Origin of the sequence: Pseudoalteromonas sp. SG43-5 (genome assembly GCF_014164345.1) — a bacterium.
In the GTDB taxonomy this organism is placed as follows: domain Bacteria; phylum Pseudomonadota; class Gammaproteobacteria; order Enterobacterales; family Alteromonadaceae; genus Pseudoalteromonas; species Pseudoalteromonas distincta.
The window spans coordinates 24,650-125,129 of sequence record NZ_JACJFA010000013.1 but is presented as its reverse complement, the minus strand read 5'-3'; the positions used below and the strand labels follow the sequence as shown (position 1 = coordinate 125,129).

General features: G+C 38.9%; 99 protein-coding genes and 1 tRNA gene. 74 read left to right on the top strand and 26 right to left on the bottom strand.

Annotated elements, in window-relative coordinates; translation table 11 throughout:
- Positions 1 to 392 precede the first annotated feature (392 nt).
- From H5161_RS14075 to fliD, 3 genes are all read left to right on the top strand, one after another.
- Positions 393 to 1,214: a flagellin domain-containing protein gene (locus H5161_RS14075; RefSeq protein ID WP_182769539.1), complete on the top strand. Its 822-nt coding sequence runs from the start codon at positions 393 to 395 to the stop codon at positions 1,212 to 1,214.
- Positions 1,215 to 1,365: 151 nt separating this feature from the next.
- On the top strand, positions 1,366 to 1,788 hold the full coding sequence (locus tag H5161_RS14070) for a flagellar protein FlaG (RefSeq protein WP_182769538.1): 423 nt from the start codon (positions 1,366 to 1,368) through the stop codon (positions 1,786 to 1,788).
- Between the two features lie 103 nt (positions 1,789 to 1,891).
- On the top strand, positions 1,892 to 3,301 hold the full coding sequence (gene fliD / locus H5161_RS14065; protein WP_182769537.1) for a flagellar filament capping protein FliD: 1,410 nt from the start codon (positions 1,892 to 1,894) through the stop codon (positions 3,299 to 3,301).
- 77 nt (positions 3,302 to 3,378) lie between these two features.
- Here the strand turns inward: fliD and H5161_RS14060 are convergent, their stop codons facing one another.
- The gene (locus tag H5161_RS14060; RefSeq protein WP_182769536.1) at positions 3,379 to 3,693 is read right to left on the bottom strand and encodes a hypothetical protein; all 315 of its coding nucleotides are present in this window, start codon (positions 3,691 to 3,693) and stop codon (positions 3,379 to 3,381) included.
- A gap of 8 nt (positions 3,694 to 3,701) precedes the next feature.
- A complete protein-coding gene (gene fliS / locus H5161_RS14055) occupies positions 3,702 to 4,103 on the bottom strand; it encodes a flagellar export chaperone FliS (RefSeq protein ID WP_182769535.1) in 402 nt (133 codons plus the stop codon).
- Positions 4,104 to 4,548: 445 nt separating this feature from the next.
- Here fliS and H5161_RS14050 point away from each other — a divergent pair, with 445 nt between their 5' ends.
- The gene (locus tag H5161_RS14050; RefSeq protein ID WP_165723530.1) at positions 4,549 to 5,985 is read left to right on the top strand and encodes a sigma-54-dependent Fis family transcriptional regulator; all 1,437 of its coding nucleotides are present in this window, start codon (positions 4,549 to 4,551) and stop codon (positions 5,983 to 5,985) included.
- A gap of 302 nt (positions 5,986 to 6,287) precedes the next feature.
- Here the strand turns inward: H5161_RS14050 and H5161_RS14045 are convergent, their stop codons facing one another.
- On the bottom strand, positions 6,288 to 6,881 hold the full coding sequence (locus tag H5161_RS14045) for a DNA-3-methyladenine glycosylase I (protein ID WP_182695479.1): 594 nt from the start codon (positions 6,879 to 6,881) through the stop codon (positions 6,288 to 6,290).
- A 132-nt stretch (positions 6,882 to 7,013) separates the two neighbouring features.
- On the opposite strand from H5161_RS14045, the gene H5161_RS14040 reads away from it, so the two are divergent.
- The 31 genes from H5161_RS14040 (at position 7,014) to H5161_RS13890 (ending at position 37,263) form a co-directional block, all read left to right on the top strand.
- Complete coding sequence (locus H5161_RS14040) at positions 7,014 to 8,126, top strand: PAS domain-containing sensor histidine kinase (protein WP_008168789.1); 1,113 nt, start codon at positions 7,014 to 7,016, stop codon at positions 8,124 to 8,126.
- A complete protein-coding gene (locus H5161_RS14035; RefSeq protein WP_182769534.1) occupies positions 8,123 to 9,589 on the top strand; it encodes a sigma-54 dependent transcriptional regulator in 1,467 nt (488 codons plus the stop codon). Before H5161_RS14040 ends, H5161_RS14035 begins: the two co-directional genes overlap by 4 nt.
- Before the next feature lie 156 nt (positions 9,590 to 9,745).
- Positions 9,746 to 10,078, top strand: a complete 333-nt coding sequence (gene fliE, locus H5161_RS14030) for a flagellar hook-basal body complex protein FliE (protein ID WP_182769533.1) — start codon at positions 9,746 to 9,748, stop codon at positions 10,076 to 10,078.
- A 20-nt stretch (positions 10,079 to 10,098) separates the two neighbouring features.
- On the top strand, positions 10,099 to 11,814 hold the full coding sequence (gene fliF, locus H5161_RS14025; protein ID WP_182769532.1) for a flagellar basal-body MS-ring/collar protein FliF: 1,716 nt from the start codon (positions 10,099 to 10,101) through the stop codon (positions 11,812 to 11,814).
- Entirely contained in the window at positions 11,807 to 12,847 is a 1,041-nt protein-coding gene (gene fliG, locus H5161_RS14020; RefSeq protein ID WP_182769531.1) for a flagellar motor switch protein FliG, read from the top strand. Before fliF ends, fliG begins: the two co-directional genes overlap by 8 nt.
- Before the next feature lie 3 nt (positions 12,848 to 12,850).
- On the top strand, positions 12,851 to 13,657 hold the full coding sequence (gene fliH, locus H5161_RS14015) for a flagellar assembly protein FliH (protein ID WP_121953967.1): 807 nt from the start codon (positions 12,851 to 12,853) through the stop codon (positions 13,655 to 13,657).
- 18 nt (positions 13,658 to 13,675) lie between these two features.
- Complete coding sequence (fliI, locus tag H5161_RS14010) at positions 13,676 to 15,010, top strand: flagellar protein export ATPase FliI (protein WP_002959338.1); 1,335 nt, start codon at positions 13,676 to 13,678, stop codon at positions 15,008 to 15,010.
- Complete coding sequence (gene fliJ / locus H5161_RS14005; protein ID WP_182695475.1) at positions 15,010 to 15,456, top strand: flagellar export protein FliJ; 447 nt, start codon at positions 15,010 to 15,012, stop codon at positions 15,454 to 15,456. The genes fliI and fliJ overlap by 1 nt, the downstream gene beginning before the upstream one ends.
- Positions 15,457 to 15,545: 89 nt before the next feature.
- Positions 15,546 to 17,615 (top strand): flagellar hook-length control protein FliK, encoded by a 2,070-nt coding sequence (locus tag H5161_RS14000; RefSeq protein ID WP_182769530.1) that lies wholly within the window; start codon positions 15,546 to 15,548, stop codon positions 17,613 to 17,615.
- 57 nt (positions 17,616 to 17,672) lie between these two features.
- Complete coding sequence (fliL, locus tag H5161_RS13995) at positions 17,673 to 18,203, top strand: flagellar basal body-associated protein FliL (RefSeq protein WP_002959335.1); 531 nt, start codon at positions 17,673 to 17,675, stop codon at positions 18,201 to 18,203.
- Positions 18,204 to 18,212: 9 nt separating this feature from the next.
- Complete coding sequence (gene fliM / locus H5161_RS13990) at positions 18,213 to 19,304, top strand: flagellar motor switch protein FliM (protein WP_182769529.1); 1,092 nt, start codon at positions 18,213 to 18,215, stop codon at positions 19,302 to 19,304.
- Between the two features lie 20 nt (positions 19,305 to 19,324).
- Positions 19,325 to 19,723, top strand: coding sequence for a flagellar motor switch protein FliN (gene fliN / locus H5161_RS13985; protein WP_002959332.1), 399 nt, complete (start codon positions 19,325 to 19,327; stop codon positions 19,721 to 19,723).
- Positions 19,720 to 20,103 (top strand): flagellar biosynthetic protein FliO, encoded by a 384-nt coding sequence (gene fliO / locus H5161_RS13980; protein WP_002959331.1) that lies wholly within the window; start codon positions 19,720 to 19,722, stop codon positions 20,101 to 20,103. The genes fliN and fliO overlap by 4 nt, the downstream gene beginning before the upstream one ends.
- A gap of 4 nt (positions 20,104 to 20,107) precedes the next feature.
- Entirely contained in the window at positions 20,108 to 20,848 is a 741-nt protein-coding gene (fliP, locus tag H5161_RS13975) for a flagellar type III secretion system pore protein FliP (RefSeq protein ID WP_002959327.1), read from the top strand.
- A 40-nt stretch (positions 20,849 to 20,888) separates the two neighbouring features.
- The gene (fliQ, locus tag H5161_RS13970; protein ID WP_002959325.1) at positions 20,889 to 21,158 is read left to right on the top strand and encodes a flagellar biosynthesis protein FliQ; all 270 of its coding nucleotides are present in this window, start codon (positions 20,889 to 20,891) and stop codon (positions 21,156 to 21,158) included.
- A 2-nt stretch (positions 21,159 to 21,160) separates the two neighbouring features.
- The gene (fliR, locus tag H5161_RS13965) at positions 21,161 to 21,940 is read left to right on the top strand and encodes a flagellar biosynthetic protein FliR (RefSeq protein WP_024596364.1); all 780 of its coding nucleotides are present in this window, start codon (positions 21,161 to 21,163) and stop codon (positions 21,938 to 21,940) included.
- Positions 21,941 to 21,949: 9 nt separating this feature from the next.
- Positions 21,950 to 23,080, top strand: a complete 1,131-nt coding sequence (gene flhB, locus H5161_RS13960) for a flagellar biosynthesis protein FlhB (protein WP_182695473.1) — start codon at positions 21,950 to 21,952, stop codon at positions 23,078 to 23,080.
- Positions 23,081 to 23,152: 72 nt separating this feature from the next.
- Positions 23,153 to 25,264, top strand: coding sequence for a flagellar biosynthesis protein FlhA (gene flhA / locus H5161_RS13955; RefSeq protein ID WP_182769528.1), 2,112 nt, complete (start codon positions 23,153 to 23,155; stop codon positions 25,262 to 25,264).
- Between the two features lie 21 nt (positions 25,265 to 25,285).
- Entirely contained in the window at positions 25,286 to 26,767 is a 1,482-nt protein-coding gene (gene flhF / locus H5161_RS13950; protein WP_182769527.1) for a flagellar biosynthesis protein FlhF, read from the top strand.
- On the top strand, positions 26,760 to 27,620 hold the full coding sequence (locus H5161_RS13945) for a MinD/ParA family protein (protein ID WP_002959312.1): 861 nt from the start codon (positions 26,760 to 26,762) through the stop codon (positions 27,618 to 27,620). Before flhF ends, H5161_RS13945 begins: the two co-directional genes overlap by 8 nt.
- Before the next feature lie 26 nt (positions 27,621 to 27,646).
- On the top strand, positions 27,647 to 28,357 hold the full coding sequence (locus H5161_RS13940; RefSeq protein ID WP_002959310.1) for an RNA polymerase sigma factor FliA: 711 nt from the start codon (positions 27,647 to 27,649) through the stop codon (positions 28,355 to 28,357).
- Positions 28,358 to 28,397: 40 nt separating this feature from the next.
- Entirely contained in the window at positions 28,398 to 28,781 is a 384-nt protein-coding gene (gene cheY, locus H5161_RS13935; protein WP_008132609.1) for a chemotaxis response regulator CheY, read from the top strand.
- Between the two features lie 17 nt (positions 28,782 to 28,798).
- Entirely contained in the window at positions 28,799 to 29,572 is a 774-nt protein-coding gene (locus tag H5161_RS13930) for a protein phosphatase CheZ (RefSeq protein ID WP_024595388.1), read from the top strand.
- Between the two features lie 15 nt (positions 29,573 to 29,587).
- Positions 29,588 to 31,804: a chemotaxis protein CheA gene (locus tag H5161_RS13925; RefSeq protein WP_182769526.1), complete on the top strand. Its 2,217-nt coding sequence runs from the start codon at positions 29,588 to 29,590 to the stop codon at positions 31,802 to 31,804.
- 58 nt (positions 31,805 to 31,862) lie between these two features.
- Positions 31,863 to 33,026 carry a chemotaxis response regulator protein-glutamate methylesterase gene (locus H5161_RS13920; RefSeq protein WP_182748768.1) on the top strand — a complete coding sequence of 388 codons (1,164 nt, stop codon included), beginning with the start codon at positions 31,863 to 31,865 and terminating at the stop codon, positions 33,024 to 33,026.
- Entirely contained in the window at positions 33,019 to 33,783 is a 765-nt protein-coding gene (locus H5161_RS13915; protein ID WP_182769525.1) for a flagellar motor protein, read from the top strand. The genes H5161_RS13920 and H5161_RS13915 overlap by 8 nt, the downstream gene beginning before the upstream one ends.
- 1 nt (position 33,784) lies before the next feature.
- On the top strand, positions 33,785 to 34,744 hold the full coding sequence (locus H5161_RS13910; RefSeq protein WP_182769524.1) for a flagellar motor protein MotB: 960 nt from the start codon (positions 33,785 to 33,787) through the stop codon (positions 34,742 to 34,744).
- 12 nt (positions 34,745 to 34,756) lie between these two features.
- Positions 34,757 to 35,527 (top strand): ParA family protein, encoded by a 771-nt coding sequence (locus H5161_RS13905; RefSeq protein ID WP_002959298.1) that lies wholly within the window; start codon positions 34,757 to 34,759, stop codon positions 35,525 to 35,527.
- A 3-nt stretch (positions 35,528 to 35,530) separates the two neighbouring features.
- Positions 35,531 to 36,322: a chemotaxis protein CheW gene (locus H5161_RS13900; protein WP_024595393.1), complete on the top strand. Its 792-nt coding sequence runs from the start codon at positions 35,531 to 35,533 to the stop codon at positions 36,320 to 36,322.
- Between the two features lie 24 nt (positions 36,323 to 36,346).
- Positions 36,347 to 36,844 carry a chemotaxis protein CheW gene (locus H5161_RS13895; RefSeq protein ID WP_002959294.1) on the top strand — a complete coding sequence of 166 codons (498 nt, stop codon included), beginning with the start codon at positions 36,347 to 36,349 and terminating at the stop codon, positions 36,842 to 36,844.
- A 17-nt stretch (positions 36,845 to 36,861) separates the two neighbouring features.
- Complete coding sequence (locus H5161_RS13890; protein ID WP_024595394.1) at positions 36,862 to 37,263, top strand: DUF2802 domain-containing protein; 402 nt, start codon at positions 36,862 to 36,864, stop codon at positions 37,261 to 37,263.
- Positions 37,264 to 37,292: 29 nt separating this feature from the next.
- Here the strand turns inward: H5161_RS13890 and H5161_RS13885 are convergent, their stop codons facing one another.
- Positions 37,293 to 37,601, bottom strand: coding sequence for an EscU/YscU/HrcU family type III secretion system export apparatus switch protein (locus H5161_RS13885; protein ID WP_007377933.1), 309 nt, complete (start codon positions 37,599 to 37,601; stop codon positions 37,293 to 37,295).
- 2 nt (positions 37,602 to 37,603) lie between these two features.
- On the bottom strand, positions 37,604 to 40,057 hold the full coding sequence (locus H5161_RS13880) for a flagellar hook-length control protein FliK (protein WP_182769523.1): 2,454 nt from the start codon (positions 40,055 to 40,057) through the stop codon (positions 37,604 to 37,606).
- 103 nt (positions 40,058 to 40,160) lie between these two features.
- On the opposite strand from H5161_RS13880, the gene ccmA reads away from it, so the two are divergent.
- Genes ccmA through H5161_RS13830 form a run of 10 tightly spaced genes read left to right on the top strand, consistent with a single transcriptional unit; the run spans position 40,161 to position 47,881 of the window.
- Positions 40,161 to 40,781, top strand: a complete 621-nt coding sequence (gene ccmA, locus H5161_RS13875) for a cytochrome c biogenesis heme-transporting ATPase CcmA (RefSeq protein WP_152609331.1) — start codon at positions 40,161 to 40,163, stop codon at positions 40,779 to 40,781.
- On the top strand, positions 40,781 to 41,467 hold the full coding sequence (ccmB, locus tag H5161_RS13870) for a heme exporter protein CcmB (protein ID WP_002959286.1): 687 nt from the start codon (positions 40,781 to 40,783) through the stop codon (positions 41,465 to 41,467). Before ccmA ends, ccmB begins: the two co-directional genes overlap by 1 nt.
- Positions 41,467 to 42,204 carry a heme ABC transporter permease gene (locus H5161_RS13865; RefSeq protein WP_002959285.1) on the top strand — a complete coding sequence of 246 codons (738 nt, stop codon included), beginning with the start codon at positions 41,467 to 41,469 and terminating at the stop codon, positions 42,202 to 42,204. Before ccmB ends, H5161_RS13865 begins: the two co-directional genes overlap by 1 nt.
- Positions 42,205 to 42,206: 2 nt before the next feature.
- Entirely contained in the window at positions 42,207 to 42,410 is a 204-nt protein-coding gene (gene ccmD / locus H5161_RS13860; RefSeq protein WP_002959284.1) for a heme exporter protein CcmD, read from the top strand.
- A complete protein-coding gene (gene ccmE, locus H5161_RS13855) occupies positions 42,407 to 42,886 on the top strand; it encodes a cytochrome c maturation protein CcmE (protein ID WP_002959283.1) in 480 nt (159 codons plus the stop codon). The genes ccmD and ccmE overlap by 4 nt, the downstream gene beginning before the upstream one ends.
- 2 nt (positions 42,887 to 42,888) lie before the next feature.
- Positions 42,889 to 44,859 (top strand): heme lyase CcmF/NrfE family subunit, encoded by a 1,971-nt coding sequence (locus H5161_RS13850; protein ID WP_002959282.1) that lies wholly within the window; start codon positions 42,889 to 42,891, stop codon positions 44,857 to 44,859.
- Entirely contained in the window at positions 44,856 to 45,425 is a 570-nt protein-coding gene (locus H5161_RS13845) for a redoxin family protein (RefSeq protein ID WP_024595354.1), read from the top strand. Before H5161_RS13850 ends, H5161_RS13845 begins: the two co-directional genes overlap by 4 nt.
- Positions 45,425 to 45,886 (top strand): cytochrome c-type biogenesis protein, encoded by a 462-nt coding sequence (locus tag H5161_RS13840; protein WP_002959280.1) that lies wholly within the window; start codon positions 45,425 to 45,427, stop codon positions 45,884 to 45,886. Before H5161_RS13845 ends, H5161_RS13840 begins: the two co-directional genes overlap by 1 nt.
- A complete protein-coding gene (ccmI, locus tag H5161_RS13835; protein WP_024595353.1) occupies positions 45,887 to 47,140 on the top strand; it encodes a c-type cytochrome biogenesis protein CcmI in 1,254 nt (417 codons plus the stop codon).
- Positions 47,141 to 47,149: 9 nt separating this feature from the next.
- Positions 47,150 to 47,881 (top strand): VacJ family lipoprotein, encoded by a 732-nt coding sequence (locus tag H5161_RS13830; RefSeq protein WP_002959276.1) that lies wholly within the window; start codon positions 47,150 to 47,152, stop codon positions 47,879 to 47,881.
- Between the two features lie 145 nt (positions 47,882 to 48,026).
- On the opposite strand, the gene H5161_RS13825 is transcribed toward H5161_RS13830, so the two are convergent.
- Positions 48,027 to 49,253: an EAL and HDOD domain-containing protein gene (locus H5161_RS13825; RefSeq protein WP_165723517.1), complete on the bottom strand. Its 1,227-nt coding sequence runs from the start codon at positions 49,251 to 49,253 to the stop codon at positions 48,027 to 48,029.
- Positions 49,254 to 49,584: 331 nt separating this feature from the next.
- Between H5161_RS13825 and putP the strand changes: the two genes are divergently transcribed.
- Positions 49,585 to 51,063 (top strand): sodium/proline symporter PutP, encoded by a 1,479-nt coding sequence (gene putP / locus H5161_RS13820; protein WP_149602304.1) that lies wholly within the window; start codon positions 49,585 to 49,587, stop codon positions 51,061 to 51,063.
- A 273-nt stretch (positions 51,064 to 51,336) separates the two neighbouring features.
- On the opposite strand, the gene H5161_RS13815 is transcribed toward putP, so the two are convergent.
- Positions 51,337 to 51,654 (bottom strand): YebG family protein, encoded by a 318-nt coding sequence (locus H5161_RS13815; protein WP_004335683.1) that lies wholly within the window; start codon positions 51,652 to 51,654, stop codon positions 51,337 to 51,339.
- A 314-nt stretch (positions 51,655 to 51,968) separates the two neighbouring features.
- Between H5161_RS13815 and H5161_RS13810 the strand changes: the two genes are divergently transcribed.
- Positions 51,969 to 52,265, top strand: a complete 297-nt coding sequence (locus H5161_RS13810; protein WP_165723515.1) for a helix-hairpin-helix domain-containing protein — start codon at positions 51,969 to 51,971, stop codon at positions 52,263 to 52,265.
- A gap of 24 nt (positions 52,266 to 52,289) precedes the next feature.
- Here H5161_RS13810 and H5161_RS13805 read toward each other — a convergent pair whose 3' ends face one another.
- Positions 52,290 to 52,592, bottom strand: a complete 303-nt coding sequence (locus tag H5161_RS13805) for a DUF6170 family protein (RefSeq protein ID WP_024595348.1) — start codon at positions 52,590 to 52,592, stop codon at positions 52,290 to 52,292.
- Position 52,593: 1 nt separating this feature from the next.
- On the bottom strand, positions 52,594 to 53,112 hold the full coding sequence (gene dsbB, locus H5161_RS13800) for a disulfide bond formation protein DsbB (RefSeq protein WP_024595347.1): 519 nt from the start codon (positions 53,110 to 53,112) through the stop codon (positions 52,594 to 52,596).
- 528 nt (positions 53,113 to 53,640) lie between these two features.
- Between dsbB and fadR the strand changes: the two genes are divergently transcribed.
- The gene (gene fadR, locus H5161_RS13795; RefSeq protein ID WP_004335692.1) at positions 53,641 to 54,354 is read left to right on the top strand and encodes a fatty acid metabolism transcriptional regulator FadR; all 714 of its coding nucleotides are present in this window, start codon (positions 53,641 to 53,643) and stop codon (positions 54,352 to 54,354) included.
- 362 nt (positions 54,355 to 54,716) lie between these two features.
- Positions 54,717 to 55,322, top strand: a complete 606-nt coding sequence (locus tag H5161_RS13790; RefSeq protein WP_182769522.1) for a peroxiredoxin — start codon at positions 54,717 to 54,719, stop codon at positions 55,320 to 55,322.
- 87 nt (positions 55,323 to 55,409) lie between these two features.
- Here H5161_RS13790 and H5161_RS13785 read toward each other — a convergent pair whose 3' ends face one another.
- Together H5161_RS13785 and smpB are read right to left on the bottom strand one after the other, a co-directional pair.
- Positions 55,410 to 58,001 carry a TonB-dependent receptor gene (locus tag H5161_RS13785; RefSeq protein WP_024594789.1) on the bottom strand — a complete coding sequence of 864 codons (2,592 nt, stop codon included), beginning with the start codon at positions 57,999 to 58,001 and terminating at the stop codon, positions 55,410 to 55,412.
- 426 nt (positions 58,002 to 58,427) lie between these two features.
- On the bottom strand, positions 58,428 to 58,907 hold the full coding sequence (gene smpB / locus H5161_RS13780) for an SsrA-binding protein SmpB (protein ID WP_004335699.1): 480 nt from the start codon (positions 58,905 to 58,907) through the stop codon (positions 58,428 to 58,430).
- A 146-nt stretch (positions 58,908 to 59,053) separates the two neighbouring features.
- Between smpB and H5161_RS13775 the strand changes: the two genes are divergently transcribed.
- Positions 59,054 to 59,494 (top strand): type II toxin-antitoxin system RatA family toxin, encoded by a 441-nt coding sequence (locus tag H5161_RS13775; RefSeq protein WP_138488724.1) that lies wholly within the window; start codon positions 59,054 to 59,056, stop codon positions 59,492 to 59,494.
- The gene (locus H5161_RS13770) at positions 59,491 to 59,814 is read left to right on the top strand and encodes an RnfH family protein (protein ID WP_004335703.1); all 324 of its coding nucleotides are present in this window, start codon (positions 59,491 to 59,493) and stop codon (positions 59,812 to 59,814) included. The genes H5161_RS13775 and H5161_RS13770 overlap by 4 nt, the downstream gene beginning before the upstream one ends.
- 132 nt (positions 59,815 to 59,946) lie before the next feature.
- On the opposite strand, the gene H5161_RS13765 is transcribed toward H5161_RS13770, so the two are convergent.
- The gene (locus H5161_RS13765) at positions 59,947 to 60,306 is read right to left on the bottom strand and encodes an outer membrane protein assembly factor BamE (protein WP_004335706.1); all 360 of its coding nucleotides are present in this window, start codon (positions 60,304 to 60,306) and stop codon (positions 59,947 to 59,949) included.
- A 107-nt stretch (positions 60,307 to 60,413) separates the two neighbouring features.
- Between H5161_RS13765 and H5161_RS13760 the strand changes: the two genes are divergently transcribed.
- The gene (locus H5161_RS13760; RefSeq protein WP_024594786.1) at positions 60,414 to 60,743 is read left to right on the top strand and encodes a GIY-YIG nuclease family protein; all 330 of its coding nucleotides are present in this window, start codon (positions 60,414 to 60,416) and stop codon (positions 60,741 to 60,743) included.
- 94 nt (positions 60,744 to 60,837) lie between these two features.
- Here H5161_RS13760 and H5161_RS13755 read toward each other — a convergent pair whose 3' ends face one another.
- The gene (locus H5161_RS13755; protein ID WP_182769521.1) at positions 60,838 to 62,757 is read right to left on the bottom strand and encodes a methyl-accepting chemotaxis protein; all 1,920 of its coding nucleotides are present in this window, start codon (positions 62,755 to 62,757) and stop codon (positions 60,838 to 60,840) included.
- Positions 62,758 to 62,949: 192 nt separating this feature from the next.
- Positions 62,950 to 64,422 carry a ketol-acid reductoisomerase gene (ilvC, locus tag H5161_RS13750; RefSeq protein WP_004335714.1) on the bottom strand — a complete coding sequence of 491 codons (1,473 nt, stop codon included), beginning with the start codon at positions 64,420 to 64,422 and terminating at the stop codon, positions 62,950 to 62,952.
- Positions 64,423 to 64,560: 138 nt separating this feature from the next.
- Between ilvC and ilvY the strand changes: the two genes are divergently transcribed.
- The 6 genes from ilvY (at position 64,561) to H5161_RS13720 (ending at position 70,204) form a co-directional block, all read left to right on the top strand.
- The gene (ilvY, locus tag H5161_RS13745) at positions 64,561 to 65,466 is read left to right on the top strand and encodes an HTH-type transcriptional activator IlvY (protein WP_182752689.1); all 906 of its coding nucleotides are present in this window, start codon (positions 64,561 to 64,563) and stop codon (positions 65,464 to 65,466) included.
- 116 nt (positions 65,467 to 65,582) lie between these two features.
- Positions 65,583 to 66,629 (top strand): GGDEF domain-containing protein, encoded by a 1,047-nt coding sequence (locus H5161_RS13740; RefSeq protein ID WP_182752688.1) that lies wholly within the window; start codon positions 65,583 to 65,585, stop codon positions 66,627 to 66,629.
- A gap of 400 nt (positions 66,630 to 67,029) precedes the next feature.
- Positions 67,030 to 67,842, top strand: coding sequence for a MipA/OmpV family protein (locus H5161_RS13735; RefSeq protein WP_182769520.1), 813 nt, complete (start codon positions 67,030 to 67,032; stop codon positions 67,840 to 67,842).
- Position 67,843: 1 nt separating this feature from the next.
- Entirely contained in the window at positions 67,844 to 68,224 is a 381-nt protein-coding gene (locus H5161_RS13730; protein ID WP_024594944.1) for a DUF3019 domain-containing protein, read from the top strand.
- Between the two features lie 14 nt (positions 68,225 to 68,238).
- Positions 68,239 to 68,931, top strand: a complete 693-nt coding sequence (locus H5161_RS13725) for a response regulator (protein WP_024589922.1) — start codon at positions 68,239 to 68,241, stop codon at positions 68,929 to 68,931.
- A 25-nt stretch (positions 68,932 to 68,956) separates the two neighbouring features.
- Positions 68,957 to 70,204: an ATP-binding protein gene (locus H5161_RS13720; protein WP_004335732.1), complete on the top strand. Its 1,248-nt coding sequence runs from the start codon at positions 68,957 to 68,959 to the stop codon at positions 70,202 to 70,204.
- 91 nt (positions 70,205 to 70,295) lie between these two features.
- On the opposite strand, the gene H5161_RS13715 is transcribed toward H5161_RS13720, so the two are convergent.
- Together H5161_RS13715 and H5161_RS13710 are read right to left on the bottom strand one after the other, a co-directional pair.
- On the bottom strand, positions 70,296 to 70,517 hold the full coding sequence (locus tag H5161_RS13715) for a DUF3820 family protein (protein WP_024594942.1): 222 nt from the start codon (positions 70,515 to 70,517) through the stop codon (positions 70,296 to 70,298).
- Between the two features lie 350 nt (positions 70,518 to 70,867).
- Positions 70,868 to 72,442, bottom strand: a complete 1,575-nt coding sequence (locus H5161_RS13710) for a cation:proton antiporter family protein (RefSeq protein ID WP_004335737.1) — start codon at positions 72,440 to 72,442, stop codon at positions 70,868 to 70,870.
- Positions 72,443 to 72,708: 266 nt separating this feature from the next.
- On the opposite strand from H5161_RS13710, the gene H5161_RS13705 reads away from it, so the two are divergent.
- Both H5161_RS13705 and H5161_RS13700 read left to right on the top strand, forming a co-directional pair.
- Entirely contained in the window at positions 72,709 to 73,452 is a 744-nt protein-coding gene (locus tag H5161_RS13705; protein WP_004335740.1) for a sporulation protein, read from the top strand.
- Positions 73,453 to 73,521: 69 nt separating this feature from the next.
- Positions 73,522 to 73,971 (top strand): GNAT family N-acetyltransferase, encoded by a 450-nt coding sequence (locus tag H5161_RS13700; RefSeq protein ID WP_004335742.1) that lies wholly within the window; start codon positions 73,522 to 73,524, stop codon positions 73,969 to 73,971.
- A 78-nt stretch (positions 73,972 to 74,049) separates the two neighbouring features.
- On the opposite strand, the gene H5161_RS13695 is transcribed toward H5161_RS13700, so the two are convergent.
- The 6 genes from H5161_RS13695 to H5161_RS13670 all read right to left on the bottom strand — a co-directional run bounded on the left by H5161_RS13695 (position 74,050) and on the right by H5161_RS13670 (position 80,088).
- A complete protein-coding gene (locus H5161_RS13695) occupies positions 74,050 to 75,405 on the bottom strand; it encodes a sodium-dependent transporter (protein WP_138488731.1) in 1,356 nt (451 codons plus the stop codon).
- 204 nt (positions 75,406 to 75,609) lie between these two features.
- Positions 75,610 to 76,902 (bottom strand): HAMP domain-containing sensor histidine kinase, encoded by a 1,293-nt coding sequence (locus H5161_RS13690; RefSeq protein ID WP_024597093.1) that lies wholly within the window; start codon positions 76,900 to 76,902, stop codon positions 75,610 to 75,612.
- Between the two features lie 19 nt (positions 76,903 to 76,921).
- Entirely contained in the window at positions 76,922 to 77,626 is a 705-nt protein-coding gene (locus tag H5161_RS13685) for a response regulator transcription factor (RefSeq protein WP_024597092.1), read from the bottom strand.
- 24 nt (positions 77,627 to 77,650) lie between these two features.
- On the bottom strand, positions 77,651 to 78,034 hold the full coding sequence (locus H5161_RS13680; protein ID WP_024597091.1) for a DUF3019 domain-containing protein: 384 nt from the start codon (positions 78,032 to 78,034) through the stop codon (positions 77,651 to 77,653).
- Positions 78,024 to 78,806 carry a MipA/OmpV family protein gene (locus tag H5161_RS13675; protein ID WP_259395072.1) on the bottom strand — a complete coding sequence of 261 codons (783 nt, stop codon included), beginning with the start codon at positions 78,804 to 78,806 and terminating at the stop codon, positions 78,024 to 78,026. Before H5161_RS13675 ends, H5161_RS13680 begins: the two co-directional genes overlap by 11 nt.
- Before the next feature lie 478 nt (positions 78,807 to 79,284).
- A complete protein-coding gene (locus H5161_RS13670; protein ID WP_002963149.1) occupies positions 79,285 to 80,088 on the bottom strand; it encodes a hypothetical protein in 804 nt (267 codons plus the stop codon).
- Between the two features lie 112 nt (positions 80,089 to 80,200).
- Here H5161_RS13670 and H5161_RS13665 point away from each other — a divergent pair, with 112 nt between their 5' ends.
- Together H5161_RS13665 and H5161_RS13660 are read left to right on the top strand one after the other, a co-directional pair.
- Entirely contained in the window at positions 80,201 to 81,355 is a 1,155-nt protein-coding gene (locus H5161_RS13665; RefSeq protein WP_182769519.1) for a serine hydrolase, read from the top strand.
- Positions 81,352 to 81,852 carry a histidine phosphatase family protein gene (locus tag H5161_RS13660; RefSeq protein ID WP_002963152.1) on the top strand — a complete coding sequence of 167 codons (501 nt, stop codon included), beginning with the start codon at positions 81,352 to 81,354 and terminating at the stop codon, positions 81,850 to 81,852. Before H5161_RS13665 ends, H5161_RS13660 begins: the two co-directional genes overlap by 4 nt.
- Before the next feature lie 82 nt (positions 81,853 to 81,934).
- On the opposite strand, the gene yhbY is transcribed toward H5161_RS13660, so the two are convergent.
- A complete protein-coding gene (gene yhbY, locus H5161_RS13655; protein WP_002963153.1) occupies positions 81,935 to 82,231 on the bottom strand; it encodes a ribosome assembly RNA-binding protein YhbY in 297 nt (98 codons plus the stop codon).
- A gap of 88 nt (positions 82,232 to 82,319) precedes the next feature.
- Between yhbY and rlmE the strand changes: the two genes are divergently transcribed.
- From rlmE to H5161_RS13615, 8 genes are all read left to right on the top strand, one after another.
- Entirely contained in the window at positions 82,320 to 82,949 is a 630-nt protein-coding gene (rlmE, locus tag H5161_RS13650) for a 23S rRNA (uridine(2552)-2'-O)-methyltransferase RlmE (protein ID WP_002963155.1), read from the top strand.
- 66 nt (positions 82,950 to 83,015) lie between these two features.
- Positions 83,016 to 84,959 carry an ATP-dependent zinc metalloprotease FtsH gene (gene ftsH / locus H5161_RS13645; RefSeq protein WP_033013425.1) on the top strand — a complete coding sequence of 648 codons (1,944 nt, stop codon included), beginning with the start codon at positions 83,016 to 83,018 and terminating at the stop codon, positions 84,957 to 84,959.
- A 79-nt stretch (positions 84,960 to 85,038) separates the two neighbouring features.
- Positions 85,039 to 85,884 carry a dihydropteroate synthase gene (gene folP, locus H5161_RS13640; protein ID WP_154903580.1) on the top strand — a complete coding sequence of 282 codons (846 nt, stop codon included), beginning with the start codon at positions 85,039 to 85,041 and terminating at the stop codon, positions 85,882 to 85,884.
- Positions 85,884 to 87,233 (top strand): phosphoglucosamine mutase, encoded by a 1,350-nt coding sequence (glmM, locus tag H5161_RS13635; RefSeq protein ID WP_002962765.1) that lies wholly within the window; start codon positions 85,884 to 85,886, stop codon positions 87,231 to 87,233. Before folP ends, glmM begins: the two co-directional genes overlap by 1 nt.
- 71 nt (positions 87,234 to 87,304) lie before the next feature.
- Positions 87,305 to 88,054: a triose-phosphate isomerase gene (gene tpiA / locus H5161_RS13630; protein ID WP_002962767.1), complete on the top strand. Its 750-nt coding sequence runs from the start codon at positions 87,305 to 87,307 to the stop codon at positions 88,052 to 88,054.
- Position 88,055: 1 nt separating this feature from the next.
- Positions 88,056 to 88,409, top strand: coding sequence for a preprotein translocase subunit SecG (gene secG, locus H5161_RS13625; RefSeq protein ID WP_002962769.1), 354 nt, complete (start codon positions 88,056 to 88,058; stop codon positions 88,407 to 88,409).
- Between the two features lie 80 nt (positions 88,410 to 88,489).
- A tRNA-Leu gene (locus tag H5161_RS13620) sits at positions 88,490 to 88,574 on the top strand.
- A 208-nt stretch (positions 88,575 to 88,782) separates the two neighbouring features.
- Entirely contained in the window at positions 88,783 to 90,408 is a 1,626-nt protein-coding gene (locus H5161_RS13615) for a methyl-accepting chemotaxis protein (RefSeq protein ID WP_182769518.1), read from the top strand.
- Between the two features lie 188 nt (positions 90,409 to 90,596).
- Here H5161_RS13615 and H5161_RS13610 read toward each other — a convergent pair whose 3' ends face one another.
- From H5161_RS13610 to H5161_RS13600, 3 genes are all read right to left on the bottom strand, one after another.
- Positions 90,597 to 91,004, bottom strand: coding sequence for a hypothetical protein (locus H5161_RS13610; RefSeq protein WP_002962772.1), 408 nt, complete (start codon positions 91,002 to 91,004; stop codon positions 90,597 to 90,599).
- A gap of 12 nt (positions 91,005 to 91,016) precedes the next feature.
- Positions 91,017 to 92,162, bottom strand: a complete 1,146-nt coding sequence (locus H5161_RS13605) for a porin (protein ID WP_182672337.1) — start codon at positions 92,160 to 92,162, stop codon at positions 91,017 to 91,019.
- A gap of 320 nt (positions 92,163 to 92,482) precedes the next feature.
- Entirely contained in the window at positions 92,483 to 93,073 is a 591-nt protein-coding gene (locus H5161_RS13600) for a LuxR C-terminal-related transcriptional regulator (RefSeq protein ID WP_182769517.1), read from the bottom strand.
- A gap of 408 nt (positions 93,074 to 93,481) precedes the next feature.
- Here H5161_RS13600 and H5161_RS13595 point away from each other — a divergent pair, with 408 nt between their 5' ends.
- The 4 genes from H5161_RS13595 to H5161_RS13580 form a co-directional block, all read left to right on the top strand.
- On the top strand, positions 93,482 to 95,704 hold the full coding sequence (locus tag H5161_RS13595; RefSeq protein ID WP_182769516.1) for a TonB-dependent receptor: 2,223 nt from the start codon (positions 93,482 to 93,484) through the stop codon (positions 95,702 to 95,704).
- A gap of 265 nt (positions 95,705 to 95,969) precedes the next feature.
- Positions 95,970 to 97,091 carry a 4-phosphoerythronate dehydrogenase gene (locus H5161_RS13590; RefSeq protein WP_182769515.1) on the top strand — a complete coding sequence of 374 codons (1,122 nt, stop codon included), beginning with the start codon at positions 95,970 to 95,972 and terminating at the stop codon, positions 97,089 to 97,091.
- A 48-nt stretch (positions 97,092 to 97,139) separates the two neighbouring features.
- A complete protein-coding gene (locus H5161_RS13585) occupies positions 97,140 to 98,156 on the top strand; it encodes an aspartate-semialdehyde dehydrogenase (protein ID WP_024594855.1) in 1,017 nt (338 codons plus the stop codon).
- Positions 98,157 to 98,510: 354 nt separating this feature from the next.
- Positions 98,511 to 100,480, top strand: a 1,970-nt coding sequence (locus tag H5161_RS13580) for a FimV/HubP family polar landmark protein (protein WP_310737016.1), incomplete at its 3' end; no start/stop codon positions are given.

Sequence of the window (100,480 nt, the reverse complement as noted above, 5' to 3'; positions counted from 1 at the left end):
GTATGTTCGTTAATCATAATGTGCCCTCAAACAAGATTTGAAGATCTGATCATGACATTGAGATTTAGTTCAAAAAAATCCCCGCTAATTTCTTAGCAGGGATTTGTGTATAAGAGACAGCTTTATTAAGTGCGTTTTTTGTTTCTAGATTGTTATAAATTAGTTGGTAGCATGGTATTTAGCCCGTATTTTAAATACACTTAAAATAACTCACCCTTTAAAACAATTAGTTAGCTTCTTTTGATCAAATAAACTAATTTATTTCTAAAATACCTCTAAAGATAATTTATCTCCTGCCGTTAACTTAATCAGTACGGAGCTGAACATACATTTGTAACAGCTCTTGGTTAAATTAAAACAGTAACATTACGAAAGTAATCAGGAGTCTTATCATGGCTATAACAGTAAATACAAATGTATCTTCGCTTAACGCTCAACGTAACTTAACTCGCTCAGGCGAAGGCCTAGCAACATCGATGGAGCGCCTAGCATCTGGTATGCGTATCAATAGTGCTAAAGATGATGCGGCAGGTCTTCAAATTTCAAATCGTTTAACATCACAAATTAATGGTCTGGGTGTAGCTCAACGTAATGCTAATGATGGTATTTCAATGGCTCAAACCGCAGAAGGTGCATTGCAAGAGTCAACAGATATTCTACAGCGTATGCGTGAGCTATCATTACAAGCTGCTAATGGTTCTAACTCCGCAGTTGACAAAGATGCTCTTCAAACCGAAGTGACAGCATTGAACCTTGAGCTGGATCGTATATCGGAGACAACTTCTTTCGGGGACCAAAAATTACTTAATAGCGCTCAAACATTTACTTTTCAGGTTGGTTCTAATGTAGATGCAGCAGATAAAATTAGTTTTGATATGGTTGATGTAGATAGTACAGGCCTATCAGTAAATGCTGTTGATATAGGCGATGGTGGAGATACGGATGCTGCAGTTACTGCTATCGATGCTGCGATTGCTCTTGTTGACTCTAAGCGTGCGGATTTAGGTGCGGTTCAAAATCGTTTTAGCCATACAATTAGTAACCTTGCTAATATTCAAGAAAATGTATCTGCATCACGTAGTCGTATTCAAGATACTGACTTTGCAACAGAAACTGCAGAAATGACTAAAAACCAAATATTGCAACAAGCAGGTACGTCTATTTTGTCGCAAGCCAACCAGTTACCACAAGCAGCACTTAGCTTATTAGGTTAATGAGTTAAACGTTATAGCTTAATGGGTAGCTAGTACATAGAGTCAGTATTAGTTTTAAAACAAGGAGGTGGCTTTAGCTACCTCCTTTTGTGGTTTAAGGGTTTTAATTGAGCTATTGTTGGTTTAATTAAGTGAAAAATAGGAATCTGTTATGAATACTATTAATTCCAATGCAGAAGTTGCATTATCTCTCTCGATTGCGAGTGAAGATAAAGTAGTTGGTCAGGCAGCTAGTTCGTTAACTGAACGTGCTGTTGACGATGTAAAGCAAGCCGATACACAAAATCAACAAAAGCTACAGCAAAACCAATATAAAAATAACAATCAAGATGAAAAAGCTCAGCCGTTAGAGCGTGAACAACTAGAACAAATGGCGCGACAATTGCAGGATTTTATGGGCGAAATGAACCGTAGTTTGCAATTTCAAGTCGATGAAGATTCAGGTCGCGATGTAATTAAAGTATTAGATAAAGATAGTGGTGAAGTTATTAAGCAATATCCTTCTGAGGAAGTATTAAATTTGGTATCTAAACTATCTGAGTCGGCAGGTATTTTAATTGACCAAACAGTTTAGCGGGTAATTTAATGCATTATTCATTAAGTATCGATTTTTAGGTGCTAAGTTTTAAATGTTACTAGTTAAGTTAGTTTATTTTAAGTATTTAATGAGGTGAAGTATGTCTATTTCGTTTAATGGCCTAGGCTCAGGTTTAGCTGTATCAGATATTGTTGATGCGCTAGTAAATGCTGAACAAGCCCCTGCTGAAGCTCGATTAGATACAAAAGAGAACAACTTAACAACTGATATCTCTGCTGTCGGCGCACTTAAATCAGCACTCGAAAAAGTTCAAGATTCTATGGCTAACCTTGGAGACGTTGATAATTATCAAAAGCGAGAAATATCTGGTGAGGATGATTTTATTTCGCTTACTTCGGATAAGAATGCACAGCCAGGAAGCTACTCAGTTAAAGTAAATAATTTAGCTACAGAGCATAAAGTATTATCGCAAGCATTTGATCCTGAAACAGCGGTAGGTGAGGGGACAATGACCTTAACCTCGGGTGAAAACAGTTTCGTTATTGACGTGTCAGATACTGCGACCTTGAGTGAAATTCGCGATGCAATAAACGACAGCATCGATAATGACAGTATTAATGCCACGATTATTACTGATGATAACGGTCAACACTTAGTTATATCGGCTAAAAATAGTGGCGCTGAAAATGAAATTAAAATAGAAATTGCTGATACCGATGGTAGTAACACAGATGTAAATGGTCTTTCACGTTTGGCATTTGACTCTGCCGGTGTACAAAATGCGAGTGAAATAATAGCGGCAATAGACGCATCAATTACTATTGATGGCTCGCTAACAATAAGTAGCCCCTCTAACACGTTTGAAGATGTTATTGATGGGATAACTATTACCGCTAATAAAAGCCATAGTATCGATGACGATGTTAGTAATTTATCTGTTGCAGAAAATAACGATAATATAGAAGAAGGCCTTAATAGCTTTATTGAAAGCTATAACGAGTTACTTAACTTAAGTAATACATTAGGTTCTTCCACTGCTGACGGCGCAGGTGTTATGGCGGGTGATTCATTACTTCGAGGAGTAATGTCAAAACTTCGAAGTGAGATAACTGAGTCGATAGATTTAGGCAATGGTGATTCTTTATCGCTTTTACAACTTGGTGTGTCTTCAGATCAATACGGTGTCTTAAGTTTTGATAAAGAAAAACTTGATGAGCAGCTTAAAAATGATGTTGATTTAGCTCAGAAGTTTTTTATAGGTGACGAAGCAGACGATGATGATATAGGGTTTGCAGGAGCATTCGATGACTTAATGGATTTTTATACTAAATCAGATGGCTTAATTGAAAATAGAATTGAGAGTAAAGAAGGACAGCTACGCGACCTTGATGATGAAAGGGATTCACTCACACGCAAAATGGAATCTCTTTCATCTAGGTTGTATGCGCAATATAATGCGATGGATTTATTAGTTGCTAGCCTCAATAATACCAGCAGTTACGTTCAAGCTCAGTTAGAAAATATGCCTGGAGTTGTAAGTAATAACTAAAAAAACTCCTTATTGAATAGTAAACACAAAAACCGTTATTTAAAACGGTTTTTTTGTATTTTCTATTTGAGTAGATTTTAGCGACTTGCCTTATAGGCTTTAATCGCCTTTCCTGATTTTTTATGTTTAATAATAGCTTTTGATGATTCGTTTTTTGCACTATTCGCATTTACTAAAATAGTATTTATACGAAGCTGAATTAATTCTAACTGCTCTGCACTTGGGCCTTCACTGCTTTCACACCATTGCTTTAGTTCAGTATTTAAAGTGCCTAAAAAAGGCTGAGCTTCGTCTGCATTATTATCATTTACTAACACTTCAATTTTACTAAGCAACGTTCGTATGAGCTCAGAGTAGTTAGTTAGTTGCTCTGAAGATGTTGGCGAGTCCATAATTTAAATTAAACCGCAGGGCTGCGTTGATCTAGTGGAATGTTATCCCAGCCTTCTTTAATTTCTTTAACAATACTTGATATTTCAGTAATTGCTTCAATATCGTTATGTAGGTTAGCTTGCGTTAAGCGACGTTGGCAGTAATCGTAAAGTGCCAATAAATTGTTAGAAATACTAGGGTCTTGTTCTACTTCTAAATTAAGTGCATCTTGCAGTGCACCAAATAACAAAATACATGCTGAAATGTTTTCCCCTTTTTTTGCTATTTCTTTGCGCTCAATAAACCCTTTTGTAGCTGCTAAGCGACCGATAATATTACTGAATATAAGGTTTATTTGTTCGTATGGGGCCATTTCGGCAATGCTGCTGGCACGAACTTGACTGTATTTTTTTACTGAGACATGAGCCATGGGGTGATCCTAAAATTTAAAACAATAAAATTATGTGAAAGTTGATATAAAAACTTGTATAAAAACTTATATAAAAAATCAATAAAGCTTTTATACTTTTATAAGAACAAAGCAATATTAATGCCAAGCATTTTCACTTATTTATGTATCGGCACTTGTAACTTCAACTTAAATTTATAATTGAGTTTATTTACTAACAATAGCATTTTTATTGACGAGTAAATTAATTTTTAGGGCTAAGTTATAGTTAGGTAATAGTTAAGTAATAACTAAGTTAAAACTATAACCCATACTTAATGATTAACCATTAAGTATGATTGACTTAACTAGCCCGTCTGTTTTTTGGCGTTTATGTCAAAAAACTGCCGCTATCACTTGCATCCATGCTGAACTGGCTTACAATTTAACTAATTATACAAATTAGTGAAAGTACGGCTCGCTAAATATGATCTTGATTTTAGATAATAATAACAACCGCGCAATAGGATTAAATGCTTCACTTGGCTTTATTGGTGAAGCTGTCCAACTATTAAGCGAAGACTGCTTTGAACAAGAATGCAAAAAATATCAGCAGCAAGAATGCATGATTATTTTAGGAGCGTTGCAATCACTTGACCACGAAAGCTTAATTAAACGCTATCCAACATTACCGTTTTTATTGATTGGCGAAACGCTAAAACCACTATTAAGTATCGCTAATGTGGTGGGGCTTATTTGCGAGCCATTTAATCACGAAGTGACAACGCAGTTACTTCACGATTGCCAGCAGTATCAGCGCATGTTGCCTAATGAGCATAAGCATACTAAACCACATAAAACTTTTGACGGACTTGTTGGTGAAACAGAAGCCGTAAAAGATGTTCGCTTTTTAATTGAGCAAGTGGCAAAAACCGACGCTAATGTTTTAATTTTAGGCGAATCAGGCACAGGTAAAGAAGTGGTTGCCCGTAATGTACACCTGCTTTCAAAGCGTATTAATGGACCGTTTGTACCTGTTAATTGTGGTGCTATTCCGGCTGAGCTGCTCGAAAGTGAACTATTTGGCCACGAAAAAGGCGCGTTTACTGGTGCTATATCGGCTCGTAAAGGGCGCTTTGAACTAGCTCAAGGTGGGACGCTATTTTTAGACGAAATAGGCGATATGCCACTGCAAATGCAAGTTAAGTTGCTGCGAGTATTGCAAGAACGCAGTTATGAACGTGTTGGTGGTACAAAGGCCATTCAGGCTGATGTGCGCGTTATTGCGGCCACGCATCGTAATCTTGAAACAATGATTGAAGAGGGAAGTTTTAGGGAGGATTTATATTACCGATTAAATGTATTTCCTATCGAAAACCCATCGCTGAGTGAGCGAGCTGATGATATTCCGCTGCTTTTAAAAGAGTTAATGCGCCGAGTTAACGACCAGACTGGTTCTACCGCTAAGTTTACAGAGCGCGCAGTTGAGAGCTTAAAAGAACATGCTTGGCCTGGTAATATTCGTGAGCTTGCTAATTTGGTGGAGCGTATGGTTATTATGTTCCCTGACAAAGTGGTTGATATTCCTGATTTACCTAACAAATATCGTTACATTGAAGTTGAAGCCTACGAGCCAGAATACCCTGAAGAGTTAATGGAAAAAGACGCCTTTAACGATATATTTAGCACCGGTTTTAGCGATTATGAGAGTGAGCCTGACGCTGAGTTTAGCCAAACGGGTAGTGGGCTATTACCTGATGATGGTATTGAACTTAAAGATTATTTAGCAGAGCTTGAAATTAGCTTAATTACCCAAGCGTTAGAGCGCTATGATTACGTTGTAGCGCGTGCTGCAGAGATATTAGGGGTTCGCAGAACAACACTCGTTGAGAAAATGAAAAAGTATAATCTTTCACGAGATTAGAAGAACGAAAATGGTGAAATACTTTTCGTTATTTATTATTCATTTGTGATCAATCACTTTACGGGCTTTGCCCGTCACGCAAGCATGGCGTCTACAAGATAACCCAAACTTAAACCTTGGCGGTAGACGCTGAGCTTGCTCGCGTGAAAAGCGTAGCTTTTAATCATTTAAATAAAACGTTATTTCACAAAGAGAAAAACGAAGGTAAATGAGAAACCATAGTCAACTTACGCTTTACTTCTCTAAAGCGCAGCGTCTCTTAACCTCTTTGTGAACTAATCACTTTTATGGTTATAAATCACTTACTCACTAAAAGTCTTAATAATTTCTTCTTTCCTAAAACAATCATTACTGTGATCGTTAACCATACCGCAGGCCTGCATATGCGCATATACCGTTGTTGGGCCTAAAAACTTAAAACCCCGTTTTTTTAAATCTTTAGCAAATGCAGTTGATGCCTCTGTAATTGCTGGGTAGTCCTCAGCGTTATTTAAATTACTTATAATCGGTTTATTATCGACAAACTGCCATTGGTAGTTACTAAAACTTCCAAATTCTTTTTGTATTTCTATAAAGCACTTTGCGTTGTTAACAGTTGCCGCAATTTTTAAGCGATTGCGCACAATACCCTCATCAAGCATTAATCTCTCAATGTCATCTTGTGTGAGTTGTGCCACTTTATCTACATCAAAATTAGCAAATGCTTTTTTATAACCGCTGCGCTTTTTTAAAATTGTGTACCAGCTTAAGCCGGCTTGCGCTGATTCAAGAGTGATAAATTCAAACAGCTTTGTATCATCATAAAGAGGGACGCCCCATTCTTCATCATGGTAAATAACGTAGTCGGGTTTAGTGGTGTCGAGCCACGGGCAACGGCACTTTTTTTGCTCACTCATTATTATTCCTTTTTGTGTGCGTCATTTTTATGTCGCTCAAATTATTGATGTAACTTAATGATAAGTATGTAAATAAATTTTGGTATAAATCGTGCATTTAGACATGTATCTACATCAATTCGAGATTTGATTATGGCCCTTGCTAGCGTGCTAAAACCACAGTTTTTTTCTGCAAATCAGTATAACCCATGTTTACTTCAAGAGGAGTACATTGGTGAATTAAGCGATCTGCGCAAGCAAGCAAGTTGGCTTTCACATTTGGTTGATACCATGCCAGCAGGCGTGGTTGTACTTGATGGCAAAGGGTTGATTGCAAAAGCGAATCAAATAGCGATTGATATGCTTGGCGAGCCACTTGAAGGCGAACGCTGGTTTAATGTTATTCAGCGCTCTTTTAGGCCACATCAAGATGATGGCCATGAAGTGTCTTTAAAAGACGGACGCCTAATAAAGCTTGATATTACTGCTTTAGCACCAGAGCCTGGGCAACTTATTTTAATGACGGATTTAACCGAAACCCGCCGCCTACAAAAACGTGTTGCACATATGCAGCGATTAAGCGCGCTGGGCAAAATGGTTGCATCATTAGCGCACCAAGTACGCACACCGCTCTCAGCCGCTATGCTGTACGCTGCTAATTTAGGGTCAAAGCGCTTACCAGAAGCATCTCGAGATAATTTTCAAACAAAGTTAATGTCGCGTTTAAAAGATTTAGAAACTCAAGTAAACGACATGCTGTTATTTGCTAAAAGTGGCGATCAGCAAGTTGTTGAGCAAGTTTCAATGCAGCAGCTTTTAACAGAAGTTAAAGCAGGTGCCGATGCGATGGTCGCACTTAATGAAAGTGAGCTAGATGTAAGCTTACCAGAACCCGATATACAAATAGTTGGTAATAAAACGGCATTGGCCAGTGCTATTCAAAATCTAGTGCACAATAGTATTCAAGTTATTGGCGGTGGCGCAAAAGTAAAAATTAGCGCACAAAGAGATTTAAAAGATTTAGATATGGTTCGTATTAGTGTGAGCGACAATGGCCCAGGTGTTGATTTAAGCCAAAGCGATAAAATTTTTGAACCATTTTTTACTACAAAAAGTCAGGGCACAGGTTTAGGGCTTGCTGTAGTGAGTTCGGTGGCTAGTGCGCACCAAGGCCGTGTTGATGTGACTAATAATACGCATGGTGGTGCCTGCTTTAGCTTGTTACTGCCTATTAAGGCAACATCTAAATTAGAGGGGTCATTATGAGTAACACTATTTTAGTTGTCGAAGATGACGCAGGGCTTCGTGAAGCCTTAATAGATACCCTTGAAATGTCGGGTATTGAATGTGTTGCAGCGAGCAGTGCTGAGCAAGCAATGTTACTGCTTAAAAAAGATCAATTTTCGCTTGTTGTAAGCGACGTGCAAATGGGCGCAATGAGTGGACTTGATTTACTACGCAGTATTAAATTAAACCACCCTGATTTACCTGTATTGATGATGACGGCGTATGCCACAATTGACGATGCGGTAGAGGCCATGCGCCTAGGTGCAATTGACTACATGGCAAAACCATTTGCACCTGAAGTGCTGTTAAATATGGTGAGCCGTTATTTGCCTGAAAAAGCAAAAGAAACCGACGGCCCCGTTGTTGCTGATCCAACTAGTATTCAATTATTGGAGCTTGCAAGTAAAGTAGCACGCTCTGATGCAAGTGTAATGGTACTTGGCCCAAGTGGTTCGGGTAAGGAAGTACTTGCGCGTTATATTCATGATAAGTCGAGCCGATGTAATGAGCCATTTGTAGCGATTAACTGCGCGGCTATTCCTGAAAATATGCTCGAAGCCACGTTATTTGGTTACGAAAAAGGGGCTTTTACGGGGGCGATTCAAGCATGTCCGGGTAAGTTTGAGCAAGCACAAGGCGGTACTATTTTACTTGATGAAATTACTGAAATGGACTTAGGACTACAAGCTAAACTTTTACGCGTACTGCAAGAACGTGAAGTAGAGCGTTTAGGGGGGCGTAAAACAATTCAGCTCGATGTACGTATTTTGGCAACCAGTAATCGTGATTTAAAAGAAGCCGTGTCTGAAAACCAATTTAGAGAAGATTTATATTACAGGCTTAATGTTTTTCCACTTATGTGGCGACCATTGTGCCAACGCCCTGGCGATATTATTGTATTGGCTAAGCATTTAATTGAGCGCCATATCAGTAAAAGCAAAGAGCCTATGGCGTATTTAGATAAAGCTGCCGAGCAAAAGTTACTGGCTCACGCGTGGCCTGGTAATGTGCGCGAGCTTGATAACGTTATACAGCGTGCGCTTATACTGCGAAGTGGCGATACAATAAACGAGCATGCTATTTTTATTGAAAACTTAGCAGCTAATAACTTTGTTATGGAGCCTTCATTGGCACCAGTGCAAACAGTATCGCCGACAGAAGTGGCTCACGTAGATAAAGGCGTTGATAAAAGTACGCTAAGCTCGGCATACTACGATGAAAAAGCACCTGTTGAGGCTGAACCTAAGCAGGGCTTGCTAGCGGCAGATACCGGTAGCTATAAAGATGAGCTTAAAGATAAAGAGCATCGCATTATTTTAGAAACCCTTGCACGTTGCCAAGGTAAGCGTAAAGACGTTGCCGAAACGTTGGGCATAAGCCCACGAACTTTACGTTATAAACTAGCGCAAATGCGCGATTTAGGTATTTCACTTCCTGCATAACCTCCTATAAACCCTAAGTTTGCGCTGCGAACTTAGGGTTGTCAAAACTCTGACTCACATAAGTTAAAGTTAACCTATTGTATTTTAATGATTAATTATTTGGCATGCTTTGTGCTTTATTACTTATAAGAGTTCACTGCGTGTCAGAGATAAATTATGAAAATTCAAAACAGTGCTGTATTTCAAGAAATGCAATCAATGGCTTTAGAAGCGGGCCGTAATAATCAAACTAATAAACTGCCAACTCAAGTTCAGCCTACTTCTACTTCCCAGTTTGGCGACATGCTAAGTGATGCAATAAATTCAGTGCACGGGTTACAACAAGATGCCGCGCAAAAAGTAACAGCAGTTGAGATGGGGGATCGAAGTGTATCTCTTGCTGAGGCGATGATTGCTTCTCAAAAATCGTCAGTTGCTTTTGAGGCTACAGTACAGGTTCGTAATAAACTTGTTGAAGCTTATAAAGAAATCATGAACATGCCTGTTTAATTAGGTAGTGGAGAATTATTGTGGCGCAATCTAACCAATCTACAGACCTAGCACTTGCTGGCGGCGGTATCGACCAAAGTGGTGGTGATGATCAACAAGAACAAAAGTCAGGCTACTTAAGTGCTTTAAGTGGTGTTGATGTATTGCGCCAAGTAACACTGGTAATAGCATTAGCGATTTGTTTGGCTATCGCGATTTTCATTATTATTTGGGCTCGTCAGCCAGATATGCGCCCGTTAGGCAAAATGCAAACTGAAGAGCTTATTCAAACATTAGACTTTTTAGATGCGCAAAAAATTGAATATCAACTTGATGGCAATGTTGTATCGGTTGATGAAAGCGAATACCAAAACATTAAATTGCTAATGACCCGCGAAGGGTTAGAGCAAGGCCCTGCATCTGGCTCCGACATAATTATGCAAGATATGGGCTTTGGTGTAAGCCAGCGCTTGGAGCGTGAACGCTTAAAGCATGGTCGTGAACAGCAACTTGCCCGCACCATTGAAGAGCTAAATAACATTACTCGCGCCAAAGTATTGTTAGCCATCCCTAAAGAAAACGTATTTGCCCGCAGAGAGAAAAAACCATCCGCTACTGTTGTATTAACACTTAAGCGTGGCCGCTCACTTGACCGTGAAGAAGTAGACTCTGTTGTTGATATGATTGCTTCAGCAGTACAAGGCTTAGAGCCTGCACGTGTTACAGTTACTGACCAAAATGGTCGATTATTAAATTCAGGTTCGCAAAGCTCATTAGCAGCACGCTCTCGTAAAGAATACGATTTAGAACGCAAGCGCGAACAAGAGTATCTTGAAAAAATAGACAGTATTTTAATACCGGTTGTTGGGCTTGCAAACTATACAGCTCAAGTTGATTTGAGCATGGACTTTAGCTCAGTTGAGGAAACTCAAAAGCGTTATAACCCAGACCTACCAGCGGTTAGAAGCGAAACCACATTTGAAGAAAATAACATTGGTGGTTTAGCTGTTGGTATTCCTGGTGCGCTTACAAATCAGCCACCGCTAAACTCAAACATCCCTGAAGTTGCAGGACAAGGCGGCGCAGGCACAGCTACGTCACCAACACGTAGCCACAAAGAAGCAACACGTAATTATGAACTCGATACAACTATTTCTCACAAGCGCCAGCAAAGTGGTGTAATACGCAGAATAAGTGTGTCAGTTGCTGTTGACTACGTCCCTAAAGTGGGAGAAAACGGCGAAACAACTATGGCCCCGCGCTCGGTAGAGGCATTGTCAAATATTCGTCGCTTACTACAAGGTGGTGTAGGTTTTGATATGCAACGTGGTGATGCACTTGAAGTAGTAACAGTGCCGTTTGTACGTGAAGCAACAAATTTAGCAATAGAAGTGCCACTGTGGGAACAAGACTGGTTTATGAAAATAGCCCGCCTTGTACTAGGCGCCTTAGTTATCATTGTATTGATAATGGCAGTAGTAAAACCAATGCTTAAGCGCTTAATTTACCCAGACGATACACTAGAAGAATACGACGAAGATGCATTAAGTTCAGGCGTAGATATTGGCGACAATACACTTGATATGCTAAATAAAGACTTTGATTCTGCTTCGGTTGGTTTCTCAAGTGATGGTACACTGCAGTTACCGGATTTACATGGCGACGAAGATTTACTTAAAGCAATTCGTGCCCTTGTAGCTAACGAACCAGAACTATCATCACAAGTAGTGAAAGCGTGGTTAACAGAAGATGACTGATCAAGAACAAAAACAACTCCCGCCAGCCTTTGATGTTGATAAGCTAGATGGGGTAGATAAAGCCGCTATATTACTTTTGAGTTTATCAGAAGAAGATGCCGCGCAAATCCTTAAACACTTAGAACCTAAACAGGTGCAAAAAGTGGGTATGGCAATGGCTGGGCTACAGGATTTATCTCAAGCTAAAATAAGCGCTGTACACAACTTGTTTATAGAACAAATTCAAAGCTTTAGTACCATTGGTTTTCAGTCAGAAGACTTTATTAAAAAAGCGCTTACAGCAGCACTTGGTGAAGACAAAGCCGCTAGCCTTATTGACCAAATTGTTATGGGCTCAGGTGCTAAAGGCTTGGATTCATTAAAATGGATGGACTCTAAGCAGGTAGCAAACATTATTCGTAATGAGCATCCGCAAATTCAAACTATTGTATTATCGTATTTAGAGCCAGAACAGTCAGCTGAGATTATTGCTCAGTTCCCTGAAAAAGTGCGTTTAGATTTAACAATGCGTATTGCAAACCTTGAAGAAGTTCAGCCAGCAGCACTGCAAGAGCTAAACGAAATTATGGAAAAACAATTTGCCGGCCAAGCAGGTGCACAAGCCGCTAAAATGGGTGGCTTAAAAGCAGCTGCAGATATTATGAACTACCTAGATACCAATGTAGAAGGGCAGTTAATGGACTCTATTCGTGAGCATGACGAAGAGATGTCGCAGCAAATTCAAGACTTAATGTTTGTGTTTGAAAACTTAATGGATGTTGAAGACCGTGGTATTCAAGCAATCCTACGAGAAGTACAACAAGACGTACTAATGAAAGCAATTAAGGGTGCTGATGATGCACTTAAAGATAAAATACTAGGTAATATGTCTAAGCGTGCAGCCGAAATGCTTGCTGATGATTTAGAAGCAATGGCACCGGTACGTATAAGCGAAGTAGAAGCGGCGCAAAAAGAGATTTTATCAACAGCGCGTCGTTTATCTGACTCAGGTGAAATTCAGCTGGGCGGCGGCGGTGGCGAGGAGTTCCTGTAAACCATGAGCAAACTCAAAGGACGCACACTTCGGGCTGATGAAGCAGATGAATTATTAAAAAACTGGGCTATTCCGGATGTAGCACCAGATGAGAGCAGCTTTGGGAATCGCTCTACAGCTTATGGCACACCGCTTAGTGAGTTGTACAAAAAAGAATTAGCCGAAGAAATGCCTATTGATGAGCCACAAGAACCAGAACTCCCTGCGCTTACCATGGTTGAGCTTGAACGCATTAGGCAAGACGCGTACGAAGAAGGCCTTAAACAAGGTCATGAGCAAGGCTACATAGACGGCTTTGAAAAAGGCGTTGGCGAGGGTAAAGAAGCAGGTTACAAAGAAGGCTTAGATCAAGGTAAAACACAAGGCCTTGAAGATGTAAAACCATTAATTGAAGAGCAGTTAACAAGTTTAAAAGCCATTTTAGAGGGGCTAACTGCACCGCTAGATAAAGTGGACGAACAAGCCGAGAAGCAATTAGTACAACTAGCTAGCATGTTGGCGGAAGCTGTTATTTATCAAGAAGTAAAAACATCGCCTGATGTGATTTTACATACGTTAAAGCAAAGTATTGATTCACTTAATGCGGAGCAAGAAAAAGTACGAATCCATTTAAACCCCGAAGACTTAGAACTCATAAAAGAGAGCTACGGCGAACAAACCATTATTGATAATAACTGGCAATTAATGGCAGAGCCCACTCTTGAGCGCGGTGGCTGTGAAGTTAAAACAGCGCAATCATCACTCGATATGACCCTTAAAACACGTGTCAAAGAAACGTTGGATAGTTTTTTGCATAATAGTGGTATCTAACTATTTTATTGGCGTGTTATGTCAACTCAACGTGCACCTTTAAGCGAACGCTTATCTCAATATCAACAACATATTAAAACCCCAGCGCCTGCTGTGGCAGGTATTTTAACGCGTGTTGTTGGCCTTACCCTTGAGGCTAGAGGTTTACGTGCTCCCGTTGGTAGCCAATGTAAAATAGAAACTATGAACGGCTTTGTAGACGCCGAAATAGTCGGTTTTAACGATCAAACTTTGTATTTAATGCCTAATGATCATATCTCTGGTGTACTTCCTGGTGCGCGTGTAATTCCTCAAGTTAATAACTTAGGTTTACCTGTAGGGATGAGTTTACTAGGGCGCGTGGTTGATGGCTTAGGGCGACCGCTAGATGGCCTTGGTAAAATTAATGCTGAGCATCATTTAAAGTTTGCACAAAATACTATAAACCCGCTTTCAAGAAGACCAATTACTAAGCCTATGGATGTAGGTGTACGTGCTATTAACTCGGTTATTACAGTAGGGCAAGGCCAGCGCATGGGCTTGTTTGCAGGCTCAGGTGTGGGTAAATCAGTACTTCTCGGTATGATGACCCGAGGTAGCGAAGCCGATGTAATTGTTGTCGGCTTGGTGGGGGAACGTGGTCGCGAAGTAAAAGAATTTATTGAAGAAATACTCGGTGTAGAGGGGCGAAAGCGTTCAGTTGTTGTCGCAGCGCCCGCTGATTCATCACCGCTTATGCGTTTAAAAGGCTGTGAGAGCGCTGTAACTATTGCAGAGTATTTTAGAGATCAGGGTTTAAACGTATTATTGTTACTCGATTCGGTAACGCGTTATGCAATGGCGCAACGTGAAATTGCACTTGCTGTAGGTGAGCCGCCTGCTACAAAGGGTTATCCGCCTTCGGTGTTTGCTAAATTACCTGCGCTGGTGGAACGTGCTGGTAATGGCGGTGAAGGGCAAGGTTCAATTACCGCCTTTTTTACGGTGTTGAGTGAAGGCGATGATATGCAAGACCCTATTGCTGATGCAGCGCGAGCTATTTTAGATGGCCACATTGTATTATCGCGTGATTTAGCCGACAGCGGGCACTATCCCGCTATAGATATAGAAAAATCGATTTCGCGTGTTATGCCTCAAGTCGTTTCTGAACCACACATGCAACAAGCCCGTGTACTTAAGCAAGTTTATTCAATGTATCAACAAAACAAAGATATGATTACTTTAGGTGCTTATCAAAAAGGGACCGATCAAATGCTCGACCAAGCCATAAATATGATGCCAAGAGTAAATGCATTTTTACAACAAGGTATGCGAGATGTCATTAGTTACGATGATGGTCTGCAGGGTCTTGCTCAGTTACTAGGACAAGCATAATGGCTAAAAATAAACTCGATTTATTGCTCAAAATTGAAAATGATAAAGAAGAAAATTTGCGCATGAGCTACTTACAAGCCAATCAAAATTTGCAAGCAAATCAACAAAAGCTGCAAGGTTTAAATAACTTTAGACTTGAATATTCTCAACAGTTACACCTAAAAGGTAAGTCGGGTTTATCTAGTGCAGGGTTTGGTCAGTACCATGCTTTTATAGCTAAAATTGAAGAGGCAATTCGCCAACAAGCAAGTACAGTAAATACCGCTAAGCAAGTTGTTACTCAACGTAAAACGCTATGGCTTAAGCAGCAAATTAAAGCTAAAGCAGTTGCCAAATTAATCGAGAATCAAAAACTTAAAGCAAATGCATTAATGGCTAGAAACGAGCAAAAAATGTTAGATGAGTTTTCAGCTAATCAGTTTTTTCAACGTCGGAAAGCTTTGTAATTCAGGCACGTTAATTGCTTTGTTACTTAGTGGTATTTAACTTTTGGCGGTATGCGGTGGCATATTGCCGTAATGGTATTAGGTGATTTATGGCGATGAATAACATTTCGTTTTTAGTTTCTTCTGAAAAAGATTCACTGTTAGCTTTTAAAGACAATAGCTTAGCTAATGGCGAAGGAAATTTAGGCGAGGAATTTTTAAGCCAGCTAAACGAAGCGCATAACTCTATGGGGCCTTTGCTTAAGGGCAATAAAAATCCTGATGCCGAAAACTCGATTGCCATAACTAAGCATAAACAGCCAGAAGAAAATGAAAATCTGAGCGTAAAGCTAGATGAAATAACAACAGACGAAGTTACTTTTGTATCTGTTGAGATGCTTGATCAAATTAATTCAGCACAAGCAATGAGCACCTCGATTAATAAGCCGTTCGATGCAACTAAAAGTATAGAATCAGAAAATGCAGAGTTAGAAGCTACACAAGCAGAGAATACAGACATAGAAAACACAGAAATAGAGAATTCAGAATTACAAAGCACACGAGTAATTGCATCCACTAATACAAGTGATGAAGTATCGCCTGAAGAAGCGAATACAGCCAGTGTAGTGCAAAATCTAATTGCCACTAATGTAGACTCTAAAACGGCTAAATTAACTGATTCAAAAAGTGATAGCTTAAGCTCAGCATCTTTGAATTCATTACCATTAAATGAAGGCAAGCATCGTAAAAGTGATGTTGCCAAAGCTATTGAAAGCCCATTAAATTCTATAAATAAAAAGCCCGATGACAGTCCTGGCTCTACATTAGAAAAACCTGAATTTGCATCAATGGGTTCTAAAGAGCAGCTAGGACAAAATAAGTCTGCTGATAAAAATAATATAGTTTTGCCAACACCCGCCGACAAAGCGGGTGTTACTCAGTCTCCTTTAGCCACAACTGAAGGTGATAATAATGCAGCAATAGATACGTTAATGACTAAAGATGCGAGCTTAATTAAAGCTAATAGCGTTATTGCTAGTTTAACGCCTGAGCAGCGCTCACAACTTAACGCGCAAGTTAAGGTATTAGAAAATACTGATTCAACAAGTAACACTTCAAATATTAAGCAAATGCTTGCACAATTTATTACTGATAACGAAAAAGCACAAAGCACGGTAACAAAACACTCTTTTAGCGCAGAGATAAATTCACTTAATACAACTGAAAAACAAAGTTTATTAACGCAATTAAACGCATATATTAAAACAGAGCAGCCTAAAGGCGAGCAGTTGTCAGTGCTTAAGCAAACAGTTAATGAGTTAAAAGCTTCTATTGAAATTGGGCTTGCTGATACCGCTAAATCAGACTCAAAAACGTTTGTGGCCTCAGAGACTCCTAATACAGTATATGAACCACAAAAGTTAAGCTTAAAGGCATCTACAAACGAAGGCGCGGATATTAATAAAGCTGTAGCAACCTCAGCTAAGCGTGATGATTTATTAAAATCACTTGAAGAGTTACAAAAAGATGGGCTTAGAAAAACAACGGCAGAACAAACGCCTGCACGTGTAGCACAAGTATTTACGCAAATTACAGCCGCTTTAAATACTCAGCAAACGAGCACATTAAGCCAATACGACTCATTAAGTTACGAGCAGAGCTTACTTGATACCCAAATAATTCAAACTCAACAATTACAAAGTACATCACAAGTTAAGCAAGTAAGTATTGATCCAGGTGTAATGCAGGCAATTAATATTGTTAAAAGTGATGCAGCTAAATTACTGCAAGAGCGCGTTAGCTCAATGTTGAGCATTAATAATAAAGAAGCAGAAATTCGCCTCGATCCTCCAGAAATGGGCAGCATGCAAATACGTATTCGTAGCGATGCAGAACAAGCACATATAAACTTTGTTGTACAAAACCAGCAAGCCAAAGAAGCACTTGAGCAATCAATGCCGCGCTTACGTGAAATGTTAGCGCAACAAGGGCTAGAGCTTGGTGAAAGCACTATTTCTTATGGGCAATCAGGTGGTGAAACAGCTGAGCAAAGTGAGAGTGGAGCCCAAGGTAATTTGGCTAATAATAAGTCAGTTAATGATGAAAACGACGAGCAAGCAAATAACACTGCACAAAGTTCTCGACAACAAACTTCATCATCAATAGATTACTATGCCTAAGTACTGCTATTATAATAGTTAAAACAAGCAAGTACCTTTGCGATTAAAGGAATCATGATGGCTGAAGAAGCAAGTTTAGAAATCGAAGAAACCGGTAAAAGTAAAAAGAAACTAATAATAATCATAGTAGCTGTACTACTTATTGCAGGTGGTGCTGCGGGTTACTTTTTTATGTCAGGTTCGGATGCGCCAGTTGAAACCTTAGATGAAGAGACTGCGATGTCGACTGATGCTGCTCCTGCAGCTTCTGGTTCATCAGCAGAAGTTGGTAGTGCTTTATATGTTGCTATGCCACGCCCATTTGTATTTAACGTGCCTGGCTCAAGTCGCGATAGAATTGTACAAATTAAAGTACAATTATTAGTACGTGGCGAAGTAAATGAAGAAACAGCCAAAAAACATATTCCACTAATAGAAGGGACGCTATTGAGTGTGTTTTCTACTACAACAGCTGATGAATTAAGTACGAGCTCTGGTAAAGAAACACTTCGTTTTTCTGCACTTGAAAAGGTACAAAAAGCCTTGATGGATGTTGAAGGCAGCAAAGTAATTGAGCGGGTATTGTTTACCGGCTTTGTGATGCAATAAGGGGTTAGCGTGAGCGATTTATTATCCCAAGACGAAATTGATGCGCTATTACACGGCGTTGATGACGTTGAAGAGGAAGATATACACGAAGGTGAAGATGGCGGGGGAAGTACGCTTCAGTACGATTTTTCTTCGCAAGATCGGATCGTGCGTGGTCGTATGCCGACACTGGAAATTGTTAATGAACGCTTTGCTCGTCATATGCGAATTAGCCTATTTAACATGATGCGCCGCACCGCAGAGGTGTCTATTAACGGCGTGCAAATGATTAAATTTGGTGAGTATATCCATACTCTGTTTGTTCCAACCAGCTTAAATATGGTGCGTTTTAGACCGCTGAAAGGTACCGGCCTTATTACCATGGAAGCACGACTTGTGTTTATTTTGGTAGATAACTTTTTTGGTGGTGACGGGCGTTATCATGCAAAAATTGAAGGCCGAGAATTTACGCCTACAGAACGTCGTATTGTGCAAATGCTCCTTAAGATCATTTTTGAAGATTATAAAGAAGCATGGGCACCGGTTATGGATGTATCGTTTGAATATCTCGACTCTGAAGTAAACCCAGCTATGGCTAATATTGTAAGCCCAACCGAGGTTGTGGTTATTAGTTCTTTTCATATTGAACTCGATGGTGGCGGTGGCGATTTTCATATTGCACTTCCGTATTCGATGCTTGAGCCAATCCGAGAGCTTTTAGATGCGGGTGTTCAATCTGATACAGAGGATACCGACTTACGTTGGAGCAAAGCACTTCGCGATGAAATAATGGATGTTGAGGTTGATATGTCGACTCAGTTACTTGAAGTTGATTTGACCTTAAAGCAAATTATGGAATTAAAAGCAGGTGATATTATTCCGGTTGAAATGCCTGAGCATATAACCGTATTTATTGAGGAACTCCCTACATTTAGAGCCAAGATGGGTCGCTCTCGCGATAATGTTGCGCTTCAAATTAGTGAAAAAATTAAACGACCTGATTCAGTTAAATCTGAGCTGCATGTATTTACCAAAGGCGGCAAGAAAATTGACTCAGATGCAGAATTAGCAGAACTAGAAGATGATTTACACCTCTCTGACGGTGTAGACTTAGACTGGTAATTGATTAAAAGGTTAAAAGTATGAGCGATGATCAAGACACAATGGATGAATGGGCAGCAGCATTAGCAGAAGCCGAAGGTCCAGATGATAGTGGCGAAGCACATGTTGCAGAGCTTGATGAGTTAAGTGATTCAAAACACGAAATGAGTGGTGATGAAAAACGAAAACTCGACACTATTTTAGATATTCCCGTTACTATCTCAATGGAAGTAGGGCGCTCTAAAATCAATATTCGTAACCTACTGCAACTTAATCAAGGCTCTGTTGTTGAGCTTGACCGTGTTGCGGGTGAGCCGCTAGACGTACTAGTTAATGGTACTTTAATCGCTCATGGTGAAGTAGTTGTAGTAAACGACAAATTTGGTATTCGCTTAACTGACGTGATAAGCCAAGTAGAGCGGATCAAAAAATTACGATGAGCTTATTAGTTGCTTTAACGACTACCGTTTTTTCAAAAGCAGATGTGGCAACACCCACTGGGGATATACTCTCTATGGTGCTGTCGCTTGTAATGGTGCTAGTACTGATTATTGTACTGGCATTTTTTGTTAAAAAGCTTAACCCTAATTTAGCAAATAGTGATGAGTTTAAAGTAGTTAGAAGTCTACCTTTAGGTTCTCGCGAGCGTTTAATGGTTGTTGAGATAGATAATGCTCAGCATTTACTTGGTGTAACTCCCCACAGTATTAATTATTTACACAAGTTAGAAACCCCATTAAGTGAAAAAGAACTGCCTGAACTCGCTAAACGATTTGGTAAACTTTTAAACCCGCAATCAAACCAAAATAAAAAGAATTAAACCTATGACAAAGTGGCTGCTTATTATTTTTGCCATGGTGTTTGTACCAAATGTTAGTGCAGAAGGAATTGATGCCCTTACCATTACAACAAACGCTGATGGCACACAAGATTACTCAGTAACGTTACAAGTTTTAGCAATTATGACGGCGCTGAGTTTTATACCGGCCGCCATAATTATGATGACCTCTTTTACACGAATTATTGTTGTACTCGCCATTTTGCGCCAAGCAATTGGCTTACAGCAAACACCGTCAAACCAAGTGTTATTAGGTATGTCACTTTTTTTAAGTATTTTTATAATGGCGCCTATTTATCAGCAGGTAAATGAGCGAGCTATAGAGCCTTACTTAAATGAGCAGGTTACATCAGTAGAGGCTTTAGAGCTTGCTAAAGAGCCAATGAAAGCATTTATGCTTTCACAGGTGCGTTTAAAAGATTTAGAAACGTTCGCTAAAATTGCTGGTTACGATCAGCTAAATTCGCCACAAGATACGCCATTAATAGTGTTAATACCGGCCTTTGTAACCAGCGAACTGCAAACGGCATTTATAATTGGGTTTATGTTTTTTATCCCATTTTTAATTGTTGATTTAGTGGTCGCTTCGGTATTAATGGCGATGGGTATGATGATGCTTTCCCCCATGATAGTGTCCTTACCGTTTAAAATTATGCTGTTTGTACTTGTTGATGGTTGGAGCTTAGTGATGGGGACTCTAGCTAAAAGCTTTGGTTTAGGGACTTAGTATGCAAAGCATTAACATGACCCAACAATAGGAGTACAACATGGAACCGGAAATTTTTGTTGATATTCTAAGTGACGCGCTGTTTTTAGTTATTAAATTGGTGTCTGCAATCGTTGTCCCAGGCCTAATTATTGGTTTAGTGGTTGCTGTGTTTCAGGCGGCAACATCAATCAATGAACAAACGTTGAGCTTTTTACCTCGTTTATTAATTACCATTAGTGCGCTAATTGTAGGTGGGCACTGGCTTACTCAAGAACTGATGGATTTTTTTACTCGCCTAGTATTACTTATTCCTGAAATTGCAGGTTAAACGTGGAATACCCCTTTGCTGTCGTTATTCAATGGTTGAGCGATTTTTTACTGCCCCTGGTACGCATTAGCTCAATGATTATGATTATGGCTGGTTTAGGTGCTAAAAATGTCCCTACGCGTATAAAAATGGGGTTATCAGTTGTTGTAACTTTTCTTGTCGTTCCTGTTCTGCCGCCCGCTACATTCACTAATTTATTTTCGTTTGAGATGATTTTAGTCGTTATTCAACAAATGCTGATTGGTGTTGCTATTGGTTTTGCATCTATACTTTTATTAAATACCTTTGTTTTAGCAGGGCAAATACTTGCGATGCAAACCGGTTTAGGTTTTGCTTCGGTTATTGACCCCTCTAATGGCGCAAGCGTCCCAGCGGTTGGCCAGTTTTTCCTTATTTTGGCCACCTTGTTATTTTTTGCTTTTAACGGTCATTTAATGATGATTCAAATGGTGGTGCATAGCTTTCAAGTGCTACCTATTGATGGCACATGGTGGTCTGTAGATCATTACTGGGACATAGTGACTTGGGGCGGCTGGATGTTTACTACAGCACTGGTACTCTCACTTGCACCGCTTACCGCAATGCTCGTTATTAATATGTCGTTTGGGATTATGACGCGTGCAGCGCCGCAATTAAATATTTTCTCTATTGGTTTTCCGTTTACCTTGGTAGCGGGACTTATTATTATTTGGGCGACACTAGGTAACTTTGTTACTCAGTTTGAGTTTCAATGGTTAAAAATGGTTGAGCTAATGTGTACTTTAGTTGGTTGCTCACCTTAGGAGAAAGTCATGTCTGAAGACTCAGGACAAGAAAAAACAGAAGAACCCACATCCAAAAAGCTTGAAGAATCTAAAAAGAAAGGCCAAATAGCACGCTCAAAAGAGTTAGGTACCATGTTTGTACTTATTTTTTCGGCTATATCGCTTTTGATGTATGGTCCTGAAATTGGTAAAGGTTTATACAATGTAATGGGCCGAACCCTTAGCTTAAACCGCAACGAAGCCTTTGATACCACTAAAATGTTTGCCGTGTGGGGAGAGGTTGCAGACGCGTTAATGTTTCCTATGGCTATGTTTGTGTTAATTATCGTTTTGGCTGCATTTATTGGTAATACGTTACTCGGTGGTTTTAATTTTAGCTGGGAAGCTGCTGCACCTAAAGCAAGTAAAATGTCGCCAATGAAGGGCTTTAAGCGGATGTTTGGTCCGCAAGCGGTCATTGAGCTTGTAAAGTCACTCTTAAAATTTGGTTTGGTTGCAAGTTTTGCTGTGTTTTTAATTAATACTTATTTTGATGAAATACTGCATTTAAGTTTAGAAAGTGCACCGGGTAATATTATTCATGCCTTAGAGATTTTAGGGTGGATGTTTTTAGGCCTTTCGTGCACTTTAATTGTTATTGCCGCCATTGATGCGCCATTTCAAAGTTACAACCATAACAAACAACTTAAAATGACAATGCAAGAAATTAAAGATGAGTATAAAAACTCTGAAGGTGACCCACAAATAAAAGCGCGCATTAGGCAAACACAAAGGCAAATGTCGCAAAACCGCATGATGCAAGATGTTCCTGACGCTGATGTTATTGTTACGAACCCAACTCACTACTCTGTAGCATTAAAATACGACACGGAGCGCGCAGGTGCGCCTATAGTGCTTGCTAAAGGCATTGATGAAATGGCGATGCAAATTCGAAAAGTAGCAATAGGGAATGAAGTACCTATATTAGAATCCCCCATGTTGACCCGAGCGCTTTATCATACGGCTGAAGTAGGAGAGCAAATACCCGATCAGCTATTTACCGCAGTAGCGCAAGTTTTAGCGTATGTATTTCAGCTTAAGCGCTTTAATAAAGGGCGCGGTAAACGTCCAACTAAGCTCAATAAAAAGCTGCCAATCCCCGATGCCTACAAGTATTAAACCGTTAACTGAGTAACTTGGAATAGTTATTGCAAGTTCTACGTAATGTCAATTTTTTGAAATTGTAGAATTATGAGTTTTAAAGCGGTATTACAACAACTTAACAGAGACAAAAAAGACTATGCCAAAGGGGTAGGTACACCTTTGCTTGTGCTTGCTGCCTTGGGAATGGTGATTTTACCACTACCGCCATTTTTACTCGATATCCTTTTCTCGTTTAATATTGCTCTCGCGTTAGTGGTTTTACTTGTAACTGTTTACACGATGAAGCCAGTTGAATTTGGTATTTTCCCCTCTGTATTACTAATCGCTACAATTATGCGCTTAGCACTTAACGTTGCCAGTACTCGAGTTGTGTTACTTGAAGGCCATAATGGTGGTGACTCTGCCGGTAAAGTAATTGAAGCGTTTGGCTCAGTTGTTATTGGTGGTAACTACGCTGTTGGTTTGGTTGTGTTTTTAATCCTGATCATTATTAACTTTGTAGTAATTACTAAAGGTGCTGGTCGTATTTCTGAGGTATCTGCGCGTTTCACCCTTGATGCAATGCCGGGTAAACAAATGGCAATTGACGCCGATTTGAACGCAGGCTTTATCAGCGCAGAACAAGCGCGTGACCGCCGCGAGGAAGTAACTCGCGAAGCTGATTTTTACGGCTCAATGGATGGTGCGAGTAAATTTGTAAAAGGTGATGCGATTGCAGGTATTGTTATACTAATCATCAATATTGTTGGTGGTTTATTTGTCGGTATGATCCAGCACAATTTGAGTTTTGGCAATGCAATGGAAGTATATACATTACTTACCATTGGCGATGGCTTAGTTGCTCAACTCCCTTCTTTACTGCTTTCAATTGGTACCGCGATTGTTGTAACACGCCAAAATGAGTCGCTCAATATGGGGGACCAATTTAAGAAACAACTAGGCAACGAAAAGTCACTCTTTATTGCATCTGGTATTTTGATCATCATGGGCTTAGTGCCTGGTATGCCGCATATTGCTTTTTTAAGTTTAGGTGCGTTACTGGGTTACTTAGCTTACTACACACAGCAAAGTAAATTAAAAGCTGCTGCGGCAGAAGCTGAAGAGGCCGCTAATGGCGGAAGCGTTGCAACGGGTGTTGCTAATAAACAAGAACAAAAAGAACTAGGCTGGGATGACGTTCAGCAGGTTGATGTAATTGGCTTAGAAGTCGGTTATAGATTAATTCCGTTAGTGGACCAATCACAAGGTGGTGAGCTACTTAATCGTATTAAGGGGGTGCGTAAAAAGCTTTCTCAAGAGCTTGGTTTTTTAGTGCCGCCGGTACATATACGCGACAACTTAGAGCTTGACCCTAACGCTTACAGAATAACACTAATGGGGGTTTCAACCGGTGAAAGCGAGCTTAAGCATGGCGACGAGCTAGCGATTAACCCAGGACAAGTATTTGGTCCAATTAAAGGGGTTGAAACAAAAGATCCTGCGTTTGGCCTTGATGCAGTATGGATCAAGCCAGATCAAAAAGATGAAGCACAATCACTAGGTTATACCGTTGTAGATTCAGCCACGGTAGTTGCCACTCATATTAGCCAGTTATTAACTAACAGTGCAGCGTTATTACTAGGGCATGAAGAAGTTCAAAACCTACTTGATATGCTTGCTAAAAGCCATCCTCGCTTAGTGGAAGGACTAGTACCTGATGTATTGCCATTAACTGCTATTGTAAAAGTACTACAAAATTTATTAAATGAAGGCGTGGCTATTCGCGATATGCGCTCAATTGTTCAAACCCTTGTTGAGTATGGCCCACGTAGTCAAGACCCTGATGTATTAACGGCTGCAGTGCGTATTTCACTGCGTAGATTAATTGTTCAAGATGCGGTGGGAATGTCATCAGAAATCCCTGTCATAACCTTGGCGCCTGAGTTGGAACAGATGTTGCATCAGTCATTACAAAATGCAGGCGATGAAGGTGCCGGTATTGAGCCAGGACTTGCAGAGCGACTTCAAGTGTCATTGACACAAGCGCATCAAAATCAAGAAATGTCCGGCGAACCTTCTATATTGCTAACGTCAGGAATGTTACGCACTGTGTTATCTCGTTTTGTTAAGTACACCATTCCAGGATTGAGAGTGATGTCTTATCAAGAGGTACCAGACGAAAGACAGATCAAAATTGTAAGCTCGGTAGGCCAACAATAAGATTTTAACAGGGGTTGAATCATGAAAATTAAACGTTTTTTTGCTAAAGATATGCGCACAGCACTTAAAGAAGTTAAAGATGAGTTAGGTGTTGATGCGGTTATTATGTCAAATAAAAAACTGGCTAACGGTGTAGAAATTGTAGCGGCAGTTGATTATGACAAAGCAGCCCCTAAAGTAGCAGCGCAACCACAACGCCCTGCAGAGCCGCGTACTCAGGCGCCACAACAAAGCATGCATAACTTTGTAAAACCAGAGCCACAGCGTGCCAAGCCTGAGCCTCAAGCAAAAGTTGCTGACAGCCTACAAGCATTATTAGAGCGTCAATCACCGCGTCCTCGTTCTCCTGAGCTTGCATCGATGTTTTCACAATCGGGTATTGATACTACTGTTAACTATCAAGAACCTGATATGGGGCAGCGTACTAAAAATATGTTTGCTCCTGAAGCTGCTGCGCCAGTTCGTCCACAAACTCAAGCGGATAGCTTAGGTTTTGATGATTTAGACCGCGACTTTGATGATTTAGATAGCCCAGTAACCACTCGCCAACAAGCACCTAATAATGAAAGCGAAGAAATGACAACAATGCGTGAAGAAATGAACGCAATTCGTCAATTACTTGAGCACCAAGTATCAGGCTTGATGCAGCAAGATATGGCGCGTCGCGATCCAACACGCGCTTGTATGGTTGACCGTTTAGTCGGTATGGGTATCGATAAAGAAGTAGCACAGCAAATGGCATGTTTTGTACCTGATGATGTGTCTCGTAAGCAAGGTTGGAAAGCATTGTTAACTATGGTCGAAGATCAAATGCAAACAACCAATAATGAAATACTTCGCCAAGGTGGTGTATATGCGTTAGTGGGTCCAACAGGTGTGGGTAAAACAACGACTGTTGCTAAGCTTGCAGCTCTAGGCGCACAAAAATATGGTGCCGATAAAGTGGCGTTAATAACCACTGATACATACAGAATTGGTGCTTATGAACAACTTGCAACATATGGTCGTATTATTGGTTGTGGTGTTAAGCAAGTTAAAGATGCTAATGAATTAGCTGAAGTTTTATATCATTTACGAAATAAACGTCTAGTATTAATTGACACAGCAGGTATGAGCCAGCGAGATTTACGTTTAACTGAGCAATTAAACACATTAATGCGTAACCAACGTGTAGATATTCGCAGCTACTTAGTACTTAGCGCGACAGCACAGATTAATGTATTGCAAGAAACTGTACGCCACTTTAAAAAAGTACAGTTAAGTGGCTGTATTTTCACTAAGTTAGACGAATCATTAAGTTTGGGCGAGATTATTAGTATTGCGATTCAAAATCGCCTTCCAATAGGGTATCTTACTAATGGTCAACGAGTACCAGAGGATATTCGTGTTGCAAATGCTGAGAAACTAGTTAAAAAGGCTGAGCAATTATATTTAAAAAGAACAAAAGCACAACATTCAAGGCACCAAGCAGTGGCGTCAAGCACAGTAGGGATGTATGATTAACACAGTATTAGATCAAGCAAGCGGCCTGCGCAAAATGAGTCAAAACAATAACAACGGCGTAAAAGTTATCGCTGTAACCGGTGGTAAAGGTGGAGTAGGGAAAACAAATGTTTCTCTAAATACAGCTATTGCACTTGGGCAGCAAGGTAATCGAGTATTAGTGCTGGATGCTGACTTGGGTTTAGCAAACTGTGATGTGATGCTTGGTTTACGTGTAGAGCGTAACTTGTCACATGTCTTGTCTGGTGAATGTGAGCTTGATGAAATTTTAGTTGAAGGCCCTGCAGGAATTAAAATTGTACCCGCTACATCGGGTTCGCAAAGTATGGTTGAATTATCACCATCTGAGCATGCTGGGCTAATTCGTGCGTTTAGCGAATTGAATACCGAATTTGATATTTTAATTGTAGATACAGCTGCTGGTATTTCAGACATGGTACTGAGCTTCTCGCGTGCAGCGCAAGATGTAATGGTTGTTGTATGCGATGAGCCGACATCAATCACCGACGCTTACGCACTTATTAAAGTATTAAGTCGTGAGCACGGCGTTTATAAATTTAAAATTGTTGCCAATATGGTGCGCAGTATGCGTGAAGGCACTGAATTGTTTGCAAAGCTATCTAAAGTTACCGACCGCTTTTTAGATGTATCAATGGAGCTAGTAGCAACGGTTCCTTATGATGAAAATATGCGCAAAGCAACACGTCGTCAAAAAGTAATAGTAGAGCTCTTTCCAAATTCGCCAGCCGCTCTTGCGTTTAAAACGCTGGCAACAAAAGCAGTTAAATGGCCAATACCCAACCAACCATCTGGGCATTTAGAGTTTTTCATTGAGAAACTAGTAAACGGTTAATTATGACAACACTGGTGAATAGAGCTATGGGATATCAATCAACACAAAATTTAAATGTGATTGTTGAGAAGCATGCATCACTTGTTAAAAAAGTGGCATGTCATCTAATTGCTCGATTACCACCTAGCGTTCAACTTGATGATTTAATTCAATCAGGAATGATAGGTTTAATAGAAGCTTCGAAAAACTTTGATGCAACAAAAGGCGCAAGCTTTGAAACTTTTGCAGGTATTCGTATTCGCGGTGCTATGCTTGATGAAATGCGCCGTGGTGATTGGGCTCCTCGTTCAGTTCACCGTAAAAACAGGCAAGTTGCAGAAGCAATTACTGAGCTCGAAAGTAGTCTGAACCGCGAACCAACGGACATAGAAGTTGCTGAAAAACTTGAAATTTCGCTCAATGAGTACCATCATATTTTAAATGATGCGAATACGAGTAAAATATTAGGCATTGAAGACCTTGGTGTAGATGAGGATGTTATTACTCCTGTAGGCCAAGATTTAGCACAAGATAAACCTTTTAATAATGTTAAAAATGATAGGTTTAATGAGTCTTTGCTAAGTGCAATTAAGTCATTACCAGAGCGTGATGCAATGGTGCTTTCTTTGTACTACAACGATGAAATGAATTTAAAAGAAATAGGACATATACTCGATGTAAGTGAATCGCGTGTAAGTCAGATACATGGTCAGGCGATGATTAAGCTTAAAGCTAAAATCAATGACTGGATAAATTAGTAGTAAGTAAACAAAGGTTAATACCTCACTGGGGGATGTTTTGGATAAAAACATGAAAATTCTTGTAGTTGATGATTTTTCAACGATGAGACGCATTATAAAAAACCTGTTACGTGACTTAGGTTTCACTAACGTTCAAGAAGCTGATGATGGGTCTACAGCTTTGCCTATGTTGCAAAATCAAGTGTTTGATTTTGTAGTTACGGATTGGAATATGCCTGGAATGCAGGGTATTGATCTTTTAAGAGCAATACGTGCAGACGATAAGTTAAAACATATCCCTGTATTAATGGTAACGGCAGAGGCTAAAAAAGAACAAATAATAGCTGCAGCGCAAGCTGGTGTTAATGGTTATATTGTTAAGCCATTTACGGCTGGAACATTAAAAACTAAATTAGAAAAAGTATTTGAACGCTTAGGCTAATGATGGGGGAGAGGCTTATGCCAGCACCAGCTGCGCCTCAAATAACGTTAGAACAAGCTCGTCAGCTCGTTGTTTTTTTAGAAAATGATGAGCAAGACAAAGCAAATCAGTTGATTTTAGAGGCTGCATCTAAAGAGCAGTCTGAATTATTTGCTGAAGTTGGAAAGTTGACTCGTCAACTGCACGAAGCCCTTAAAAGTTTTGAGCTTGATACTCGCTTAACTGATATAACGACAGATGCGATTCCAGATGCTAAAAAGCGGCTTAATTATGTTATAGAAATGACAGAAAATGCGGCTAATAAAACAATGGATGCAGTGGAAGCGAGTCTTCCTATAGCCCAACAGTTAGCGGACGAAATATCTCATATCAAACCGACATGGGATCGTTTAATGAGCCGCGAGATTGAGCTTGGTGAGTTTAAGCAACTTTGCCATAGCATCGATAAGTTTATGAACAACTCTCATCATAAGACTGATGAGCTTCAAAACTTAATGACAAATGTACTAATGGCTCAAGACTATCAAGACTTAACAGGTCAAGTTATTCGCCGTGTTATCGAACTTGTTAGGGAAGTAGAAGAAAGTTTACTTCATCTTTTAACTGCGTTTGCTGAACAAGACGACACTAACAGCACCGCGAATAAAGTAGAACAACAAAAAATAAAAGAACCAGTTGCCACACAAACTTTAGCAGGTCCTGAAGGCCCTATTATTGATAAAGAATCGCGTAATGATGTTGTATCTGATCAAGATGAAGTTGATGATCTTTTATCAAGTTTGGGCTTCTAAGAGGAGAGTAACTGCATGTTTGAAGTCGATGAAGATATTTTACAAGACTTTCTTGTAGAGGCTGGAGAAATCCTAGAGCTTTTATCTGAACAGTTAGTTGAGCTGGAAAATAATCCAGAAGATACCGAGTTACTAAACGCTATATTTAGAGGTTTTCACACTGTAAAAGGTGGTGCAGGCTTTTTAGCTATGACAGAACTTGTTGATGCTTGTCACGGTGCTGAAAACGTATTTGATTTACTACGTCAAGGCGTGCGAACAGTCAACTCAGAGTTAATGGATGTTATTTTACAAGCACTAGACACCATTAATGAGATGTTTGCGACTATCCAAAACAGAGACAAGCCTGAACCTGCAGATCCTGAATTACTTCATACTCTTCATATCTTAGGTCTACCTCCAACAGAAGCCGAAGCCACTGAAGCCTCTTCACAAACAGAGGTTGAACAACCTCATAATGAAGTGGTGGATACACCGGTAGCTGATGATGAAGATCCGTTTGCATTTGATGAACTATTTAGCGGAGCGCCTTCGGTTAGCGATGCTGAAATAGATGAAATCACTGAAGACGAATTTGAAAGCTTACTTGATGAGCTGCACGGTAAAGGACAAGGTCCTGCAGTTGAAAAACCAGTAGCAAGTAGTAGTGATTTTAGTGGTGATATTACTGATGATGAATTTGACAGCTTATTAGACGAGTTACATGGTGTTGGCAGTTTTGGTGAAGTTACGAGCAAACCTGAACAAAATGATGCCAATAAAACACCTGTAGAATCTGCTATACCAGCTGTAAATACAGTTAATTCATCAGATGATGAAATTAGTGATGACGAATTTGAAGCGCTTCTTGATGAACTTCATGGTAAAGGCACTGCTCCTAAATCGATAGAAAGTGCGCCAGCTGCAAAACAACCTGAACCTGTTTCACCGCCAGCTAAACAAGTGAGTGAACCAGTAAAAAAAGCTGAGCCAGCTAAAGCTCCTACTCCAAAACCAGTTGAAAAAGCGCCAGAGAAGCCAGTAGCTAAAGTACCACCAGCAGCTCCAAAAAAATCAGCGCCACCAGCAGCAGAGACCACTGTTCGCGTAGATACAAAACGACTCGATCAAATTATGAATATGGTTGGTGAGTTAGTTCTTGTACGAAATCGTTTGGTTAGTTTAGCGACTAACTCAGACAGTGAAGCGATGGGTAAAGCAATCTCTAACTTAGATGTAGTGACTGCGGATATTCAAGGTGCGGTTATGCAAACGCGAATGCAACCAATTAAGAAAGTATTTGGTCGCTTCCCTCGCGTTGTACGCGACTTAGCACGTAGCTTAAATAAAGATATTGATTTAAAGCTAATTGGTGAAGAAACCGATCTAGATAAAAACTTAGTTGAAGCACTTGCCGATCCGCTTGTGCATTTAGTTAGAAACTCAGTTGACCATGGTATTGAAATGCCCGCTGTTCGTGAAGCTGCAGGTAAGTCTAGAACAGGTAATGTTACTTTATCAGCATCTCAAGAGGGCGACCATATTTTGCTAACCATCAAAGATGATGGTGCAGGTATGGATGCTGAAAAACTGAAAAAAATTGCAATTAGTAAAGGCGTACTCGATCATGACCAAGCGAGTCGACTTTCTGACACCGAAGCATATAACCTGATTTTTGCACCTGGCTTTTCTACAAAAGAAGAAATATCTGATATTTCAGGCCGTGGTGTAGGGATGGACGTAGTTAAAACTAAGATCACGCAACTTAATGGCTCCGTAAGCATTCAGTCTGAACTTGGTGTCGGTACTATTTTAGAAATAAAAGTACCACTTACCTTGGCTATATTACCGACATTAATGGTCATTGTTGGCGCACAAACATTTGCGTTACCACTGGCTGGTGTTAGTGAGATATTCAATTTAGATTTAACGAAGACGAATGTAGTTGATGGGCAATTAACAATTATTGTGCGTAAAAAGGCGATACCGTTATTTTACCTTGAGCATTGGTTAGTAAAAGGCTCAGATCGTTCTCAGCGAAAATCTAAAGGTCACGTCGTTATTGTACAAATTGGTACGCAACAAATAGGCTTTGTTGTTGATTCATTAATTGGCCAAGAAGAAGTAGTGATTAAGCCGCTTGATGCGTTACTTCAAGGAACGCCAGGTATGGCAGGGGCTACAATAACTTCGGATGGTGGCATTGCACTGATTTTAGACGTTCCAAACATGTTAAAACATTACGCAGGCTAATAATAAAGTAGGTATATATTTAATATATACCTACGCATAAATTTAATAAGAGAGCTAAATGGCCGTTAAAGTTTTAGTTGTTGATGATTCAAGCTTTTTTCGCCGTAGAGTAAGCGAAATCCTTGAGCAAGATAGCGATATACAAGTTATAGGCTTTGCTGTTAATGGCAGAGAGGCTGTTGAGAAAGCAGCTCAATTGCGTCCTGACATGATCACCATGGATGTCGAAATGCCTGTGCTTGATGGTATTAGCGCAGTTAAAGAGATAATGGCGAGTAACCCAACTCCGATCTTAATGTTTTCATCACTTACACGTGATGGTGCAACAGCAACGTTTGATGCGTTAGATGCTGGCGCAATGGATTTTTTACCGAAAAAATTTGAAGATATTGCACGCAATAATGAAGATGCAATTAAGCTTTTGCAAAGTAAAGTAAAAGATATAGGGCGAAGACGTTTACCGCGAACATTTAGAGCGGCAACACCAGTTAAACCATCCATTTCAACGAAACCAACAAGTTCACTTTCGCAAAGAACAAGCACATCAACAACTCAAATCAAGCAGCCTGATAGAAGCTTTCAAAGAGCTGCGCCTGCTGCATCGACAAGTTCAAATGTTGCCTCAATGCGAGCAAGTGGAAAACAATATCAACTTTTAGCTATTGGTACTTCTACAGGTGGTCCTGTTGCTTTGCAAACTATATTGACTCAATTGCCTGCTAATTTTCCTCACCCTATTTTACTTATTCAGCACATGCCAGCTGCATTTACACCCGCGTTTGCAGCGCGCTTAAATGGTTTGTGCCAAATAAAAGTGAAAGAAGCACAACAGGGCGATCGCTTACAACCAGGAACTGCTTATTTAGCGCCTGGCGGGCAGCAGATGATGGTAGAGGGGCGTGGAGCAAATAGAACGCTGCGCGTATTTGAAGATCATAGCGAGAGAATAAGTTATAAACCAAGCGTAGATGTAACGTTTGCTAGTGCAGCTAAAACGTACCAAGGTGATGTACTTGCTATTGTTTTAACAGGTATGGGCGCTGATGGTCGTGATGGTGCAAGAATGTTAAAACAAACGGGGGCAACTATTTGGGCACAGGATGAGAAAAGCTGTGTCGTTTATGGAATGCCTCAAGCAATTGCTAATGCGGGGCTTTCAAGTGAAAGCTTAGCATTGAGCGATGTTGCAGCACGTATAATGAGAGAGGTAGGTTGTGGATAAACTCTCAATATTTGGACTATTGGTAGCACTTAGTGCAATAGGTTTAGGTTATTCTTTAGAAGGCGGTGTTGTTTCAGCTTTATTTAATGGCCCTGCGCTTATTATTGTACTTGGTGGCACGCTTGGCGCTGTTATGTTGCAAACCTCTGCTAGCACATTCAAAAAAATGCTAAATATGAGCTCGTGGGTTTTTGTTGCACCACAATACGATATTGAAGACGCAATAGAGCAAGTTAAACGATGGTCTCATAAAGCACGTCAAGAAGGTTACTTAGCGCTTGAGAATGAAGCCTTAGCTCACCCAGATGCTTATGCAGCAAAAGGTTTAAGCTTACTTGTCGATGGCTGCTCAGAGCAAAAACTACGAGACACGCTTGAAATTGATTTACTGCTAGAGCGCGATCGTTTGCTTGAAGTCGCGCGTGTTTATGAAGCAATGGGGGGTTACAGCCCTACCATTGGTATTTTAGGTGCGGTGCTTGGCTTAATACAGGCAATGTCGTTTATTACCGATCCACAAATGCTTGGTGCCGGTGTTGCAACGGCATTTATTGCGACCATTTATGGTGTTGGCTTAGCTAATTTATTGTTTTTACCTATGGCAAATAAGTTAAAACAGCGTGTAGAGCAAAAAATGCTTTACCATGAAATGCTTGCTGAAGGCGTTATTGCAATAAGCATAGGTGAAAGCCCAGTAAATATAGAATTAAAGCTTGAAGCCTATCGTGTAGAGCGCCCTAATTTAGTGGACGAATAACATGTTACGCCGACGACTTCGTCACTCTGCTGCTAAAAGTCAACACACCGAACGTTGGCTTGTATCGTATGCCGATTACATGACTATTATGTTTGCTTTTTTTGTGGTTCTGTATGCGATAGCGATTAATAAAGACGAACAATTCCAAATATTGTCAGATTCCCTTGAACAGGTTTTTGATAAGTCAGCTCGCCAATACTCCCAGCAAGGTGAAGGTGTCAACGGTAATGGAATATTGACAGATAGAGTGACACCTGAACAAGAAGTTCTTTATGGCGAAAGTATATTAAAAGAAGAGCAAGGTCCTGAGCTACTCGACGGCCAAAGTGATACAAGCAACATCCAGCAAAAGTATTTAGGCAAACCTCTTGATAGTTTATTAATTAAATTACAGTCAGCGCTTATTGATGAAATCCGTGATGGAGAAGCCAGTTTAGAGCTTAACCAAGATTGGCTGATTATAGAGCTAAGCTCAGGTATGTTATTTTCAAGTGGTAGTTCAGTTGCACACTCTCGAGCAAAGCAGGTCGTCAAGATTGTTAAAGATATTATTGCACCAGTAGATAACTATGTAAGAGTACGAGGTTATACTGATGATGAAAGTATTCGTAATGAGATATTTCGTTCGAACTGGGAACTGTCGGTAGCTAGAGCCACGTCAATTTTAGTAGAGCTGGAAGCACTAGGCATTAATTCAGCTAGAATGGCGATAGAAGGTTATGGCCAATATTCACCTTTTGCAAGTAACGATACAGAACAAGGGCGCGCAGAAAATCGTAAAGTTGTTATCGCACTTTCTAAGTATGGATTACCGCCAAAACAAGAGGTTAAAAGTGACGGGCAAGCTGATGAGCCTGCAGTGATTGAACCTGAAATTGAACTTCCTTCAGATGACGATACAATAAAAATAATTCGTTTGCCTCATGGTGGTATTCGCATAACAACGCGCAATGAACAGTAATTAGGATGTAATGTGAAGATTTGGACTGTCGCTAATCAAAAAGGAGGGGTTGGTAAAACAACAACCGCAGTGAGCCTTGCCGGTATTTTGGCATTACAAGGTAAACGTGTGTTGCTTATAGATACAGACCCTCATGCGTCACTCACTTATTACTTTGGCATTGACTCAGAGGATTTAGAAGTTAGTGTGTACGATATTTTTGCCCGTGGTACAAGTATGCAAAGTGAAGAGATACTCCAAGCTTTGTGTCCATCAACACTTCAAAACCTGGATATTTTACCTGCGACTATGGCAATAGCTACGCTTGATCGAAGTATGGGTAATAAAACAGGGATGGGGTTAATACTAAAAAAAGCGCTTGCAAAAATTAGCGAACATTACGATTATGCCATTTTAGATTGCCCTCCAGTTTTAGGGGTGTTAATGGTCAATGCGCTTGCAGCAAGTGAGCGAATTTTAGTGCCAGTGCAAACGGAGTTTTTAGCACTCAAAGGGCTTGATAGAATGATGCGTACTATGGATTTGATGCAATCCTCTCAAGCAAAAGATTATCAATATACTATAATTCCTACCATGTACGACAAACGTACTAAAGCATCGTTAGAAGCATACAAAACATTGCAAAGTACATATGGTGATAAAGTTTGGCCAGGTGTGATACCGGTGGATACCAAATTTAGAGATGCAAGCTTTGCACAAAAAGTACCTGTAGAGTATTGTCCTCGCTCGCGCGGTGTATACGCATATAAAGCACTGCTAGAATATTTAATTGAACAAGGTTAATGAATGAGTAAGCAATTGTTTGCTAATGAAAAAGTAATGAAACAATACCTCGGGGCTTTGTTATGTGAAGATGAGCCTGTAGATAACCTTGAGCCAGTTGCAAAATTACTTGAGCAAATCCCAGATGATTCACAACAGCATATTCATTCAAAACCTAAAGAACAATTAAAAGCAGCAGAGAGTACATTTGATAATGACTTGCTCAATGTTGAAATTGAGCCAATAGCTGAGCCAGCGTTTGAAACTGAAAAAGTTAATGAAGTGGTTGACGAGGAAGTAATAGCACCTGCAATTACTACTATAGAAAAGCCAGAGCTGGAGATTGTAACTACTAGCCAATCAGACTATTTTGATGGTGAATTTCAGGCATTGTTTTTTGAAGTTGCTGGCTTGACCTTGGCTGTGCCATTAAAAGCACTTGGTGGAATACATCAATTAGGTGAAGTAAATCATTTGTTTGGTAAGCCGAAATGGTTTAAAGGCGTTATGCTCAACAGAGAAGAAAAGCTTAATGTTGTTGATACTGCGCGTTGGGTTATGCCAGAAAAATATGATGATAAATTAGAGGCATCTTTAGATTATCAATATTTGATTACACTAGGTGATAGCCAGTGGGGTTTATTAGCTGAAAAGTTGATAAATAACATTACATTGAGTAAAGAAGATGTAAAATGGCGTACAAATAAAAGCAAGCGCCCATGGCTTGCTGGCGTTATAAAAGAAAAAATGTGTGCTTTGATAGACGTAGATAATTTAAATATATTATTAGAGAAAGGCTTAGATAGCCGTCAGTAGTAATGACCATTACGGGGTAATAGCATGAATCAAGATAAATTACTGTCAGCAAATAAAAACGCAGATAATAACGATGAAATTTTACAGTGGGTTACGTTTAAGCTAGAGGAAGAAACCTACGGCGTAAATGTAATGCAAGTACAAGAAATACTTCGTTATACAGAGATAGCTCCTGTACCAGGTGCACCTTCATATGTGATTGGTATTATTAACTTACGCGGCAACGTTGTTACCGTTATTGATACTCGTGCACGTTTTGGTTTGCTAGCTGCTGATGCAACTGACAACTCTCGCATCTTAATTATTGAAGCAGAAGAGCAAGTTATTGGTATTTTAGCCGACAGCGTATCGGAAGTGGTTTACTTGCGCAGCTCTGAAATCGACAGTGCGCCAAATGTTGGTACTGAAGAAAGCGCTAAGTTTATTCAAGGTGTTTGTAACCGCGATAATGAATTACTGATTTTGGTTGATTTAAATAAGTTACTCAGTGATGACGAATGGGATGAGTTAAGCGATATATAAGCTTTACCAAATAAATTATGGTGTTACTTAGTATAGCTATATCAGCGTTAGCGGTAGGACTTATATCGCTGGCGTTAATTATTGCATTAAAAAATAAACACGCGAATGAAATTAATGCTGTATCGCAGCAGCTTAAAGATAGCTCTGAGCAGACTCATATTTTGCGCAGTGAAATTTCGGAGATTAGAACCGGGCTCTTAAGTATTGGTAAGCGAGTGCTTGAAGTTGAACAACAAAACCAAGATTTAATGCAACAGCAAGCGGCGCAAAAATACGATGACCCTGATGCTAAAATTTACTCTCGTGCTGTAAAAATGGTTGAGTTAGGTGCAGACCTTGATGAAGTAATACGCGAGTGCGAACTACCACGAGCAGAAGCCGAATTACTATTTTCATTACATAAACAAAAAGGTGCTTAGCGCCTTTTTTTATGTGCGGATAAATTGGCTCAAGCCTTAATATTTAACTTACCTTGAAAATCCTGCCAACCTGGCGGAAATTGACCTCTTAATACATACGAAAACGCAATAAGCTCTGCAATAACATAATAAAGCTCTTTAGGAATTTCTTCTCCTAACTCTAAATGCGACAACGTTTTAGCAAGTGCTGCATCTTCGTGGATCATAATTCCTTTTAGTTTAGCCGCTGCTATTATTTCATCAGCTAATTCACCAAACCCCTTAACACTTACAGTGGGTGTGTTACCAGCTTCGTACAAAAGCCCAATGGCTGATTTATTAATCGGTGTATCACTCATAGCTAAACCTTAATATTAATAATTGCGTGAGATTTATAGAATGCCTGATTGTTGGCATCGCCTCGCCTTAAATTGAGCTCGCCAACTTGTAAGCCATGTTTAGCTAGTTTTGATCTTAAATTATCTAAGTGAGGGTGAGCAATTGCACTTACTTCTTGGCTCGAGGCTAATAGCTGGCAATCGAGTGCTTTATCCATTAACTCTGCAGTAATTTGTAGCTGCCCAAGTTGGGCATAATCAAAGTTTAATCTGACAAACCATACATTTTTATCTTCTAATTTACCGGCGCTTGGCTTTTTATACTGTCCAAGTGTTATTTCTGTTTGGGCTGCTTCTGGAGGTAATCTCATCGGTAATAAAAATTGTGCAAGCGGGTTTGTGTCTGGCTGTTGATTTGGTGTTGAGACACTTACTTGGGTAAGTGTGTTTTTAACGTGTACGATTTCGCTGGCCAAAGCTTGTACTTGAGCTTGTTGAAGCTGTTCAAGCATTTTTGCTCCCGTGTTACCCATTTTAAAAGTAGGTATAAGTACTTGTAAGAGAGCATCTAAGCCAGTTTGATTATTAAAACTGATAGGCGTTACTGATTGGCTAATGAGAGGCGCAGCTAAAATACTCACAGCCACCTGTTCAAGCCCTTTAGTGAAACTACTTTGCAGCATATCACCCGCTAGTTGAGTGGGTTGTAAAGTAGCAAGTATCTCACGCTGTATGGTTGCAGGGTTTATGTTATTACTTGAAACCATACGGTTAAATGCCTGATTAATTAAGCGAGTTAAATCAGGGGTGTCTTTTGTTGCCTTATCTGTAATATCAGTAATTTGACTGCTTAAAAGTTGTTTATTGTAAGCCAGCCTATCTGTAGGGGTTGTGGCATCAGGAAGCTTTAATAATGTACTTAATAGTTTTGCTTCTATTGGTTGTAGCATTTGACTACGAGAGGGCGCATTAGATAACGGCTCAGTTAACAAGGTAATGCTTTTAGTGTTCACTGTGCTTGTGTTGTTTTGATTATTATCGTTTATTGCAAGCTGTGCTGAGGAGGTGGTAAGTCCCTTAGTGACTACTTCATTGGTAGGGTTAAGCAAGGTGTTCAATTTACTGCTTTCACTAGTAATAAGGGGTTTTAATTGGCTTGCTTTTAAATCACTTAGCTTAGCGCTCGCCACTTCACCTGGGGTAGTATTATTTGTTATTGGCATGTAGGTTGTTGCTGTGTTTGCAGGTGTTTGCCAAACACTAACACTTCCTTTTACTAGTTGCGTTAATTGTACAATCGGCGGGAGCCTTGAAAAGTGCTCTGGCAAAATATTGCTCGTATTGTTATTTAACGCAGTACTCACACTTTGAGTAATGTTAACTCTATTTAGCGGTGATTCACTCAGTTGTATAGCTAAAGACGTTTTTTGTTGCGCGGGCGAAGTTGATAGCTGCGTTAACTCAGATTTACTTATTGTAGCAAAAGGCTTATTTTCAAAATATTTAACCGCATCATTAATTCGCGTTTTTAAATCACTAAAACTATTTTGTAACCACGATTTTATTGGACTATTTAGGGTCAATAATGGATTTACTTTAATATTACTCGCAGAAACGGCTACTTCAGGTGCATTGCTTTTTTGCGCTAAAAGTAACTCGTTAAATGGTTTTGAGAATGAGTTGTTAAGCGTTACTTTTATATTGTTTGTATCGGTTTTAATAAATAATTTATCTGCCTGGTTCACTAAATTTACTTTAATAGGTGTATTAGGTAGTTCGGCAAGTTGTTGATTAGTAATAGGTGTTGTAAATGAACCTGACTTTTGAGGATGAGTTAAAATAGCCAGTTTTGGTGTTACTTGAAGTTGCGCACTGGGTAATAAGGCCGCGAGTAAATTAGTAAGTTTAGTTTGGCTAAGTGGTTGCGAGTGAACCGTATCAGCAAAGCGGTTAATAATATTAATCTGTGCGCCTTTATTAGTCGTACTAACAACTACTTTTAAAGGCTGTTCAGTTGTAAGTAACTGGGCTACGTCTTTATTTATGGCAATACTTGCGTTGAGTTTATCAATAACTAACTTGGGAGAAGGGGATACAGCAACTTGTACATCCATTGGTTGGCTTTGTACCTCAGTGCCCGTGCTTACATAATTTAACAAGCGCTGCAATTGTACTGGCTGACTTAAAGTAAGGGTTGTACTGTTTGGCGAGATGTTGAGCTGCTTACCATCAGGGCTGATCTGTATGTTAGCACTGACTATTTTTTGCAGGTTTTGTGGTGCGCTTGTAGTGCCAAGCCTTAATGTTTGCCAATGCTTATCAATAAATACATCAAGCGTAATCGAGTCTTTCGAAAATTGGATGTTTTTAGCCGCAAGTACCTCACTAGGTAACTGTGGTAACTCATTGGTCTGGCTGTGAGCAGATTGATTGATAACCAATGAGTTAGATAATGTTATTTGCGTTGGTGTATTCATTATTTTAAATCAAGTTTTTGTTAATCGATTATAAAGCAATATTCGTATTACCCTATCATTATGGTAGACTAACGCCTAATTTTTGGCAGAGAGAATCGTCATCTTGTTACACATTAAGTCCGTCACCTGCATCAAGCAAGATCGTTGTTTGTTTGCGGATCTTAATTTTAGCCTTAATAGCGGTCAAATCATGCAATTAGCGGGTCCTAATGGGGCTGGTAAAACATCGCTACTGCGTATTATTGCTGGCTTTTCTGTGCCTGATGAAGGGTCTGTTCTGTTCCAAGATCAACCTATATCTAAGTACTATGAAGAGTATGCCAGAGAGCTGCTTTTTATAGGGCATAAAACAGGTGTAAGTACTCAGCTTAGTGCAGTTGAAAATGTTCGCCACTGGTTACAAATTAATGGCTACATAAATGAGCCTGATTTATATCCTATTTTAGCGCAACTTGGCCTTGTTGGACTTGAAGATGTACCCGTTAGAATGCTATCTGCTGGACAACAACGACGTGTAGCGCTTGTTAGGCTTTGGTTAAGTGATGCTAAATTATGGGTACTTGATGAGCCATTTACCGCGCTTGATAAAAGCGGTGTCGCCTTTTTACAGCAGCGATTTACTGAACACTTACAAAGCGGTGGTGCCATTTTATTAACGACCCACCAAGACTTAACGACCCACTTTAGTAACTTACAAACGGTTACACTGGAGTATCGCCACTAATGACTCGTCAACACTCTTATTGGTTGCTATTTAGTGCGGTATTTACCAAAGATGTAAAACTTGCGTTTCGCCAGCGCGCCGAAATTGTAAATCCTATTTTATTCTTCTTAATTGTAATTTCATTATTTCCGTTAGCAATAGGGCCTGAGCCCGGTCTACTTGCGAGAATGGCGCCAGGTATTATTTGGGTTGCCGCATTACTCTCTACCATGTTGGGTTTAGATAAGTTGTTTAGGGATGATTTTAACGATGGCTCGTTGGAGCAGTTAATTGCATCCTCTTATCCATTATCGCTAACCGTACTTGCTAAAGTGGCTGCTCATTGGGTGGTGACAGGTTTACCGCTTGTATTAATGACTCCGCTATTTGCATTGTTGTTAAACCTAGAAAGTACGGCGTTAACAGCAACCGTTTTAACATTATTATTAGGCACACCATTATTGAGCTTTATTGGCGCAATAGGCGCAGGGCTTACTGTGGGGTTACAAAAAGGGGGTATTTTGATGAGTTTACTCGTACTGCCTTTGTATATTCCTGTTTTGATTTTTGCAACGTCGGCTATCGATACCAGTACAATGTCACTGGATTATAGTGGGCAGCTTGCCATCCTTGGTGCAATGTTACTTATTGCTATTATAAGCGCACCAATTGCCATATCGTCAGCTTTAAAAGTGAGTGTAAGTTAATGTGGAAGTGGTTACATCCCTATGCTAAAGCAGAGCGTGCATACCAGTTATGCAATACGTTACTGCCATATTTTGCCGTAGTTACCGTAGTTAGTATGATTGTTGGATGGGTATGGGGGCTTGGTTTTGCACCTGCCGATTACCAACAAAAAGACAGCTACCGTATCATCTTTATTCATGTGCCTTCTGCCATTTTATCTATGGGGGCTTACTCATCAATGGCGATTGCCGCTATCGTTGCACTTGTATGGCAGCTACGAAATGCCGAGCTTGCTGTTATTGCTATTGCGCCTGTTGGTGCATGTATTACTGCTATAGCGCTTATTACTGGCGCTGCATGGGGTAAACCTATGTGGGGTGCTTGGTGGGTATGGGATGCGCGTTTAACGTCTGAACTTATTTTATTATTTTTATATCTTGGCGTGCTTTCGCTTTACCATGCATTTGAAGATAAGAAGTCAGCAGGGCGTGCGGCTTCTATTTTAGCAATTGTTGGCGTAATTAATTTACCTATTATTCATTACTCTGTTGAGTGGTGGAATACGTTACACCAAGGTGCAAGCATTACAAAGCTAGATACAAAAGCAATAGATCCAAGTATGTTTTGGCCTCTTATGGTTAATATTTTAGCCTTTGCTGCTTTTGTTGGAACAGTGACTTTAATTCGTCTTAAAAATGAAATTTTGCAACGAGAAAAGCACCGACCGTGGGTTCGCTCGTTGTTAAATAAGGGGTAATTATGCAGTTTGACTCTTTTTCTGATTTTATTGCAATGGGAGGTTATGGATTTTATGTCTGGCTTTCTTTTGGTACATGCGCACTTATTTTACTCGGTATTTTAGTGAACTCTTTGAGAGACACCAAACGTATTATGGCTTCAGTGGAGCAACAAATAATACGTGAAGCGCGAATTAAAAAAGCTAAGCAGGAACAAATCTCATGAATCCAAGACGTAAAAAGCGACTATTGGTAATTATTGCCGTACTGTTTGGTATTGGTGGGTCAATTGGTTTAGTGCTTTATGCACTGCAAGAAAATATTAATCTTTTTTATACGCCAAGCGAATTAATTGATGGCAAAGGCCCTAACAAAGAAAAACCACATATAGGTCAAAAGTTACGTATTGGCGGCATGGTTGTGCCAGGCACGGTTGAGCGTAATGAACAAAGCTTACAAGTAAGCTTTAAGCTAATAGATACAGGTCCATTAGTGACTGTGCGTTATCAAGGCATATTGCCAGACTTGTTTCGTGAGGGGCAAGGCATTGTAGCGCAGGGCGTATTAGTCGAGCCTAATGTTATTGAAGCATTTGAAGTACTAGCAAAGCATGACGAAGAATATATGCCAGCAGAAGTTGCAGAGGCAGTTAAAGGTATTAAGCACGAAAAACCAAAATACAACTTAGATAGTGGTAATTAGCTATGATCCCAGAAATTGGTTATTTTTCTTTAACGCTTGCCATGGTGCTAAGCGTTTTACTGTGTATTTTTCCTCTTTGGGGCGCGCATACAGGTAATCTTCGGTTAATGCGTGCGGCTCCATCTTTAGCAATAGGCCAGTTTGCTTTTGTACTAATCTCTTTTGCTGCACTTATTTATGCAAGTTTAACAGACGACTTTACCGTATCTTACGTAGCGTATCATTCAAGTAGTACGCTGCCTTGGTACTATAAAATCACCTCTACGTGGGGCGGTCATGAAGGTGCTATTTTATTATGGTTAGTAATGCAAGCGGGTTGGACTGCTGCTGTAGCAGCGCGTTCTAAATCATTACCTTGGGTATTACGTGCTCGCGTACTGGGTGTACTTGGCTTTTTAGGTGTAGGTTTTATGATGTACACCTTACTGCTTTCAAGCCCGTTTGAGCGCCTACTTCCTTATTTTCCGGTAGAAGGGCGTGACTTGAATCCGCTGCTTCAAGATCCAGGTATGATTATTCATCCACCATTACTGTACATGGGTTATGTGGGGCTGTCGGTTGCTTTCTCTTTTGCTATAGCTGCATTGTTAACAGGTAAACTTGATAACACATGGGCTAAATGGTCACGCCCGTGGACGATGACTGCGTGGGGTTTCTTAGGTTTAGGTCTTACTATTGGTAGCTGGTGGGCGTATTCAGAACTAGGCTGGGGTGGCTGGTGGTTTTGGGATCCAGTAGAAAACGCAGCGCTTATGCCTTGGCTTGTTGCAACCGCATTACTGCATTCATTAAGTGTGACAGAAAAGCGCGGTATATTTAAATCATGGACAGTATTACTCGCAATTGCAGCATTTTCTTTAAGTTTGCTAGGTACGTTTATTGTACGCTCGGGTATTATTGTATCGGTACATGCGTTTGCTACAGACCCTGATAGAGGCTTATTTATACTCGCCTTTTTAGGCATCGTTGTCGGTGGTGGCTTGGCGTTATATGCAATGCGTGTGTCACAAGTTCACAGTGAAGGACGATACAAGCTGGTATCGCGCGAAGTGGCGTTATGGCTCAATAATATATTTTTAGTTGTTGCTACATTAATTGTTATGTTAGGTACATTGTTGCCAATGGTTCATAAAGAAATGGGCTTAGGTAGTATTTCTATTGGCGAACCGTTTTTTAATAAGATGTTTGCAATAATTTTAGTACCGTTTGCTATTTTGATGGGTATCGGACCACTTTTACGTTGGAAGCAAAACAAGTGGGCTTTTTTGCAAAACAAAATATTAATGGGCGTATTAGCAAGTGTTGTGATTACCTGCGCTTGGTTATTCTCAAGTTACGATTTAGTAAAACCACTTACGTTATTAGCGACAACACTGGCAGTTTGGATTGCAATATCAACAGGGATTGATATTTACACCAAAGCAGCTGTGCACGGGAGCTTAAAAGAAGGCTTAAAACGCTTTACTGTAAGTTACTGGGCTATGGTACTTGGGCATATTGGTATTGCATTTATTATTGCGGGCGTAACACTTACCTCGGCTTATTCAGTAGAGCGTGATGTATCGATGAAACCGGGTGAAATAGCACAGCTTAATGAGTATGAATATCGCTTTGATGGCGTTAAAACTATTCGTGGGCCAAACTACAGCGGTCATGCGGGCGTTGTATCTGTGCTTAAAAATAATGAGCTAGTAACACGTTTACACGCCGAAAAACGTAAATATGACATTGGTATGCAGTTTATGACTGAGGCGGCAATAGATGCCGGTTTTAAACGTGATTTATATTTAGCATTAGGTGAGCAATTAAGTGGTGATGCATGGTCACTTCGCATTTATCATAAACCATTTGTACGCTGGATATGGATTGGTGGCGTGCTTATGTCATTTGCAGGTTTCATGATTTTGTTTGATAAACGTTACCGTACATCAGCTAAAACAGCCCGTAAAGATGTACCGGAGAGTGTTTTATGAACCGTAAAATTTTAGCTATTGCGCCGCTTTTAGTGTTTGCTTTTGTGTGTGTATTTTTATACCAAGGTCTTTTTGCCAACCCTCGTGAAATTCAAACAGGGCGGATAGGTCAAGAAATGCCAGCGTTTAATTTACCTGATTTAATGCAAGACAATAAGCAGTGGACCAACGAGTCGTTAAAAGGTGAAGTTTACTTATTAAATGTATGGGGTACGTGGTGCCCAACATGTTTAGTCGAACTTGGTTATTTAACTAAGTTACGTGAGCAAGGCGTTAAAATTATTGGACTATATTACGTACAAGGTTACGACTCTGATTTTGATGGCCCGTTTGATATGCAATCACTTCGCAGCGAAGTCACTGATATGCTGCAACGTGCAGGTGACCCTTACCAATTTAATATTTTAGATTTACACCGTACTTTGTCGTTGGATTTAGGCGTGTCGGGTGCGCCAGAAACTTTTTTAGTCGATAAAAACGGCACTATTTTGTTACATCACACCGGTGATATAAATCCGCGAGTATGGCGAGCTAAATTTGCGCCAATTATGCAGGAGCTTAAATAATGAAGTGGTTACTACTTACGCTTAGCCTTTTTGTAAGCATGGGTGCGTTTGCACAGCAAGATCGCTATCAATTTGATAACAACAAACAAGCAATATTGTTTGAAGAGTTAACCAAAGAGCTACGTTGCCCTAAGTGTCAAAATCAAAACATTGCGGACTCCGACGCTGTTGTTGCTAAAGACTTGCGCGATAAAGTACTCGTATTGGTTAAAGAAGGTAAAAGTAAAGACGAAGTGATTGATTATATGATTGACCGCTTTGGCTATTTTGTTCATTACGACCCACCCGTTACACCAGCGACTTTAGTGCTGTGGGTACTACCTGTGTTAATTGTAATTGTTGGCTTTGGTTTTATTGTTATTCGCCAACGAAAAGCATCAGTAAAACAAACATGGAGCAGCGACGATGAAATGCTGCTAGCGAAGCTAATTGAACAAAATAAACGTCAGGAGCAAAGCTAAATGATTTTAATGTGGGCGTGTTTTGCCTTACTCACACTGGTTGCTCTTAGCTTTGTTATGATACCTTTTTTAAAAAAAGAGCGTGTTCAAACGATTACTCATAACGCCAATGCTGAATTAATTAGTATTTATGAGCAGCGTTTAGTCGATTTGCAAACTGATTTAGATAATCAACGCATTGATAGCGTAAATCACGCAGAATCAATTGTTGAATTAAAACGTCGCTTATTGAACGAGCTATCACCAGAGAAATCACTTAACAGCAAAGGTAATAACCGTATTTTTGCTTTAACAGGCGGTGCATTTGTTCTTGCACTTACAGGGATTTTTTATAGTTTTACAGGCAGTCAGCAGCAAATTTCGGCTTGGCATGACGCAATGGATAATTTAGCTGATTATGGCGAGCGTGCTGTAATGCAAAAAGGTGAGCCGCTTAGTCAAAATGAGCTGCAGGCTTTTGCATTGGCGCTTCGTACTAAACTTAGCCGCTCTGGCGATGATGAAGTTGCTTGGATGCTACTTGGTCGAGTGGCTATGTCGCTTAATGAATTTGACATGGCGCAGCAGTCATTTGATAAAGCACTACGTATGAACCCTGATAATATGCAGGTTCTTATTAGTTACAGTCAGGTTTTATTACTTGAAGGTAGCGAAGCTAATATGACTCGCGCGGCAGGTATGCTTTCAAAAGTGCTAAACGTTGAGCCTACTAATTTAGATGCTATTTCGTTACTAGCGCTGATAGCGTATGAGCGTAAAGATTGGCCGCAAGCTAAAACTGCATTTGAAGTTTTATTGGCGAGCATGGAAAAAAATGATTCACGTTATAACATGATCTCCGAACGTATTGCTGATATTGAGCAACAAATGCAAAGTGAAGGCTCAGTTATGCCAGTTACTACTACAACGGGTGCTATTGCAGTTACAGTCGACATTGCAAAAGAGCTTATTGATAAACAGCCAAAAGACGGTATTTTGTTTATATTTGCAAAAGCTGCAACTGGCTCACCTATGCCATTGGCTGCTGTTAAGCTTACTAAATATTCATTTCCAATTACAGTTGAGTTGAGTGATAGTAGTGCAATGGTTGCAGGGCTTAACCTATCTAGTGCAGAAAATATTATTATTTCGGCGCGTATTTCTATCGATGACTCTGTTATGCCAAGCTCTGGTGAGCTAGAAGGTCATTCACAGGCGTTAAAGCGTGAAAGTGTAAGTGACTACCAACTTCAAATTGATACATTAATACCTTAAGGACGTTAGATGTTAAAACACAGTTTTACTTTTTTATGTTTATTGATACTAGCCGGCTGTGCTCAAGTACCTCAAAGCAAAGTAGATGACAGAGATCCGCTGCAAAGTATTAATCGTCCATTATATGACTTTAATATGGATGTACTGGATGCTTATTTATTGCGCCCAGTTGCTGTAGGTTATGTTGAAGTAACGCCTGTACCGGTAAGAAACGGTATTGTTAATTTTACAGGTAATATCACCGCACCTGTAGATATGATCAATGCGGGTTTGCAAGGTAAACCGGGTAATGCAAGTGTGAGCTTAGCACGCTTTTTAGTTAACTCTACTGTCGGTCTGTTTGGTATCTTTGATGTTGCAAGCTCACTAGGTCTTGAAATAGTCGATGAAGACTTTGGACAAACGTTGGGTGTATGGGGCGTAGGTGATGGCGCCTATTTAATGCTACCAGGTATGGGGCCAACAACAGCACGTAACCTGACCGGTGATGTAGTCGATAACTTTGTATTACCTGAAGTTGCGCTAACGACTCCACAAACTATTTTAGTATTTGTTTTAAAAGCAGTTGAGGCGCGTGCATCTTTAATACCACAAGAAGGGCTATTAAATGATTCACTTGATCCGTACTTATTTGTAAAAGATATTTACTTCCAGCGTCAAATTTATGAGCTGTACGATGGCAACCCACCTATAAAAGAAGAGCCAGCTGATTTTGATGAAGACTTTTTAGAAAGTTTATAATTGAAGCCAATGATAAAAACGCCAGCTAAATGCTGGCGTTTTTATTGACTGTTTATATAATCTGAACTTTGGCTAGAGAAAAATAAACTTAGATATCATTATAATTCAATAAATTAGTAAATATCTTAACCAGAGTTCGGGTTACTTATTTTTCGTTAACTACTAACTGCATTTGCTCATTAACCCAAGTCAGTGCTTCATGATAGGCATCAGGAACTTTTTCACCTAGGTTTAGCTCTTTCGTTAATTCGTTTGCGGCTGACCAGTTAGCTTGTTCATAATACTTAACTAAGTTTAAATATTTTGCCAGCAAGCCTTCATCGTTTAATAAGGCTGCTTTTATGTCATTCGAAAGTGGAAGCTTTTTCATAACGCTTTCCATACTCTCATCTAAAATAGCATCCATAAGAGACATCATACCGGTTAAAAATGCCATGCCGGTATCTTTAAATTGTCCATGGGATATAGCGAGTAACTCACCAAAACGAGCGCGCGTAAGCGATAGCCTAATTAGCTCTATAGGTTTATCTGCTGATACTTGCGCTGCAAATAATAATGATAATAGTTTTTTAATTTCGTTAGCACCAAGCACTATAAGGGCTTGCTTAATGGTACTTATTTCAGCACGCCTTGCAAAGGCAGCAGAATTTGAATACCTAAGTAATTTGTAAGATAGGTTTACATCACGCTCAAACACATCAGTGATTTTTTTAAGATCCATATCAACGCTTGATGTTTCGTAAAGTAATTCAGCTAATGCCATTTCTGAAGGCGGTAGAGCCTTACTTTGTACCATTTCAGGTTTTGAGAAGAAAAATCCTTGGAAATAATCAAAACCAAGCTCTAGAGCTTGTTGGTAAATTTCATAGGTTTCTACTTTTTCGGCAAGTAACTTAATATGCGAGTGCAGTTTTAAATCATTAAGAACCGTTTTTATTGTATCTATATCAGATGCTAAAAAGTCTATTTTAATAATATCAATAAATGGATAAAAGTGGCGCCAAACAGGCTGATGAATATAGTCATCAAGAGCAATAGTGTAACCTTTATCTTTTAGATCTTTCACTATGGCTAATAATCGCTTCCCAGGTTGCACAGTTTCAAGGATTTCTACAACTACAGTATCTTTGCCCAATAGTGTTGGGTAGCCCTTTGATAGCGTTTCTAGGGTGAAATTTATATAGGCGGGTTTATTGTCGGTTAAATCTTCTAAGCCGAAATTAAACTGACTACCTTCAATTAGTCGTGTAGTTGCCTCGTCACCATCTATATCAGGAAATACGTTATCAACGCCATCGCGAAATAAAAGTTCATACCCGATGAGCTTTTTATCTCTGTCTAAAATAGGTTGGCGTGCAGCGTAAAAATACATAAACAGTTCCGTAAGAGTAATGTAATTGGGTATTGTAATAATATATGGCAAAAGACTCAAAATAGCATTACGTATATTTGCTAGATTAATAAATTATCATTAAAAATTAAGGTGTTTCTAGTATTTAATTTATTTTATTTCACCAATTCGCTTTAAAATCATTCAACATGAGTATTTTTGTATCAGGTGAGGGCAACAAGTTGGAGATTTTATTATCAAGCATGATATAGTCAGCGAGAATGGTTTTTACCCCAATAGTGTCTTAACTATAAAATTTTAAGAGTCATTATTTGGATTAAAGCCTATTATTAATAATTATGCGGAGGCTAATTTGGAAACAGGAATGATTATTTCACTAGCATTATATTTTATTGTAATGTTAGGTATCGGACTATATGCATATAAGCAATCTACTGACGATGTATCTGGTTACATGTTAGGTGGACGAAATCTATCTCCAAGTGTAGCTGCACTGTCTGCAGGTGCATCTGATATGAGTGGCTGGATTTTAATGGGCCTACCTGGTGCGATGTTTGTTACTGGTTTTAGTAGTACATGGATAGCAATTGGCTTGGTGATTGGTGCTTGGTTAAATTATCTGTTAGTTGCACCGAGATTACGTGTTTACACTGAAAAAGCAAATGACTCTATAACCATCCCAGACTACTTTTCAAATCGCTTCAATGATAAATCCAACCTATTACGTGTTGTATCAGCTGTGGTAATTATTGTTTTCTTTACTCTTTATACTTCATCTGGTGTTGTCGCTGGTGGTAAATTGTTTGAAAGCTCATTTGGTTTAACTTATGAAATGGGTTTATACATTACAACGGGCGTAGTTGTTTTATATACCTTGTTTGGTGGTTTTTTAGCTGTAAGCTTAACTGACTTTGTGCAAGGTTGTATTATGTTCATTGCACTTATTCTAGTGCCAACGGTTGCATACTCTTTGCTTGAACAACCTTTAGAATCAACTTTACATAGCGTAAATCCAGATATGCTTAACTGGATTGGTGCAGGTTCTGCATTAGGTATTATTTCTGCAATGGCTTGGGGTTTAGGTTATTTTGGCCAACCACATATCATTGTTCGTTTTATGTCGGTACGTAGTGTTAAAGATATGCCTAAAGCACGCCGTATTGGTATGACATGGATGATTGTTGCTGCCATTGGTGCTGTTGGTACTGGTATATTTGGTGCAGCTTATACTTATGAGAACAACATTGTAGTTGAAGACCCTGAAACAATTTTCTTAATTCTTTCTGAGTTACTGTTCCACCCACTTATTGCTGGCTTTTTACTTGCTGCAATTTTGGCTGCGATTATGAGTACTATCTCATCTCAATTATTGGTTAGTTCAAGTTCATTAACAGAAGATTTCTATAAAACATTCTTACGTAAAGATGCCAGTGATAAAGAGCTAGTTGCTGTTGGCCGTATTAGTGTTGCCGTAGTTGCTATGTTCGCTATTTATTTAGCTTACGACAGAGATAGCTCTATTTTAGACCTAGTAAGTAATGCGTGGGCTGGCTTTGGTGCTGCGTTTGGACCTCTTGTATTGTTTAGCCTTTATTGGAAACGCATGAACTTTGCTGGTGCGTTAGCTGGTATGTTAGTAGGCGCATTTACTGTGCTAATTTGGATATATGGACCATTTACTATCAATGGTGAAAGCTTAAGTAGCTTTATGTACGAAATAGTACCGGGCTTTATTTTAGCGAGTATTGCAATTGTTGTTGTTAGCTTAGTAACAAAAGAGCCTGAGCAAAACATCACTGCTTTATTTGATGAAGTAGAAAAAGAGCTTTAATTAGCAATTACTACTTATTTTAAAGTGAGTAGTAATTAATACCAATCCGCAATAATACTTAATCATTTTGCGGGGCTAAACGTGTTGCTACCGGCGTTAAAAAATTCTCATTTAGAACAACTAAATATCGAATTTTTGCCTAGCTATCAACACGTTTTTCCACCCTCAAAGAGATCATTTAATTAAGCGAATTGGTATAATAAAAAAGGGAGCAACTTAGTTGCTCCCTTTTTTATTTAGTTTGTCCCGTTCGAGGAGGGAGCATTCTATGAATTAACTTACTTTTTTATCGTTGTTATCTTCAATTGATGCAACGTTATCTGACTTTTTACTTTTTGCTGGCGCTTTGGTAACAGCTGGATCTTTGCCACCTTTTAATATGGTCATAAAATCATCTTTGCTTTTCGCTATTTCTAAAGCAAGTGATTCAATTTGTTGCTCACTAAGCGGTACGTCTACCTTTTCTAGCATCAGCTCAAGTGATTCTGCTATATCGAGCATCTTGTCATAAGCATCCGCTTCTTTTTTGGTAGTAAACGTCATACGCTCGACTCCGTTTCGTTCTACAACATATTTAACAACAACAGCCATGATTTCTCCTGCAAAATTGCTTGGCACCGTGGTTTTTAAAAAACCATTAGATTACTGTTTTTATGTACAGTAATGGTTTGTAAGTAAATTTGCAAGCGCGAAGTATTAATTTTTAGGTGTCTTAAATTTGACAAAAAACGGTAACTTTACTTTAGTTAAGCAATCACTTTGTTGTACCAGCTGCATTTTCAGGATTTCGGATCATAGTGATAATGCGTTTAGGTACACTTTAAGTGATGAACTTTACAGTTCCTTATTTATTGATTTCCTGAGCAATACTCAAAATTAAGAAAAGAAGAATAAGGGCAAGTTTAATGAAAACGTTAAAAAATTTACTCATCATAAGTTTATTATGTTTACTACCCGCGACTACCGCGTATGCACAATTATCAGAAGTAACTAAGCAAATGCCTCAAGCTGAGACAATTAGTATAAATAATGCTGATGCAGAGATGCTTGCTAAGTTACCTGGTATAGGTAAGAAAAAAGCGCAGGCAATTGTGGATTATCGTGAAGAAAATGGCGAATTTAAAAGCGTTAGTGATTTATCGCAAGTTAAAGGGATTGGCAAAAAACTTTTAGCTAAATTAGAGGGGAAACTTTCACTTTAATATTTCTAAAAAGTAATCAGGGTGCTAGGCGCCCTGATTAAATTGTTTTAGCGCATCGCTTAAGTGCTTTTTAGCAAAGTTAATTTCAATAGGTGTAGTTAATAGTGGATAGCACAATCCGCCAAGTATCAAAAATGGTATTAATATCCAACCTTTAAATACAGTGAATATTAAAAATAGTGGGCTAAGTAATAGCAACTTTATAATACGCAATAGAACTTTATCAGTTGGCGATAGCTGACTTAATGCAAGCGCAATTACGTCTTGACGCTGGCGTACTTTTAAATGCTTAAGCTGGTCTAATTGGCTTGAAAAAAATGTAAACATATCAAATCGACTTTTTAATTGATAAACGGGCAATAATTATAATAAATAGCGTTAGTGAGAAAATCCCAAATATCACTTCCATCCAAGCAGGCATGCTCATGCCAACAAACTGCCAATCTATATTTCCACAATCCCCGGTAGCTTGAAAAAAGCTAGGTATCCATTCATGTAGTGGCATAAATGATGGGAAATTTGGTTCAAACTCGCAGCTAAATGCAAAAGGGTCTGTGGTGGTCTGCATATCAATATGTTCGCGAGCAATTAAGTATCCCCAAACACTCGATATTCCCCAAATAACATACGCTATCATACGCACAGTTTTACTTTGTGGTTTACTTGAGCCTACAATCCCTGCGCCTAATAACCCCAATACTGCAGTGCGTTGATATATACACATTATGCAAGGCGCTAACCCCATTTTGTATTGAAAGAAAAGAGCGGTAACTTCAAGTAAGAAAACGATAGCTGTAAATAAAAGCCACGGGGTTCGTTGAGTAGGTAATTGTGCAAGCCAGTTCATAAAAATTCCGCGTTTTAATAGGACGTTAGATTATGACGTAGGATAAAGTATGCAGCAACAAAAAGGAAAAAAAAGCTACCGAAGTCGCTTTTTATAAGATGAAATTAATGACTACTCAATTCAGCCTTAGCAAAGGTTAAATGACGTTCTATTATTTTCCCATCGATACATAAGCTCAGTTATATTGCTTACTTATACTAAGGTGATGCATCATCTAAAGAATTTTTTATGGTTGCACTTTTTTGTACTTTTTCTTATGGCAAGTGCGGGATAAGTTAATTAAGCTCTGGCGCTGCGTAAATAAAAATATCTCCATAATAACAATGTACCTACAATGAATATTACTCTAGATATTCATGCATTGTAGCTAAATTAGAGAAACCCAAATTTAATTATTTATTAATTTTAAATTTCTACCCATTTGCTTTATTAATATATTACTTTACTTGTTAGTTGTGCTTCGTCTGGTACAATCAGTCAGTTATTCGTGTAAAACGATGAGTGTTGATTAATTCGAGTGGGAACTGGATGAGAATTTTTAAAGCGAAAAGCCCAGCAGGATTTGCTGAAGAATATATAGTTGAGTCCATTTGGAACGGCGATTTCCCTCCAGGTTCAATTTTACCTGCCGAGCGAGAACTTTCAGAGTTAATTGGTGTTACAAGAACAACCTTGAGAGAAGTATTACAGCGTTTAGCACGTGATGGTTGGCTAACAATTCAGCATGGTAAACCTACAAAAGTAAATAACTTTTGGGAAACGTCTGGCTTAAACATTCTTGAAACATTAGCGCGCTTAGATGAAGACAAGATGCCAGAGCTGACAGATCAGCTTTTATCTGCACGTACTAATATTAGTGCTATTTATACACGTGCTGCAATTAAGTTAAATCCTGAACGCGTGATTGAAATTTTATCACAAAGCCATGAGCTAGAAGACACCGCTCAAGCATTTGCTGACTATGATTATAAAGTGCATCACGAATTAGCCGTTGCGGGTAATAACCGTATTTATGTATTAATACTTAATGGCTTTAGAGGTTTTTATTCAAAGATTGGTTGTCATTACTTCTCTGATGCCGGAACTCGTGAACTTGCTCGTCAGTTTTATAAAGATTTAACCATTTTGGCAGAAAATAAAGAGCATGATGGTGCTATTTCTATGATGCGTAAATATGGTCATCAAACGGGTGAGATTTGGCAAAAAATCCGTGGTGATATGCCCTCAGATATAATGGACTAAGTCTAAGCGAGAAACCTGCATTTGCAGGTTTTTTTATATCGGTAAAATTTAGCGCCACCGTATATGAAATTCTAAAAAGTTTAATGTATAAACCACTTCGATATTTTTAAAATTTCTACTTAGTTACAACGCAACTTACACTTTAAAATAGACCTATTATTTAAGTATATTAGTGCAAGTTGCAAGTGTTCGTTATTTTCGATTGCTCACATCGTTAAATGCGATTGTCCTTTTGCAGTGAATAACTTTAGAATGCCAATTAATTATATGTATGCGCTATTGGTTTTTAATTTTTAGCGCCCATATAAGTACCAGCATTGCGAAAGCAATTGAAAACAAACTCAAAATATTTGGAGAATAAAATGGGTGTATTAGTAGGCCGCCAGGCACCAGACTTTACCGCTGCAGCTGTTCTTGGTAACGGTGAAATTGTAGATAGCTATAACCTTCATGAAACAATTAAAGGTAAAAAAGCAGTTATCTTCTTTTACCCACTAGATTTCACGTTTGTATGTCCTTCTGAACTTATTGCATTTGATAAGCGTTTTGAAGAGTTTCAAAAGCGTGGCGTAGAAGTAATTGGTGTTTCTATCGATTCACAATTCTCACATAACGCATGGCGTAACACTGCTGTTGCAGACGGCGGTATTGGTAAAGTTCAATACGCACTAGTTGCAGATGTTAAACACGAAATTTGTAAAGCATACGACGTTGAGCATCCAGAAGCGGGTGTTGCGTTCCGTGGTTCTTTCTTAATTGATGAAGAAGGTAACGTACGTCACCAAGTAGTGAACGATTTACCACTAGGTCGTAACATCGACGAAATGCTTCGCATGGTTGACGCGCTAACGTTCCACACTGAGCACGGTGAAGTATGTCCTGCTGGTTGGACTGAAGGTAAAAAAGGTATGGACGCAAGCCCTGAAGGCGTTGCTAAGTTCTTATCTGAAAACGAAGGCGAGCTATAATTTAGCCCTTAGTTTTAAATAAAAAAACCGCCAATTGGCGGTTTTTTTATTTGTAGCGTTAGCTCACTTTAAAATAAGCTCGCAAAGTTAAAACGAGAAACTAACTTTAGTATAGAAGTATCGGCCTCTAGGGTTGTGTACACCTGAAGCATAACCGTATAGATCAGCGTCGCCATCACCAATTGCAAATGGTGGCTCTTCATCAAATAAGTTATTTACACCTAGCGATACTTTAGTTGAGTCAGTAACACGATAAGATGTTTGTAAATCTACCAGTGTTTGCGAATCAACCATACGTGATGTATTGCTATCAAAGTCTAAATTACCGTCAAAATCAATATCCGGGGTATCTTCAAACTCACCTACATAACTGATGTTTACGTTTGTATTAAACTCGCCAATTTCCCAGTTTGTAGAGAAAATCCAGCGGTGCTCTGGATAGCCATACTCACCGGTGTAATCGCGGCCATCTTTTTCAAATTTATCTTGGTATGCCCATTCTAAATTAAATTTCAATAAACCTAAGTCATCAAGTGAGTGATTGTAGTTAGCTGAAACATCAACCCCAGATACTTCTTGCGAAGAAACGTTTTCAAATGTGCTGTAAATTTTTTGAATTGTTCCTAAGCTATCGCCACCTGTAGGTGTTAAGCGTACACATACAGTACTATCTTGGTTATTACACTCAGAGTTATAAATTGGACCAAACTCTTGCTCATCAATTTTGTTATCTTGAGTGATGCTCCACACATCGACACTTAAACCAAACTCAGCAGAAGGCGCCCAAATAAAGCCGACATTCCATGATTCTGATTCTTCAGCTTCAAGGTCAGGGTTACCAGCAAATTCAATGTTGTAATCAAGTGCATCACAATCAAGGCCTGTTGCTTCACATCGGTATGTATCTACAAAGAATTGGCTTTCTTGAGATGGACCTAAACCAACTTGTGCCAAAGAAGGCGCTCTAAAGCCTTGTGCCCAAGAGCCACGCACTGTGATTTCATCAGTAGGCGCCCAGCGAAGAGCTACTTTAGGGTTTGTTGTTGTACCGAAGTCACTGTAGTCATCGTAACGGCCAGCAAGTTGTAGCTCTAAATTATCAGCAAGAGGGATAGAAAACTCGACATAGGCAGCGTATTGTTCACGATCTGCAGATGCAGATACAGACTCTGTGCCAAATATTAAACCACGTTGAAATTGATCATCAGGAATGTCATTAACGTCTTCTTCACGGTACTCAATACCTGCAGCCATCATTACTACATCATCGCCAAAACTAAATGCTTCGCCTGTAATGTTTGCATCAAAGGAAGTCATGTGAGACTCACCACGACGCACTAAGCTTGTTGTAATACGATCAATTACAGCAGGGTCGTTGTATGTGCCACCAAATGGATTGTAGTTTCCTGCATCAATTTCTTGTTGTAAGAAATCAGTACGCACCCAACCTTGTGTTCTATCACCTGTTTGCAAAGATTTACTTCGGCCTTTTTGTACAGCGGTTTCCCAGCTCCAGTCATTAAACTCACCTCTAAGCCCTGCAACAAAGCGAAGAGTATCTGATTCAATATCCCATTGGCGTGCGCCAGCATCAACTGTACGGTAACGACCAATTTGAATGTCTTCACCAAATGGATTGTTAGGGTGGCTAGCTGGGACAGTTAAGCCTGCATCTTCATCAAGTGGAGTAGGGGCTCCGGCTGCAACAGACGTATTGTGCTGTACTGCCATTTCTAAAAAGCCCGTAATGCCATTATCAAAGTTATATTCAAATTGAGAAATAGCACCCACGCGTTCAGACGCTGGTGCGATATAACCGTAAGGGCCGTAATCAAATAAACAACTGCCGCTTGAAGTTGCATTTTCAGCAGGACAAGCCGGATCAATTGTTTTAACACCGTCTACATAAAAATATCCAGGGAAGCCACGAGATGAGCGAAAATCTTCACCACCATAAGGTGATTGATTTGCTGTACCTAAGCTGCCCATTTCATCAGAAGAAAGAGATGTATTTTTAAAGTAATCGATAATAACTGACGCGCTACTTTTCTCGCTAGTAGTACCCCATACTAAACTTGCTGTTGTTTCTTCATAATTGGGACCATCAGTACCACCGTAGCCCAAATTAACTTCAACACCGTCAATGTCTTTTTTCAAGATTACGTTTACCACACCCGCTACTGCGTCTGAGCCGTAGATAGCTGAAGCACCATCTTTTAGTATATCGATTCGCTCAATGGCAGAAACTGGGATACTGTTAATATCTACAAATGAGTTTGTGATACCTTCGGCAAATGCACTAATAGATACACGACGGCCATTGATTAGTACGAGCGTAGCATCAGCACCTAAGCCACGTAAACTAACAGCAGCAGACCCATTTGCAGTTGAATCTTGGTTGTTACCACGTGTTGAGAAAGTACCGCTGCCCGCTACAGGCATTCTTTCGAGGAGTTGTTGTAGGTTGTCATAACCCATGTTCTCAATATCAGCTCTTGCGATTGATTGAACCGGAGAAGGTCCTTCGATATCTGAACGTTTGATTCGTGAGCCAGTTACTTCAATGCGCTCTACTTTTTTAGCTTCTTCAGCAGCGTAAGTTGTTGTTGTAAAACCTGCTGAAAGTGCGATTGTAGCACCTGCAATTAAGCTAGGTGTAAATGCAATTGATTGCTTCATCCTTAAGTCCTTGTTGATATGTTATAAATTTAGTTGCTCTATACCAATCCTTTTTAAACTGTTAAATAAATCCCATATTTAAGCGGATTGATATAACAAGCGACGACATTAATATCATGTAACTTAAGTGTTAGCAATTAGACTGAAATGTGATTTTAGTATGGTTTTTTGTGTGTTTTTGGATGATTTTAAAACAGATGTTATGCGCTGAAGAAGGTTGAAATAGGCGCATATGCTTTATTTTGGAAATAACAAATACAGCCTAAATGCGAGTAATAATTAAATTAATTAATTCACAATAAAATTGTAATAAATTATTTACATGTATATTCTGAATGAATAGTAATCTTGTTGTATATTAATAAAACAAATAATAGTTGGTTTTTTAATAAAAAAAACGCCTAACTTGTTAGTTAGGCGCTGTGCTTATACTTTGTGTTTCATTAAACGTTCTTTTTCGCGAGACCAATCTTTATTTTTCCCGTCGTCACGTTTATCGTGCAACTTTTTACCTTTTGCTAGATGAAATTCAAGTTTTACCCAACATTTTTTCCAGTACATAGCTGTAGCTATTAATGAATAGCCATCTCGCTCTGTTGCACCGAGTAGACGGTCAAGTTCGCGTCTGCTTAATAGTAACTTACGATAACGCAACGGATCGCAAATTACATGGGTTGATGCACTATTAAGTGGCTGGATTTGCGCGCCAAGCAAAAATGCTTCGCCATTTTTAAGATGAATATAAGTTTCGGTGATGTTTACCTTACCTGCTCGGATACTTTTTACTTCCCAGCCTTGTAGTTCAACACCTGCTTCAAACTTATCGTGTAAAAAATACTCATGTCGCGCTTTTTTGTTTAGCGCGATGGTATTACTTGTCGATTTTGATGAATTTTTCTTAGCCATAGTGCCCTATAATATACGTAATGTGAGATGTTTTACATCGATTTTTTAATAATGCTTTTAAAAATTAAGCTTTAATTTAAGCAGCATGAAAATTTGGGGAAACGCGCAAAGCTTGCTAAAATTCGCCCACACAGTTGGGAGTGAGTATGCCACAAATAGAAAAAAGTGCGCTGGTTATGTACAGCACTAAAGAGATGTTTGATCTAGTTAATGATGTAGAAGCTTATTCGCAGTTTTTACCAAATTGCTCAGACTCAAAAATTGTTTCACAGCATGATAATAACATGACCGCGAGTTTAGAAATATCTAAGGCGGGTATAAAAAAGTGGTTTACCACCGAAAACACCTTTGTTGATGAGCAAACCGTGTTGCTAAGCCTTGTTGATGGACCATTTAAGACGTTAAAAGGGCGCTGGCATTTTCAAGAGCTTGACGCCAAAGCATGTAAAGTTCATTTGCACCTAGAGTTTGAATTTTCAAGTAAGTTAATAGAGCTTGCCTTTGGAAAGATTTTTAACGATGTAGCAAAAAATATGGTGAGTGCATTTACTCAACGTGCAAAACAGGTTTATGGAGCGAGAGCATGATTAATGTTGAGGTGGTATTTGCGTTACCAACCACGGCAACGTGTTTATCAATTGAAGTGCCACAAGGGACTACAGTCGAGCAAGCTGTTATTCAGTCAGGTATTATACAAAAGTGCCCTGAGATAGATGCTACATCGCTAACGTTAGGTGTGTGGAATCGAACTGTAAAAGCTAACTATGAGTTAAAAGACGGTGACCGTATAGAAATATATCGTCCATTAATTGCAGATCCTAAAGATGCGCGTAGAAAGCGTGCAGAAAAAGCTAAAGAAGAAGGGCGTGCAAATAAAATAACGGGTGGCCGCCCACTCGAAAAGTAACGAAAATCGATATAAACGTGGAAAATTTAACGGATTAAATCACACGCTAACGTTGTTTAAAATGGTAAAAGCTTTTAAATAAACCAATAAAAAAGGTGAGCCATGCTCACCTTTTTTTACCACTTGAGAAATTTATTGCTCGAGCGGTGTAGTAAAGTTTTCAGGTTGGTCATAATCACCTGAAATTGAAACTAACTTTTCATTTTCAAAGTTAATTACTAACTCTTTATTTTGCTCGTTTTTACGGCCTTTATTGAAGCTGTAAATATAACGCCAAGTATTGTTATCAAAGGCGTCTTCGGCAATAGGTCTGCCTAATACGTAAACAACTTGCTCTCGAGTCATATTTACACGAAGTTTTTCAACATCCGATTGCTCTAAAAAGTTGCCTTGTGGGATGTTAATTCGGTATACCCAGCTAGAGCAACCTGCTGCTGAGCTAAGTGTTAAAGCAACGATAAGCCAAAGAGAAAAAGTTTTTAACGACTGCATTGTTAGTTGTGATCCTTATTTTTTATAATCTGCATGATACCGATTAGTCACTGAAGGTAAAACCCTTTTAAGCAATTGTTTTATGTTAAGGGCGTTAAGGTAATGTTTTGACCATTAATAATGAAAAAAGTTTACAGCACATCGAAACGAATATTTTAAAAACGGAGTCTACTTGGTTTTTATATATAGTTGAGACACGATTTGGTCATTGGTACACAGGGATCACGACTAATGTTGAAAAACGCTTTGCAACTCATCAAGCCGGCAAAGGGGCCAAAAACCTTAGAGGGAAAGGGCCGCTTTTACTTATCCATCAACAACAAGTTGGTAATAAAAGTGAAGCAAGTAAACTTGAGTATCAATTAAAAAAGCTTCCTAGGGCCAAAAAAGAAGCATACGTTTTAGCATTTAATACCGGCGACACTAAAATCATTTAGTTAATTTATTTAGATTAAGCCGTATTCGCTGTGGGCAAAAGCTAGCTTTTAATATAGCTTTTGCTCACAAAGGAAATATAGCAGTTATAGCTGCTTAGCGATGTTTTTCAAAGGTAGCGACAAGTGCATCGAGTGTTTGAGCGCTGTTTGCCAAGTCACGAATAGCTTGCTCTGTATTGATTTGCTCGCTCATTGCTTTATCGCTAATTTCACTTATTTGCTCTATGTTACGACCTACATCAGCAACCACATTACTTTGCTGCTCAGTTGCAGTTGCAATAAGCGTAGCCATATCGTTTATTTGATTAGCTGTTTCGGCTATCGCATCGAGTAATTCTACTGAGCTCTGCATGGCTCCAACGCTTTGCTGCGCTTTATCTTTTGATTGGCTAATATCGTTAACTACATCATCAGATATTCTTGTAAGCTCTTCAATCATAGATTGAATTTCGGTGGTTGATTGCGATGTACGGTTTGCCAGAGCGCGTACTTCATCAGCAACAACAGCAAAGCCTCGACCGTGCTCACCTGCGCGAGCAGATTCAATTGCCGCGTTTAAAGCAAGTAGATTAGTCTGATCCGATATCCCTCTAATTGAATCCACAATACTTGCTATATCAACCGTTTTTTTAGAAAGCAAAGTAACTTGCTCTGTTATGCCATCAATATCGCTAGCTAGGGCTGAGATAGTTGCCTGGCTTTGTAATACTTGTTTGTGGCTTTGAATGGTGTTCTCACGGCTGTTATCGGTTAACTTAGCTGTATTCGCTGCGCTTTGTGCTATTTCTTGCACTGTAGCGCCCATTTCGTTGATAGCTGCTGCGACAGATATTGTTTGCTCTTTTTGATTATCAATTGCTTGCGAGTTTCGTTTTGCCTGTTCAAATACATGATCAGAACTTTGGCGAATATCGTGGCTTTCACTGGCAACTTGAGTAATCGCTGTTTCTATTTTATTTATAAACTGGTTAAAGCCATTACTTAGATTGTTGAGCTCTGGTTGGCTTGATTCTGGTAAGCGGTACGCTAAGTTTGCATCGCCAGAGCCTAAGCGTGAAAATAACTCAGCCATTTTAGAAAGTGGAGATGAAAGAGAGCGAGCAAGTAAGTAACTAATCAAGCTAGCAACTAACGCGGTGATTACTGTAAAAGTAAATATTTGCCATTGTAGGGTGTTTACACTTGCGAATACTTCACTTTTTGGTACTTGAGCTACAACATATAAGTCAGTGTTTTTAATTGGGGTTGCAGCTATAAGAGTAGGTTCGCCATTTAAGTTAATTTCTTCTAGTGCAAAGCCGTTACTATTAAATAGTTGGCTGTGAATATTTGCAGTATATAAATCGTCAATATTTGCTTTTGCTACTTTATTGGCATCTTTATGAAGTTGAATTAATCCATTTTTATCTGCAATAAATACAAAACCTGTTTGCTCAATTTTAAATTGCTGTAATAGCTTTTGCATATCAGTGATGCTTTTTGCAAGACCTGCTAAACCAGTACCATTAGCTTGCTGATGGTTTACAAACATTTTCACATCATTGGCTGACTCTTGATAAATACTGATAGAATAAGGTTGTTTTGATTGCTTAAAAGCAAAGAACCAGCCATCGGCTGCATCATTTTTTAACACACGCAAAAACCCATTCTGGTTCCAGTACTGTGCAGTGTCTCTATTTGCCCAAGATGCTGTTGCTAAATCGTATTGCTGGGCAACACGATTTAATTCTTTTAATAATAAGGTGTCGTCTTGATTACTAGACTGAGCCCACTGTAAAACAAATTCGTTTGATGATAGTTGCTGAGCAGCACCAAGTAACTCATTAATTTCACCGCCTATATGATTACTGATTGTTTGCAGTTTACTAGGTAGCTCTGACTTGATCATACGTTGCTCAATTATGTCTTTAGAGCTGTATAAAGAGGTCAAGCCAATCAGTGCCGCTACGCATATAGCAATAACACTGCCTAAAGCTGTGATTTTTTGAGTAATAGAAAGGTTTTGTATCGTCATGATATTAATTAATTTTACAACTGAGTAGAGGACTATACTAGCACATTATTTATTTAGAGCTAGATATTGCCTACTGTGAAATGAATAGAAGGTAGCGTGTTATGGTTAAAGTTTTATGAATATGCATAAAAAAGCCCATAAGCAAAGCATATGGGCTTGGTTTCTAACAAGCGAAACATTTATCGTTTAGGGTTAAACAATCTTTTTCATTGCTGACATGTAGCCACGTAATTTAGCACCTACTTTTTCAACTGGGTGTTCACGAAGGGCGGCGTTAATTTGAATTAATGTTTGGTTATCAACTTGGTTACTGTGCTCGCCAAGGCCTTTACCAATGACATCTGTATCAATTTTTTTCATAAAATCTGCAAGTAATGGCAAACATGCATGGTTATATAGGTAACATCCATACTCTGCAGTGTCAGAAATTGTACGGTTCATTTCAAAAAGCTTTTTGCGTGCAATAGTATTAGCAATTAATGGCGTTTCATGTAAAGACTCGTAGTAAGCTGACTCTTCAATAATACCGGCTGCTGTCATGGTTTCAAAAGCAAGTTCAACACCTGCTTTTACCATTGCTACCATTAAAATACCGTTATCAAAAAATTCCTGTTCTGAGATTTCCACATCGCCAGCAGGGGTCTTTTCAAAGTTAGTCTCTGCTGTTTCAGCGCGCCATTTAAGTAAGTTTACGTCATCGTTATTCCAGTCTTCCATCATAGTGCGTGAGAAAGTGCCGTCGATGATGTCATCTTGATGCTTATTATAAAGCGGGCGCATAATTAGTTTTAGCTCTTCGCTTAGTTCGAACGCTTTTACTTTTGCAGGGTTTGAAAGGCGGTCAAGCATGTTTGTAACGCCGCCGTACTTAAGTGCTTCGGTAATTACTTCCCAGCCGTATTGAATTAGCTTTGATGCATAACCCGCATCAACGCCTTTTTCTATCATTTTATCAAAACATAAAATAGAGCCAGTTTGTAACATGCCACATAAAATGGTTTGCTCGCCCATTAGGTCTGACTTAACTTCAGCAATAAATGATGATTTAAGTACACCTGCACGGTGTCCGCCAGTCCCTGCTGCATACGCTTTAGCTTGTGCTAAACCATGACCTTGAGGGTCATTTTCTGGGTGAACAGCAATTAGAGTTGGTACACCAAAACCGCGTTTGTATTCTTCACGTACTTCAGAACCAGGACACTTAGGCGCAACCATGATTACAGTAATGTCTTCACGTACTTGCATGCCTTCTTCAACAATATTAAAGCCATGAGAGTAGGCAAGTGTAGAGCCTTTTTTCATAAGCGGCATAATTGCACTTACTACAGCAGTATGTTGCTTATCTGGTGTTAAATTAAGTACTACATCAGCTGTTGGGATTAGTTCTTCGTAAGTGCCAACAGTAAAGCCGTTTTCAGATGCGTTCAAAAATGATTGGCGACGCTCAGAAATAGCTGATGCGCGTAATGTGTAAGAAACATCTAAACCAGAGTCACGTAAGTTTAAGCCTTGGTTTAAACCTTGTGCGCCACAGCCTACAATAACTAGTTTTTTACCTTTAAGTGCATCAACGCCATCGGCAAATTCGCCTGCGTCCATAAATTCACATTGCGCTAATTGCGCTAATTGCTCGCGTAAAGGTAAGGTATTGAAATAATTCGCCATTGTTAGTGTCCTATAAAGTCATGTTTGTTAGATGCGCAATGTTTACTGCGCTTACAAACACCATATGTAAAATCGTTGCTTGCGTAAAATGATATATTTGAATTAAAGTGTTTCATAATATGAAATGCAGGGGGTTGGATGGAACATAAGCACTTAAACTACTTTTTAGCGTTGGCTAAAACACTTCACTTTGGGCGCGCAAGTGAGCTTTGCCACATAAGCGCACCCACTTTGAGCCGAAATATAAAACATTTGGAAGAAGAAGTTGGAGTAGCATTGTTTATCCGCGATAACCGAAGCGTTAAATTAACGCGTGAGGGGGAGTCCTTTATTGATTACGCAACGGCAACGCTTGCTAATTGGCAACGTTTTAAAACGAATGTAAAAGACCCACAACAGCATATTTACGGCAAAGTAAGTATTTATTGTTCTGTAACTGCATCTTATAGTTTTTTACATCAAATATTAGAACAACTTCGTGCGCAGCATCAGTACATAGAAATAACATTAAATACCGGTGACCCAGCACTTGCTATAAATCGTGTCCTAGATGGCCACGAATTAATGGCAATTGCAGCTAAGCCTAATAAATTACCGTCGCAAATTGCCTTTGTTGATATTGGGCACTCACCACTTTTATTAATTGGCCCAAAAATTCAATGTCCGATCACACAAAAGCTTTCACAAAATAGTGATGACATTAATTGGTCTGATTTAGAGTTTATTGTCCCAGAACAAGGTTTTTCTCGCCAAAGGTTAGAGCACTGGTGGCGCAAAAATAATATTCACGGAAAAATCTACGCCCAAGTTGCAGGACATGAAGCAATGGTATCTATGGTGAGCTTAGGGCTAGGTGTCGCTATGGTCCCTAAAATAGTGCTAGATAACAGCCCGCTGCAAGATAAGGTACAAATCCTAACACCAAAAATGCAAGCACCTGAAGGGTTTGATATCGGTTTGGCGGTATTAAGAAAAGAGTTAAATGACCCTGCAATCAGTGCGTTGTGGAATATAGCGCAAACTTTAGAAGCAAAAGCAATTTAATATGCACACAGAGTAAGCAAATTAGTTAAATAGTATTAATATAGGTTGCGTATGAGTTTACTATTACTTAACATTGAGTGCTAATAATAAAAACAATGACGCTTGAGAGTTTATTTATGAACCACGCCGTATCACTTGCTCATTCTGCTCAATGCCTTAAAAAGGCGATTCCTTTGATGGTAAAATACCGCATGCCGGTTACGCCTATCAACTATGCAATTTGGTACTGTTACATTCAAGGGAGTAACCCTTCATTAAATGCTGAATTAGACCATGTTATTGCTGAGCAACAAACATGCTCACAAGACAAAGCAAAAGAAATTTTTGATAAGCATTTAACGCAAGACGATCTGGCTTTCTTTCAAGAAATGACTGAAAAGTTCCATACAACCATGGAGCAAGTCCAGCAAGATATAAGCACCACGCTTGAGCATTCCAAAAGCTTTACAACTAGTTTAGTTGATTCACAAAATGAATTAAATATGCTTGCTGATGTAAATTCTTATAATGAAATATTAGGTTGTGTAGAGCGCTTAACCGACGATTCTATTGCTATGCAGGATTATGCTAGAGAATTTCAAACTAAGTTAGCTGTTGCTTACAACGAAATAAAAGATTTAAAAGAAGCACTTAATATTTCAAAAGAAGTAGCTGATACCGACACGCTTACGGGGTTTTATAACCGAGGTAAGTTTGATTCAGATATCGTAAAATTTTGTTTTGAATACTCAGAGAAAGCACAGGAAGATTCTCTTGCCGTACTAATTATGTTTGATATTGACCACTTTAAACGTTTTAACGATGACTTTGGTCATCAAAAGGGTGACGAAGTGTTGAGGTTAGTTGCCAAAAAAGTGAGAGAAAATACAACTGAAACAGCAAATATATATAGATACGGTGGCGAAGAGTTTTGTATAACAGCTTATTTTGACACTATTAACGATATAATAGCGTTTGCCGATTGTATACGTTTAGCTATTGCGAAATTAGCGATTCGTAAAAAGCATGATGTAACAGCTAAACGTGCTATTTCTGCAAGTTTTGGTTTAGCTATTTTACGTCCATTTACTAATAGCTCAGTTTTAGTTGAGCGTGCAGATAGAGCCTTATATATCGCAAAAACACATGGCCGAAACCGAATAGAAATAGCCCCTGATATTTAATAAGCATCAGAAGCTTGATTTATTACGGCTAAAGCCGCTATTAACTTTGGTAACCTAGTAGCTTGTAAGGTTAATAAAAAAAGTTGTTAGAGTTGGCTTCCTGCAGATTTTATTTGAATTAAAGCATTTGCGAGGTTATCCCTCATTTCCAAAGTTTCTCAAAGCAGTGCCAGCTTAGCCAACGCACATAACTAATTTGAAGGGTTTGTCACTTCAAAAACACAAAAGTTAACATTTGTGTATACAAATTGTGAATAATTGTAACCAGCTAGAGCTAGTTTAAAAAGACCTTGCTAGTATGGGGAACTTACTTAATTTAATACTTTGATGTACGCTGATGCGGTATTCCTTCTCCTTATTAACTGCTCTATGTTTTAGCACTTTGTTTGCTTGCCTTTCGGTGCAAGCAACACAGGCAAGCAAGCATGCTGACGATTATACAGAGCAAGATATAACAACTGATCGCCTGCATTTGAGTTTAAGCGTTGGGGCTGGAGTTATAACCAACCCTTTGCATGGTGGAGATAATATTCCGCTTGTGCTTATTCCACAAATTGCGTTTTATGCAGAGCAATGGTTTTTTGATAATGGCCGCCTTGGCTATTCATTTTCACAATCCCCAAAGCATCACTTTAATCTAGTTAGTGAACTCAACTCTGAATCTCGCTTTTTTATAGACTGGCACCCTAAAAATGTATTTGCATTGCAAAGTAGTGCTCTTAATAATCAGTTTGTAATGCAAAATGAAGCCTCGTCCTCTCGCTACGCTGATATTGATAATTTGCATAAACGGCAAATTGCCTTGGATGCGGGTATAGCATATCACTATGTAAATGATGACCATGTTTTTTCAGTTCAGGCTCTGCATGATATAACCGATGTTTATCGAGGTGTACGCGGTGCATTCCAGTGGCAATATCATACTGTGCTAGGAAAGCTTAAAATAAAGCCAACACTTGGAATAAACTATAAATCTGCGGAACTAAATAGCTATTTTTATGGACTTAATGAGGGTGAAACTCAATTTGGCAAAATAGACGTTGGTAGTAGTTGGCAATCTTATGCTAAAATCGACGCCCGTTGGCCACTGAGTAAGGCTGACTCTCTTCGTTTTCATGTAGCATATTACGACTATTCGGCTATGGATGGCAGTCCGCTCTTTGAACGTACTTATTCAATGACTGCATTTATAGGATTCGATCGTACTTTTTAATATGAAGTATTCAATATTAGTTGTGTTTATTACCACTTTTTTTAGTGGTTTTAGTGTGGCACAAACCCCTGTTTTTAGTGTTTCTCCAAAAGTCTGCGTGGTTTCCGAACAGCAGGATTTTTGCGATCTTGATTTACAGTTTAAATGGCTATTAAACACCTATAGTGATGTCTGTTTGTATCAACAAGAACAACTACTTCAATGCTGGCAGCAGCAGCGTTCTGGGCAATTTAATTATAAAGCGCGTGTTCAGGTGGAGACCATATACTCCTTAATCAATCCTCATACGGGTGTGTTAATAGCAAAAACACAGGTTGAAGTACAAAGCGCCCATGCTAAAAAAAATAGGCGTAGGCTTCGCTCTCCGTGGAGCTTTTTTTAATTTAGGAGCAACTAATGCCAAAAATTTTACTTGTTGAAGATGATCTCGGTTTACAACAGCTAACAAAAGATTACCTTGAACATAATGGCCTTGAAGTCGAAGTGTTAGAGCGTGGTGACGAAGTGTTTAATTACCTAGAAAACAATACACCCGATTTAATGATTCTAGACGTTATGCTGCCAGGTAAAGATGGCTTTAGCGTTTGCCGCCAAGTAAGAGATAAATTTACTCTACCAATTTTAATGTTGACTGCTAAAGGCGAAGACTTCGACCAAGTGCTTGGTTTAGAACTTGGTGCTGATGATTATGTAATAAAACCAGCAGAGCCACGTGTATTACTAGCGCGGATCAATGCATTACTACGACGTGGGCAACCAATAGTAAAGTCTAGTGAAGAACTGCAGTTTGGTGATTTAGTCATCGATAAAACAAGCCGTATTGTAAAACTAAGTGATTCAGAGATTGTATTAACTTCGCACGAGTTTGAACTACTATGGCTATTAGCGTCAAATGCGGGTGAAGTACTAAGCAGAGAGCATGTGCACCAACATATGATTGGCCGTCAATACGACGGACTTGATAGAACTGTGGATGTACGCGTATCACGAATTCGTAAAAAATTAGGCGATAATAGTGATAAGCCGTATCGTATAAAAACCGTATGGGGACAAGGCTATTTATTTGTTTCTGATGCATGGGATCTTTAGAACTATTTAAGGTTAATCGGCTGTAATGGGAAAACTGTTTACCAGCTTATACTTATATATCATTGTTTCATTATTTGTTGTAAGTGGTGTTATTGAGCAGCTGTGGCCCTATGAAGAGTCGCAGCAGCAGGTCTTCTTAGACGATGAGTTTGGGCAATCACTGTGGTTGCTTTCACAAACCCCAAATGGTCTTAAAAAACTAAAGCATAACTTTGAAAGTAAAGTGATTGAACGACGTGATTTAATACTTCCTCAAAAACAACAATCGCAGCTAAATCAAAACCACTACTTATATTTGTATGATAAGCAACAACGCATTGTTTGGTATGTAGATCTCGGTAATGATTCATTACTTCAAGTAGGACCGGTAGGCGTATTAACGCAGCAATCATCTTCTGTTTGGCCGTATTTATTACTACTTATTATTGTAGGTATACCAGTTGGGCTATGGAGCTTTTTACTCTGGCGTGACTTTGCAAAGCTACGTAAAGCGTGTGAAGCGGTAGAGGGTTTGCAAGACTTTCAACTAAATGACTCTTCTAAGTCTTTCTTTTTACCTATAACTGATACATTAAAGGTAATGCAGCAACGTATTGAGTTTTTACTTAGTGCGCAGCAAGAACTTACCTCATCGGTGTCGCATGAGTTTAGAACACCACTAGCACGTTTAAAGTTTGCAATAGTCATGCTACAAGAACAAATGCTTGACGAAAAAGGCGAAAAATACCTAACAAACATGCAAACAGATATTAGTGAGCTTGAATCACTAGTTTCTGAAATGCTTGAATACGCGCGATTAGACTCTCAACAACCAAGTTTACAGCCAATAAACTGCGATTTAGCTGGGCTGGTAAAAACCACTGTTGAAAAGCTAAATTTTGAAGCTAGAACAACGCTCTCTATAAACCTCCCTGAGCATTTAAATTACTACTGTGATAGCCACTTTATGGCGCGAGTATTTCAAAATTTAATTGGCAATGCGCTCAAATACACTCATCAACAAGTCAAAATTTCATTGCTACAAGAGGCAACTCACATCGTATTGATTGTTGAAGATGATGGTGAAGGGATTGACCCCGTTGAGCGAGAAAACGTATTTAAGCCTTTTACTCGATTAGATAAAAGTAGAGGCAAGGACACTGGTGGCTTTGGTTTAGGGCTTGCTATAGTTGCTAAAATTGTGTCGTGGCACCAAGGAGAGTGTAAAGCAGAAAGCTCAAGCTTAGGTGGTGCTAAATTTATTGTATATTTACCTCTTAAATTTAAGACATAAAAAAAGCGCCTAAGGCGCTTTTTTTGCGGTTAAAAACCAAAATCAACAAGTAGCAATATAATAGACCGCAAGTATTTAAAAAAGTTCTCAATTATTTTTTATTTTTTTCAAGTAATGGCATTAACATTTGCTCAAGGCCATTTAGTTTAACCTCATACATCATCGCTAGTTGGCTACCAAGTTTCGAGTTAGGAAATCCCTGCTGTTTGAACCACACCAAATAAGGTTCTGGTAGTAGTAATAAAGGGCGCCCAGCATATTTCCCAAAAGGCATCGTTGTATTTACAGCTATTTTTAATTGTTTTGGATCCATAAGAGTTACTTAGGTTTTAAAGTCTGCGTAAGTGTAAGGGATTTTAGAAATATAAAATAGGCTGTGACGGGCAAGAAACAGCCTATTTTGCGAGGGAGTAGGCCCTCTGATTTAATAATTTTTTGTTGATTAATATAAACCTAGTTGAACTTTAATTAGCTGGGATCTAATTAAGTTATTATTAGAACATGGGGTTTTATTTAACCAACATGGATAGTCTACCTGTTTTTTATGGTCGTGGTGAAATGGCTTGTAAAGGAATGTAAATAGAATTGCTTTTCATTTAAAAACTAATAACAAAGCCTTAATGATTTTAAGGCTTTGTTATTTATAGACGTTATAAAAAGTGATTATTCGTTAAATAGCTCTTGTTTAACGTGCTCTGCAAAACCACTACCTGCTTCTAAGTAAAAGTTATAAGTAGAATGAACACCCATTTCTTCTAGCTCTTTTTGTTGATCAGGGTAGTTTGCAATAGCTGTTACTTGGCCTTTATAACCTGAGGCTTGTAGTTGCTCTAGCGCAAAAATATTTTGCATATGCTTTGGCATTGCAAGCATGACCATTTCTACTTGCGAATGATTTACTCGTTGCCAAAAGTCAGGATCTGTTGCATCAGCAATTAATACGTTGCGGCCTCTGTTAACGTGCTTATCTACCACTTCAGGTTTTATATCTATGCCTGCAACAACATTTGGGTGAGTCGCGTTGATTGTTTCATAAGCACCAGTACCAATACGTCCCATACCAAAAATGACTATTTTAGTATCGTTTAGGTTAACAGGTAGCTCTTCAGCTAAACGAGTTTTGCTTTCAAACTTTAATAGCCAGTGCTCTATTTTTACGTATAGCTCGTTTGAGCGCTTATTTAACGGCGAGGCAATTACAAAGGTAATAGAAACAGCAATTGCCATTACGGCCAGCCACTCAGAAGTGATCATGCCTGTGCTAGCTGCTACTGCACATACAATTAACCCAAATTCACTGTAGTTAGATAAACTAAAGGCGGTAAGTAATGATGTACGCGCGCGTAGTTTGAATATATTTGTGAACACGTAATAAAGCGCTATTTTAATAGGTAAAACTAAAACAAGTATAATAGCAACGATTAATGAGCTAGTGGTTAGCTCTGCGCTCAAGCCAATACTTAAGAAAAAACCGACTAATAATATGTCTTTTAAATTAAGCAGAGATTTTGATAGTTCTCCTGCTTTTTTATGTGGTGCAAACATCATCCCAATTATGAGTGCGCCTAGGTCGCCTTTTAATCCTGCAAATTCAAATGCATGATAACCAGCAACTAAAGCAAAGAAAAAACCAAATAATGGTAATAGTTCACCATGTTTAGAGCGATTTAATACGCCATACATGACAGGTCGTAATAAAGGCAGAGCAATTATTAATGCAATTGCCCATACATTTGGAATTTTACCTGTACTAATCGCTAAAAAGATAACAGCAAAGATATCTTGCATGACTAGTATACCAATGGCTATTTTACCGTGAAGGCTTGCCATTTCTCCGCGTTCTTCAAGCACTTTTACTGCAAATACAGTACTTGAAAAACTAAGCGCAAACCCAACTAATAAAGCACTTTGCCAACTTAAATCAATAAACAGTGGAATAGCGAAAACACCAAGCAATAACATAAAGCCACTAAAAAGCGCGCTGCTAAAAATAATATGCAATGTTGCAGGCGCCCACACTTGGGGTTTAATTAAACTGTTTACCTTTAGCTTTAAACCAATACTAAAAAGAAGAAGGGTTACGCCAAGTGCTGCTATTGTATCGAGCAACTCTGTACTTTTATAACCCGATAAATTTAAAGCAAAACCTGCTAATAAAAATCCAATAAGAGGAGGCAGCTTTAACTGATAAACAGCAAAGCCACACACAAACGCGGCGGCAAAATAGATTAGTTCCATAATTCTTAATATCACTTCATTTGGGGTTGCAGTGTAACGAAAAATTTATACCATTGAAAATAAAAATAGACCTAAAAATGAACGCGTCTAATCAAATACTTGCCTAGCTGTGTATAAAAAATACGCATCAAACATATATTTAATCGTAAATAGCATGTAAATAACATTTTTTCACTGACATTGGCTTTTAAATATGGTTAAGATGCGATAACGAAGAAGTTTAAGCATGAGCAAATAATAGAACCGTTCAGCTTAAGGAGAAATATATGTTTAAAAAGATTTTAGCGTCGGTAGGTATTGGTGCTGCAAAAGTAGATACTGTTTTAGAGACTGAACACCTACAACCTGGTCAGCTTTTTAATGCACAAATAGTCATTACCGCAGGTGATGTTAGCCAAGATATTGCAGGCTTAGATTTATTACTTATGACCCGTGTTAAAGTGGCAGGTGATGATGGCGATTATTTTACCAATCATGTGATTGACCAATGGCGAATTACAGATATAGGTACAATTGAGCCTGGCGAAGTTAAAAGTATCCCTTTTGAAGCACGTCTTCATTCTGAAACACCTATTACAGAAATTAATGCAGGTTACAATCAATCTCATGTGTGGCTTGAAACAGGTTTAGATATTGATTTAGCACTTGATCCGAGCGATAAAGACCATTTACATATTTACCCTAATGAAGCTGTTAAAACGTGCATGCAGGCGATGGAAAAGCTAGGTTTTAGCTTAATGAAAGCTGATGTAGAAAAAGGCCATTTGCGCGCTTCAACATTTCAATCGTTATCGGGCTGTTATCAGGAACTTGAATATAAGCCAAATAGCCGTAGTTTATTTGGCATTCAAGAGATCGAGTTGTCATTTGTACCAGAGGCACATAAAACACACGTGCTTATAGAGCTAGACAGGGCCTTTAGAGGCGATGGTTATGTAGATTTAACGATAGAGCATGACCACGTGAATTTATCGCAGTTGTGCGACCAACTAGAGCGCTTATTTGCTTAATATAAACTAACAAGTGAATAATTTTATTAAACCCGGCCTAGGCTGGGTTTATTGTTTATAGGATTTAAAATGCAATTTAAATGTGAGCAGTTTAATGCTTTAGATGCGCATACTCTTTTTACTATTATGCGAGGACGTGTAGACGTATTTGTTGTAGAGCAGGCGTGCCCTTACCCTGAACTTGATGATGTAGATATTGATTTAAATACACAGCATTTATATACACTAGACAATGGGCGGCTACACACTTATGCCCGATGCTATGAAAAAAATGAGCAATACAGCGCAATAGGACGCGTACTGGTAAGTAAAAGTGCGCGTGGCAAAGGCGACGCCACTGTACTTGTAAGTAAAGCTATAGAATGCTGTAAAGAGCGGTGGCCTGAACGAGATATTTATATTGGCGCACAAACCTACTTACTTGATTTTTACCGCTCCTTTGGCTTTGAAGATTACAAAAGTGAATATCTAGAAGACGGTATACCTCATCAAGATATGATTTTAAAACTCACTCAATAAATCCAATTTAAGCAGCTATAAAAAAGCCCACTAATGTGGGCTATTTTATTTAAAACTATTTTAAGGCTAAGGTATCATTTAGCTCAATAGTGAATGTAAAAACACCATGCCAATAGCAAGTGGACATACAAACTTAGTATACCAAGGCCATATTTTCCAAAACAATGTATTGTGAACTTCAGGGTTACCCTCTTGAATTGCTTTTAGTAATGAGCCTCTATACCAAATCCAGCCTACAAATATACAACACATAAGACCAAGTAAAGGCTGAGCTACTTTTGTAGTGAGAGTGATTACTAAGCCAAATAAGCTGCTAAGGTTACACACAATTGTAATGCTAACGATAGCGATTAGCGCCCCAATTAACCACGTTGCTTGAACGCGTTTCATCCCAAAGCGCTCTACAGTGTATGATACTGGCGCCTCTAACATTGAAATAGATGATGTTAAAGCGGCAATACTCATTAACGCAAAAAATGAAAAACCCACAAATAAGCCAACTTCGCCCATACCATCAAATAAAGCGGGGAGTACCTGAAACACTAATGTATCTTCAGAGAGTAGCTTACCCGTTGTGGCCGAGAATATTTCAACGCCTTGAGCTTGTGCTACGTACATAGCCGGAATAATCAGTAAACCTGCAACAAAGGCTATAAATACATCAATAAGGGTCACATAGGCACCTAAAGAAACAAGATTTTCTTTTTTACTAATGTACGAGCCGTAAATAATCATTACGCTAGTGCCAAGCGATAAAGAGAAGAAAGCTTGCCCTAGTGCACTTACTAATAGTTTTGCGTCAAAAATAGATGAAAAGTCAGGAACTAAGTAGGCTTTTAAGCCTTCCATAGCACCATCTTGCGTCATCACATAAGCAATAAGTGCAAATAAAATGCCTAAAAGTGCAGGCATTAAACGCTTAGACCACTTCTCAATACCGTTTTCAACGCCTCTACTTATAATAGCAACAGTTAGTACAATAAAGATCATAGTGAATATAATATTTCGAGTAAGTGATTGCTCGCTTAACCATGTAGATGCTGTGTTGGCACCAACTAAAGTGGCTATGGGTTCAGCTGTGGCGCTGAGCATCCAACCGGCAACAATGGCGTAAAAGCTTAGTATAAAGCCAGCGCATAAAATACCGCCAAAACCAACAGCAAAGGCAAAGTGTTTTTGCCATGGCTTATTAGATATTTTTTGAAGTGATGACACTGCGTTTGCTTGGCCATGACGTCCAATCATCAGTTCAGCCATTAAAGCGGGGTAGGCTAAAAAGAACGCAAGCACTAAATATGCGACTAAAAATGCAGCACCGCCATTACTTGCTGTTTGTGTAGGGAATCCCCAAATATTGCCCAAACCAACGGCAGAACCCGCGGCGGCCATAATAAAACCAAAGCGAGAGCTAAACTCGCCTCTAACTGCGCTCATATTATTGTACTTCTCTATTGTGTGACGGCGGTGACAATCTACTGGAAATGTAAAAAAATAAAAAGTGCTTATTTGCTGATCTAGCACAAATTAATAAGTAAAGTGTATGTTATGACCATCGATTTTAATTGTTGTTATTAAGTCGTTTAAAATAACGAGTTGATTTTGTTTAATAATTGTTAATTACAGTCTGTAACTATTGCTTTACGGATTATGGTGCTGTGCAATAGTGAGAGTAAAGCACGCCCCCCCTAACTGGGTGCTTTTACTTACTTTAACGCTGCCATGATGCCAATCAGCTACCTTGGTAACAATGGCTAGGCCAAGGCCATAACTCTTATCGGCTCTGTTACGGTGATCTTCCTCTCTAAAAAATGGGCTAAATACATTACTAAAGTTCTCTTGTGCGATACCTGGGCCGTCATCTTCTACCGTTATTATAAGCTGTTGCTCGTGTAACTTTGCACTGAGGTAAATATGTTGGTTTGCAAAATCACATGCGTTAGTTAATAAGTTAGTAATTGCACGGGCCAGCCAGTGAAGATCTGCATTTATTATTTTATCTGTACTATTGAGTTGTACGTTGAGCATTTGCATTTCAAGTTTTGGTGCAAGTTGAACTAAAATATCTTCAAGGTAGGATTTAATATTGGTTGATGAATAGGTTAGTTTATTCGCGTTTTGCTCTAAAGTAGCAAATGCTAAATAGCTACTAAGCATCGATTCCATATGATCTAAATCGTTTTCCATACGGGTTAAATACTGTTTTACTTTTTGCTCATCATGGCTATCTAATGCTGCATCTAAACCAAATCGCAGGCACGCGATAGGAGTGCGTATGTCGTGAGACAAGCTTGAGGCCATTAGTTTGTTTTCGGCGACAAGTTTCTCTATTTGGCTAGCCATGCGGTTAAAAGTAAGTTCTACATCTTTTATATAGGTAAAGTGCGATACCTTTATTCGGGCATGAACATTACCAGAGGCAAACTTTTTAGCGGCTTCATTTAAGACAGTTAGCCGTTTAGCTAAGGGCGCGATAATAAACCCCATAAATACACATAGGCCTGCGTAAAATAGTAGAGTTAATATAATGTCGTTATGCTGCTCGCTATCAAAAATTTTATCTAAGCGCATTGATAAGTGAAAAGGATTTAAAACGTCGCTACTATAAAGCATATAAAAGCCTTGCTGATCTTCTAAAATCAGCCCACCTGGCGTGTGCATTTGTAATAATAAAGAAGGTGGTAAAGCGAGTGACTCATTTGGCTTGTAGTCAATTAAAACATCAAACTCTCGGGCTAGTTGTTTTACATAATCGCTGCGCTCAGATGTAGGTATGTTAGCTAACTGCTTATTAAAACCCATGATCATTTTACTTTGCTGACTAAATTCATCTTGTGGGGTATGCGCTTGTTGACTAAAAGCATCAATAAGCCAGCCCAATACCACAATAGATAAAAGTGCACTGCCTAGAAGCGATATATAAAACTTTTTCATTTATTTATTCATCGCTCTATTACCACGCGGTAGAAACAAGTAAATATCCACGGCCCCAAATAGTTTTAATTTTTTCGGGGTTTTGTGGATCATCATTAAATTTTTTACGAAGTGCAGAAATAAGTACATCAACACTTCTATCAAGCCCATCGTATTCTCTACCTTTCGTAGCTTTAAATACGGCATCGCGTGAGACAACTTGACCTGCATTGCTTGCAAGGTAGTGTAATAATAGATATTCGGCGCTTGATATGTTTATATCTTGCTCGTTAAGGGTCACATTTCTAGATTCGGTATTAATACTAAGTGCACCAACTTGAATAACGCTTTGGCTAACCTGCGGCTTATTTGGCTCATTATTTTGACGCAGTGCTGCTTTTATTCGCGCTAGCAATGCACGTGGACGCACCGGTTTCATTATGTAATCGCTTGCGCCAACTTCTAAACCAATAACTTCATCCATCTCTTCATCGCGTGCGGTGAGCATTATAATAGGCGAATTATAAAAGCTACGAAGCTCTCTACATACGCTAATACCATCTTGCCCCGGGAGCATAATATCAAGGAGCACAATATTTGGGTTTAACGTTTTGACCTGGCTAACAACTTCGTCACCACGATGACAAACATGCGTTGTATAGCCTTGCTCTGTTAAATATTCAGCAACCCATTGCGCTAGTGATGCATCGTCTTCAACAAGTAAAATAGTGCCGTAGTTATCCATAAAATATCCCTAATACGATTGGTATTAAAATAGTCGCCAGCGGCGTTTTTTTTGTCTGTTTTGATAAACCCATTGTAGTTTTACTTCTGCTGTACTGATGACTTTGGATGTATTGCTATCAAATAGTTCAAATGAAATGCTTTGCTGTGAGTCAAAAGCATAATTAAAAGTACCACTTTGTTGCTTTAGCCAACATTGCATAATGTACTTTGAAGTTGCATCGCGTAGGCAGTAATTACCAATGATAGGCTGCTCCCACGTAAGTGTAACATCGGCATAGCAATTACGCCCTTCGCGCAGTGCAACGCAAGTGTCGGGTAGTGCTATGAGTGCTTCAGGGGGGTCCTGCGCTTTAACAGTAAAGGTACTGGGAAAGATCAGTAATACCCAGATCCATCTAAAATACATAACGTAGGCCTACCTTGGCTTTATGTTGATATCCTTGGGAAATAATTGGACTGTCGTCAATTTCTTTTGAAAACCATGTAGTAAGCCAACCGGATAAAAACACCCAATCTTGGCTTATTGGATATTCAGCATGGAACTCAAAGATGATACTAGTACTGGCATTGCTGCTATAAATCGGGCGAAGGCTGGTGGCTTCATCGCTATCAATGCCAAAGTAATAATTGGTAAAGTCAGCAGAGTAGGCGCTTAAACCAACACCAGATCTAAACTCCCAGTTTCGCCATGGCAAAATGTGGGTAAAAAAGCTATTTATAACCCAGCCATTATGGGCACCAGATACGTCATGAAGGTATTCAAAGGAGAATTGTGAATTTTCAAATCGGCGCGAGAGCCTAAGACCAACATCAAAATCGTAATTACGTTTTTTAATACCTTGGAGTTCTTTTATAACACCGTGGTTATAAAACCCGAGGCCTTTTTCGTCAAACCCGGCTTGAGTATTTGTGCCAAGTATATCTAAGCCCCAATCAAATTTATCTATAAGGCTGTAACCAATTACAAGACCACCGCTGAGTTGATTGTGATCAAAATCAAGATAAAATTTATCGTAAGAAACAGCAAGACTTAAATCAAGCTCAACGCCTTTATCGTAAGATTCGATACCGATTAGGTAAGAATCTTCAATATAAAAGCCCGCACCTGCACTCCAATCCCACGCAAAGCCTTGGGTTGGTTCTAACGTATTGTCTGCATAATAGCGATTACTTGCCATACTTGTGGTGCTAAAAATAAAGCAAAAAAGCAATGTTATGCTAACTAAAGTATGGTTAAGCAAAGTGTTTTTCATCCCTATGGGGCCTAATTATTATTTGTTATTAAGCGTAGTATATTGTTAATTCGTTCCTTTAATCTGTAAAAAAATGTAGTAAGTGTTAGGTCTGTTGAACTTTCAAGGTTAAATTTTCAGCAGCCTGTTTGGTATTTAGGCAAGGCAGAGCCTATGCAGTGTGGCTATTCCCCATAAATGGGCGATAACGTAGCATTAATGCCAAACAGGCGCTGCCCAAAGTGTTTTTCCTAAGGGCTATTTACGCTTTGTTGCTCGGTTTTTACTTATTCTTACATGGATGTAAGCCATTAGAATAACGCAGGAGCAGTTATCGAGCCCACTAGGTTACAAACCTAGCGCCGCGATTAAATAGCCCCTAGTTTGAACAAATTTTAATTCGTAAAGATCAACAGACCCTAATTTACTGAACTTTAATTTTATCGATTAATATACTGCTTAAGTAAAACTGCATCATAGGCGTTAATGCGCTTACTTCTGTTCTGTTACATGGACCACTAAGCTTGGCAAGGCTAGATAACTTTGACAACGTTTTGTACTGAGGAATTTGAATGTCTTTTCCAAGTCTTTCCATGCGGGCTTCATCAGTATTTTGCTGATGGACAAAAGCGACAACCTCAAGCTCATTAGTTATTTTTTGCTCTTCGGTGAAACTATAAACTAGTGGCTCACGATGAAAACTTGCACTATCAATAGAAGATTTAGCAAACCAAACAACATCACCTGATGCTTTGTGTGTGAGGCGCATACTTACTTGTGCAAATATTGCAGCGCATTCCTGAGTTGGGTATTGCTGAGCAATATCTGAATATAATGTAAAAGGGTTCTCAGGTTGCTTTATTGCGTACTTAACATCGTCAGTGAAAGTTAAATCAAGTTGCTGAATAGTTAGTGTGTAGTCGCTGTTATTTTTAGTGGTTACTTTTAGCTGTTTATCGTTAAGTGCTTGGCTAATTTGCGATAAAAGTTTATCGGTTACACTTGCCTTATCGGTAATAATTTTTACAGTTTGGTTTCTAACTACCTTATGTGCAGGAAGTTGAACGGATTTAACTTTTGGGGATGAGTGTTCTGTGGTGTACTCAAGCTGGTAGGTCTGACTTTTTAATGTTGGCTTTAATGGCATAGCCAGTGGCTCGGCCGGCTGCTTTGTAAGAGTACAACCAGTTGATAATATAACAAAAAGTGACACAACTAAAAAACGCATAAGTACTAAACACTCACTAAAAACCAAATAATCGTCGTATTGTACGTTAGTCCAAACAAAACTTCATGATATTATCTACATAGATGTAGTTAAAAAGATAAAATTTATAAAAATGAAGTATCTCAAATCTTTATTGTATAGCCTACCTGCTTTGTGTTTGTTGTTTAGCTCTGTGAGTTTTGCAGCAAAAGCAGATCCTGATTGGGATGCATTTGTAAAAAAGTACGGCCGTTATACGCAAAAAAAACTGAAAAATAAAGGTATACCAGGCGCTGCACTTTCGATTGTAAGTACAAATAACTCAGACTACATACATACTATGGGTGTAACTAAAACCCGAAATGGACAAAAAGTAAATAAGCATACCCGGTTTAGGCTCGCGTCTGTTTCTAAAACATTTGCAGGCTCGTTATCTGCTAAATTAGCCAATGAGGGTTTACTTAAATTAGATAAAGCTGTTAGCGATTACATAACTGAGTTCAAAGGGACTATTTATCAAGATGATTTAAAGGTATTTCACCTTCTAAGTCATGCAAGTGGTTTAGTGCCTAATGCGTACGATAATTTGATAGAGTCTCGTATGGATTACCCCAGTATTGTTGAAAAATTACTTAGTGTTAAACCTATTTGCAAACCAGGCGAATGTTATGGTTATCAAAATGTTATGTTTAGCCTTATAGGTAATGTGATATTACAAAGCAGCGGTAAAAGTTACGCGCAGTGGTTACGAGAAACTATTTTTGCGCCTTTAAAAATGAGTGATGCCAGCTTAGGTTTTGAATCTATGGTTCAGGATGAAAATTACGCATTACCACACGTGCGCGGTACAAAACGTTGGTATAGCGCTAAGCTTAAAAAAAATTATTATAAAGTGGGACCTGCAGCGGGTGTAAACGCAAGTGCAAGTGACATGGCCATTTGGTTAAAAGCCCAGCTAGGGCAATACCCTGATGTTTTGTCATTGGATACTCTAGCAAAGCAAACGCGTCCTTATACACATACAAAAAAAGAAATGCATCGCAGGGTGTGGAAAAAACACCTTAATGAGGCTTATTACGGACTAGGTTGGCGGGTTTATAATTATGCTGATGAAACGCTTTACTATCATAGTGGCTGGGTGCAAGGATATCGAAGCGATGTGGTTGTGTTTCCCCAATTAAATGTTGGTTTTAGTTTAATCGTTAATGCTGAAACCGGTGTAATAAATGAATTAACGACTGAATTTATCGACAGGCTATTAGAATACAAACGAGGTAAAAAAATATGAATAAAATAATATTAGCAATCACTTTTTTAGCCTTGTCATTTAATTGTAGTTTGGCATTTGCCGCACCTGACGAGGTATATTTGTTTCGTCATAGCGAAAAGTTAACGGGGAAAAACCCTGCGCTCTCAGAAGAGGGGAAGGCACGTGCAAATAATTTAGTTACTTTGTTTAAAGAACATCAAAATATACATCTTTTTAGCAGCAACTATAAACGCACGTTGCAAACAGCCGCACCTTTGCAGGCACATTTTAATACCAAATTAAATGTGTATAACGCAGGTGAGCTAGGTGATTTAAAAAATGAGTTACTCAAACTAAAGGGTGTAGTTGTTGTTATTGGGCACAGTAATACGACGCCGCAACTGGCTGAACTACTCTCCAATGAAAAAGTGCCAGCTATGAGTGAGACACAATTTACTCAGTATTTTATATTGCATAATAAGCCCAGAAGTAATGGCACTGATTATGATGTAACGCACCATACAATGAGCTTTTAAATTAAAAAGTGTTATATAACAAAAAACCAGCATTAAGCTGGTTTTTTAATTTAAACGTACTAAATCCTTTAAATAGGATTAATTAGTTACGTGGTAAATGTATTTTTTTCTCAACACTTTGACGATAAAGCACAATAGTGTGACCTATCGTTTGTAGCTTAGTCGCACCAGTTTCACGTACGATTGCTTCAAAAATAAGTGCTTTTGTTTCACGATCATCAGTTGGAACTTTAACTTTGATTAATTCGTGAATTTCTAATGCACTTTGAATTTCGACTACTACGCCTTCGGTTAAACCGTTAGAACCTAGTAAAACTACAGGCTTGAGGCTATGTGCCTGACCTTTTAAAAACTGCTTTTGTTTGTTTGATAATGTCATGTTTATACAAATTTTGCTGAATATGGCTTGAATTAAGGGTATTCTAACGCCATCTAGAGAATATTACTAATTAGTTGCGTGTTAATTTATGACAAATAAAAAACAGTCAGCCAGTTCACAGCGATGGCTGAAAGAACATTTTGATGATAAATATGTTCAAGAAGCGCAAAAAAAAGGCTGGCGTTCACGAGCGGTTTTTAAATTAGATGAAGTACAAAATAGAGATAAGTTACTTCGCCCTGGTATGACCGTTGTTGATTTAGGAGCAGCGCCAGGAAGCTGGTCACAGTATTTGGCAGAAAAAGTAGGTGACAAAGGTCAAGTAATTGCCTGTGACATATTACCTATGGACTCACTTGCGGGTGTTGACTTTTTACAAGGTGACTTTCGTGAAGAAGCTGTGTTAAATGCGTTGCTAAAACGTATTGATGGTAAAAATGTTGATGTGGTACTCTCTGACATGGCACCAAATATGAGTGGTAATAACTCAGTAGATCAAGCGGGTAGTATGTATTTGGTAGAACTTGCGCTGGATATGTGTAGTCAAGTACTAAAGAAAAATGGCGCATTTATTGTTAAGGTTTTCCAAGGTGAAGGCTTTGATCAATACTTGCAAGATGTACGTAATAGTTTTAAAGCAGTGAAAATACGCAAACCTGATGCCTCACGTGCCCGTTCTCGGGAAGTATATATAGTAGCGACTGGATACAAACTGTAGTACAGTTGCTTGGCGTTTAGTTGAATTTAAATTAATTGGATACAAGAGGTTAACCCCTTGAGCGATATGGCGAAAAATTTAATACTATGGCTGGTGATTGCAGTTGTGCTGATGTCAGTCTTTCAGAGCTTTAATGGTGGCGAGCAAGTTGATCGTCAAACAAGTTACACTCAATTTGTTAAAGATGTCCGCAGTGGCTCTTTACAAGAAGTTATTATCGACCGCGGTACAGGAAATATTACTGGTACTAAGAGCAGTGGTGAGCGTTTTCAAACAACGATGCCAATGTACGATGAAGACTTAATAAATGATTTACTTAAAAATGATGTAAATGTGAAGGGTGTACAACCTGAAGAACAATCATTCTTAGCAAGTATATTTATTTCTTGGTTCCCGATGATACTGCTTATAGGTGTATGGATATTCTTCATGCGTCAAATGCAAGGCGGTGGCGGTAAAGGCGCTATGTCATTTGGTAAGAGTAAAGCCCGTTTAATGAGCGAAGATCAAATTAAAACCACGTTTGCAGATGTTGCTGGTTGTGATGAAGCGAAAGAAGATGTTACCGAATTGGTAGACTTTTTACGTGACCCTTCTAAGTTTCAAAAGCTTGGCGGTAGTATTCCTAAGGGCGTACTAATGGTTGGTCCTCCTGGTACTGGTAAAACGTTACTTGCAAAGGCTGTTGCGGGTGAAGCGAAAGTACCGTTTTTTACAATTTCTGGTTCAGATTTTGTTGAAATGTTTGTCGGTGTTGGTGCGTCACGTGTACGTGATATGTTTGAACAAGCTAAAAAAGCGGCACCTTGTATTATCTTTATAGATGAGATTGATGCGGTTGGTCGTAAACGTGGCGCAGGTATGGGCGGCGGTAACGATGAACGTGAGCAAACACTCAACCAAATGCTAGTAGAAATGGATGGTTTTGGTGGTAACGAAGGTATTATCGTTATTGCGGCAACTAACCGACCAGATGTTCTAGACCCTGCATTACTTCGTCCAGGTCGTTTTGACCGTCAAGTAGAAGTAGGTTTACCTGATATACGTGGTCGTGAGCAAATACTTAAAGTACACATGCGTAAAGTGCCATTAGGCGATAACGTAGAAGCGGCTCTTATAGCACGTGGAACACCTGGTTTTTCTGGCGCTGATTTAGCGAACTTAGTAAACGAAGCTGCACTTTATGCTGCACGTGGTAATAAACGTGTTGTAAGTATGGCTGAATTTGACGCTGCTAAAGATAAAATCATGATGGGCGCAGAGCGCAAAACCATGGTGATGAGCGAGCAAGAAAAAGAAATGACAGCATATCACGAAGCAGGCCACGCAATTGTTGGTCGTATGGTTCCTGAACATGATCCAGTTTACAAAGTATCTATTATTCCACGTGGCCGTGCGCTAGGTGTAACAATGTACTTGCCTGAACAAGACCGTGTTAGTCATTCAAAAGAACTTTTAGAATCAATGATTTCAAGCCTTTATGGTGGCCGTATTGCTGAAGCGCTTATTTATGGTGCTGACAAAGTAACAACGGGTGCAAGTAACGATATTGAGCGCGCAACTGATATTGCACGTAAAATGGTTACACATTGGGGTTTAAGTGAAAAGCTAGGTCCATTGCTTTACGCTGAAGATCAAAACGAGATGTATATGGGTGGTGGCGGAAGCCGTGCATCTAGTATGTCGGATGATACTGCTAAAATAATTGATGCTGAAGTACGCTTGTTTTCAGATCGTAACTACCAAAGAGCAGAAGAAATATTAAAAGAAAATATTGATATTCTTCACTCAATGAAAGACGCGTTAATGAAATACGAAACAATCGACGCTAAGCAAATTGATGATTTAATGGCGCGCCAACCAGTGCGTGAGCCGCGCGATGCTCATGACCGCCATGAAGCTAAGCCGGTAAAAGAGCAAGAACCTCAAGAGCCAGTGCTTGATGAAAGTCAAAAAGCGGATGATTCATCGAAAAAAGATGAAACAAACCTTGATGATAAAGCTGAATAATCGTTAAAATAGTTAGTGAAAGCCCCGAATTTCGGGGCTTTTTTGTATCAGCTATTTAGAAAAAGAATAAAGGTTGGCAATGACTAATATATTAAAGCTTCCCAGAGGACGTACGCTCAATATTGAAAAGCCTGTTATTATGGGAATATTGAATGTAACGCCAGACTCATTTTCTGACGGCGGGCAGTTTTTAGACCCCAAAATAGCGCTAAAGCGCGCAATGCAATTGTTAGGGGATGGTGCGCAAATTTTAGACATTGGGGGAGAGTCTACCCGCCCCGGCGCGCCAGATGTGAGTTTGAAAGATGAACTAGCCCGAGTAATTCCTGCTATTAAAGCGATACGTGAGTACAGTGATTGCGTTATTTCAATTGATACCAGTAAAGCACAAGTAATGGAGCAAGCAATACTCGCTGGGGCAGATATAGTCAATGATGTAAGAGCTCTACAAGAAATAAACGCCTTAGAAACGGTTGCGCAGTATGAAGATGTAGCAATTTGTTTAATGCATATGCAAGGGCAACCCCGCAGCATGCAGTGCGCACCTCATTACGACAATCTGTTTGCAGATATAAATATGTTTTTTAGTGAACGTATTAAAGCATGTGAAACAGCAGGGATTAAGTTTGAGCGACTTATTCTAGACCCTGGTTTTGGATTTGGAAAAACACTTAGCCATAACTATCAAATATTGGCTAAGTTTGATGATTTTAACAAGTTAGGTTTGCCATTATTGGCCGGATTATCTCGTAAGTCGATGATAGGTAATCTATTAAATAGAGAAACAAATGAGCGATTAGCGGGCAGCTTAGCGGGTGCGTTAATCGCGGCGCAAAATGGCGCAAAAATTATTCGTGTACATGACGTTAAAGAAACCGCAGACGTACTTGGTGTATATCAAGCCTGCGAGAAAGGAATTGCATAATGAAAGAAAGAAAATATTTTGGTACTGATGGCGTACGTGGTCTAGTAGGAACGCCACCTATTAACCCTGAGTTTGCAATGAAGTTGGGTTGGGCTGCAGGGCGCGTATTATCTCAAAGTGGTACTAAAAAAGTCATTATAGGTAAAGATACGCGTATTTCTGGCTACATGCTTGAAACTGCACTTGAGGCTGGTTTAATTGCCGCTGGTATTGATGTTGTATTACTGGGTCCAATGCCGACACCTGCAGTTGCGTATTTAGCGCAAACATTTCGTGCAGAGGCAGGTATAGTAATTAGTGCCTCACATAACCCTTATTACGATAACGGTATTAAGTTTTTCAATGGGCAGGGTCTAAAGCTTGACGATGAAGTAGAGCTTCAAATTGAAGCGATGCTTGATGAGCAAATGACATGTGTTGCTTCAGATAAATTAGGTAAAGCTTCGCGTTTAGTTAGTGCAGACGGCCGTTATATAGAGTTTTGTAAGAGCCAGTTCCCCCAAGGGTTATCTTTAGAAGGGCTTAAAATTGTTGTCGATTGCGCAAATGGCGCTACATACCATATAGCTCCTTCTGTCATGCGCGAACTTGGCGCTGAAGTTATAACACATGCATGCGAGCCTAATGGCGTTAATATAAATCATGAATGTGGCGCTACTCATGTAGATACCCTTAAACGCAAAGTGCTTGAATTTAAAGCTGACGTAGGTATTGCATACGATGGGGATGGCGATCGTGTAATGATGGTTGATCATAATGGTCGTGTATTTGATGGTGACGATTTAGTTTATATTATTGCTTGCCAAGCTGCCGAAGATGATATGTTGGGTGGAGGTGTTGTTGGCACTGTAATGTCTAACATGGGTCTTGAAAATGCTTTAAAAGCAAAAGGTATCGAGTTTGCTCGCAGTAAAGTGGGTGACCGCTATGTAATGGAATTACTACAGCAAAAAGGCTGGAAAATTGGCGGTGAAAGCTCAGGCCATGTATTAAATTTAGATTTAATTAGCACGGGTGATGGCATTATATCAAGTTTGCAAGTACTTGCAGCTATGGTTGCACAAAACCGTACACTACAAGATTTGGGTGCTGGTTTTACTAAATATCCAATGAAAATGATTAACGTGCGCTATACCGCTGGAACAGATCCGACAAAAGCGCCAGAGGTACTTTCAGCTGTAGCAGAAGTTGAGCTTGCTTTAGGCGACAAAGGCCGAGTTTTACTGCGCAAATCAGGCACAGAACCTGTTGTTCGTGTTATGGTTGAAGCCGAGCAAGAAAAAATTGTAATAGACAGCGCTCAAAAAATTGCAGCTGTTGTAGAATCTATGAGCAAACAGACTGATTAATAACAATAACCTCTTGTAACTTTGGGCGAGAAAAGTTAATATCTCGCCCGCTTTCTAATGTGGAGTGGAAAATGGCAATACGCAAGGCGATGGTCGCAGGCAACTGGAAAATGAATGGTTCGTTAGAGCTAGTTAAACAAATGTCTGATGCTATTAACGATGTAAAATCACAAGAGATGGACATTGTTTTATTTCCTCCATTCCCACTTGTACCAGCGATGATAGCTAGTGGTGTTTCTACAGGCGCTCAAACTGTTTCTGAAAATACACCTGGTGCGTTTACCGGAGAAGTAGACGGACAGCTTCTAAAAGATTTAGGTGCAACTTACGTACTCGTTGGTCATTCTGAACGCCGCAGTATTTATAACGAAAGTAATGAAACTGTCGCTGAAAAGTTTGCTAGAGCACAAGAAGTTGGGTTAACACCAATTTTATGTGTCGGCGAAAGTGAAAGTGAGCAAGAAAACGGTCAAACCGAACAAGTAGTTGCTGCACAAATTGATGCAGTAATTGAAAAATTAGGTGTAGCAGCACTGAAAGATTCTGTGATAGCATACGAGCCCGTTTGGGCCATAGGCACAGGTAAGACTGCATCGCCAGAGCAGGCACAAACTGTTCATAAATTTATCCGTGATAAAATTGCTGCACTTGATAGCACTTTAGCACAAGGGCTTTCCATCTTATATGGTGGTAGCGTTAATGAAAAAAATAGCGAATTATTATTTGCACAAACAGATATAGATGGCGGCTTAATTGGCGGCGCAAGTCTAAAAGCAGAATCTTTTTCTGCAATCTGTAACAGTGCAAAAGGGACTGTATAAGATGTACGAAATTTTATTAGTAGTTTATTTAGTTGTGGCTTTAGCTCTAGTTGGAATGGTTTTAATTCAACAAGGTAAAGGCGCAGATATGGGTTCTTCATTTGGCGCTGGTGCATCAGGCACGGTTTTTGGTTCGTCAGGTGCTGGTAACTTTATGACAAAAACAACCACAAGCTTAGCAACAGTATTTTTTGTTTTAAGCATTGTGCTAGGTAACCTAACTGCAGGTCAAATTAAAAAGACTGACGAGTGGGAAAACCTAGAAGCAGCTCCTGCAGTGGAAACTGTAGTTCCTGTTGAAGAAGATGTTCCGGTAACATCTACGAAAGAGCAAAGCTCTGACGTACCGAACTAATTTAGCGTAATGCTATCGTTAAACGATTTATACTCCTCAAATAAATCATATGTTTAACAAATAAGCGAAAGCTTAAAAATGCGGATGTGGTGGAATTGGTAGACACGCCACCTTGAGGGGGTGGTGCTTTCGGGCGTGGGGGTTCAAGTCCCCCCATCCGCACCAAATTTAGAAACCAGTAACAGAAATGTTACTGGTTTTTTTGTGCCTGCGATTTAAATTGAATGTTATTTGTACTTTCTTTTTTTAAAGGGCAATTAGTTATGTAGAATTTTGAATTATTTGTAAAAAAACTAGAAATTTTACAAATTTAGTTAACACTTATGAGTAATAAGCCGATAATAGATTTAGACAATAAAATAAGGTATCCACAATGGCTTCAGGCTTCACTTTTCAAAATCTCAGCATAAGTAAAAAAATACATGCGATTACGAGTATTGCTGTCGTTGCATTTTTAGTGATTGTTCTGATCAACTATTTTGCTATGAATGATAATAGAATTGCACTTGATGAAATGGAAAAATCATCCTATAAAGTTGTTAAGTTAACATCTGCTAATGTTGGCATTTTAGAGAAGCTGGACGAACTTTACACCCAAGCCGTAACATTTGGTGAGCAAGATTTAGTCGAGAAAGCATCTGACACATACAAGCAACTTGAGTTGAATATTATTGCGATAGAAAAAATAAATGCCTCTTACATTCACAGTGACACTAAAGAGCAGCTCGCAAATTACGAAAAAATATCAGCGACTATCGCAAATGGCATGGTAAATGGAACAGCAGATTTTAGTAAAATTCAACAACAAGCACAGAGGAAAACAGCGCTTTATAACGATGTCCTAGAAAAGTTTAAGGCAGCACAAGTCAAAGCTGACGATCGTTTTTTTGAACTTGTTGCAAGCACAAAGGACCGCTCTGATTACGCCCTTACGTTAATGTTAGCTGTTTCTATTGTATCGCTTCTTTTATTACTCTTTATGGCTATTTGGATAGCTAAGCGAATTGCTTCTTCGGCAAGTGATGCGGCAAATAATTTAAGCTTATTAGCAAGCGGTAAAGGCTCGCTAAGCACTAAATTGACAGTTAACTCTGAAGATGAAATAGGCCAAGTATCTATAAACTTCAACTCTTTTATTGGCATATTGAAAAAAACGGTGTTAGAAATTATCGCGGTTTGCGAACCGTTAATGGAAAACTCTACTCGCTTAGTGCAGGGGATGGAACAAGCGGAGCGTGCAACGACTAAACAAACCACTGATGCTGAGATTGTAAAGCAATCGATGGAAGAGATGAAACAGAGTGTAGGAGATATCTCTCAATCAGCTGCAAGTGCTTCTCATGCAGCGCAAACGGCTGAGAAAGAAGTTGAGCAAAGTCGAACTCAAGTACAAACATCAGTAACCGCTTCTCGTACGTTAAGTGATGAGATTAATCACGCTGCTACAACTATCAATAAATTAGCAGACGATACAAAAAATGTGTCGCAAATATTAAATGTTATTACATCAATAGCGGAGCAAACAAATTTACTTGCACTTAATGCTGCCATTGAGGCTGCCCGTGCTGGTGAGCATGGCCGAGGCTTTGCTGTTGTTGCTGATGAAGTTAGAGAGCTTGCATCGCGAACTGCTCACTCTACAAATGAGATTCGAGAGCTGTTGACTACTTTAACTGAAGCGGCTAACGAATCAGTTACTGCAATGACGACTGCAAGAGATATGGCTACAGATAATGCAACTGCAGCAGAAAAAACGGGTATTTCTATAGAGAAAATTGCAGAGCAAATGTTAGAAATAAATGGAATGAACTCACAAATTGCTGCTGCCACAGAAGAGCAAACATCAGTTGCTGCTATGGTTGTAGAAAACGTGACAAATATGCACGTATCATTTGAAGATACAATGGACTCGCTAACGGCTGTGAGGGATGTAGCTAAAAACCTTCATTACCTTTCAGATAACCTATTAGATGCCACGGCTAAATTTAAAATTGAGTAACGTAGCTAAATCAATTCGAAGTAATGCTTATTCAATTTGAGAGGGCAGATCAGACGCTAGCTGTGTTAAAATTTCTATTGAACAGTTTTTCTCCCTCAAAATATCTTACTTAATCGAGCGAATTGTTATTAAAGTTAAGTTATAAAAAAACCACCGATTAGGTGGTTTTTTTAATTTAATAATAGCAATTAAAAGGTAGCAATCACTTTAACTTTGTCAGTTGCTTTACTGCTATCTATATAGCCGATTGAATCACCATTAGCGGCAACAAAGTCAATGACAGCTTGATCTGAATCAAACTTTTCAGGCGGTGTTCCTTTACCTGTAAAAACAAGTTTTGACCAATAGGCATTTAATTGGCTGCTCGATTTACCTACCACTTTAGAATTGAATTCATCAGCAATAGCGGTACCGTTTTGAGTTGCTGGGTTGACCTTATTGCCGTTATCAAACGACTTGGCCTTTCCTAAGTAAATTTTCTTAATAGTCTCTGCATCAAGTGCATTTGCATTACCAGGATTTACAATTACTGCAACTTCAGCCAAAGCACCGAAAGAACATAATGAAAGCGCACTAGCTAGGATTAATTTTTTCATATTCCGCTCCAATTAAAATACTAAATCAACACCAACGGCGACTATATCCGTTTCAGTGTCAGTGATGTCATCATCAAATCGACTAAAGTCAATTTTAAATGCAGCTGAAGGGTGGAAGTCATAACGTGCGCCAATTGTGTAAACATTACTTTTTGCTTTAGAGCCTTCTAATGCTGAATTTATACCTGCATTTAATTGCGGCACAGCTGTAAGTGAATCATAACGGTTGTTATCGTGTTTATCGTCGTTGTTTTCATAGGTAACGTGAACAAGCCACTCATCCATACGATAGCCTAGAGAGGTATAGTATTGAGTTTGCTCAGCTAAAGCGCTGTTATCGACTTCAAACTGAGTATACTCTGCATCAAATAAAATATTGTTGTAGTCAATTGAAAAGCCAAGTGCGAAAAATGCCCCATCGTCTTCATTTACAGCAATGCTATCAGCTTGATCTGTGAAACCCGAGCTGCGAAGAGTTGCCTCTAGGCCATTAAGGGCGATACCTGCATCAGTATCATTTTCAATGTCAATGGTGGTCTCTGCTACAAAATAGGCAACACGTGCGCTAAACCAATCGTAACTAAGTGACCAGTTAAGACCAGCGATATCATTAAGCTCAGTTTCGCCATTGACCGACACTACTGCGATATTATCTTCAAAGCTACCATATATGACTTGAAGACTTGAGTCCCAATCACCGATTTGTGAGGTATATAGTAAGCTCAACCCTTCGTAAGTAGAAAATGGTAAATTATAAACCGATTGAGGAGGGCGAACCCAGCGATAAGTGTAACCTACATCTAGAAAGTCAGAGTATTTGTAAAATGGCGCACGCATTTTACCAGCGCTGAGTTGTAATTCATCACTAAACTCATAAGTTAAATACGCCCACTCAAAATCGGCATCAAAATCATTCTCGCCGCGAGCCACAATTTGCGCTGTTGCGCTGAGCTTTTCCTGAAGATCGGCAGATAATTGTAATGCAAATACACTCTCATTTTTAAATGAGATATCGTCGTCATATCCGTATAAGGTTTGATCACTGTCTAGGCTTTTACCACCTACGATAGATGCAAAACCATTAATACGTACTTCAGCGCTTGCATAGCTAGATGCAAGTACAGCACATACAGCTACTGCTACAGATAGCTTTTTCATATGTATTTCCTATTTGTTATTTAGATGTTGATTTCAATAGGATTATAGAAGTGATAGTGTTTTTTATCTAATAAATTTAGGGAGTTAATAAAAATAAATTTAGTAACGGCTTTTTAATTTTGTAACATATATATTTTATGTATGTATTAAAAGCAGAATAGTATGATTTTATTAGAATAAACTTTAAATCTAGTTAATAAGGCTTTTTAAAATGGCGGGAATATTATAACTAAATTTTCTTTTTACGTTCTTTGGTTAAGGAGTTAGAACGAATGTTGCTGGTAATTACAATAGCTATTATCAAGTTTGCTTAATCGGTTTTAACTATTGATCTTATTTAAGTTTTTTTGACACCAAAGCAATGCTTGTTGCTTGTTTTTTACAGCGATTTTTTGATACACCTTGTGTAAATGTACACGAACTGTAGCTTCACTGGTAAATAAAGTGTCTGCAATTGCGCTTGAATGTAAGCCAGAAAATAACAAGTTTAATACTTTCATTTCTTTGCAGGTTAAGTTATTTGATTGCAGCGCAGTTTGTTGTTCACTCGCTAGCATTTGTCTCATCCAACCATCAGTTACCGCACGTGGAAACCAAAGTTTTCCTTGTTCTATTGCTTCTAATCCTTGCTGCAGTAGTACTTCGTCAGTGCCTTCATAAAACAAACCTTTTAAATTAGGCCACTCTTTTAATGCCAAAACATCACCGTCTTTGGGCACGTCAAAAATAACGAGACCTTGATGACCGTTTTTTAGCATAAACTGATTTATAAGTACATGGTTGATAATGACATTTAAAGCTTGATAATTAACAAGTAGGACGTTGAAGTCAGCTGCAACACAAAAAAGTGATGTGTAATTTGGGCTGGTGAAGCATGTGGGGCTTTTATTGGCTGTATTTTCAATATTCATAATATTCTATCCATAGACTACATTTTAGCACTATATTCTTATTTTTAGTTAATTTCAATGATACCTGAATGTGTTTTAGCTCTTTTTTTATACACTAAAGTACATGTATGAGTATGTTTTATGCGCTCTTTAAAGTAGTATTTATGAGATTTTTTGTTTTAAAACAGTTCATTAGTGAGGTAAATATTAGAGGGGTTTATTTATGATAATTCATCTAAAGCTAACAATGCTTAAATTACTGTCATTTTCTATGAATTTATTTAAATAATTTATACATTTATTCACAATAATGTCATATAATACCTGTCCAGAGGAAAGATGCTATTTAGCGTCTTTTTTTATGCCTAAAATTTATATTATCAATATAAAAGCATAACAAAAATCACACGGTATCCTTTGGAGAATATTTTGAAACTACGCACACTCTCACAGTTAAGCCTAGCAATTGTCGCTGCACTATCTACTTCAGTAAATGCTGAAGAAGCTAAAACAACCGCAAAACAAGACGCGTTTGAAAAAATCGAAGTCACAGCTCGTAAACGTACAGAGAGCTTATTTGAATCTCCAACCGCTATCACATCAATTGGGGCGAACTTAATTGATAAAGCCAATATGAGTAATCTTGAAGATATTGGTAAATATGTTCCAAACTTAAACATCACCCGTTACGGTGTTGGTAATGCAGCACATGCGTCTGTGTTCATTCGTGGTATTGGTCTGCAAGATCACATAATAACTACTGATCCAGGTGTAGGCGTATACTTAGATGGCGTTTATTTAGGTCGTCAAATGGGTTCTAATTTATCATTACCTAATGTTGAGCGTGTTGAAGTGCTTCGTGGTCCACAAGGTACTTTATATGGTCGTAATACATTAGGTGGCGCTGTAAATGTAATTACAAAGCAACCTGGTGATGAAGGTATTGTAACTACTTCAGCTAAGCTGGGAAGTCGTGGACGTATTGCTGGTGATGTTTATTTTAATAACTCACTAAGCGATGAACTAAGCATGTCTGCGAGTGCATCTTACAAAACACGTGATGGTGTTGGTGAAGCTGTTAATTTAGCAAATCCAGAGAAAGAAATTGGTGAGGAAGAGGAATTCAGTGGTCGTGTAGCCCTTAAATGGCAAGCGAACAGCGATTTAGCATTCACTTTTGCTTTAGATGGAGTTGATAACGAGTCAGGTCAATCGCCTTACACAATTGAATTAACTGACCCGCTAGATGCAAACGATGTGTTTAATGGCGACTTCCCATTATTGACTCAAGATTTAATTCCATCAGACCCTGATGATTTAGGTACAACCGTTGCAGGTATTGAATCAACTTCTTACTCAGGTTGGGGCACATCGTTCTCGGCTGATTGGGCAATTAACGATACTTATACTACTAAGTTTATCTCAAGCTACCGTACATCTGAGTATGAAGGTGGCCTAGATGACGATGCATCACCTTTAAACTTATCTGAGTTTCCAGAAGAGGGCGGAGCTGATCAGTACTCGTTTGAAATTCAACTAAATGCAACATTTGATAATATGGACTTTGTGTCAGGCCTTTACTTTTTTAATGAAGATGGCTTTACACGTTCAGGCCCATTTGTATTCAGCCCATTTAATACACCCAATGGCTTATTGAATGACGGAGTAACAGAATCATTTGGTGGTTACGGCGATTTTGAAATTAACCAAGAAACTAATTCTTACGCAGCCTACTTTAATGCAAGCTACGATTTAACTGACGATTTAACGGTAGGTGGTGGTCTTCGTTATTCAAAAGATGAAAAAGATGCAAATGCTATATTCCCATCATTTCCTACTCGTAAGTATGTAAGTGCAGATTTTGATGCAGTTACGTGGGATGTAAATGCATCTTATCAGCTTAGCAATAATATGAATGTGTATGGCCAGATTCAAAAAGGCTACCAAACAGGTGGTTTTCCACCGCGCCCATTTGGTGGACCAGACCAGTTTGTATCATTTGACGAAACGAAAGCGATTAACTACGAAATGGGTCTAAAAGGCCAAGTACACGAAAATGTATCTATGATGCTTGCGGTATTTGTGACTGATTACACTGATTTAGCATTACCGTTTTCAGACCCAACAGCAGGTGGCGGTTTCGTAACAATTGTAGAAAATGCGGGTCAGTCTAAAGCACAAGGTATTGAGCTTGAAACAACCGTCGCTATTACTGATGACTTTACTATTCGCAGTGCAGTTGGTTATTTAGATTCTGAAATAACAGAAGTGGCTGAGGGTGTACAAGGTATAGGTAAAGGCGATTCACCAGCACTAACACCACGCTGGACTGTCATGGTTGCACCTTCTTACTTTATGGATTTAGAGAGCGGCGCAACACTTGCATTTAATGCTAACTATTCGTACCGAAGCGAAATGCAAGGGCAATCAGTTTATAACCAAAGTGAGACAATTGACTCTCGTGAACTAGTTGGTTTTAATATTTCCTACACTAATCCATATGGCGATATGGAAGTTACACTGTATGGTGAAAACGTTCTAAACGAAGTTTACGACGTTGGTCGTCTTCAACAATCAGGTTTTGTTGGCGTAATGCGCAGTAATGATCGAAGTGAATTTGGTTTGAAATTCAAAAAAGATTTTGAGCTATAAACTAAAATCAAGTAAATAAAATATAATGTAATTGAAGTTTATTTTGCATAATAAAGGCCGAATCATGCTGTGATTCGGCCTTTGTGTATTCAATAGTAAAGTTATTATTCGCATCGTTTAAATTCCTAATTTAAATTGCTGGTTTAAAACAATCCACATCCCCATTTTTGAGTGTTTGTATTAACTAAAATGCGCCTTTTTAGTTTGTGTAAAGGCTAGGTTGTTCGCTACAATGGCGCCTCTTAATTGCCAAACGGACTCTGTAATGAAAATTCTTGCCGATCAAAATATGCCTTTAGTTGAGCAGTACTTTGCAGACTTTGGTGAGGTTGAGCGTTTTGATGGTCGTAAATTAACGCCTGAACAATTAATAGATGTAGATGTTCTTCTTACTCGTTCGGTGACAAATGTTAATCATGAACTTTTGGTACAAGCTAACAAGTTGAGCTTTGTAGGTACTGCCACAATCGGCATTGACCATATTGATACGCAATTACTGCATGATAGAAATATTGCTTTTACAAGTGCACCTGGTTGTAATGCTGTTGCTGTAGCTGAATATGTAATTAGTAGCTTATTTGCATTAAGCCAAGAAAATGCGCGTCCATTGTGTGGTCAAACAATTGGTATTGTAGGGATGGGCAACATTGGTACATGTTTGGCGCAAAAATTAAAAGCATTAAACGTAGTTGTACTGCTGTGCGATCCGATTAAGCACGAACAAGGCTTATTACAAGAGCATGTAGCGCTTGATGAGTTATTAGCGCAGTCAGATGTTGTTACTTTTCACGTTCCCCTTGTTAAAAGTGGCGAGCATAAAACACTGCACATGATGGGTAAAGAGCGTTTAAAGGCACTTAAGCCAGGAACCACGCTAATTAATGCAAGCCGTGGCGATGTAATTGATAACCAAGCATTACTTGAGGTAATGGAAGCTGGGGCTGATTTAGATTTAGTACTTGATGTATGGGAGAAAGAACCCAATATTTTAACTGAATTACTAGAGCATGTTCGTTACGCTAGTGTGCACATTGCAGGGCATACACTTGAGGGGAAAGCTCGTGGTACACAAATGTTGTATCAAAAACTGTGTCAGCTCAAAGGTGTTGAGGCGATTAAATCGTTGGATGATTTTTTACCAATACCAGCCGTTACAAATGCAACTGTTACGCAAAGCCTTAATGAGCAAGATATTGCCCGTTTAGTGCATTTAATTTATGACGTTCGCCGCGATGACGGAATATTACTTCGTCGTCTAGAGAGCGACGGCTTCGATAGTTTACGTAAAAACTATCCAATAAGGCGAGAATTTAGCACCTTATTTCTACAAGGTGATAGCCCACAACTAGCAGCACTTAGCCAGCTTGGCTTTAGCATAGCTGAATAATTATTTAACTAACGATGTTGTTTTAATGTCGTTTATAGAGGAAGAAATATGTCGCAAAAATATAACGTTGCCGTACTTGGCGCTACTGGTTTAGTAGGCCGTCAAATCATTGAAACGCTAGCAGATCGTAAGTTTCCTGTTGATCAGCTTTTTTTACTTGCTAGCAGCCGCAGCGCAGGTGAAGATATAAAGTTTCGTGGTGAGACCATTGAAGTACTTGACGTTGAAGGCTTTGACTTTAGCCAAGCGCATATAGGTTTGTTTTCTGCTGGTGGCAGTGTATCTGAAAAATATGCTCCTATTGCTGCTGAAGCCGGCTGTATTGTAATCGATAATACATCGCACTTTAGAAATGATTTTGAAATACCACTCGTGGTGCCAGAAGTTAATGCTTCAAGCCTAGCTGATTTTAGAAATCGTAATATTATTGCTAACCCTAACTGTTCAACTATTCAGATGATGTTAGCACTTAAACCAATTTATGATGCTTACGGAATAGACCGTATTAATGTATCTACTTACCAAGCTGTATCGGGTGCAGGTAAAGACGCGGTTGATGAACTTGCAAAGCAAACAGCTAATTTGATGAATGCACGCCCTATGGATAATAAAGTATTTCCAAAGCAAATTGCATTTAACGTTATTCCTCAAATTGATAGCTTTGAAGATAATGGCTATACGCGCGAAGAAATGAAAATGGTAAACGAAACTCATAAAATTTTGGGTGATACCACTATTGCAGTGAACCCAACGTGTGTACGTGTTCCCGTATTTTTTGGGCACTCAGAATCAATTAATATTGAAACGCGCATGCCTTATGACTTTGAACACGTTAAACAACTTTTAAAAGACGCGCCTGGTGTCGAGCTAATTGATGATGAAGGTGACTACCCAACAGCAGTGTCTGACGCTAGTGGTAACGATACTGTGTATATAGGTCGATTACGTGCTGATATTTCTCATCCTCATGGATTAAACATGTGGGTTGTAAGTGACAACACTCGTAAAGGTGCTGCAACTAATAGCATTCAAATTGCAGAAGAGCTTATTGCCAATTACATGTAATAGTTAATTGCGCTAAACATGCTTTTGAAGCGGTAAACAGTAGTTGTTTGCCGCTTTTTGTTTATATGGCTTGTCAAATTTTTGCCGTTTAATTTTAAAAATACAAAAACTGATTGATAACGCTCAATAAATTAATATTTATAAAGATGTTTTAAGGCATTTATTTTCAAGGTGTTGCGATGGATATTACGCTCTAACTGGTTTATAGTTTGTAATTGGAATAGAGCTTGCAATAAAAATAGATTGTAATAATAAATGCGAGTCAGTCATTTGGCTGATAATAGCAATAATAAACAATATTTATGCACTTAAGTTTTAGGTGTTTTATTAATATTTAAATATTAAAGGATCAGCATGCGCGGTTTAGCTACACTTATTATATTAGCGTCTGCATTGATAGTAACGCCAGTTTACTCTCAGGACAGTACCCAATTAAAGGGGCCTAAAGGCGTTGACTATGGTGCGCAAGGGCGATCAATTGGGCCAATTAAACCAACTGATACGCTTTGGCGTATAGCAGCTAAAGTGCGCCCAGACAATTCTGTCAGTATTTATCAAGTTATGCAGGCTTTGTATAACAAAAATCCCGATTCATTTTTAGAACAAAATCTTAACCACATTCAAAATGGTGCCTATTTAAAAATCCCTACCTTAGCCGAAATAAAAGCTGTAAATACGCAGCTCGCAAAGCAACGCTCTGAGCAAGATGATGCATTATGGGAAAAGAAAAAAAATGGCACGCTTACACAAAGCGAAATTAACTCAGCGCAAACAAAAGTAACTCAAGCGCGTAAAATTGATGTAGACGATGCTAAAAAAGAGATACAGAAAGAATTAAATGAAATAAAAACAGAGCAAGGTACTAAGCTTGTTGAGTTACAACAACAGTTTAAAAGCTCAGTTAGTAATGTAGAAGAGATTTTAGTTGAAAATAATAATCTTAAAAAACAGTTATCAGGAATATCTAAAGAGCTCGAAAACTTACGTTTGCAATTAGGACAAGACAGCGAAATTCAAAATCAGTTAAAAGAACTCATCGTTAAACAAAACGAGATTATTGCCCAACAAAAAAAACAAGAAGTAATACCAAAAGAGTCATTTGATTTTAGCTCATTATTTTCAAACCCCATAGTACTGGGCTTGTTAATGTTTATTCCTGGGTTACTGATTATTTTTGCAATCGTTATGTTTTTACGCAAACGAGCAAGTAATCAAGAAGAGCCGCAAAACGATGATGACTTTTTACCACAAACCCCAACTTATACTGGCGATGATGATTTAGGCCCAAGCTTAAATGACGATCCAATTGTACCTGACCCTTTAGATGACTTGAGTGTTCAATTAGATGATAGTCTCGAAAGTGATATGTTGCCTAATGATGATTTAGACGACGGCTTAGATGATTTTTCTGGCGACGAAAATTTACTTGATCAGGATGAGCTCGAAAGCTTGCTAAGCGATGACATTGTTTTTGATGATGAAAATACCGATGACGATGATGAGCTCGATATTTTTATGCAGCAAGGGTTTGATCAACCTTCAGATGAAAACGCTGAAGATATAGATTTAGACTTATCTGATGACTCAATTAACAATGATGAAATCCTAACTAATGACGATTTAGATAGCTTGTTTGATGAAGACGATAGTCTACCTGAGTTTGATGCACCGCAAACAAGCGAAGCTTTAGAGGATGACAGCTTAGAATCTCATGATGAAATGGCGGCTTTAAGTGAAGAGCTTGCAGATGAAGATAATTTTGATATAGATGAATTATTAGATCAAACATCAACAGAATTAGATACCTCAAATAACACTTCAGCTGAACTTGATACAAGCGACGACTTTGATTTAGACGATATAGATAGCTTAATTGATGAGGCGAATGACCCAAAAAGTGATGTGGTAGATGACTCACTTGATGCAGAGTTACTCGACGAAGATGAACTTCTAGAAGAAAGCGACGACTTTGATTTAGACGACATAGATAGCTTAATTGATGAGGCTGCAGTTGATACTGCAGATGACTCATTAGTTGAGGAAAGTGACGACTTTGATTTAGACGATATAGATAGCTTAATTGATGAAGCAGCAGTTGATACTGCAAATGATTCATTAGTTGAGGAAAGTGACGACTTTGATTTAGACGACATAGATAGCTTTATTTATGAGACTGCGGTTGATACTGAGAATGACTCTTTAGTTGAGGAAAGTGACGACTTTGATTTAGACGACATAGATAGCTTAATTGATGAGGCAGCAGTTGATACTGCAAATGATTCATTAGTTGAGGAAAGTGACGACTTTGATTTAGACGACATAGA

Excerpts from the sequence above, each read along its gene's own strand:
- H5161_RS14075 (WP_182769539.1), top strand. The coding sequence starts at position 393 with ATGGCTATAACAGTAAATACAAATGTATCTTCGCTTAACGCTCAACGT.
- H5161_RS14070 (WP_182769538.1), top strand. The coding sequence starts at position 1,366 with ATGAATACTATTAATTCCAATGCAGAAGTTGCATTATCTCTCTCGATT.
- fliD (WP_182769537.1), top strand. The coding sequence starts at position 1,892 with ATGTCTATTTCGTTTAATGGCCTAGGCTCAGGTTTAGCTGTATCAGAT.
- H5161_RS14060 (WP_182769536.1), bottom strand. The coding sequence starts at position 3,693 with ATGGACTCGCCAACATCTTCAGAGCAACTAACTAACTACTCTGAGCTC.
- fliS (WP_182769535.1), bottom strand. The coding sequence starts at position 4,103 with ATGGCTCATGTCTCAGTAAAAAAATACAGTCAAGTTCGTGCCAGCAGC.
- H5161_RS14050 (WP_165723530.1), top strand. The coding sequence starts at position 4,549 with ATGATCTTGATTTTAGATAATAATAACAACCGCGCAATAGGATTAAAT.
- H5161_RS14045 (WP_182695479.1), bottom strand. The coding sequence starts at position 6,881 with ATGAGTGAGCAAAAAAAGTGCCGTTGCCCGTGGCTCGACACCACTAAA.
- H5161_RS14040 (WP_008168789.1), top strand. The coding sequence starts at position 7,014 with ATGGCCCTTGCTAGCGTGCTAAAACCACAGTTTTTTTCTGCAAATCAG.
- H5161_RS14035 (WP_182769534.1), top strand. The coding sequence starts at position 8,123 with ATGAGTAACACTATTTTAGTTGTCGAAGATGACGCAGGGCTTCGTGAA.
- fliE (WP_182769533.1), top strand. The coding sequence starts at position 9,746 with ATGAAAATTCAAAACAGTGCTGTATTTCAAGAAATGCAATCAATGGCT.
- fliG (WP_182769531.1), top strand. The coding sequence starts at position 11,807 with ATGACTGATCAAGAACAAAAACAACTCCCGCCAGCCTTTGATGTTGAT.
- fliH (WP_121953967.1), top strand. The coding sequence starts at position 12,851 with ATGAGCAAACTCAAAGGACGCACACTTCGGGCTGATGAAGCAGATGAA.
- fliI (WP_002959338.1), top strand. The coding sequence starts at position 13,676 with ATGTCAACTCAACGTGCACCTTTAAGCGAACGCTTATCTCAATATCAA.
- fliJ (WP_182695475.1), top strand. The coding sequence starts at position 15,010 with ATGGCTAAAAATAAACTCGATTTATTGCTCAAAATTGAAAATGATAAA.
- H5161_RS14000 (WP_182769530.1), top strand. The coding sequence starts at position 15,546 with ATGGCGATGAATAACATTTCGTTTTTAGTTTCTTCTGAAAAAGATTCA.
- fliL (WP_002959335.1), top strand. The coding sequence starts at position 17,673 with ATGGCTGAAGAAGCAAGTTTAGAAATCGAAGAAACCGGTAAAAGTAAA.
- fliN (WP_002959332.1), top strand. The coding sequence starts at position 19,325 with ATGAGCGATGATCAAGACACAATGGATGAATGGGCAGCAGCATTAGCA.
- fliO (WP_002959331.1), top strand. The coding sequence starts at position 19,720 with ATGAGCTTATTAGTTGCTTTAACGACTACCGTTTTTTCAAAAGCAGAT.
- fliP (WP_002959327.1), top strand. The coding sequence starts at position 20,108 with ATGACAAAGTGGCTGCTTATTATTTTTGCCATGGTGTTTGTACCAAAT.
- fliQ (WP_002959325.1), top strand. The coding sequence starts at position 20,889 with ATGGAACCGGAAATTTTTGTTGATATTCTAAGTGACGCGCTGTTTTTA.
- flhB (WP_182695473.1), top strand. The coding sequence starts at position 21,950 with ATGTCTGAAGACTCAGGACAAGAAAAAACAGAAGAACCCACATCCAAA.
- flhA (WP_182769528.1), top strand. The coding sequence starts at position 23,153 with ATGAGTTTTAAAGCGGTATTACAACAACTTAACAGAGACAAAAAAGAC.
- flhF (WP_182769527.1), top strand. The coding sequence starts at position 25,286 with ATGAAAATTAAACGTTTTTTTGCTAAAGATATGCGCACAGCACTTAAA.
- H5161_RS13945 (WP_002959312.1), top strand. The coding sequence starts at position 26,760 with ATGATTAACACAGTATTAGATCAAGCAAGCGGCCTGCGCAAAATGAGT.
- H5161_RS13940 (WP_002959310.1), top strand. The coding sequence starts at position 27,647 with ATGGGATATCAATCAACACAAAATTTAAATGTGATTGTTGAGAAGCAT.
- H5161_RS13930 (WP_024595388.1), top strand. The coding sequence starts at position 28,799 with ATGCCAGCACCAGCTGCGCCTCAAATAACGTTAGAACAAGCTCGTCAG.
- H5161_RS13925 (WP_182769526.1), top strand. The coding sequence starts at position 29,588 with ATGTTTGAAGTCGATGAAGATATTTTACAAGACTTTCTTGTAGAGGCT.
- H5161_RS13920 (WP_182748768.1), top strand. The coding sequence starts at position 31,863 with ATGGCCGTTAAAGTTTTAGTTGTTGATGATTCAAGCTTTTTTCGCCGT.
- H5161_RS13910 (WP_182769524.1), top strand. The coding sequence starts at position 33,785 with ATGTTACGCCGACGACTTCGTCACTCTGCTGCTAAAAGTCAACACACC.
- H5161_RS13900 (WP_024595393.1), top strand. The coding sequence starts at position 35,531 with ATGAGTAAGCAATTGTTTGCTAATGAAAAAGTAATGAAACAATACCTC.
- H5161_RS13895 (WP_002959294.1), top strand. The coding sequence starts at position 36,347 with ATGAATCAAGATAAATTACTGTCAGCAAATAAAAACGCAGATAATAAC.
- H5161_RS13890 (WP_024595394.1), top strand. The coding sequence starts at position 36,862 with ATGGTGTTACTTAGTATAGCTATATCAGCGTTAGCGGTAGGACTTATA.
- H5161_RS13885 (WP_007377933.1), bottom strand. The coding sequence starts at position 37,601 with ATGAGTGATACACCGATTAATAAATCAGCCATTGGGCTTTTGTACGAA.
- H5161_RS13880 (WP_182769523.1), bottom strand. The coding sequence starts at position 40,057 with ATGAATACACCAACGCAAATAACATTATCTAACTCATTGGTTATCAAT.
- ccmB (WP_002959286.1), top strand. The coding sequence starts at position 40,781 with ATGACTCGTCAACACTCTTATTGGTTGCTATTTAGTGCGGTATTTACC.
- H5161_RS13865 (WP_002959285.1), top strand. The coding sequence starts at position 41,467 with ATGTGGAAGTGGTTACATCCCTATGCTAAAGCAGAGCGTGCATACCAG.
- ccmD (WP_002959284.1), top strand. The coding sequence starts at position 42,207 with ATGCAGTTTGACTCTTTTTCTGATTTTATTGCAATGGGAGGTTATGGA.
- ccmE (WP_002959283.1), top strand. The coding sequence starts at position 42,407 with ATGAATCCAAGACGTAAAAAGCGACTATTGGTAATTATTGCCGTACTG.
- H5161_RS13850 (WP_002959282.1), top strand. The coding sequence starts at position 42,889 with ATGATCCCAGAAATTGGTTATTTTTCTTTAACGCTTGCCATGGTGCTA.
- H5161_RS13845 (WP_024595354.1), top strand. The coding sequence starts at position 44,856 with ATGAACCGTAAAATTTTAGCTATTGCGCCGCTTTTAGTGTTTGCTTTT.
- H5161_RS13840 (WP_002959280.1), top strand. The coding sequence starts at position 45,425 with ATGAAGTGGTTACTACTTACGCTTAGCCTTTTTGTAAGCATGGGTGCG.
- ccmI (WP_024595353.1), top strand. The coding sequence starts at position 45,887 with ATGATTTTAATGTGGGCGTGTTTTGCCTTACTCACACTGGTTGCTCTT.
- H5161_RS13830 (WP_002959276.1), top strand. The coding sequence starts at position 47,150 with ATGTTAAAACACAGTTTTACTTTTTTATGTTTATTGATACTAGCCGGC.
- H5161_RS13825 (WP_165723517.1), bottom strand. The coding sequence starts at position 49,253 with ATGTATTTTTACGCTGCACGCCAACCTATTTTAGACAGAGATAAAAAG.
- H5161_RS13815 (WP_004335683.1), bottom strand. The coding sequence starts at position 51,654 with ATGGCTGTTGTTGTTAAATATGTTGTAGAACGAAACGGAGTCGAGCGT.
- H5161_RS13810 (WP_165723515.1), top strand. The coding sequence starts at position 51,969 with ATGAAAACGTTAAAAAATTTACTCATCATAAGTTTATTATGTTTACTA.
- H5161_RS13805 (WP_024595348.1), bottom strand. The coding sequence starts at position 52,592 with ATGTTTACATTTTTTTCAAGCCAATTAGACCAGCTTAAGCATTTAAAA.
- dsbB (WP_024595347.1), bottom strand. The coding sequence starts at position 53,112 with ATGAACTGGCTTGCACAATTACCTACTCAACGAACCCCGTGGCTTTTA.
- fadR (WP_004335692.1), top strand. The coding sequence starts at position 53,641 with ATGAGAATTTTTAAAGCGAAAAGCCCAGCAGGATTTGCTGAAGAATAT.
- H5161_RS13790 (WP_182769522.1), top strand. The coding sequence starts at position 54,717 with ATGGGTGTATTAGTAGGCCGCCAGGCACCAGACTTTACCGCTGCAGCT.
- H5161_RS13785 (WP_024594789.1), bottom strand. The coding sequence starts at position 58,001 with ATGAAGCAATCAATTGCATTTACACCTAGCTTAATTGCAGGTGCTACA.
- smpB (WP_004335699.1), bottom strand. The coding sequence starts at position 58,907 with ATGGCTAAGAAAAATTCATCAAAATCGACAAGTAATACCATCGCGCTA.
- H5161_RS13775 (WP_138488724.1), top strand. The coding sequence starts at position 59,054 with ATGCCACAAATAGAAAAAAGTGCGCTGGTTATGTACAGCACTAAAGAG.
- H5161_RS13770 (WP_004335703.1), top strand. The coding sequence starts at position 59,491 with ATGATTAATGTTGAGGTGGTATTTGCGTTACCAACCACGGCAACGTGT.
- H5161_RS13765 (WP_004335706.1), bottom strand. The coding sequence starts at position 60,306 with ATGCAGTCGTTAAAAACTTTTTCTCTTTGGCTTATCGTTGCTTTAACA.
- H5161_RS13755 (WP_182769521.1), bottom strand. The coding sequence starts at position 62,757 with ATGACGATACAAAACCTTTCTATTACTCAAAAAATCACAGCTTTAGGC.
- ilvC (WP_004335714.1), bottom strand. The coding sequence starts at position 64,422 with ATGGCGAATTATTTCAATACCTTACCTTTACGCGAGCAATTAGCGCAA.
- ilvY (WP_182752689.1), top strand. The coding sequence starts at position 64,561 with ATGGAACATAAGCACTTAAACTACTTTTTAGCGTTGGCTAAAACACTT.
- H5161_RS13740 (WP_182752688.1), top strand. The coding sequence starts at position 65,583 with ATGAACCACGCCGTATCACTTGCTCATTCTGCTCAATGCCTTAAAAAG.
- H5161_RS13730 (WP_024594944.1), top strand. The coding sequence starts at position 67,844 with ATGAAGTATTCAATATTAGTTGTGTTTATTACCACTTTTTTTAGTGGT.
- H5161_RS13725 (WP_024589922.1), top strand. The coding sequence starts at position 68,239 with ATGCCAAAAATTTTACTTGTTGAAGATGATCTCGGTTTACAACAGCTA.
- H5161_RS13720 (WP_004335732.1), top strand. The coding sequence starts at position 68,957 with ATGGGAAAACTGTTTACCAGCTTATACTTATATATCATTGTTTCATTA.
- H5161_RS13715 (WP_024594942.1), bottom strand. The coding sequence starts at position 70,517 with ATGGATCCAAAACAATTAAAAATAGCTGTAAATACAACGATGCCTTTT.
- H5161_RS13710 (WP_004335737.1), bottom strand. The coding sequence starts at position 72,442 with ATGGAACTAATCTATTTTGCCGCCGCGTTTGTGTGTGGCTTTGCTGTT.
- H5161_RS13705 (WP_004335740.1), top strand. The coding sequence starts at position 72,709 with ATGTTTAAAAAGATTTTAGCGTCGGTAGGTATTGGTGCTGCAAAAGTA.
- H5161_RS13700 (WP_004335742.1), top strand. The coding sequence starts at position 73,522 with ATGCAATTTAAATGTGAGCAGTTTAATGCTTTAGATGCGCATACTCTT.
- H5161_RS13695 (WP_138488731.1), bottom strand. The coding sequence starts at position 75,405 with ATGAGCGCAGTTAGAGGCGAGTTTAGCTCTCGCTTTGGTTTTATTATG.
- H5161_RS13690 (WP_024597093.1), bottom strand. The coding sequence starts at position 76,902 with ATGAAAAAGTTTTATATATCGCTTCTAGGCAGTGCACTTTTATCTATT.
- H5161_RS13685 (WP_024597092.1), bottom strand. The coding sequence starts at position 77,626 with ATGGATAACTACGGCACTATTTTACTTGTTGAAGACGATGCATCACTA.
- H5161_RS13680 (WP_024597091.1), bottom strand. The coding sequence starts at position 78,034 with ATGTATTTTAGATGGATCTGGGTATTACTGATCTTTCCCAGTACCTTT.
- H5161_RS13675 (WP_259395072.1), bottom strand. The coding sequence starts at position 78,806 with ATGGCAAGTAATCGCTATTATGCAGACAATACGTTAGAACCAACCCAA.
- H5161_RS13670 (WP_002963149.1), bottom strand. The coding sequence starts at position 80,088 with ATGCGTTTTTTAGTTGTGTCACTTTTTGTTATATTATCAACTGGTTGT.
- H5161_RS13665 (WP_182769519.1), top strand. The coding sequence starts at position 80,201 with ATGAAGTATCTCAAATCTTTATTGTATAGCCTACCTGCTTTGTGTTTG.
- H5161_RS13660 (WP_002963152.1), top strand. The coding sequence starts at position 81,352 with ATGAATAAAATAATATTAGCAATCACTTTTTTAGCCTTGTCATTTAAT.
- yhbY (WP_002963153.1), bottom strand. The coding sequence starts at position 82,231 with ATGACATTATCAAACAAACAAAAGCAGTTTTTAAAAGGTCAGGCACAT.
- rlmE (WP_002963155.1), top strand. The coding sequence starts at position 82,320 with ATGACAAATAAAAAACAGTCAGCCAGTTCACAGCGATGGCTGAAAGAA.
- ftsH (WP_033013425.1), top strand. The coding sequence starts at position 83,016 with ATGGCGAAAAATTTAATACTATGGCTGGTGATTGCAGTTGTGCTGATG.
- folP (WP_154903580.1), top strand. The coding sequence starts at position 85,039 with ATGACTAATATATTAAAGCTTCCCAGAGGACGTACGCTCAATATTGAA.
- glmM (WP_002962765.1), top strand. The coding sequence starts at position 85,884 with ATGAAAGAAAGAAAATATTTTGGTACTGATGGCGTACGTGGTCTAGTA.
- tpiA (WP_002962767.1), top strand. The coding sequence starts at position 87,305 with ATGGCAATACGCAAGGCGATGGTCGCAGGCAACTGGAAAATGAATGGT.
- secG (WP_002962769.1), top strand. The coding sequence starts at position 88,056 with ATGTACGAAATTTTATTAGTAGTTTATTTAGTTGTGGCTTTAGCTCTA.
- H5161_RS13615 (WP_182769518.1), top strand. The coding sequence starts at position 88,783 with ATGGCTTCAGGCTTCACTTTTCAAAATCTCAGCATAAGTAAAAAAATA.
- H5161_RS13610 (WP_002962772.1), bottom strand. The coding sequence starts at position 91,004 with ATGAAAAAATTAATCCTAGCTAGTGCGCTTTCATTATGTTCTTTCGGT.
- H5161_RS13605 (WP_182672337.1), bottom strand. The coding sequence starts at position 92,162 with ATGAAAAAGCTATCTGTAGCAGTAGCTGTATGTGCTGTACTTGCATCT.
- H5161_RS13600 (WP_182769517.1), bottom strand. The coding sequence starts at position 93,073 with ATGAATATTGAAAATACAGCCAATAAAAGCCCCACATGCTTCACCAGC.
- H5161_RS13590 (WP_182769515.1), top strand. The coding sequence starts at position 95,970 with ATGAAAATTCTTGCCGATCAAAATATGCCTTTAGTTGAGCAGTACTTT.
- H5161_RS13585 (WP_024594855.1), top strand. The coding sequence starts at position 97,140 with ATGTCGCAAAAATATAACGTTGCCGTACTTGGCGCTACTGGTTTAGTA.